We start from the raw sequence: 115,343 nt of genomic DNA, 5'->3' as shown, positions 1-115,343 counted from the left end.
GAGAGCCTCGCGGACGGATTTTCTTTGATGAACTTTGCCACCTTCTTTGTGATCTCCGTTACCTTTCCAAGTGTGTCCTGGTACCATTTCCAGCCTATTTCAGAATCTGCTCCTCCCCAGGGTTCACCGTACCATTTCTTCTTGGTCTCAAGATCCCTGTGGTACCTCCACGAAGAGTTTCTCACGGTGTCACCGATGGGCATCACACCGTAGAATCTGTACATATCTATCGCAGCGGGAGAGAGCTGATCGTTGAAGGGGTTCTCTGGTTTCCAATCTTTTGATTTTTCCTCGATCCACCTGTCAAGGAGGGGATACGCGTTCTCCCCGTTGTATCTGAACCTATTCAGCCAGATACCGTGGTTCACTCCTGCGACCTGCCAATCTACTTTTTCTTCTTCCAGCCCCAGTTTCTCTACGATCTCCATCACGCCGTAGTGTCCATGGCAGAATCCCACTGCCTTTATGGGAACCGTTCTTGTCACAAGGGTTGTTCCCTCGAAAACGGGGTTCGCTGCCTGCAAGTACCAGGCTTTTGGGGAGAGCTTCTCTATCTTCCTTGCTATGTCAACGAAGTACTTGAGCTGGTTGTAGTTGGAGAAGGTGTAGTAGTCGGAGACCATGTTAAACTCCTGAGCGTCTATTCCTCTGTAGTAGCCGTATTTCTCACCGATCTGTCTGACCTTCTCCAAGTAGGTATGGCCACCCACCATCGCTGTGTTTATCACAAAATCCGCGTCGATGATGACGTCATCTAAATTCATGGTTTTTTCGAATTTCAGATCCGCTCCCACTTCTTCAACGTATTTTTTCGCGATGGTCAGAATAGCGTCGAGTCTTTCTTCGTCGATATCCATGAGGGTGACCGTGCTGCCAGAGAGTCCCGGCGTTTTGCAAAGATCACTCACAAGCCTCAGAGAAAACACCGCGCTCCCCGCACCGATGATACCGATCTTCACAGATGGCATAAAAACACCTCCCTGTATTTCGTATCCACCAGTTACAACTATATACTTTCCGAACGTTTTTTCCATGAATTCAAACGCTTCTTAAAAAATTAAAAGGCTGGCCGGAAGCCAGCCGGAATCTTCAATGAATTTTTTCAAACTCTCTTGTACAATCTGTACTTACCCACTCTCAGATCCTCGGGCTTGAGAATTCTGAAAGATCTCGCTGGAAGGGGAAGCTTCACAACCCCGCCGTCAACGTGGAATCTTTCTCCGCTGAACACATCGACAAGGGGAGTGGTGTTCATAATTTTCCCGTCGGGAATGGAGAGAACCAGCACCTTCTCTTCTCCTGGGTTCACCACCACGATGGTGTTTTGAAGAGGATGAGGAGCCTTTCTGAGAAACGCGAGAGGTGAGTCGTTCAGCAAGACAAACTCTCCAAAGCGCAAACCTGGATCCGTCCTTCTCAGTCTGATCATCTTCTTGTAGAACTCGAACAGATCAACATCCCATTTCTCTCTGTTCCATTCCATGGTGGCACGACACTCTGGATCTTCTCCACCTGTGAGACCTATCTCTGTTCCATAGTAAACGAGCGGAACACCGGGATAAGTGAACTGAAGAACTACAGCGAGTTTTCTCAGGTCTCTGTCGGGAACCATTGTGGCGAGTCTCGGGGTGTCGTGACTGTCAAGCATGTTCCAGCAACCGAATATGTTCTTCGTCTCCCTGTAAGCTCTTTCCAGGTGAAAACCTATGGAATCCGTCTCGCCGTTCACATAGCTCAGCACGAGGTTTCTGAAGTTGTAGTTCATCAGACCATCAACCATATCCCATCCTGCCGGGTAAGTCCATATCTCACTCACGAGGTACTTTTCCGCTGAGAACTCTTTCACTTTCATGTTGATCCACAGGTTGACGGTAGGTCCAAGATCGTGGCCGCAATCCAGCCTCCAACCGTCTATCTCCAGTTTCAGGTAGTGCTCGACAACTTTCAAAATGTATTCCTTCACTTCTTCGACTTCCACGTTCAGCTCGGGAAGGCTTCCAACGTCGAACCACGATCTGTGCCTATCTTTGTAAAGGAAAAATCTGTTCACGTACTCTGGATCGTTTTTCTTCGCTTTTTTGAACCACGGATGCTGACTCCCAACGTGGTTGAACACACCATCGAGAATGAGTTTCATACTCCTCTCATGGAGAACCCTCAAAAGGTGCAGAAAAGCCCTCTTTCCGCCGAACTGTGGATCCACCCTGAAGTAATCGATCGTGTCGTACTTGTGATTGGTATCGGACAAAAAGATAGGAGTGAGGTACAGAACGTTGATTCCAAGTTCTTCAAAATAATCGACCTTCTCGGCTATTCCCCACAGATCTCCTCCGTAGAAGATCTTCACGTGCTGAGCACCGGGAAGTTTGCGGGGAGGAACTCCCCATTTCTCTATGACTCCTCCCCGCTTCAGGTACAGATCCTTTTTGTCTTCCACCGTTTTTCCCTTTCCGATGAAAAATCTATCTGGAAAGATCTGATACACGACACTGTCGTAAACCCAAGACGGCATCGGGTACATCATCCTTTCACCGATCCTTTCGTGAGTCCACCCACTATGTACTTCTGGAGGGACAGGAAGAGTATCACCATCGGTGTCATACCGAGGAGAGCGGCAGCCGTGAAAAGGCCCCACTCTGTTTCATAAGCACCCGTTGAGAACGTCCAGAGGCCGAGAGCGTAAGTGTAGTTTTTCACGTCCTGAAGAATGATCCTTGCAAGGACGAACTCGTTGAACGTCCCGATGAAGGTGAGTATCACTATGACCGTGAGGATCGGAAGAGCGAGTGGAACGACTATCTTGTAGAAGGTCTGGAATCTGGTTGCACCGTCGATCATAGCGGCCTCTTCGAGAGACGAAGGAATGGTGTCGTAGAATCCCTTTATGAGGTACATGTTGTAAGCTATGTTACCGAGATAAGCGAATATCAAGCCTCCGAGAGAATCCAGTCCCAAGAATGGAAGGAACTGACCGATGAGCTTCAAAAGACCGTATATTGCAACCATGTACATGATGGCTGGGAACATCTGAATGAGAAGAAGAGCCATGATTCCGTACTGCCTTCCCCAGAATCTCATTCTGCTGAACGGATAGGCCGCCAGGGCACAAACAGCCGTGGTGATGAGTGAAACAAGGCCTGCAACGATCACCGAGTTCATGACCCATCTGAGGAAGTAATGCTTTGTCTTCTGCTCCCATATCTGTGCGAGCCTGTAGAGATCTCCATCGATCTTTTTGAGATCGGACTTCAATTCTTTCAAAGGAATGGTGTCCATCAGGGTTCCTGCCTTTCTCGAAGCCACTGCTGTGTTCGTGAGAACTTCTTGAACGAAGTTCATTTTCACAAGGTCGTACAGCATTTCAAGGTGCTCAGAGGAAACGTAAAGTCCTTTGAAGGAAAGATCGAGAAGATTCGAATAACTTCCCTTGAAGTCATCGAGGATATTCTGAGCTTTTTCAACGATTTCCACAGCGTTTTTGTAACCCGTTTCTACCCTTCTGTTCAGATCTCTGTAGTCTTCTATCCAGGAGAGCTTCGCTGCCAGTTTTCTTATCTTTCCGATGAAATCGTCTCCTCCGTACTCCGACACATAGCTACTCACAAAGTCCTTGAGAGTATTGTATATCGAAAGAAGCTTTATCTGCGCGGCGCTGTTGAAAGATTTCATATCTTCAAGAGAATCGATTCTGCTCTGGATCTGATGGTTGAAGATCTTGAGATCCAGATACATCTTCGCCGAAGAAATTTCTTTCTCTTTCTCAGAGAGGGAGGATCTCACATTGTTCAAGCTTTTCTCCAGACCTTTGAGTTTTGCTGTTAGTACCACGATTTCGTTTTCTATATCTTTCAAATCCTTTATCTTCTGAACGAAATCGTCGATTCCGTCGCTCACTTTCTCTACAATTCCTTCAACAATAGGAACCGTCTCTTCAAAAGATTGAACAAAGCTTCCATAGAGGGCTTTTTTGGAAATGTCACCATCTTCGCTTACCACATTGTTTATCTCTTCTAAAGAACTCTTCATGGCAAAGATCTTTTCTGAGAGATCCGAAAGATCTGAAAAAGCAGAGATTTTGTTGTAGAGAGTGTTGAGTTCGGACAGGAGTTTTTCGAGTGAAGATTTCAATTTTGAGTCTTCATAAGGGAAAGCAGTTTCCACTTTACTGTTTCTGACACTGTGCACCATATCTTTGAGTTTGACGAGAACTTCGCTCACGGAATCGATGTCAGGCTTCAAAACCTCGAGTACTTTTTGTTTCTCCAAGATTTCTTTTTCAAGGGTTTCCTTCTGCTTCTCAAGGACGGCTATTTCTCTCTGAAGGGTTTCAATTTCACCTTCGAGTTTTTCAATTTCTTTCATGAACGTTCCTACCTCTTTCTCGTAAACCAGTCCAAGTTCAGAAAGGGCATCGTTCAGAGTGTCCTGATTCTCAACGCTGTAACCCACTACTTTCTCGATCACGTCCTTCAAAGCCTGAAATTCAGCACTTCTAAAGTTTTTACCCTTCAATATTTCATAGAGTGCAACAGCGATCCTCTGTAAATCGGGCAATGGGGTTTTATCCATCTGCTCCTGAGTCAATTTCTTTGCCTCTTCCAGAACATCTTTTGTGTAAGACAACACATCGGAGAACCTCTGGGAAAGCGTCTCTTCTATTTTCGAATTTCTCGCGTTGACATCCTCCAAAAGATTCTTCGTTTCAGCGAGGTAATTTTCAAATCTTCTGATTCGATCTTCGATGAGACGGTCTGCTTTCTCTCTGGAAACGTTGTCGAAAGGTTCCACTCTGGAAACGAGGTTCTGCATCTCCTGTATGAGAACGGGAAGGTTTTTTTCAGGGACCACCAGATCTTTGTAGTGCTGAAGGGTGAGACGAGACGAGAAGAGTTTCGGGGAGAAAGCCGCCTCATCCCTCCTGAAAGAGGTAGAAACAACCCAAACGATGGGGAAGAGAACCACAACAACAAGAAGTGTTAGAAGAACATGCGTGAGCCATCTATTCTTTTTTCTCACCATCATTCACTCACCTCTTCAAACGCACCAGAGAGTTTGAAGTTCACAAAGCTGATTCCTCCAACGAGGAAGAATATGATGATGGATATGGCGCTGGCAAAACCAAAGTCCTGCCCCCTTCCTCCTTCAAACGCGAGTTTGTAAACGTAGGAGATCAGAATGTCTGTGTGACCAACGGGAGTCGTGGTTCCAGCCATTGCGGGACCTCCACCGGTGAGCAGATATATGTTCACAAAGTTGTTGAAGTTGAAAGCAAAACTTCCGACCAACAGAGGAGCCACAGTGGTCATCAGAAGCGGAAACGTGATAGTCCAGAATCTCCTCCATTTTCCAGCACCATCGATCGCAGCGGCTTCGTAGAGCTCCTCTGGAATGCTCTGCAAAGCTCCGAGTGAGACGGCCATCATGTACGGAAATCCCAGCCACGTGTTGACGGTGAGAACTGCGACCTTCGCCCAGAACGGATCGTTGAACCACTTCACCGGATCCAATCCCAAGAACGGAAGAACAAATCGGTTGAGAATTCCATAAGTCTCGTTGAACATCCCGTTTCTCCAGACGAGAACGGAAATGAAAGCTGGCACAGCCCATGGAATAATGAGTAACGTCCTGTACACGTTCTTTCCCTTAAGTGTTTTATCGTTTAAAACGAGAGCGAGGGAAAGACCTATCGCGAACGTGAAAAGAACGCTGAGGGCTGCCCAGGTGAACGTCCAGGTGAAAACCTTGAAAAAAGGACCAGCGATCTTCGGATCGGTGAATATCCTGGAGAAGTTCTTGAAACCAATGTATTCCATGTATCCAATCACGAAAAATTCCCTTCCATTTTCATCGTAATCGTAAAAAGCACCTTCTCTCTCAACGAGATGCCTTCCAGTGAGATTGTTTTTCACCACAAGTTTCGTTGTTATCCTTCCGTTTTCGAGGGATTCTTCGAAAGACAGAGAGTAAATCCTCTTCACTGGATAAAAGTTCCATTCCCCATTTTCACCTATTCTGAACATGTAACTTTGATCCTCGAGCCAAAACTCCGCCCTGTTGAGATACTTCTGAACCACATTTACCTTGAAGAAAGGTTCGTACCTCTTCAGGGAAACCTCTTCAGGTGAGTAAAGCGGTTTGTAAATTTTACCGTCTGAATAGACGGCGTTCACCTCTTTTATGGAAGCGGGCCAGGGGACTATTTCATAAACCTTTCCATTCACTTCGGCGGTTCCATCCTTCACGGGAAAAAGAGTTGACTCTCTCAAAAGGACTTCTTTCCCACTCCTCTTTGCGACAACGGGGCGCTCCGCGATGTAGATGTTCCCATCTTTCTCGAAGAGAACAACAAAATCCTCGGTAGGATTCAGACCATCGAACACGGAGAAGACCATGTATTCAACAGGTTCAGCGCTCTCTGGAACATAAGTGTAATTTGGGTCGAAAAGAATTCTCTCGATGGCCTCTTGTTTCGTCATGAGGTGTCCTGTTCCATAATTGGTGAACGCAACCTTCACAGTGAAATATATAGGATAGAGAACGAGCACAAAAAGTAATATCAAAGCGGGAATGGTGTATCTGTAAGGGTAAGCCTTCGGATTGAAAATGAAGTAATCTATGAGTACGAGAAGCGTGAGAAGAACGATTCCAAGTTCATAATAAGAATTTTGAAGCAGGAAAATTCCTGCCCATACCATTCCTGAGTTGAATACAGCAAGAAACAATATCAGAAAGATTTTGAGAAGCCCTTTCACAGCGATCAGACCTCCCTGAATTTTTAAAAGAGGGGGAAAAGTCCCCCTCTTCTTTGACTAATGATAGCACTTCGAATTATTTTTCTATCTGTGCCTTGATTTTTTCCACAGCCTCTTTGAGAGCCTCTTCAACGCTAGCCTGACCGTTGATAATGATGCTGAGAGCGTCTCCCATGGCAGACCAGACAGGAGCCATTTCTGGCACGTTTGGCATCGGTGTTCCCATAGAAGCACTCTGAGTGAACGCAACAACATCGGGATTGTCTTTGACGAGTTCGAGAACATCTTTTCTCGCAGGAAGTCTTGGATCTGCGAGGTATATCTTGTACATGGTCTCTTTTCTCGCAATGAAGTTCGTGAGAAATTCCATGGCGATCACTTTGTTTGGAGACTTGGCGTTGATCATGAATCCCTGAACACCAACGAATGGTTTGGCAGGAACACCCGGTTCGAGTTCAGGAATAGGAGCAACTCCGTAGTTTATACCCGCGTCTTTGTAAGATTTTATAGCCCAAGGTCCGTTGATGATCATAGCTGCAAGACCTTCTTTGAACATGGAATCCATCGTTCCGTAGTTGTCACCAGGGGTGAGAACACCTTCATCGATCATTCTCTTTATGAGTTTCGCACCTTTGATTGCTCCTTCGTTCGCGAGTCCAATGTCTGTCACGTCGAGTCCCTGAGGTGTTTCCTTGAAGACGTATCCTCCGTAACCCAGAATGAACGGCGCAGAGAAGTAGAAGTTGGCGACATCGTAGATGAAACCTCTGACTTCTCCTCCGTATTCCTCATCTATCTGTTTTGCTTTTTCTATGAGCTCGTCCATGGTCTTAGGAACAGAATCAACGTAGTCCTTGTTGTAGATGAGAGCAACCGCTTCCATGGCGTACGGGACTCCGTAGAGTTTTCCACCGTAAGAGAAAGCTTTGAGAGCCGTGTCATAGAAATTCTTCAGATCAGAGAAGTTGGGAATGGGTTCGATCAAACCGTTGACGGCGAGTTCTCCTACCCAGTCGTGCGCTCCAACAATGATGTCTGCACCCTGTCCCTGTGGAGCCGCCGTCAGGAATTTGGATTTGATGCTTCCAAAATCAACGTACTGAACTTCAACAGGGATTCCGTACTTTGCCTTGAATTCTTCCCCGAGTTTCTGGAGGATGTCAACCTGCTTTTCGGAACACCAGATGGTGAGCTTTGTTTGTGCTAACACAAGGGCAGAAACCACAACAAGCATTAAAACGAGCAGTCTCTTCACCATAGACACCTCCTTTGGATTACAAAGAGTTTACTGTCAGAAAATTCACAAAATGTTTCACTAAGGATTTTAACACCGAATTTTCGTGATGTCAATCTGGATTCGAATCGGTGTTTTTAAATTATTCATCAACCGTTTCATTCAGAAATATCGAAATTCCGTTAACCCTATTGACACGTTGTGAATTGGGTGTTAATATAAACAGACGGATTTGTGTTAATTTATTGATTGTGGAATGTTTCGAAAAGAGGAGTGGAGGTTGTGAAGAAGACTTTTTTACTGCTTGCTCTGGTATTTTTACTCTTCCTCACCTCCTGCTTTCAAACGTCTATGAGTCAATCCCTCGTTTCAAGTAATCCACATTCAAACAGCACAAACACAGGTGATTCAGCCTCCAACCTTTCTATTAATGAAGTAAAATACCCCGTCGTCTACGAAATTTTCATTCGCTCCTTTTACGACAGCGACGGAGATGGTGTGGGAGACATAAACGGTGTTTCTCAGAAAGTTGACTATCTGAGGAAACTCGGCATTGACGCTGTGTGGTTTATGCCCTTCAACGAGGCTGTTTCATACCATGGATACGACATAACAGACTACTACAACGTCGAGAAAGACTACGGCACCATGGAAGATCTCGAAAACATGATCCAGGTGCTCCATGAGAACGGAATAAAGGTAATAATGGATCTCGTGATCAACCACACATCCGATGAGCATCCCTGGTTCAAAGACGCCGTGGAAAACACGACCAGCTCTCCGTACTGGGACTACTACATAATGAGTCTTGAAGATCATTCTGGTCAGGGTCACTGGCACTGGAAGATCAACTCAAAGGGTCAAAAAGTCTGGTATTTCGGACTTTTTGGCTATAACATGCCGGATCTGAACCACGACAGTCAGAAAGTGAGAGAAGAAGTAAAGAAAATCGTGGATTTCTGGATTTCCAAAGGTGTTGATGGATTCAGAATAGATGCTGCAAAGCACATATATGGCTGGTCCTGGGACGATGGGATACAGGAGTCGGCCGAATATTTTGAATGGTTCAGAGATTATGTGCTTTCCAAAAAGCCCGATGCCATACTTGTGGGAGAGGTGTTCAGCGGAAACACGTACGATCTTTCTCTATATCCAATTCCCGTTTTCAATTTCGCCCTCATGTACAGTATAAGGAACTACCCAGAAGGGCAGGATGGAATGATAGAAAACAACTGGGTTGAGGAGTCTTTCCTGTTTCTTGAGAATCACGATCTCCACAGGTTCTTCTCCCATCTTCAAGAACATTACAAAAAGTTCTCCGAGTCCGACTACGAATTCATCAAAAAACGTGCTGCTCTCTGGTATTTTCTGATATTCACACTGAAAGGATCTCCTGTTATCTACTACGGCGGTGAAATTGGAACGAGAGGTTTCAAGTGGCACGGTCCTGTATATGACGAGCCGGTGAGAGAGCCGATGCAGTGGTACGCAAGCGGTACAGGAGAAGGTCAAACCTTCTGGACAAAGGAAGTCTACAAAAACGCGGGGATAACCTTTGGAAACGCTGATGTTGACGGATGTATCTATGACGATCCTTACGATGGCTTCTCCGTCGAAGAACAGGAAAACGATCCGAAGAGTCTTTTGAATTTCATCAGATTCATTCTCAACTTCAGAAAAGATCACGACGCCATTTTGAATGGAGATCAAACGATCTTCAGGGACTGGAAAAACCTCATAGCGTTCTACAGAGAATCCTCCAACGAAAAGCTGTTGGTGGTCTTGAATCCGGATCCAGTCTGGCAAAACAGCTTCACTTTTGAAGAAAACATGACGATGATTCTCGAGGTAGATTTTGAAAACTTCATCTGGAACGAGTCAAACGTGTCTTTTTCAGCGGGTGAATCCTTCACTGTGGATCCCATGAAAGCGTACATTTTCAAAAAGTGAGGAGGTGCGAAAATGAAAAAACTCTTCCTGGTTTTGGCGGTCTTATCTCTTGTTCTTTACGGATGTCTGAGAACACCACCTGTCGTCAAAGATATGGTCACCACCGATGGTTCTCTCAGCGACTGGGGAAGCAAGATCAAGGAAGACGCAGCAGATGATTCCAAATGGGGAGCTGACAACGAGCTTTTGAAGGCAGGTTTGCTCTTCGATGGTGCAAACATCTACATCGCCGGTGAATATGTGATAGGAGGCGATGGAAACGTTAATGTCTTTCTTGTTTTGATCGATCTTGTCGGTGTGACCGGAGCTCAGACAGTCTCCTACACGGGTTTGAACGATGGAAACAGAAACTTCACAAACCCCAACGGCGACATAGATCTCATCGTTGAAGTGAATCAGAGCAACGAATACAAAGTCTGGAGAGTGTCTCAGGATGGAAGCCTCACAGATATCACCGACCAAGTGACCGCCCAGTTTGGAACTGGATCTACAATAGCAGAACTCAAGATCCCAATCTCCGAACAAGTTAACCAGGTGAAAGCTGTCTTCGCCATCAGCGGTGGAACGGGTGGCGGAAATCAGTGGGTAGGAGACTTCTATCCAAATCAGCCAGACCACGATTCGGCGGAAAATGGTGGTATTCCACAGCCAGCACCTGTTGTGAATTTCGTTGTTTGCGACAAAGAAGGTAACGTGAGTGAGGAAATAAACCAGACCTCTGAACCGGAGCAGCCCACTGAAAGTGTGATTGTTGTAGACGGAGATCTGAGCGATTTTGGAACCCCTGTGGCAACAAGCACAAATCCTGGCCCTGGAGTTGGAGCAAATCTGTACCGGCTCTACGTGACCTACGATGCGACGTACCTCTACATAGGATTCGATACTCAAAACTCCGGATCCTGGGATGTTGCCTATGGAATAGGTATCGACACAAAACCCAGCGGTTACACAGGAGACAGCGATGCGTGGGGAAGAAAGATAAGCTTCGGCGCTGATTATGCGGTAGATTACGAGATCTACTTCTGGTGGGCCGGGGGGTCAGGTCTTGATAGTAACAACTTCTGCGAATGGAACGGTTTAGACTGGAATTATAGATCAATAGCTGATGCTGGAGGAACGTTCGATTACACCGGTGACACTAGTAGTGGACTTCAAACGATGGAAATAGCGATTCCATGGTCTGCCATTGGAGGAAAACAGGACGTGGCTTTGATCGTTTGGATAACAGGTGGTAGTGGTTCGGCTGTAGACAGCATTCCTGATGATGATTCTACAATTGATAATGCCGACGAATGGAATGACTCTGATACTTTCACGAATCTCTATCTTCTCCAAGTGAACTGAGGAGGTGATCTCCTTGAAAAAGATAATCCCAGCTCTTTTGTTGATTACGTTTCTTTCTGGATGTATGACACTGCTCAATATAAAGCTTCCGGACGGTGTTTATGTGATAGGAGATTTCTCAAACGGTGTGCCGAGCTCCGAATACAAAATGGCGCTTCAGGGTGATTTCTACACCCTGGAGCTTCCTTCTTCCGTTTTGAGCTTTGAAAATGACATCGCCTGGTATCAGGTTGTGGTTGTTGAAAACGGAAAACCAGTGAAGACCACTTCCGAGATTCCTCTGTGGAAACAGCTCGTTGGAGCCACCGTCACCATATACGCAACACCGAACCTGATGGAAAACGACACAGCAAAGGGAGTGGGAGACTCTGAGAAAGAAACACCTCCCTGGTACTGCGCCGGAGATTTCAACAACTGGACGCTCGAAGAGATGACCTACCAAGATGGAAAGTTTGTTTTGAACACAGGCCGCACCGTCTCTTCCGGTGAAACGATACAATACAAAATCGCAAGAAACACCGACTGGACTCCTTACGAAGAACAGTTCGATGGAACCAGTTACGAAGCCGGATACGGTAAAAACGCCACCTTCACCGCGGACAAAGACGGAACTTTCGTCATAGAATTCGATCCGAAAACGAGCACACTTCAAGCCTATGTGGAGTGAGGTGAGGAATATGAAAAAACTCGCTGTTTTGATAATGTGTCTTCTTGCGTTTTCTTACGTGTTCTCCTTTTCGCCAACGGGTTCTCTCAAGGTGGGTTACTCCTACGATCTGGAAAACCAGAGCGGATCCAGCTACACTGAGCTGTACCTCTCGGGGAACAGTCTTTCCGGCGATTTCACAACCAAAGATTTGAAACTCGACTCCGGATACATCGCCCTCGATACAGACCTGGTGGATCTCAAAGCCTACTACAATAGAGTCTTTGGATCTACAGGTGACTGGCTTGGAATCTACAGCTTCAACGACTCTAGAAATGGACTTGAAATTGAGCTTTTCGGTTTCAGAGGTGTGACCACAGGAGATGTTTCTTATCTCCAGTACCGAGGAAATCTTTCGAATTTCTACTTCAGCGCGATGCTCGGGAAACGCTCCACAGTGAACGACATGTACTTCGATTTCAACTGGGAACCGGGCCTCAGGTATTTTGGAGAATTCGGTGTGAGTTATGAGAACGAGGAAAAGATAGGATCAAACAATTTCTTCTACATGTTTGGTATTTCAACCGCAGACTGGAAACACGGAGTGAAACTCACCGGAGTAGGTTCAGAAACATACCTTGACTACTGTGACTACGTGAACGACAACGATCTCGAAGGTGAGATACTCGCAAACCTCTGGACGACATTCGGCGACTTCAAGCTTTGGTTCGATTACAAATTCACATCGAAGACTCCCAAATACGGTGTCGAGTACTCTTCCGGTGATGTCTGGTTCAAGGCCTGGAAGGAAGGAACGAAATTCGATTCTGACATTCTCAACTGGGATGACTTCGGAATGGAAATTGGAAAGAACTTCAGCTTCATTGGCTTCAATGGAAAGATCTCTTACAAGTTCGGCAAACCCGCCCACGATTCCACAAGCGCGATGGGTGAGGTATTCTACGCGGAACTGTGGAAAAACTTCGGCAGTGTCAACTTCTTCGCCAAGTGGCAGTATCTGAACACTCTCTACACAGAGGCGTACACAGCCTACTACGAGCTGAAGTTCACGGATGAAAAGTCCGAGTTCAAACTCTCTCTTGGCGATGGCGATTTCTCCAGCCAGATAAACTTTGTCAAGAAAATCTCTCTTGAATATTCAACGTGGTGGTAAGGAGGTGTCTAAGGTATGAAAAAACTTCTCATTCTCTCTGTGCTTTTGCTGAGTGCCTTCGTATTTTCTGATGTCTTTGTAGAAAACGGAAAAGTGATTTTCACCTTCGAGTGGGAAGGAGCCAAGGTGGTGTACCTCGCAGGAACCTTCAACAACTGGAATCCCACAGCGCTTCCAATGGAAGAAGTGGAACCCGGTCTCTGGAGAGCAGAGCTCGAACTCGAACCCGGAACGTATCAATACAAATACGTGATAGATGGAACTACGTGGAAAGAAGATCCCAACGCACCCGGATACGTGGACGATGGTTTCGGAGGCTACAACGGAATATTCACACTGGTGGAAAAAGACGGACAGCTCTTCATCGTTGGCCCTCAGAAGAAAGAAGAATCAAAGAAATACGAGCCCAATCCCGACAGGGAAGACACCATCTTTGTCGAAGACGGTATAGTGGTTCTCAGATACTACAATCCCGAAGCGGAATTCGTAACCATAGCTGGAAATTTCAACAACTGGAACGCAGAAGAGATAGAGATGTATCCACTCGAAGATGGTTGGTGGGAAGGAGTACTTGAACTTGGTCCTGGAGTGTATGAATACAAGTTCGTTGTGAACGGTGAGGAATGGGTGACTGACCCCAACGCCTTTGCCTTTGTCGATGACGGCTTTGGAGGAAAGAACGGCGTTTTCGAAGTTTACGAAGAAAACGGAGAACTGAAGGTAAAATCTCCCATCGAGGAAACTGTCCAAGAAGAGACTTCAGAAGAAGCACCCGAAGTCGCTCATCAAGAAACCGCAGAAGCCGGACCAGAAGAGGTTGAAAAATCCGAGCTGAAAGAAGGACTCAGCGTGGAAGACAGTTTTGTCGTCTTCGTTGTTAGAAAGCCAGAAGCTTCCGAGGCTTACGTTGCGGGAAGCTTCAACAACTGGAGCACTACAGCGAATCCAATGGAAAGAGAAGGGAACCTCTGGGTGGCAAGAATCAAGCTCAACCCTGGCACTTATCAGTACAAGTACGTCTTCACGATAGCGGGAAATCAGGTCTGGCAAGAAGATCCCAACGCGCCTTCCTATGTCCCGGATGGATTCGGTGGAAAAAACGGCGCTTTCATGCTCTCTGAAGAGGATGGAAAACTCGTCATAAAACCACTGGAACAGAAATCTGAGAGTGAGACTCCGTTCTTCGGGAAATACTCCATTGATCTGACTTACAAATACGCAACGGATACCTTCCTCAAATCTCTCGAAAGCTCCCATGAACTCACTCTCGGTGTAAAAACCGACTTCTTGAAAGCAACCTTGAATTTCAAACCGGAAGGCTCTTTCTTGGACAGCGCGAACATAAAGGTGGAAAAGGACGGCTTCGAGGTTTTCGGACACTACAACGTGGCATCTCTGGTGGAAGGGAAGCCCTACGAAGAATGGTTCGCCGAAACAGGCTTTGGTCTCGGTATTTCTTTCCTTTCCTACAAGTTCACAGCTGATGTCGCTTTTGACACAAACGCGGAAAAGGAAAGATTTTTGATAGGAGTTTCGGGAGAGAATTTCGGTACCTACTTTGGAAGTAATTACTTGCTTGGGATAGAAAAAATAGACCTCGCAGGTTTCTTATCCTTTGATCTTCTTGGAGCAAAAACAACCGTCTGGACCGGTTTAATCTTTGCCAAGCCCGTTCTCTACTTTGTGAACCTCGAAGTCGATTCGGACAACTTCGATGTCAACTACCTGTACTATGAAAAAACATCTTCAGAAGACAAAGGATTTCTCAAAGCAAGCATTGATCTCTTCAACCTGGAACTCTACGGGGATTACAATTTCAACAACAAAACGTACACGGTAAGCGCAGGGTACGTTTTCGATGACACCTATGTCCTCGGATTGGCCTACAGATACGGAGACTACGACAACTTTGAAAACGACCCCGACAAAATAACCGTCTTTGGGGAGCTCAGAAACGAATTCGCAAGCGCAAAACTTGGAGTAACTTACGACGCATACAAGAACATCTATCTGGATTTCCAAGGTGAAGTCAACTTCTGATTGTGAGGTGATTCAAGGTGAAGACTAAACTCTGGTTGTTACTTGTTCTCCTCCTTTCCGCTTTGATATTCTCAGAAACCACCATCGTAGTCCACTATCACAGATACGACGGAAAGTACGATGGCTGGAATCTCTGGATATGGCCCGTAGAGCCCGTGTCTCAGGAAGGGAAAGCTTATCAGTTCACAGGTGAGGATGATTTTGGTAAAGTAGCAGTAGTGAAATTACCAATGGATCTTACAAAGGTGGGGATCATAGTGAGGCTGAACGAGTGGCAGGCAAAAGACGTGGCAAAAGACAGGTTCATAGAGATAAAAGACGGAAAGGCTGAAGTGTGGATACTCCAGGGAGTGGAAGAGATTTTCTACGAAAAACCAGACACATCTCCCAGAGTCTTCTTCGCACAGGCAAGGTCGAACAAGGTGATCGAGGCTTTTCTGACCAATCCTGTGGATACGAAAAAGAAAGAACTCTTCAAGGTTACTGTTGACGGAAAAGAGATTCCCGTCTCAAGAGTGGAAAAGGCCGATCCCACGGACATAGACGTGACAAACTACGTGAGGATCGTCCTTTCTGAACCCCTGAAAGAAGAAGACCTCAGAAAAGACGTGGAACTGATCATAGAAGGTTACAAACCGGCAAGAGTCATCATGATGGAGATTCTGGACAACTACTATTACGATGGAGAGCTCGGAGCCGTATATTCTCCAGAGAAGACGATATTCAGAGTCTGGTCTCCCGTTTCTAAGTGGGTAAAGGTGCTTCTCTTCAAGAACGGAGAAGACACAGAACCGTATCAGGTTGTGAACATGGAATATAAAGGAAACGGTGTCTGGGAAGCGGTTGTCGAAGGTGATCTCGACGGAGTGTTCTACCTCTATCAGCTGGAAAATTACGGAAAGGTCAGAACAACCGTCGATCCTTATTCGAAAGCGGTTTACGCAAACAGCAAAAAGAGCGCCGTTGTGAATCTTGCCAGGACAAACCCAGAAGGATGGGAAAACGACAGGGGACCGAAAATCGAAGGATACGAAGACGCGATAATCTACGAAATACACATAGCGGACATCACAGGACTCGAAAACTCCGGAGTCAAAAACAAAGGTCTCTACCTTGGGCTCACCGAAGAAAACACGAAAGGACCGGGCGGTGTGACAACAGGCCTTTCGCACCTCGTAGAACTCGGTGTTACACACGTTCATATACTTCCTTTCTTCGATTTCTACACAGGTGACGAACTCGATAAAGATTTCGAGAAGTACTACAACTGGGGTTACGATCCTTACCTGTTCATGGTTCCAGAGGGCAGATACTCTACTGATCCCAAAAACCCACACACGAGAATCAGAGAAGTCAAAGAAATGGTCAAAGCCCTTCACAAACACGGTATAGGTGTGATCATGGACATGGTGTTCCCGCACACCTACGGTATAGGCGAACTCTCTGCGTTCGATCAGACGGTGCCGTACTACTTCTACAGAATCGACAAGACAGGTGCCTATTTGAACGAAAGCGGATGTGGTAACGTCATCGCAAGCGAAAGACCCATGATGAGAAAATTCATAGTCGATACCGTCACCTACTGGGTGAAGGAGTATCACATAGACGGATTCAGATTCGATCAGATGGGTCTTATCGACAAAAAGACAATGCTCGAAGTCGAAAGAGCTCTTCATAAAATCGATCCAACTATCATTCTCTACGGCGAACCGTGGGGTGGATGGGGAGCACCGATCAGGTTTGGAAAGGACGATGTCGCCGGCACACACGTGGCAGCTTTCAACGATGAGTTCAGAGACGCAATAAGGGGTTCCGTGTTCAACCCGAGCGTCAAGGGATTCGTCATGGGAGGATACGGAAAGGAAACCAAGATCAAAAGAGGTGTTGTTGGAAGCATAAACTACGACGAAAAACTCATCAAAAGCTTCGCCCTTGATCCAGAAGAGACGATAAACTACGCAGCGTGTCACGACAACCACACACTGTGGGACAAGAACTACCTCGCCGCCAAAGCTGATAAGAAAAAGGAATGGACCGAAGAAGAACTGAAAAACGCCCAGAAACTGGCTGGTGCGATTCTCCTCACTTCTCAAGGTGTTCCTTTCCTCCACGGAGGACAGGACTTCTGCAGAACGAAGAATTTCAACGACAACTCCTACAACGCCCCTATCTCGATAAACGGCTTTGATTACGAAAGAAAACTTCAGTTCATAGATGTGTTCAACTATTACAAAGGCCTCATAAAACTCAGAAAAGAACATCCTGCTTTCAGGCTGAAAAATGCCGAAGAGATCAAAAAGCACCTGGAATTTCTCCCGAGTGGAAGAATAATAGTTGCGTTCATGCTCAAAGACCACGCAGGTGGTGATCCCTGGAAAGACATTGTGGTGATTTACAATGGAAATACAGAGAAGGCAACATACAAGCTGCCAGAAGGAAAATGGAATGTGGTTGTAAACGGCCAGAAAGCTGGAACGGAAGTGATAGAAACCGTTGAAGGAACAATAGAACTCGAACCGCTTTCTGCGTACGTTTTGTACAGAGAGTGAAAAGTTGTAGAATTTCAATGGTAAAGCCCCAGCGTGAGCTGGGGCTTTGAAATCCATTCCAGGAGGGTGAGCCGATGAAAAAATCACTGATACTGATTTTGATCATCATTTCAATCCTGACTTTCTCTCAAACATTCAAACTCGAGAAGGTGCTGGGATTCAGCGATATTTCAGCTTTAACATTCAAAGATGGTTATCTCCTACTTGGAACGGGAAACGGTGAAATCATCGTCTACAAAGACGGATCCTATTACAGAGCTTTCAAAGTCCACGACAACAGAGTAAACGAAGTGATCTTTGAGAACGGGTTTATCGTGAGCGCTTCGGACGACAAAACAGTTGGTGTGACGAATCTGGAGACGGGTGAAACACATCTCCTCAAAGGTCACATAAAAGGTGTTTCTTCCGTCGCTGTAGCAGGCAGTAAAATCCTAAGCGCCTCTTTCGATGGAACGGTGAGAATATGGTCTTTCCCGGATGGAGAGGAAATCTCTTCTCAAAAGCTTGGACCATCGGTTGTTCAAATCGCCGCTTATGAGAACAGATACGTCGTGGGACTGGCCAACGGACTTGCTGTGATCAGGGATCTCTCGAATCAATCATTTTCCATTCCCCTCAAGGCCCATCCTGAAGGAATTAAAAAGATCGTGTTCTCAGAGAATGGACAGTTGATCGCAACCTGTGGGGGAAACACCGTAAAGGTATGGAACGCCTCGAATGGAAATCTCGTCCTCCAGTACGACCACGCTATAACGGTGAACGATTTGGCTTTTCTTGACAATGATGATCTCATTTTTGTAGCCGACGACTACAAAGCTGTGGTTTTGAACATTCAGAAAAACGAAGTGGTGAAATCAATCGACGCTCATAACAACTTCGTTCTTTTCGTCTCTTCAGATGACGGTAGCATAGCAACCTACGGAATGGACAAAACTGTCAAAGTGTGGAATGCCGATCTGGAGCTTCAGTACTCTCTCTACGGTCACCAACTCTCGGTGAACACAGTAGCTTTATCAAGCGACGGGAAATTCATCGTGAGCGGCAGTGACGATAGAGAAATTCTGATATGGAACGCTGAGAAGGGGATCGCTGAACACAGGATAAAGGCTCTATCAGGGGTCAGAAAGCTTTTGACAGTAGAAAACAACATCATTTCCTGTCTTGATAGCAATCAACTCAAGATTTATAACCTGGAAAATGGAAAGCTCGTGAAGAGAATCAAAGTTGGCACGACGAGCACAATGGACATCGCTCTTCAAAACGATAGAATGGCAATAGGATTCTACGACGGAAGTGTCGCTCTGTTCAGATATCCAACCTTCGAAGAGATATGGAGAAAAGACACAGAACACGAAATGATCCAAACGATTGATATGAACAACAAATTCATCGCCTTCGGAGTTTCTTACTCTGATCCAAAAGACAAGATAGGTTACGTAGAAGTTCTCTCCGCAGACACAGGGGAAAGAGTACTTCTGCTGGAAGGTCACAGAGGAAACGTAAACGCTGTGAAATTCGCTGGGGACTTTCTTGTCTCAGGTGGAGAAGACGGAAAGGTCATTCTCTGGAGCTTGGATACAGGTTCAAAAGTCCGCGAGATCTACCTGAACGAACCAGTGTCCTCTCTATTAATCGATGAAAAGGAACTCTTTGTTGGAACCTGGAATGGAAATATCAAAATTTTTGCTTTTCCAGATCTGACCTTGAAGACTTCTTTGAAAGCCTCTGATCAAAAGATAGGACATTTCATAAAGGTGGGCGATCAGCTCGTAGTTCCATGCGGTGATGGAAAGATAAGGATCCTCTTGGAAAAGTGAGGGGGGAAATCCCCCTCATTTTACACTAGTCTTTCACTTATCATCATGGAAGAAAGTATCGAAGTCCCCTCTAAAACCACTTCTTTGTTGGAGAGACTACCCTTCTCAACGGAAACCTCTTTATCCATTGGATGAACCTGTCTTCTCGTTTCTGATACAATCACCTCAAATACACCTTCAGGAAGAAATACTCCTTCTCCGCCAACAATCACGATCTCTGGGCTCAGAATGTTCACAAGATTCACAATACCATCTATGAGGATGGTTGTGAACTCGTCCAGGATCTTCTTTGCGAGGTCATCCTTTTCGTACAGGCTGCACAAAGCCTCGAATTTCTCGTACATGGTCTTTCCAGGAAGGGCTTTTTCCTTTTCGTACTGATGCACACAGTGGGATATGGAGGTGTTTGCCTCCCAGCACCCCACTCTTCCACAGAAACAGGGTCCTCTGTCGTACATTTTCATGTGACCGATCTCTCCGGCTGCGTTGAACGATCCTTTGTACAACCTTCCTTCAATGATGATTCCTCCACCTATTCCTTCCCTCACAAGGATGTACACTATGTTCTTTCGATCTCCGAAGTGTTTGTTTTTCATCGTTTCTGCGAGGGCTGCAAGGTTTGCATCGTTTTCCAGATAGACTTCGAACACCTTGAAGTACTTCTCTACATCGACGTCTCGCCATCTGTTGAGATTTGGAGCGAACGCCAGCTTTTTGTGGGTCTTATCGACAGAACCAGGAACGCCTATCACGATGAGAGGAAACACACCGGGAAACCTGGAAACCCTCTCCGTCAGGACTCTGAAGCATTCCTCTGGTGTGTCCGGTGTATCGAATTCATCGATGACCTCTACAGAACCATCGAAGAAGGAAAGCCCAACCAGAGAGTGTGTCACACCAAGATCGACCACTATCGCTTTAGAAAACTCTTTGTTCACATAAAGTCTTTTGGAGTGTCTTCCAAGTTTAGAGGGGAGAATTCCCTTCTCGTAGATCATCTTCTTTCTCTTCATCTCGTTCACGAGTTTTGTGACGGTGCTGGGATCGAGCCCTGTTTTTTCTGAGATCATGTTTCGAGTGATCCCGGGCTCAAACCTGATCGTGTTGAGAACCCTCAATTTGTTGATGGTCCTCGTCTGCTTCAGAGAGTATATTTCCATGTTCTGCAATTTCTGAACCTCCTTCACCCACTCAAACCAGCTGCGAGTTTCATAACCTTTTCCTGGGAAGCCTCTTTGGCATCGATGATACCAGCGAGTTTTCCAAAGCTCATAACGGCTATTCTGTCACTCATTTGAAGAACCTCTGGAAGTTCTGAGGAGATCATGATGACTCCAACTCCCTCTTTTGCAAGATGCGACATGATCCTGTATATTTCTGCCTTTGCTCCAACGTCTATTCCCCGTGTTGGTTCATCCAGTATGAGAACCTTTGGTTTCAAAGCAAGCCATTTTGCCAGAACAACTTTCTGCTGGTTTCCTCCAGAAAGGTACAGAACTTTCCTGTCTGGATAGGGTGGCCTTATGTCGAAGGTCTTTATCGCCCAGTTCGCCAGTTCTTTCTCTCTTTTAAACGATATGAAAGGCCCTTTCTTTATTCTATCAAGACTCGGCAGAGATACGTTGTGCATGATACTCATGATCAATATGAGCCCAAGCTTCTTCCTGTCTTCCGGTACCAACCCAATACCTTGTTCTATCGCATCCAGAGGATGGTTTATCTCCACTCTCTTCCCTTCTATGTATATCTCCCCTCCCCTCTTTGGCCTGAATCCAAATATCGTCTCCATCAGTTCTGTCCTCCCTGCCCCAACAAGCCCGGCAAAACCAAGTATCTCCCCTCTCCTCAAACTGAACGACACATTCTCAAATCCTTCCCCAGACAGGTTCTTCACTTCAAGTACCACTTCCCCAGGTTCATGCGCTTCTTTTATGTAAAACTTCTCTAATTTCCTTCCCACCATCATCTCCACGATCTTTTCTTTCGTCAGGTTCTCTATGCTATCTGTTCCTATGTACTCCCCATCTCTCAGCACACTCACCTTGTCACAGATCTCGAAGATCTCTTCCAGCCTGTGCGATATGAAGATTATTGCCACACCTTTCTCCTTGAGACTCTTCACAACCTCAAAGAGTTTTTCCGTCTCTTTCTGTGTGAGGGATGATGTGGGCTCGTCCAGTATGAGTACTTTCGCCTTCTTGTAAACTGCCCTCGCTATCTCCACCATCTGCTGGATCGCTATGGAGTATCTCCCCAACTTCTCCTCAGGATCTATCTCTATGCCAAATTCTTCTCTCATGAATCTTTCCGTCTCCCTGTACATTTTCTTGTAGTCTACAAATATCCCTCTCTTCTCTTCATCTCCCATGAACATGTTCTCCGCCACGGACAGATTGTCCATTACCGACAACTCCTGAAACACCGTCACTATCCCCGCTTTTATCGCTTCACTCGGATGACTCCACCTCACACTTCTGCCGTCGTATATGATCTCCCCTTCATCGGGTTCATACACCCCTGCTATGATCTTCATCAACGTACTCTTTCCCGCTCCGTTCTCTCCTACTATCGCATGTACCTCCCCCGGATAAAATTCTATACTCACTCCCTTGAGTGCATGTACCCCGGGGAATCTTTTGTGTATCCCCCTTACCTCGAGTATGGGCTTCATCTCTCTTTCGCCCTCCTGATCTGGTCTATCGCTATCGCTATGATGATCACTATCCCTATCACTACTTGCTGCCAGAACGACGATACACCAAGCAGTATCATCCCGTTCCTCAAAACACCCATTATCACCGCTCCCAAAAACGCCCCAAGTATCGTCCCTTCTCCACCTGACAAACTCGTTCCTCCTATCACCGTCGCCGCTATCACGTCAAGTTCGTATCCCTGACCCGCATTGGGCTGTGCCACACCAAGCCATGCCGTCAATAGAAAACCTGCAAATGCCGCCAAAAAGCCGTTTATCGTGTACACCATGATTAGTATCCTGTCCGTCTTGATCCCAACCAGCCTGGACGCCTCTTCATTCCCACCTATCGCATAGATCCTCCGCCCCGTCACGGTGTACTTCAAAAATATGTGGCTGATCACACCTATCACTGCCATGTAGATCACCGGAACCGGTACGGGCCCTACCATTCCCTGACCGTGTATCGTGAAACTCTCAGGAAACGGTGATATGGGCCAGCCACCACTCAACACGTATGCAAGACCCCTTCCTACACTGAGCATACCAAGTGTGCTGATGAACGGTGCAAGTTTTGCCTTTGTGATCAAAAAACCGTTTGCAAGCCCAAATCCAACACCAACTAAAAGCCCCAAAACTACACTCCAGAAGGGTGATAACCCTCTTTCATTCATCAAAAGCCCCATCACCACGCTTGCTACACCCAGTACCGACCCAACCGAAAGATCTATCCCGGCTGTGATGATCACCATCGTCATCCCAAACGACATGATCGCTATGAACGATACGTTCAGTATCACCGTGAATATGTTCTCCACTGTCAAAAATTCTCTCGTCGTTACCCCTAAAAACACCACGATCGCTATGAGTATTAGAAATATCCCTGCTTCCCTCGCCTTGAACAGCTTCTTCCACAATTCAACCACGCCTCCTCACCGTTGTTTTTATCCTTCTCCTTCCATAAAGAAGGGGGGTGAACCCCCCTCTTTACTTCAATGATTTTACATCATCAGCGCTTGGAATAGATCTTCTTTGCATATTCGTAGAATTGATCGACATTTTCTTCTGTTACAATATCAACACCCGTGTCAATAATGTAGTCAACTGTTCCGTCTTCTTTGACAACTTTCGGGAGCATCTTCAATGTGTTCTCCACTCCAATCTTTGCCATGTTGTAGAGAACGAGAACAGAGAGATAGCCCATGTCATAAGGTCTCTGACCAACAAGACCTTTGACTGCACCGGCTTTAACAAGTTCGAGTTCCGGAAGCAAAGTGTCAAAACCAACAACCAGCAGATCTTTCATCCTTTCTGGGCCACCAAGAGCGGAGATAACGGTTTCTTTCGGAGCAAAGAGAGGCCATCCTCCAGACATAAACCATCCATCGAGATCTGTGTACTTTCTGGTCACATCTCTGATGATCTGAATAGCCTTTGCAGAATCATCATCACACGGGAACGGATCGGCAACATAAACTATCTCTTTCCCGCTCCTCTTGGAGTAGTCCTCAAGCGCATCTTTGAAACCTCTGATCCTTTCGTTCAAGTTAAGAGCAGCGAGACCTCCGGTGAGTATTGCAAGCCTGATGGTCTTTTTCTCCGCTCTGTACTTCTCGATGAGCTGAGCCATCAGTTTACCCGCCTCGTATCCTGCGTTATAGTTGTTGGTTCCTATGTAAGCATACCTTCCGCTGTCTGGAGAATCTGAGTCAAACATGATTACCGGTATCCCCTTGTCAAGCGCCCTCTTGACAACTACCTTTATCCCTTCAGGATCGTTCGGTGAAATGCCTATCCCGTCTACACCTTTCACTATGTAGCTCAGTATCTTCTCTGCCTGCTTCGCCGCATCTGCCTCAACCGGTGCGTCGAATATCGCTTTGATCCCAAGTTTCTCTGCCGCATCTTTCATCCCGTTCTCCACCGCAAACCAGTACGGATTGTTGAGTGATTTCGGTGCCAGAAGTATTGTCATGTCCTCAGAGAAAACAAACACCGACAGCAGCAAAATCACACCAAACAACAGCAAACCTTTCCTCATGAAAAACACCTCCCAACTTAAGATGTAATTTAAAATTAACGCATATGTATTTCATATCCGAAAAAACGCTTTTTCTTCAAAAAAACGAAACGCAAGGTATTAATTTCCAAAGGAATTAAATTAATCCAGAACATATTATCACACATTGCGCAACGGTTTTTCAAACCTTATTTCCACTAAAAAACAAAAGATAGGGCAAGATATCTCATGATAAATTCAAATAATTCCCAACAATCAAAAATATCTACCTAAAATGGTTGATTATTAACCCTTCACAGCCCCTGCACTCAAGCCAGCTATGATTCTGTTCTGGAAAACCAAAACGAGTATCACAAGTGGAAGTGTGACGATAACGGCTGCGGCCATGAGCTGACCCCATGGTATCTCGTACTGAGACGCTCCTTTGAAGAGAGCGACTGCGACAGGAACCGTGTACAGGCTCGGCTTTTGCATGAACGTGAGAGCGAAGAGGAACTCGTTCCACGCGGCGATGAACGTCAAAAGCCCTGTTGCCACAAGACCAGGAGCAGACATGGGAAGCACGATAGACCAGAGAGTTCTGAGTTTAGAGGCTCCGTCGATGAACGCCGATTCCTCCACTTCTTTTGGAAGTTCCCTGAAGAAACTCTGGAGCACCCAGACAGTGAGAGGCAGATTCATAGCAGTGTAGGGTATGATGAGACCAGTGTAGGTGTTTATCAACTTCAATCCCCTCAAGATCAAAAATAGAGATCCCAAAATAGAAACCTGTGGAAACATGCTCACCGCAAGAATCAGTGACATCACGATGACCTTTCCCTTGAACTTGAGCCTTGCGATGGCGTATCCAGCAAGCGATCCTACAACTAATGCCAAAACCGTGGTTATGCCTGCCACTATAATGCTGTTTTTGATGTTTATATGAAACGGTCTTTCCTTGAAGACCTTCACGTAGTTTTCAAAGGTTATTCTTTTTGGGAAAAGAGAGGGATTCTTTTCAAAAAGATCCCGATCAGGCTTTATCGACGAAATAAAAGCCCAATAAAGGGGAAAAACGCACCATATAAGAATGAGTAAAACAGCTATATAAAGAAGGATTCTCTGCGTTATCGATCTGCTCATCGGGTTCCCTCCTCAATCGAGTTTCAGCCTCAAGGACTTTATGTAAAGTATGGCAAAGATCGATATAAGAACGAATATGAAAACAGATATGGCGGAACCGTATCCAAACCACGCGCCGGTGAAAGCCCTATCCATCAGAACGTGTCGGTTGTAAACGGCCAGGGTTTCTGTGTTCACAGCACCTCTCGTCATGATGTAGACAACATCGAACACGCGCAGTGCATCGAGTGTCCTGAAGATCAGAGCCACTCCTATCGTTGGCGTTATCAACGGAAGAGTGATTCTGAAGAATCTTTGAATTGTATTTGCTCCGTCGATTCTCGCCGCTTCGTAAATATCCTCCGGTATCACCTGAAGACCTGCGAGAATCAAAAGAGCCATGAACGGAGTCGTTTTCCACACATCAACGAATATGATCGCCCACATGGCGAGCCCTGGTGTTCCGAGAATGGGGGTTCCCGGTTCTATTATTCCGAGTTTCTCCCAGAGTCTCGACATTATTCCGAATTGATCGTGGAACATCCATCGCCACATTTGAGAAGAAATGGCCGTTGGAATTGCCCATGGAACGAGCATAGCGGCCCTCACAACGCCTCTCAACGCGAATCTCTGATGAACAACTATGGCGATGAGAACACCAAGCACCGTCTCCAGAGAAACCGAAATCACCGTGAAAAAGACGGTGTTTTTCAAAGCCATTATGAAGCGGGTGTCCTCAAAGAGTCTGAAATAGTTCTGAAGCCCAACGAATCTTCTCTCTATACCGGGCCTCAAACCGAAACTGTAGAAACTGTCGTAGAAGGTTTTGAACAGAGGAAAAAAAGCCACTACGGATATGACAAGAATTGTCGGCAAAATCATCCAGAACGCTGTCCAACCACTTCTTTTTTCCATCTTTCTGTATCCTCCTTCAACAGAGTAAAAGAGGCGGGGGAGAGCCCCTCGCCTCTGTTACTGTCCAAGCAGGAATTTGAGCTCTTTTGCAATGTTCTTTATTGCGTCTTCTGGTGTTGTCTGTCTTGTCAGAGCAGCGTGCACGTACCTCTGAATGATATCGGAAACTTCTGTGTAGTTCGCAACCCTTGGTCTTGGAAGAGCGTTGATGAAAACTCCGAGAAGTTCAACCATGAACGGAGCAGCTTCTTTGAGTTTTGGATCTTTGTAAACGGCTTTTCTCGTTGGATTCTGTCCGGCGTTGATCGCTTTGTAGAGCTGCTGGTCGTAACTTGTGAGGAACTTTATGAGCTTCTTTGCGGCTTCCTTTTCTTCAGGTGACGAGAATTTGTTTATACCGAGGACCCATCCGCCGAGCGTGGCAGCTCTTCTTCCACCAGGACCCATTGGAAGAGGAGCAACTCCAACCTTTCCTTTGATTGGGGATTCGTCGCTGTTCACGAGGGACCAGGCGTACGGCCAGTTCCTCATAAAAACAGCTTCTCCGTTCTGGAAGATTCTTCTTGCGTCTTCTTCCATGTAGGTGGTAACTCCTTCAGGAGTGACTTTGTGCTTGTAGATGAGATCGACCATGAACTGAAGAGCCGCAACAGCTTCTGGAGAATCGATCACAACTTTTCCACTCTCATCGAGCACATCCCCACCGAAAGACCAGAGGTATTCAAGGAAATCACAGACAAGGCCTTCGTATCTTGCACCCTGCCAGACGAATCCGTGGATGCCTTCAGCCTGAGAGATCTTCTTTGCCATTTCGACGAGTTCATCCCAGGTTCTCGGAGCGTGATCGTAACCGTATTTCTCGAGGAGGTCTTTTCTGTAGTAAAGGAGACCTGCATCTGTGAACCAGGGAACAGCAACGATTCTTCCATTGACCGTGACAGACATCACAGTTCCGGGTAGGAATTCACCGAGTTCGAAGTAGTCTTTGTCTGCTGTCAGATCTTCAAGGAACGGAGCAAACTCAGCAGGCCATATCACATCGAGCATGAGAACGTCTGGATCCGTCTCTCCGGCGGCAAAGTACGTGACGTAGAGATCGTGCCTTTCAGTTGAACTGTCCGGCATCGGAATGATTTCCACTTCGATATCTGGGTACTGCTGGTGGAACATCTCCAGCTGCTTTTTCAGTACCTCGAGTTCCTTTCCGACCCCTCCAGATGTCATAGTGATTTTCACAGCGAAGAGTCCACCAACCAGAAGAACTGCTAGCAACAGAACAAAGTACTTCTTCATGGCAAAAGCACCTCCTTAAGTATCAGTTAAATGACGTTGTAATCAAATTAACCTATTTGATATTTTGCCAGACTTTTAAATTCTTTGCAAGTGAGTTATCAGGAGAAAACGGGAGATTTTTTTCGTTAAATGAAAATAATCGGGGATATTCACTCGGAATGAACAAATAGGAGGGAAAATAGTACATCAAAAAGAAAGGGCGGCCAGGCCGCCCTTTTCAGTCTTCCAGACCGTTGTTTTTAACCACATTCGAGTACCAGTACCCACTGTCTTTTATGATGCGTTTTTGAGTACTGTAGTCCACGTACACAATACCAAATCTCTTAGAGTATCCCTCTGCCCATTCGAAATTGTCGAGGAGCGACCAGACGAAGTAACCTTTAAGCGGCACTCCCTCCTGTATGGCCTTCCATGCCTGACCAATGTGGGCCTTCAAATAATCGATTCTGTTTTGATCGTGAACTCTTCCATCTTCACTAACTACGTCGTCAAAAGCAGCCCCATTCTCTGTGATGTAAACCTCTGGTGGGTTGTATTCTTCTTTCACCTTCTTCAGGATCCAGTAGATTCCTTCTGGAACGATCTCCCATCCCATGGCTGTTTTTGGAAGATCCCTTTCAACGAAAGAGACCTTAGCTGGTGCATCTGGATCGAACTTCACCAAATGACCGGAGTAATAGTTCAATCCAACAAAGTCGATCTTTTCCTGTATCTCGGACATGTCATCTTTGTAATTCTCCGGTAGATACTCTCTGGCAAATTCCAGAACGAGCTCCGGATAATCTCCTCTGTAGATCGGATTGAGAAAGAGAGGATAGTTGTTGAACTGATGCATGAATCTCGCCGCTCTGATGTCCTCCTCTTTTTCACTCGCAGGTTCGAAATATCCATTGTTGAAAACTATTCCGATCTTTCCATCTTTCACAGTTTCCCTGAACACTTTCACCGCTTTGGCGTGTGCCCTCAAGAGATTGTGAACAGCTCGGAAAGCCACGTAAATATCTCTCATTCCAGGAGCGTGGACTCCGTACAGATGCCCCACTATGGCAACAACCCACGGTTCGTTCAAGGTGATCCAGTTCTTCACACGGTCGCCGAAATTTTCAAAGAGAACCCTTGAGTATTCTGCGAACCAATCCGCTATTTCTCTGTTCGCCCATCCTCCTTTCAACTGAAGAGCGAAGGGAAGATCCCAGTGATAGATGGTCACAAAGGGTGTGATACCTTTTTCCAGCAGGGTGTCTATGATCCTGTTGTAAAAATCCAGTCCTTTCTGATTCACCCTTCCTGTTCCTTCCGGAAGTATTCTTGGCCAGCTGATTGAAAATCTGTAAGCCTTTACTCCGAGTTTCTCTATGATTTCAATGTCCTCTTTCCATCTGTTGTAGTGGTCGCAGGCCACATCTCCCGTGTCACCGTTCTTTACATTTCCAGGAGTATGGGAGAAGGTGTGCCAGATAGACATACCAGCTCCGTCTGCGAGGGGAGAACCCTCGATCTGGTAGGAAGCTGTTGCAACACCCCAGAGGAATCCTTCAGGGAACTTTTTCACGTTCATCACCTCTCCTGTTGTTTTGATTCGTGTGCCTAACTATTCTATCAAAACTCTCTGCACAAAAAAAGAGGGGGAGTACCCCCTCGTCTGTACTATATCATCGGAGAACAAAAGGTCAGCCCATCACAACTTCAACCCTGTGCACCTTTCCATCCTCGAAAACTGGAAGTACTTGTCCTTCTATCTTTTTTCCATCAACAATGATCTCTTTGACTCCTTTGGAAACATGAGAGAGATTCTTCACCGTTATATCGTAGATGCTTCCTCTGAACTTTCTTGTGATCCTGAATCCTTCCCATTCTTTCGGGATGCAGGGATCCACCACCAGGCCGTCGTAAGTAGGCCTTATCCCGAGTATATGCTGAGTGATCGCTACAAAGCTCCAAGCAGCAGTCCCCGTGAGCCAGGAATTCTTTGCCTCTCCATGCCTCGGTGCATCTTTTCCGGCAACCATCTGAGCGTAGACGTACGGCTCAGTCCTGTGTATTTCGCTGATGTCTTCGAGATAAGCCGGTGTGATTTTTCTGTAGATCTCAAAGGCTCTGTCTCCCCTACCTATAACAGTCTCGGCTATCGCTACCCATGGGTTGTTGTGACAGAAGATCCCCGCGTTTTCTTTGTAGCCCGGTGGGTAACTCGAGATCTCACCAAGCTCGATGTAATATCTGCTGTACGCCGGCTGCTGAAGAACGAGTCCGTAGGGTGTGTCGAGATATTTTTTGACAGAATCGAGAGCTTTTTCCGCGTATCCGTTGTCCACACCGATACTTGCCATAACACACATTCCCTGTGGTTCTATGAAGATCTTACCTTCTTCACACTCTTTGCTTCCCACCTTTCTCCCAAAGGCATCGTACGCCCTGAGGAACCATTCACCATCCCAGCCGTATTTCAGAGTGGTCTCGATCATTTTGTTCACATGTTTTTCTGCTTCTCTCGCTTCTTCTTCAAGTCCTCGTCTTTTGCAGATCTCCACGAATTCTTTTCCAGCAAGAACGAAGAGCCCCGCTATGAAGACGGACTCCGCTACCCTTCCGTCGAGAGCGTTGACGGTTGTTTGGAAAGACTCATCGGGATCTTTCGAGAAACAATTGAGGTTAAGACAATCGTTCCAATCGGCCCTTCCTATCAATGGAAGACCGTGGGGACCGAGGTTGTTCACAGTGAAGTAGAAAGATCTCTTCAGATGCTCGAAGAGTGATGCCTTTTTGTTCGGATCGTTGTCGAAGGGAACCTCTTCGTCCAGTATGCTCCAGTCACCCGTTTCTTTGATGTAAGCGCTCGTTGAGAGAATGAGCCAAAGCGGATCGTCGTTGAAGCCTCCTCCTATTTCGTTGTTGCCCTTCTTGGTGAGCGGCTGGAACTGGTGGTAAGTGCTTCCATCCTCGAATTGGATAGAGGCCAAATCGAGTATTCTCTGCCTTGCCTTCTCCGGGATCATGTGAACAAAACCTAAGATATCCTGGTTCGAGTCCCTGAAACCTATTCCTCTACTGATACCAGACTCGAAGTACGAAGCGCTTCGAGAGATGTTGAACGTGACCATACACTGGTACTGATTCCAGATGTTCACCATTCTGTTGAGTTTTTCGTCATGGGTTTCTACCTGTATTCTTCCAAGAAGGTCGTCCCAGTATTCTTTGAGTTCCTTCAGGGCGTGCTCAACATCTTCACCTGTTTTGAATTTCTCTATCATCTCTTTTGCTCGCTTTTTGTTTATCACACCGGGCTTTTCCCATTTTTCCTCCTCTGGATTCTCTACGTACCCGAGAATGAAGATGAGTTCTTTCTTTTCGGATGGAGCGAGTTCTATCTCTAAGTAATGTGAAGCGATCGGTGCCCACCCGCTCGCGACGGAATTTCTGGGTTTTCCTTCCACCACCGCTTGAGGAGCTTCAAAACCGCTGTAGAGACCTATGAAGGACTCTCTGTCTGTATCAAAACCATCTATCGGTTGATTCACAGAATAGAACGCGTAGTGGTTTCTTCTTTCTCTGTATTCTGTCTTGTGGTAAATCACAGAACCTTCTATTTCCACTTCACCCGTACTGTAGTTTCTCTGGAAGTTCGTCATATCATCGAGAGCGTTCCAGAGGCAGAACTCTATAAAGGAGAAAAGTTTTATCCTCCTCGGCGTGTTCGTTCTGTTCTCCAGAACAAGGTGATGGACCTCCCCTGTGAAATGTCTTGGCACAAAGTAGGTGATGGTGGCTCTCAGGCCGTTCCTTTCACCTGTGATCTTTGTGTATCCAAGACCGTGGCGCGCTTCAAAGAAGGAAAGATCTTTTCTCACAGGCATCCACGTGGGTGTCCAGAAATCTCCATTTTCTTCTCTGATGTAAAAGTACCTTCCTCCAGCATCCGTTGGAACGTTGTTGTATCTGAACCTCGTTATTCTTCTGAGTCTCGCGTCTTTGTAAAAACAGTAACCCCCTGCCATGTGAGATATGATGGAAAAGAAGTCCTCCGTTCCCAGATAATTTATCCATGGATACGGAGTTTGAGGAGTTGTGATCACGTATTCACGGTTGACGTCATCAAAATAACCGAATCGCACGCTATCACCCTCTCTTCACTTTTTCTGTCTCTGGTATTTTATTCTGAAAATGTTTTCATTCAAAATCTGAAGAGATGGATGCAGAAACAAGTATCGGCGAATATTTTTCAAAAGAAACCATTTTCTTCTAAATCCGCGGTTCCAGTCTCCGGTATTTATTAGACGAAATCAAAAAAGATAATTTATTAGTGGGCAAAAATCTTAGTGTTTAAGATCGAAAACATACAGGCTATTAATAGATAATTTGTTCACATATTTATTATGAAACCATTAATGAGTTAAAATATATTTTGGAGGAGGTGAGAACATGAAATACGTGCTCTGGGCAGTTCTGATTTTGAGTTTGCTGGCTGGATATGTGCTTTTCACAACCGGAACCAACACCGTAAAAGTTCCTGTGTATCTCATGGACAACCCAACTTTCAACATCGAAAAATTACTGGTGAAAATTTCAAACGCGGAATACCACTATTCATTGGATGGAGAAGAGTACACTGCTACCGCTGCTCTGCTGGAGAATGAGTTCGATCTCCTCTCACTTGCTGGAACTAAAGTTCAGTTCTTCGAGATGGAATTGCCCGAGGGCGCTAATCTCGAGTGGATCAGACTCTACATCGATGCCGCCACTGCTGTTACAAACGGTTCAACAGAGACTGTTAGGGTTTCTTCCAGAAAGATCAAAATCATAAAGCCTGTTATAGTGCAGAACGGCGACTCGATCGTTCTCGACTTCGATGTGGCAAGATCTCTCAAAATCGCAACCACAGGAAATGGTGAATATCTGCTCAGGCCTGTTATAGTTCCCTATCACCATAGGGAAAGGAACGAATACGGTCCTGGTGAGGGAGAAGAACACAGGTACGAAGTGGAAGGAAAATTGAAAGAGACACTTTCAGGAACACCATGCCTTGTAGCGCTCTTTGAAGGAGAAACCTGCCCCGGTACACTCGTGAATCTTGAAATCACAGACGATGATTTTAATTTCGAAGAGCTGAAAAAAGCCACTTACACCGTTTGTGTGTACACCGATTTTGAACTTCCAGAGGAAAATGAAGTCGCTAACACTGATGAAGAATTGGAGATAGACGAAGACGATATGGAAAACGCAAATAATGAGATTTCAACCATACTAGCAGATCTCTCTCCATTCGCATCAGAAACGTTCTATCTCAACGACTCGACGATCACCTACATTTTCGATTCAAATCTGATAGAACTTGCACTCGGTGATTAAAAGTAGGGGAGGGATGCCTGGAAGACTCGAAGAAGGATATCTGGGAAGGCAGATCGTTAAAGATGGCGGGTAAATAATCTTTACACTTCGACTGTTTCTTTCTCTCTTCTCCTCCTTCTGGAGGAGACTTTCTTTTCTTCTTTCACTACCTTTTCAAGGAGTTCTTTTTTGAGTTCGATGGCTTTGAGATTTTCGAGAGCTTTCTTTACCCTCTCTTCGTGGATCTCTCTAACAACTTCCGGCGGCAAGAACATCATCATAGTTTCACCTCCTTTTTGTTGTCATGCCTTTTTATCATTTATTTCTTCTGTCCTGTTATTTTTATAACATAACAGTGATACAAATCAAGAACACATTTTAGAAGAATCGTTTAAGGCTTTATTTATGGGTGTTTACACAGGAAAAATTAGGTTGATCAAAGAGCGGGGTGCCATCCCCGCTCTCGAGTGACAAGTTTGAACCTTCAACCTTCTACAACAAAAGTGTAGATCTTGAACGGATGGTAAACCACTGGGAAGGTGACTTTCTGTTTTTTCTCTTCCAGAACGTTCGTCTGGTAGATTTCACCGTTCCACGGGGTCTTAATGGAAAGTTTTCCTGATGTTCCGAAGATCTCAACAAGCCTCAGAACAATTTTGCCATTCACCCTTCTCAGTGAAGTGAGACGGAAATTCTGGGGAGAGATCTCCAGTAAAGGAGAGGGGAGGTTCAACACCCCGCGATGAACGATGAAAGATCTGTTGAGATCTTCTGATTCTTTTACAACATCTCTCAAGCTGTCCCCAGGGTGCACGTAGACAGAATAGGTGAAACTGTGTTTACCCTCGTCACAGAGAAAATCGGGGAAAATACCCGCTTTTATCAGTGAAAGCGCCATAGTACCCTGATGAACACTGCCACCGTATTTTCCGTCGTTCATAATAGACACACCGAAGTCTGTCTGGGAGAGATCCATCCACCTGTGAAACGGCACCTCGAAACGTGCCTGTTCGAAACTGGTGTTTCTGTGTGTGGGCCTTTCGATGAAACCACCGGAGATATCGAACCTTGCCTTTCTCGACAGAACAGTTGTTGGGAAGTAAGCTCTGAGAAGAGCTCGTCTTGTGTGCCAGTCTACCTTCGTTTCTATATCGAGCCTTCTACTCTTTCTGTAAAGGATGTAATGCTGCGTGATCCTGCTTCCTTCTGATTCATATTCAACACGGATCACTTCTCGAACAGGGCCAGACTCTATTTTTTCTATGTTTTTCGCCCTCAGGGTATATCCTGTCTTTTCCACGTTTTCTGCGATATCCCAGTTGTCCCAGTAGGCAGGGATGTTTTTATGAAGTTTCAAGATGTTTCCCTTCTCTTCGAAAACGTACCTGTCCAGTTCTTTGTCGTAGATTTGAATTGTTCCGTCATCGTTGACGTGCACCCTGAGAAATTCGTTCTCCATGATGTTTGTTTCTCTCAACTCACTTGGAGTTTCCTCAAACGTGGCTTTGCGAAATTTCAGTTCTACTTTCGTGAACGGAGGAATCTCCCTGTCTATGAAGTACACATACCTTCCATCGTGAGTTCTCTGTTTCAAGAGCGCTTCTCCTTCAAAGGAAATCGCGAGATCTTCGTTGAGGAAGAAAAGACACTTCTTTGGAAAAGAGGAAACGTTCAAAAGGGTTAAAACCTCTTCGTTCTCAGAAGAAAAAACTTTGAGAGATTCGATAACGATGTCTTTTGATTTTTCTATCACATGTCTGAGCTCTTTTTCTGTATCTTTATAGACTTCCTTTATAGAAGAACCAGGTAGAATATCGTGAAATTCGTTTCTCAACAGAATCTTCCAGAGTTCGTCTATTTCGTCAGAAAAATCTTTATCCGTGAAAGCAGAAATCAATTCCGCAAGGTAAAGACTGTCTTCCGCTTCTTTGTGAAGTTTCTTTGTCCTGGACTGTGAAGTGTAGGTTCCCCTGTGAAGTTCAAGGTAAAGCTCTCCGTCCCACACAGGAAGTTCTCCGTCGATATCCATTTTTTTGAAGAATTCTTCCACAGTTCCCATCTCAAGGCGCGGCAGTCCAGGAAAATCCTTCAGAACTTCGTAATTTTCCAGCATCTCTTCGGTTGGACCGCCACCACCATCACCGTGTCCGAACGAAAGAAGAACTCTGTTTGTGAGATCTTTCTGCCTGAAGTTCTTCCAGGTTTTGTAGACCGTATCGGGATCTATCTTTCCGTTGTACCCCTCGTTGGGATTTTTGAAACTGAAATAGATCACTTCGGATCCATCTATTCCCCTCCAGCGGCACAGATCGTACGGAAACTCGTTCGTGTCGTTCCAGTTGAGTTTCGTGGTGACGAAGTATTTTATCCCGGCTTCTTTCAGAATTTGGGGAAGCACCCAGGAAAACCCAAACACGTCTGGAAGCCAGCACACCTTGCTCTTTCTTTTGAATTCCCTTTCGAAGAATTTTTGCCCATAGTAGAACTGTCTCACAAGCGACTCTATCGATGGAACGTTGCAGTCCGACTCCACCCACATGCCACCAACGGGTTCCCATCTTCCTTCCTTTACAAGTTTTCTGACTTCCTCGAAAAGTTCTGGTGAATTTTGCTTGAGATCCTCGTACATCTGAGCGGAAGACTGAGTGTAAACGAACACCGGATAAAGCTTAGAGAGCAACACAGAGTTTGCGAAAGTGCGTAGGATCTTTCTCTTCGTCTCCTCAACTGGCCAGAGCCAGGCGTAGTCTATGTGCGCGTGCCCCACAAGGTGAATCGTTCCAAAACCCGGATGGTCTTTTCTTATTCTATCCAGCTTTTCTTTGAATTTTTCGAACTCTTCCAGAATCTGATTTCTCAACTCTTCAGAAAGCTTCACACCTGTGAACTCTTTGAACTCCGGTGTGTTCCAGGTGTTTTTGATCTCATCTTTTATTCCCGGATCTTCCGGTGCTGTCATCAGATAGGTATCTGTGTCTCTTGGGATCCACACTTTCGAGAGAAACTTCTCGGAGATGTCCAGCAGTTTCTTAGAAAGTGACTCATCTTCTATTACTTCTGCCGTTTTTATGGTGAGTTCGAGAGTTTTCACCACCTTCATCAGTGCTTCATCAACGACGATGAAGAAAGCTTCTGTAAACACCGGTTTTTCCGGTCTTCCAAAAAGACCTCTTGGCATCACCTGAGCTTCTATCGTGTGTGGTTTTCCATCAGCAAGGGGGGTGATGTTCAACATCCTATGATACTCGTTGATCTCACCGTAAGGCTTCCCATCCACAAAAACAAGGGTCTCCCCACCGAACCAGAGTTTCAGGTAGGCCCTCTGCTCTCCAGCGGCAGAGAAAGGCTCTAGCTCTTTCCTGAACCAGACGGGAGCGGAGCTGAAGTCCCATTCGAAGGAAGGATCCACGATTCTCTCAACAGCACCATCGGAGAAAATCCAGCTTTCTATTCTTTCTATTCTCAGAACAGTATACGGAACAATCTCTGAAAGCATTCTCCACAATCGGCCTTTCACAACTTTTTCCTCCTGTTATTCTCTACACCATTTCATAACCTTTTCCACAGGAATTGTTGCAAGAGCAATGCAGTTGTCCGCGGCTCCGTAGTAGACGTAGTAGTAACCGTTGTACTCTATCATCGCATCGCTGAAGACCACGTTTGGTACTCCTCCGAACTTTTCCCAGTCCTCTTCCGGTTCCAGAATGGGTTCCTGTGATCTCTTTATCACCTTCGTGGGATCTTCCAGATCGAGCAGCATGAACCCGAGTCGGTATATGGGTCTGGAAGTACCCGTGTTCTGCACACCATGGTAGAGAACAAGCCAGCCGTACTCAGTCTTTATGGGAGGGGCACCCACTCCGATCTTCAGGTCATCCCACATTCCAGGCCTTGGAGAAGCAATCTTCACAAAGTTGTCCCAGTGCACGAGATCATCGGAAAACGCGAGCCACATGTCAGGCGGTATTCTATGGAACATAACGTACTTTCCATTTATCTTTTCGGGAAATAGAGCCGCGTCTTTGTTGTCCACTTCTGGTATCACAACACCGTACCTCTTCCAGGTGATGAAATTCTTCGTGGAGGCCATAGCGATTCTGACACCACGTGGAGAATAGGCGGTATAAACCATGTAGTACTCGTCTCCTATCCTCGTGATCCTGGGATCTTCCACTCCATAGAGTTCATCATCACTCTTGGGAGCAAAGACGGGTTTTTCAAATTTGTTGAAGTGGATTCCGTCGGTGCTCACAGCGTATCCGATTCTTGAAACCATGTCCTCTCCCTGAGCTCTGTAGAGCAAGTGAAAGAGCTCTCCGTCGTAGACCACAGCCGGGTTGAAAACAAACCTGCTCTCCCAGAGAAAGTACGGAGAAGGTTCCAGAATGGGGTTTGCCGGATGTCTTTCCAGTTTCAGCTCCATGTTCTCCCTCCTCTACTTGAAAGACATAGAAATTCCCTGAAGGAATTGCTTTCTGAAAATCAAAAAGATGAGAACCATTGGAAGAGTTTGTATCACAGACCCTGCCATCAATGGCCCCACATAGGCTGCGTATTCGTGGTTAAAAGTGGCAAGCAAAACGGAGAGAGGCATCTTGTTGTAATCCTTCACCACCATCAGAGGCCAGAGGAAATTGTCCCAGATCCCTATGAACGTGAAAAGACCTACAATAGAGAGTGTGCTTCTGGAGAGAGGTACCATCACCCTAAATATTATCCACAAAGTACTGGCTCCGTCAATTTTAGCGGCTTCTATGTAATCCTGAGGAATCGTTTTGTAGGATTGTGTTAACATAAAAAGGCTCCATGCACTCATCAGAAACGGAATGATCATGGCAGAGTAAGTGTTGTAGAGACCAAGCTTTCTTATGAGAACGAACAACGGGATTATGAAGAAGATCACCGCCACATGAAGCATGATCTCACCCATCTTTTTTCTCATACGACGGATTGTGACACAAGATCTCAATTTTAATCAAAACTCACAAAAAACAAAAGCCCCCTGATGGGGGCTTGAAGGTTTTCCATATCAAAACTCTTACTTCGCGTAAGCGACGCTTCTTTTCTCTCTTATCACCACAACTTTCAGAACACCAGGATACTCGAGCTCTTCTTCTATCTTTTTAGAAATATCGTAGGCGAGTTTTTCAGCGAGAGCGTCATCCACTTTGTCGGGTTCCACAATCACTCTAATTTCTCTTCCAGCCTGAATGGCGTAGGCCTTTTCAACGTACTTGAAGCTTTTTGCTATCTCCTCCAGCTTCATAAGACGCTTGATGTAGTTCTCCAGACTCTCTCTTCTCGCACCTGGTCTTGCCGCGGAGAGAGCATCAGCAGCTGCCACGAGTACTGCTTCAGGTGTCATGGGTTCTTCTTCTCCGTGATGGCTGAGAATCATGTTTATGATGTCTTCTTTTTCTCCGTATCTTCGGGCAAGCTCTGCACCTATGGTCGTGTGTGAACCTTCCAGCTCCTGATCAACAGCTTTTCCTATATCGTGGAGGAGTCCTCCTCTTCTCGCTTTGTCCGCGTTTAGCCCAAGTTCAGAAGCCATGTAACCGGCGAGCAGAGCCACTTCTATCGAATGGTTCAGAACGTTTTGGCCATAGCTCGTTCTGTATTTCAATTTTCCAAGGAGTTTCACAAGCTCCGGATGGAGCCCCATAACACCCGCTTTGAACGTCGCCTCCTGTCCAGCTTCTTTTATGGCTTTCTCCACTTCCTGCTTTGCTTTTTCGTACATTTCTTCGATCCTTGCAGGATGTATTCTTCCATCCGCCACCAGTTTTTCCAGAGTGATACGGGCTATCTCTCTTCTCAGAGGGTTAAAGCAGGAAAGAACCACCACTTCCGGGGTGTCGTCTATTATCAAGTCCACACCCGTGATCTTTTCAAATGTCCTGATGTTTCTTCCTTCTCTACCTATGATTCTTCCCTTCATGTCATCCGACGGTAGAGAAACGGTAGAAACGGTGATTTCTCCTACATAATCCGGTGCGTATCTCTGAACAGCGAATGCTATGACTTTCTTGGCTTCCTTCTCAGCTTCTTCTTCAACCTGTTCTTTCATCTCTTTGTAGAGTTTCGCAAGGTCGTGTTCGTACCTCTGCCTTGCTTCTTCGAGGATGAGTTCTCTTGCCTCTTCTACAGTCATACCGGCAAGGCGTTTCAATTCTTCGTCGATTCTTTTTTCCTTTTCTTCGACCTCTCTCATTTTCTCTTCCAGATTTGCTTTGAGTTCTTCAACCTGCTGTTCCCTTTTCTCAAGGTTCTCTTCTTTTCTTGTCAGGAGCTCTTCTCTTTTCAAGAGTCTTTCTTCTAATGCTCTCAATTCCTCTTCTCTTCTGGATCGCTCTTTTTCGAATTCTTCTCTGAGCCTGTGAACTTCCTCTCTTCCTTCTATTATCGCTTTCTTTTTTATCTCGTTTGCTTCTTTCTCCGCCTTTTCAATGATGGTTTGAGCGTCTTCTTTCGCTTTTCTGAGCTTTTGATTTATCTGATAGTTTGCTATTAAATATCCAATCAGAAGACCACCGGCTCCTGCTACTATGTACCACAGCATCATTCTTCACCTCCATCTATTTTATTGAGAATTTCTTCGATGAGAGAAGAATCGAACCCTCTTCTGTAGAGATAATCTCTTAGCTCCCATCGATCTTTGAATCGCCCTTTCAATCTCTTCAATTCCTCGTGAAAATCGATCTCCTCCAGAGCCTTTTCGATTGCTCTTTCTATGATCTCTTCATCCACTCCAAGTGATTTGAGCTTCATTTTCACGACTCTCGGTCCAAAGAGTTTCAACCGCATTTCGTCGAGTGCAAAGAGATAAGCCGCTTTTTCGTCGTCCAGATATCCCTGCTTCTTCAAGGTAGTAATGGTACTTTCCACTTCCTCATCTGCGAAGCCCTGTTTCTTCAATCGTTCGCGAAGTTCGTCTTCAAATCTGACTCGATATTTGAGGAGCCTCAACGCATAATTAAGAGGCTTCTTCGCCTGAAGATTTCTTTTCTTTCCTCTGTTCTTCTTTCTCCACTGATAGTAATCCATATTTTTCTCTTATTCTCCTTTCGATCTCTCCTGCTATTTCAGGGTTGTCTTTGAGAAACTGAACGGCGTTCGAGCTTCCCTGCCCAAGAGAAACTTCCTCACCTTTGAGAGTGGTGTAGTAATACCAGCTACCTTTTCTGTCTACTATCCCTTCATTTACAGCGATATTGAACAGCTCGTACTCTCTATCGATTCCTTTTCCGTATATGATGTACGTCTGTGCGGTTTTGAACGGAGGAGCAACCTTGTTCTTCACGATCTTCACGTTTATCACGTTTCCTATCACGTCTTTTCCTTCCTTTATGGGCTCACCCCTCCTGACTTCCATCCTCATGGTTGCGTAGAATTTCAAGGCGAGTCCACCGGTTGTGGTTTCCGGGCTCCCAAACATAACACCTATCTTCATTCTGATCTGGTTCGTGAATATCACTACCGCCTTTGATTTGTTCACACTTCCCGCGATCTTTCTCAGTGCCTGCGACATGAGACGTGCCTGAAGACCCACCTGCATGTCTCCCATGGCACCTTCTATTTCCGCTCTGGGAACGAGAGCCGCAACGGAATCAACAACTATGAGGTCAACCACACCACTTCTTACGAGTTCATCCACTATTTCGAGTGCTTGCTCCCCATGATCAGGCTGAGAGATGAGAAGACTTTTCAGATCCACTCCAAGGTTTTTCGCGTAAACAGGATCCAGTGCGTGCTCTGCGTCTATGAAAGCAGCCACTCCTCCCATCTTCTGGGCCTCTGCTATGGCGTGGAGTGCAAGGGTAGTTTTTCCACTCGATTCCTGACCAAAGATTTCCACGATCCTTCCTCTTGGATATCCTCCAACACCCGTTGCGATATCGATGGCGAGGGACCCTGTTGGTATCACCTCTACAGGCTGAACCTGGGTTTCATCACCCAGGATCATTATGGAACCCTTTCCAAAGTTTTCTTCTATTCTCTTCAACGCTTTCTCCAGGACACTCTTTTTCTGTTTTTCCTCAGGCATACCTGATCAATCCTCCTTCAAACTGACATTCGTAGAGAACTTTGTAGATGGGACCTGTCGGTGTTAACGTGGACGAGTAAATCTTGAATCTGTCCACCGCAACTTCGATGGGCGGAAAATCGATGTCTTCGATCAGTTTTTCCCACTTGTCCGGGTAGTACTTCACCCTTCCAATTGTAATGTGAGGAACGAACTTCTCTTCAAACGAGAAACCGTGGTGAGACAGCTCGTTTCTGAGCTCTTCGTAGAGTTTCATCAAGCGATCGGTGTTCTCCACTCCGAGCCAAAAGACGCGCGGAGACATCTTCCTCTTGAAGTACCCAAAACCTTTCACGGTGAACGAAAAAGAAGGAAAACCTCTCACTCTTCTACAGAGGTGTTCGGCTATTTCGGAGATTTTCTGCTCGTCAACCTCTCCCAGGAAAAAAAGCGTGAGGTGCATGTTTTCTTCAGAAACCCACGTTGCACCAAAGCCTCTTTTCATGAGTTTTTCTATGATCTCAGAGGCTTGCTTCTTGACTTCTTCGTTGACATCGATAGCAATGAAGGTTCTCATGAACTATCCCTCCAATTTCGTGATTCTTGCGATATCGATCGTGTACGTGATCCAGGAGATCACCGTTACTGCGAATGAAAGCAGCACAAAAAACGTAAGAAGTGCGCTACTCAAAAAGCCCATCTTGAAGAGATACACACCGATCAGCACCACAAATTGAGAAACAGTCTTCGCCTTCCCTATCCACCTCGCTGGCACGACGTTTCCTTTGCTGGCTGCGAGTATCCTGAGGCCGTTTATAAAGGTGTCCCTTGCAAAGACAATCAGAACGTACCACAGCGGAAGAACATCCAACATGGCCACTGCCGTGGATATCACGAGGATTTTGTCGGAAACCTGATCGAAGACCTTTCCAAAATCTGTTACCTGGTTTTTCTTCCTCGCAAAAAAACCATCGAGATAATCTGTGAAAGCCGCAAATACAAAAATCAGGAACGACAAAGAGATCCAACCTTCCATGTAAAACCAGACAACAGGAATTACCAGCGCCGCTCTCAACAAAGAAAAAAAGTTCGCAAGATTCATGTCACTGACCCCCACATGTCGTACTCGTCGTGCTCTTTTATCACCACTTCAAGAAAGTCTCCTATCTTCCCTTTCCCTCTTACAAAAACCACTCCGTCCACTTCAGGTGCTTCCGTCCAGGTCCTTCCCACAAGAAACTTCCCTTCTTTTCCCTCAACCAGGAACTTCAATTTTCTTCCAATGAATCTATCAAGCCTGCTGTTTGAGATCTCCGCCTGGAGAAGGAGCAGTTCTTCCTGTCTTCTTTTTGCCACTTCCGGGTCAACTTTCTCTTTGAGGTTGAAAGCAACCGTTCCCTCCTCGTCCGAATAAACGAAAGCTCCGAGTTTGTCAAACTGGATTTCTTCCACGAAACGCTTGAGTTCTTCGAAGTCTTCTTCAGTTTCTCCCGGAAATCCCACGATTATACTCGTTCTGAGGACCGCGTCCGGGAACCTCTCTCTGATGCTCGAAAGCATTTTTTTCAACTCTTCTGAACTCTTCGTTCGTCCCATTAGTTTCAATATTTTATCGCTTCCATGCTGCACTGGAACATCGAAATACTTCACAACCTTATCCAGTTCCAGCATTGCGCTTATTATTTCCTCTGTCAGATGATCCGGATGAAGGTACATAACCCTGATCCAGAACTCTCCGTTTAGACTGTTCAGTCTCCTCAAAAGATCAGGCAGCGCTTGCTTTCTATAAAGATCAATTCCATAGGACGTTGTATCCTGAGCGACGAGAATTATTTCTTTCTTTCCTTCTTTCAAAAGGTCTTCTACCTCGTGCGTTATGTCTTCTATGCTCCTGCTTCTCAGACTTCCTTTGAACGAAGGTATGGAACAGAAAGTGCATCCTCTGTCACACCCGTCGGATATCTTCACGTAAGCGTAGGGTCTCTCCTCCAGATCGATTCTTTTTCTGTATCTGTACACGGTCTCCGGTCGATTTGGAACAAGATCTGTACCCTTTTCAAGGGCATTCGCTATCTCTTCAGGATCTACAACACCTATCCACTGATCCACCTCGGGGATTTCTTTTTTCAGCTCTTCGTAATAACGCTGAACAAGACAGCCTTTCACAACCAGTTTGTAACTGTACTGATCCTTTGCATCTATGAAAGAGAAGATTTCATCTATTGATTCTCTCTTTGCGTCTTCTATGAAAGCACAGGTGTCCAGCACAACCACATCCGCATCCTTCACATCGAAAACTATCTCGTGACCTCTTTCTCTCAACACACCTGCTAGAATCTCACAATCCGCTTCGTTTTTCGGACATCCCAGAACCTTTATACCAACCCTCACTTCATCATTTTCCTCCTCTTTTTGAGGTACAGCTCCCTGATCTTTTCAAGGTGCTTTTTGTACTCTTCTTCTCTGTAATTTGGATAGGTGAACTCCATGTGCCTGAATTCTCCTCGCACGTAAACCAGTGTTACCTCTGCGTAGATCCCTTTGCCTATGTAGATGCGGTTTCCCCAGTGTTTGGTCGAAGCAAGAACAAATTGTGTGTGATGAATGTATCCCGGATCTATGTTGACTTTTCTCTTCCCTTCTATCGAGAACATCTTCTCTATCTCGTTGGTTTCGCGCTTTATATCCGCCAGTTGGAAAGGATGGACGAGTCTTTCAAAACTCACGAGTCTTCCCTTCAAACCCTGTCCCATCTCTTCCGAATAGTAAAGAGTGTACTTCTCAAAATCGAGAACATCAGAAACGTAGTCCATGGGTCCAAAACGTTCTTCGAGAACGGGCCTCACTTCGTTGAACCAGTAATCTATGTGTGATGCGAACACAAACATCACAAGATTCACCATGTCAGGTACCTTCACTTCTCCCATGAAACACCCACCTCGAACTTTCTGATCTTTACTTTCCATTCCTCGGAAGCCGTTTTCAGAACCACGTCGCTTCCGGATTCAACAGTGTATTTCCCTTCTTGAAGAGGAATCTCTCCACTCACACTTTTACCGTTCACGATCGTTCCTTCTGGTGCAACAAGATAAGCAGGTGGTGTCTGCCGCAGTTTCACATTCTCCATCACTGAAAACAGAAGAAGAACCAGTCCCGCTATCAGAAAAAAGAACATCACCAGGTCTCTTGTCTTTTCTTTCCCTTTCTTTTTTCTCGGCTTCTTCTCTTCAATTTCTTCAGTCGTTTCTTCTTTGCCTTCTTCGTACAGTTTGAGCATCTCATCTGGGGAGAGTTCGAGGAACTCCGAGTATCGTTTTATGTAGCTTTTTATATAGACTTCTGCGTCAAGTCCCTTCAGATCCCCTTCCTCGATCCGCTTTAATTTCGACGGATTTATGTTCGTGAACAGAGAAACGTCGAGAAGGGTTATTCCTCTTTCCTCCCTCTTTTTTCTGAGAGTCTCACCGAGTTCCTTCCATTTTTCGCTCAAAACAATCTCCTCCAGACCCCCGTGTCTGGTATCCTGAGGCTGAATTTATTTTATCACAGCCGAAAAATCTTTCAGAAAAGGCCTTTTTTGAGCCGTTGTGTGTAGATGTGTGCCAGTCTGGTGGGTTCCGGTATCCTTCTCCCGGGTAAGGTAAAAGCCTTGACCAGTCTTTTCGAACTTTCAACGTCCATGAGATGGCCCGGAGACACGAAAACAGGAGCACTTCCTTCTTTTGTTCTGACCACACAGCCTATTATCTCCTCGCCGTCGTAGAGATAACTCCAGGAACATCTTTTATCTTCAGGCATTTTGAACGTTCCATACAGTCTGGATTTTGCCACACCAATGGTCGGGATCTCTATGAAGAGTCCCATGTGGGAGGCTATCCCAAGTTTTCTGGGATGTGCCAGCCCCTGACCATCGAAGACTACAACATCGGGTTTCGTTCTCAGCTTTTCCCAGGCCTTCAAGAACAGAGGCCCTTCTCTGAAAGCGAGAAGCCCCGGGATGTAGGGAAAAGTTATTTCTCCCCTTTCAGAAACAATCTCCACTATTCTGAAAGAAGGATATTCGAGTACCACTATCACCGCGAGCCCTTCTTTTTTTCCCGGAAACGAAAGATCTACTCCTGCCACGTACTCGGGCTCTCCTTCGTATGGTACAAGCTTTATCTTCTTTCTGAGTTCGTTCTGCACCTTTATCGCTTCCTCCGGAGAAAGATCCCATCCGTGAAGCTTCCTGTAATCCATCGAATCACTCCCTGAAATCGTCTATCAGAATCAAAGCAGATACCGGAAAATCGGGGTATATTCTGTTTTTTACAAGACCTTCCAGTATCGTGTAGTACATCGTGTAATCTTCCGGCCTGTCGAATCTGTGCACTGTAAAATGCCTGGAAGGATGTGCTTTCTTCAGAATGCCCAAGATATAGTCCTCCTTTTCTGGTTCCCCTATGAAGACGTGGTCTCCCTCGAATTTCTGCGATATTCCCACGTCTTCCCAAACAACACGGTCTGGCTCGAATCCAACCCTGTCCTTCCACACTCCCCTCAGGCTGGCTTCGAATACCCTCGAAACAAGCGATGAGATGTTCACAACAAGGAAATTCACGCGATACTTCTCCTGAACGCTGCTTCCAATGAGATTCTTTTTGAAAGAACCGAGTCTTCTTTCATCCACAAAGATGCTTCCGTCGCTATCCACCTTGTACGGAAGTGTCGAAAAGCTCACCCTAACACTGTTTTTCAATTTAGAAAAGAGCGTTAGAATCTCTGGAAGGCCGATGTCCGTTTCGATGTAAGGACTTATCTTTTTGTAAAGTACGGAAATTTCGAGAGGATTTCTTGAAAGGGCCTTGCTGAGAAGTTTCTTCAGTACATCCTTCTGTCTTTCTATTCGGGCAAGATCTCCCATGGAGTCTTTCCTGTATCGTATGTATGCAAGAAGCTGTTCTCCATTCAATTTGTAAGGAACACCAGGTTTGAAATCTATGACGAGATTCTGCGACAGATCTTCATAAAACATGACCTCGTTTGGTATCACCTCTATTGGTCCCAGTTCATCCCCGAGTATTTTGAAAGCCTCGTAGTTGAATATCACGTAAGAATCCGGTTTCAGTCCCAGAAGTGATTCGATGATCTGAAATAGTTTTTCCATTCCATAAGTGTTGTAAATCGCGTTGATCTTTTTTCCCTCTATCATCAAATCCCTGGGTATCGATACAAAAGAGAGATTTCCTTTTTTCCAGTCCAGCACACCAACAACTATCACATCGGTTCGAACGGTGTGTTCGATCTCTTTATCTTTTCCCAGAACGAGAAACACGTAAGGGTTTTTCACCTCACCCTTGAAGAGATAAGATACCATCTTATCCAGTAAAAAGAAGGATGATATAATTAAAAAGAAGGCTAAACTAATTGAAAGTGACAGAAAGATTTTCTTCAACACGATATCACCCTGACTGTATTCTATCACCGGGGAGGTGATTCTGATGAAAATAGGTATCGTAGGACTCGGAAGGGTTGGTTCCAGTACGGCTTTTGCACTCCTGATGAAAGGTTTTGCGAGGGAAATGGTTCTGATAGACGTCGATAAGAAAAGAGCAGAAGGAGACGCGCTCGATCTCATTCACGGAACGCCTTTCACAAGAAGAGCGAACATCTACGCTGGAGACTATGCGGATCTGAAAGGATCAGACGTGGTGATCGTCGCTGCGGGAGTACCTCAGAAACCAGGAGAGACGAGGCTTCAGCTTCTTGGGAGAAACGCAAGAGTGATGAAAGAAATAGCGCGAAACGTCTCCAAATACGCTCCCGATTCGATTGTCATCGTGGTCACGAATCCCGTCGATGTCCTCACGTATTTCTTCCTCAAGGAGTCCGGAATGGATCCCAGGAAGGTGTTCGGTTCCGGAACGGTTCTCGACACAGCAAGACTCAGAACTTTGATAGCGCAACACTGCGGATTTTCCCCAAGAAGTGTGCACGTGTACGTGATAGGAGAACATGGAGATTCAGAGGTTCCTGTGTGGAGCGGTGCCATGATAGGAGGTATCCCCCTACAGAACATGTGTCAGATCTGTCAGAAGTGCGATTCGAAGATACTGGAAAATTTCGCTGAAAAAACCAAAAGAGCCGCGTACGAGATCATAGAGAGAAAGGGAGCCACCCACTACGCCATAGCTCTCGCCGTGGCCGACATAGTGGAGAGCATCTTCTTCGACGAAAAGAGAGTGCTGACGCTTTCCGTTTATCTCGAAGATTACCTCGGTGTAAAAGATCTCTGTATCAGTGTTCCTGTGACCCTTGGAAAGCACGGAGTGGAAAGAATCCTCAAACTGAACCTGAACGAAGAAGAGCTGGAGGCCTTCAGAAAGTCAGCCTCCATATTGAAAAACGCCATCAACGAAATAACGGCCGAAGAGAACAAGCACCAGAACACCGGCGGTTGAGAGGACGTAGAGTGTGTCCATCGGTTTCCACTTTATGTCTTTGAACCGTGTTTTTGGAGGCTCGCCCGTGTAGAGACGAGCCTCCATGGCCACAGCCAGCTCCTCAGCTTTTCTGAGGGCCGATATGAGAAGGGGCACTATTATCACCACAAGCGCTCTTATTCTGTCGAAAAATTTTCCTCTTTCGAAGTTTGCTCCCCTGGCAATCTGGGCCTTCAAGATTCTGTCCGCTTCGAGCGCCAGAATAGGAACGAATCTCATCGCAATGGTCATCACCATTCCTATTTCATGGCCGATTTTTCTGGCACCGAACGTCGAGAAAATACTTTCTATGGCCCTGGCAGAAAGCAAAGGAGGAGTGGTGGCAGAGAAATTCTCAGCAAGGAGGATTATGAGCACCAGCCTGAACATGATGTAAACGGCAGACCATATAGCTCTGTCGGTGATTATCCAGAAGATTTTTTCACCCTCTGATGAGGAAAGGAACTGAACCAGAACCGCAAACACAAGGAAAAACCAGAGACTCCTGAGTCCCGCAAGGTAAACCTTGAATCCTGTTCTGCTCAGAAACATCAAAAGGAAGACAGCCAGACCTGGCACAAGGTAGAGCAAAAGATCGGGTACGATCAGCACAGCGGAAATGAGAAGGATCATACCCAGGAGTTTCGCTCTTGGGTCGAGTCTGTGAACAATCGAATCAACTGGAATGTATCTTCCTATCAGAACTGTCGACAATCTCATTTTTTACCCTTTTTCTTCTTTTTCTTTCCTTCTTCCGAGACCCCATCGAGGAGTTTTTTCATCTTCTTCAATTCTCGGTAAACCAGGTAATTCACGCTGTTCCTTTCGAATTTTCCGGTCTTTGTAACCTTTCCGGCCTTCATTCCCATGACGATCTCAATCGCGTCATCTATGGTTTCCACGGTCCATATATGGAAAAGGCCTTTCTTCATGGCCTGGACGATTTCATCCTTCAGCACCAGATTCTTCGCGTTGGCTTTGGGTATGATCACGCCCTGTTCCCCATCGAAACCGCGAGTTTTACAGGCTCTGTAGAAACCCTCCACTTTCTCCACGATTCCTCCAACGGGCTGCACTTCACCGTGCTGATTTATGGAACCCGTTACGGCTATTCCCTGTTTTATGGGCACTTTAGAAATGGCAGAAAGGAGAGCCAAGGCTTCTGCAAGTGAAGCACTGTCCCCCTCCACTTCACTGTAAACCTGCTCGAAGCTGATAGACGCGCTGACGGAAAGCGGAAAGTCCTGAGCGTATCTGCTCCCCAGAAATCCTTCCAGTATGAGAACAGCCTTGCTGTGGATTTTCCCACTCAGATCCGCTTCGCGCTGAATGTCAACAACACCCGGTCTTCCAAGATAGACCTTCGCGGTGATTTTCACAGGAACACCAAAAGAATGATCTCCAAGATCGAGAACTGTAAGACCGTTTATCTGTCCCACTCTGGATCCGGTTACTTCGATCATGAGATCGAATGTTTTTATCATTTCGTCGTATTTCTCTTCGAGGAGATTCCTTCTGTTCTCCATTGCTTGATATGCCTTGAGAACGTGGTCAGAAGTGGTAACTTCTGCTCCTTCCAATCTTGCGAGTTCCCCCGATTCAACTATGAGATTCACTATGTCTCCAAACACAGCGGAAAGTTTCGTACTGTTTCTGGCGTTTCTCATCGCGTACCATATGACTCTCTTCACAGCGCCTCTGTCGAAGTGAGGAAGATTCTTTTCTCGACAGACAGACGAGATGAAGGATACGTACTTCTGGACGTTCAATTCGTTTCTGGGTATCTCCCAGTCGAACTCCGCTTTTATCCTGAACAGCTTTCTGAAGTCTGGATCGAGTTCGTAAAGAAGTTCGTACAAATAGGGTGTACCAATGATGACGACTTTCAAATCGAGGGGTATTTTTTCTGGCTTCAGAGTGATCGTGTTTGAAACTCCCAAGGTGTGCTCGAGATTTTCAACGGAAATCTGACTTTCCATGAGAACTCTCTTCAGGTTGTACCACGCGTAAGGCTGACTCAAAAGCCGCTCGGCCTCGACGATCAAAAAACCACCGTTCGCTTTGTGGACACTGCCTGGCCTTATCATACTGAAATCCGTGTGGAGGAAACCGCCTCTCACGTAGTACTCGATCTTTCCGAACAGATTGGAATAAGTGGGATTCGTTTCATAAATGACGGGGGCGCCTGTGAGATCCGAGTTGTCCACGATCAGATTCAGAGAGTACTTCCTCATGTATATCTCTTTTCTCTCCCGAGCGTCCATTCTCAAAAAGTCCAGGAGATTCTCCACAATATCCTTCTTTACAGACTCAAGGAATTCTTTCACACCTTCGTTTTCGAATTCACTCTCCACTTCAACAAAGAGTGGATCAATGGCGAAGAGTGCCGTTCTTTTGTGGAACTCTTCGAGGGATTTTCTGAACTCGATATCCAGCTTCCTGATTCTGTAGAGCGTCCCATCCACTAGATGCTTCAACTTCATCTGCCTTTCTTCGATTTCCCTTATGGCCTGGTCTGGTAGGGCATTCACCGCTTCTGGTGGAAGCGGTTTCCCGTCCACCACAGGCAACATAACGACGCCGGCTGGAGTCAGCTGAACCACGAAACCGAGTTCGCTCGCCTTTGCCTCTAAACTCTCCCAGAGCTGCTTTCTCATGAGAGCGTATTTTTCTTCCATTTCGGAAATCTTTCTTGCGAATTCCTCGCTTTCGAAGGATTTGTTCAAAGCTTCAACCACTTCATTGATCAAATCTTCGAGCCTCTTTTTAAACCTCCTTCCCTGTCCCGCTTTGAAAGAAATGGCCTTTGGTTCATACGGATTCTCGAAATTGTAAACATACCCCCAGTCGTTCGGCACGGGAAGTTTCTTCGCGACATCCTGGAGCATCATCTGGACAAAGGTTCTTCTTCCCGTTCCCGTCATTCCTGTAACGAAGATGTTGTAACCCTTTTCTCTGATTCTTATTCCCGTTTCGATAGCCTCTTTCGCCCTCTTTTGACCTATAAAACCTTCGTTTGGAGGGACCTCCTCCGTGGTCTGAAAATTCAAAAAATCAAGGTCGAAACTGTTTATCTCATCGGGCCTCAATTTTCTGATCACCCTCTCACTCCTCATGAGGTAATTTTTTGTACGATCACATTTTATTGTACAATATTTTGAGGAGAAAACTGTTCAGGTGAACGAGAAAGGGTGGGATTGATGGGAAATGTCATAGTAGTGACTTCTGGAAAAGGAGGGGTGGGTAAAACCACCATAACGGCTAATCTCGGATGCGCCCTGGCCAAACTTGGAGAGAAGGTGTGTCTTATTGATGCCGACATAGGATTGAAAAATCTGGACATAGTTCTTGGGTTGGAAAACAGAATCGTTTACACCATGATCGATGTAGTGAATGGTAAGGTCTCTCCCCAAGAGGCTCTTGTCAAACACAAAATGCTGAAGAATCTGTATCTTCTTCCTGCTTCGCAGATAGCCACGAAAGAAATGATCTCGCCGAACGACATGAAAGCCATTGTGAAAGAACTGATACCGCACTTTGACTACATCATAATCGATTCCCCGGCCGGTATCGAAAGGGGGTTCAGAAACGCTGTTGCCCCAGCTGAGAGGGTGCTTGTTGTCACAACTCCGGAGCTTCCGGCAATCTCTGACGCGGATCGTGTGATCGGTCTTCTGGAAAACTTCGGATTTTCCGATGAGAAGATAAACGTGATCATAAACAGATTCAAACCGCACATGGTGAAAAAGGGAGAGATGCTCACCACTGACGATATCAAACACACACTGTCACTGGAGATCATAGCCGTTATACCGGACTCAGAAGATATCATAGTTGCTTCAAACACAGGAATCCCGGTTTCATTAAACGGAAATTCGAGGATTTCCAAAAACTTCGAAAACCTCGCAAGAAGAATTCGGGGAGAGGGTGTTCCTCTAGAGAACGATTTCGTCACCGTCTCAAAGGGTCTCATCGACACGCTGAAAGACTTCTTCTCAAAACTCAAGAGGGGATGATATTATGAAGTTCCTGTTCTGGGAGTTCGGAAAGAAAAACAAAAGCAGAGAAACCGCTAAAAAAAGGCTGGAACAGATAGTTGGGACAACAAAAAGAAGACAGATGAACATAACAGAGATCATTCCAAAAGAGATACTCGACAAGAATTCGGATAAGATAAAAGAGAGAATCGCCAGCTGGCTTTCCGAGACTTTCAACGTTGAAAAAGAAAAGATAAAGATAGATCTCGAAGAAAGAGAAGGTCATGTGGTGATAATCACAAATGTGTTTTTCAAATGAAGAGGGGGGAAGTAGATGCTTAAGAGACTCACAGTTCGAACTTCTTCTCGAACACAGTTCGTGGATATCACTTCGGAGGTTGTGAAGGTCATAGAAGAATCTAAAGTGAGAAACGGTATCTGCGTGGTTTTCGTTCCGCACACCACCGCGGGTGTCACAATAAACGAAAACGCAGACCCGAGTGTGAGACAAGACATAATGAACACGCTGAACAAGCTGGTTCCACCGTCGGCTGGTTACACACATCTGGAAGGAAACGCCGATTCTCATATAAAAGCGTCTCTGGTGGGATCTTCTGTCACTCTCATAATAGAAAACGGACGCCCTCTCCTCGGAACCTGGCAGGGAATATATTTCTGCGAATTCGACGGCCCGAGGACAAGGAGCGTCTATGTAAAAGTCGTTGAGGGATGATTCAATCCAGCACTCGTGTTTTGATTTTCTCCTCTATTGAGATCTCCGTGAGTTCTTCGATGAAAACCATTTTCGGTGGTTCTATTCCGTTGAAACGGGTGTTGTACTCCACCGTGTAAGCCCCCGCGTTTATGAAACACACAAGGTCGTTCAAGGTGATGCTCTTTGGAAGTAAGATTCTGTCGTATATCACATCGACGCTGTCGCAGGTGGGACCCGCCAGATGGTACTCTTCGAGCTCTTCTCTTTCTTTTCCAAGGACTCTGACTTCGTACTCGAAGTTTTGGATAGTTTCCGCGAGCCCGTGAAACACTCCCGCGTCTATGTACACCCATTTTTCACCGGATCTTTCGCTCTTCAAAAGCACCTTTGTAACAAGCCAGCCCGCTTCTCCAACCATGTACCTTCCAGGCTCGGCTATCACTCTCAAATTGTGGACAAACCAGAGGTTTTCGTCTATCGCCTCTTCGATTGCCTTTCCTATTTCTTCCATACTCGGAATTGGCTTTGTGTGCTGAACAGGAAAGCCTCCACCAACGTTCAAGAGGAAAAGGTTTAAACCGGATCTCATGGCTTTTTTGAACACTCTCCCCGCGATCTCTATCGCTTTTTTCCAGCTTTCAGGATTCAAATTCTGAGATCCCACGTGAAAACTCAATCCCGCGGGGATCAGTTTCATCTTCGAAGCATAGGAGAGAAGCTGAAGAGCATGCTCTGGATTGGTTCCAAACTTTCTGGAAAGGGGCCAGTCTGCGTCTGCACCATCCGTTTCCACTCTCACAAAAACGAAGCTTCCAGGAGCATTTATAGCGACTTTTTCCACTTCCATCTCACTATCCACTGCAAAGAGCCTTATACCGTTTTTGTACGCGAACGCGATGTCTTCCTCTCTTTTTATGGTGTTACCAAAACTCATTCTCTTCCCATCCACACCAAGTGCGAGGAGCTTTTCTATCTCCCCCTTGGAAGCCACATCGAAATTACTCCCCAACCTGGCAAGAAGGGATATAATACGCGGGTGGGAGTTTGCCTTCACAGCGTAGTAAATATCCGCTTTTTTGAGAGCAGCTTTCATCTCCAGATATTTCTTTTCCACGACCGACAGATCGAAAAGAAGAAAAGGCGTTTTCACTACTTCAAGGGCTCTTCTAATCCAGTATTCCATCATGGACTCCTCCTCAACAGGATATGGTTATGCATATAAAGAATAGGTAAAAAACTCTTTCATAGAAAGACCCATTAAGTTAAATAAATATGTCTTTAGGATAAAACTAAGATTTCAAAACACCGTAAACCCCTTCTGATGAAGAATACAGAGATTTTGACAAAGCCGTATCCGGGGTGTACACTTAGGAGGTGCCGCCTTGAGCGGAAAGATTTTTAAGAAGGAGTGATTTTTTCATGAGAGGTACGGTTAAGTGGTTTGACTCCAAGAAAGGCTACGGTTTCATCACCATGGAGAACGGAGAAGACATCTTCGTTCACTGGTCAGCGATCCAGATGGACGGTTTCAAGACCCTCAGGGAAAACGAAACAGTCGAGTTCGAAGTCCAGAAAGGTACCAAAGGACCTCAGGCTGTCAATGTGAGACCTGTTAGATAATAGAGGTCGAAACCGAATCCAGGCCCCGGTGTTCATCACCGGGGCTTTTTTTGATATATTAGAAGTCGGATCAAAAAAATCAGGAGGTGCTTTGAATTGGTGAGAGTCAGGTTCGCCCCGAGTCCAACGGGTCATCTCCACGTTGGTGGAGCGAGAACTGCTCTTTTCAACTGGATGTTCGCAAGAAAAGAGGGTGGAAAGTTCATCCTTCGAATAGAAGACACCGATACTGAGAGAAGCTCAAGAGAATACGAACAGCAGATCCTGGAATCTTTGAGGTGGTGCGGTCTCGATTGGGACGAAGGACCTGACATAGGGGGAGATTTCGGCCCCTACCGGCAGAGTGAAAGACTCGAGATCTACCGAGAATACGCTAAGAAGCTGGTGGAAGATAAAAGGGCCTATTACGTGGTTTACGATAAGGAAGATCCCTCTAAAGAACTCTTCACAACTTACGACTATCCCCACGAATACAAGGAGAAAGGGCATCCCGTTACCATAAAATTCAAAGTTCTTCCCGGAAAGACCTCTTTCGAAGATCTTTTGAAAGGCTATATGGAATTCGACAACTCCACCTTAGAAGATTTCATCATCATGAAGTCGAACGGATTTCCCACCTACAACTTTGCGGTCGTGGTGGACGATCATCTCATGAGAATCTCCCATGTGTTCCGCGGTGAAGATCACCTTTCTAACACCCCAAAACAGCTCATGATATACGAGGCCTTCGGATGGGAAGCACCCGTCTTCATGCACATTCCTCTGATACTGGGACCGGACAGAACACCTTTGAGCAAAAGGCATGGCGCCACTTCCGTTGAACACTTCAGAAGGGAGGGCATTTTGAGCAGGGCATTGATGAACTATCTTGCACTTCTCGGCTGGAGAGTGGAAGGAGACGAGATCTTCACTATAGAAGAGAAACTTCAGTCATTCGATCCAAAGGATATTTCGAACAAGGGAGTCATCTTCGACTACCAGAAACTCGAGTGGGTGAACGGAAAGCACATGAGAAGAATCGATCTCGAAGACCTGAAGAGGGAATTCATCGAATGGGCAAAGTACGTGGGAAGAGAAATTCCCTCCCTGAATGAAAGCTACTTCACGGAGGCCCTCCGCATATGTCGGGAGAAGGTGAACACACTCTCTCAGCTGTACGACATTATGTATCCGTTCATGAGTGACGATTACGAATACGAAAAGGACTATGTAGAGAAATTTTTGAAGAGAGAAGAAGCCGAAAGGGTGCTTGAAGAAGCAAAAAAAGCCTTCAAAGATCTCAACAGCTGGAATATGGAAGAGATAGAAAAAACATTGAGAGATCTTTCTGAAAAGGGTCTGGCATCGAAAAAGGTGGTCTTTCAGCTCATAAGGGGAGCGGTTACTGGAAAGCTGGTAACACCCGGTCTTTTTGAAACCATAGAGGTGCTGGGAAAAGAAAGAACACTGAAAAGACTTGAAAGAACTTTACAGTTCTTAAAGAAAACTTAAAAAATCACGCTTTATAATAGTTGAGGGTGACAAAATGAGGCTTGCCTTCTTTGGAGATGTTCATGGAAATTTCGAAGCGTTGAAGGCCGTTCTGGAGGACATGGAGAACAAAGGTGTCGATGAAGTGTTCTGCCTTGGAGATTTGGTCGGCTATGGACCCGATCCTGAAGCTGTTGTACAGACAATCATGGAAAAAAACATCAAAACGATTATGGGAAACTACGACGATGCTGTTGGCTATTCCAAAGAGAGCTGTGGTTGTTCCTACGCACCCGGAAGGGAAACAGAGGTTGGAGACATCTCCCTCAAGTGGTCGATCGAAAACACTTCTGAGAAAACCAGAGAATTTTTGAGAAATCTTCCCAAAAAGCTGAGTTTCGAAGTTGAAGGAGTCAAATTCTTGCTCGTTCATGGAAGTCCTCTAAACGAACTCCTCGAGTACGTGAAGCCCAACACTCCTCCAGACAGGCTGAAGAAGATCGTGGAATCGGTCGAAGAGAATGTTGTTGTGAACGGACACACTCACCTTCCCATGGTGAAATGGGTTATGGGAAAGCTCGTTCTGAACCCAGGAAGCGCCGGAAGACCGAAAGATGGTGATCCGAGAGCGTCTTACATGATCGTTGATGTTGAAAACGGTACGGTCAGCTTTGAAATAGTGCGTGTCAGGTACGATGTGAAGACAACCGTAGAAAAGATCGCAAGAAACGGCCTCCCAGTTGAACTTGCGACCGTTCTGGCACTCGGACAAACGTTCGACATGGGACCAGGGAAAGTCACTTTCACCCTCGGCCGATGAAGGCACAGCATCCTTTGAACTCACCCGTCCCGCCGACGGGCTTTGTGATGACATCCACGAGATCTTTCAACTCGCTTTGAAGCTTCTTTCTGTATTCCCCCCTCGGTTGCATACAGCCGAGGATTACTCTTTTGAACAGTTTTTTTGCCTTCTCGAAGAGTTTCACAACCTCCTGGAGATCCGGTGGGAAAGATTTTCCAAACTTCGTTCCGGGAGTTGGAATGAACACGTTCAAAACAACGGTGTCTGTCTCCTGAGACAGGATCTCGAGCGCTTTTTCTTCGTGGGTGATCTTTCCACCCGTTATTCCTACCGTGATGTGAAACACCACGTTCTCATAAAAGTGAGCGATATCTAAAATTTCCTGTGGAGTCAATGCGAGTCCGTAGATGCTTTTCAAAACGGTTTCATCACCGAAGAAATCCATAGAAACGACGTCAGCCAGCTCCTTTGCAACCTTGGACTTTTGAAACCCCACGTGAAAGTTGTAAAGAAGACCGTGGGATTCTTTCAGCTCCTTCAAACGTTCGTAATACTTTTCAAACGGAATGGAACCATCTGGAAGCATTCCGCCGCTTATCAGAAAGTTTCTGTAGCCTTTCTTCACAAAGGCTGGAATTTCATCCACGGAGATCATGTGTTTCAAATAGTGCGCTCCACAGTGAGGGCAGTTGAGCGAACAAAACGTGCCGGTCACGCTCACGGGAATCGTGTGAGATGGATCCACCGTCACGAGTGAAACCTCCTTAACAGAATCTCACAATATGTTAGCACATTAGAGTTAAAATCTCTGAAGGGGGTGATATCATGAGAAAGTTCCTGGTGATCCTTCTGGCTTTATTGATAACCGCTCTGCTTCTTGGTGCAAGACTCACCATTCTCCATGTCAACGACACACACGGTCACGCTTGGGCATTCGATGAGTATCGTAATCCCGGAATTGGGGGCCTTGCAGCCATCGCAACGATCGTAGAAGAGGTGAAAAGGGAAGTCGAGAGTCAGGGTGGGTACGTGATCTTTCTCCATGCGGGAGACCTGAACACCGGTGTTCCAGAGTCCGATCTTCAAGATGCCATACCAGACATTGTTGGATTCAACATGATAGGACTCAAAGCCATGGCCGTTGGAAACCACGAGTTCGACAATCCAAGGGAAGTACTCGAAAAACAGATGAAATTCGCAGATTTTCCGTTCCTTTCAGCGAACATAGTAAAAGAAGATGGTGAACCGTTCTTCAATCCATACATCGTCGAAGATCTCGGTGAGCTGAAAATCGCCATCATCGGCTTCACCACAGAAGAAACGGAGATCCTGGAACCCCTCTACCTCGAAGGTCTGAAGTTCGAAAACGCCCTGAAAGTGGCCCAGAAAATAGCACCCGAATTGAAAAAACAGGCAGATGTTGTGATCGCTCTTGCGCACCTTGACTGGGGAGAGCCGAAGAAGGAAGACATCACCACGACACACCAGCTGGCAGGAGTTGAGGGAATAGACGTTGTGATAGCAGGGCACAGCCACGTGCTTGGATCTGACGTTGTGGACGGAAAGATAATAGCTTCGGCCGGAGAATATGGAAAGTACGTTGGAAGACTCGATCTGGACATCGAAGACGGAAAGATCGTGGCGTGGCACTGGGAAGCGATACCCGTTAATTTGAAGGTGTACGAAAACGAAAAGTACAGGTACCTCGGGAAGCCGTACCTCGAAAACAGATACGTCGCAAAGGCTCTTGAATACTTCAAGAAAGTGGGAAATGAAAAACTCGATACCGTCATAGGAGAGACGAAGATCTACCTCGATGGTGAAAGAGAACACGTCAGATCGAAAAGCACGAATCTTGCCAACCTCATAGTGGACGCCATGAGATGGAAAGTGGGGGCGGATATCGCTTTCACAAACGGTGGAGGTATCAGAGCCTCTATAAAACCTGGAAAGATCACTGTGAGAGATATACTGACGGTTCTTCCGTTTGGAAACACTCTCTACGTACTGGAACTCACCGGTGAACAGATCATGAAAGTGCTCGAGTACGCCGCTACCATTCCGGAAGGTAAAGGTGCGTTCCTCCAGGTTTCCGGCCTCACTTGGAAGAGCAAAGACGGAAAAGTCGTAGAGGTTCTCGTGAACGGAGAGCCGCTCGATCCAGAGAAAAAGTACAAAGTGGTCACAAACAACTACATGGCAGGTGGTGGAGACGGTTATGTCATGTTCAAAGAGTGGGACGGATACGACACGGGATACCTCATGTCAGACGCCGTCATTGAGTACATCCAGAATGTTCTGAACGGGAAAATAGAAGAGTACGACGATTCGCAGAGGTACGTGAGAGAGTAACTGGAACAGTTCGAAGAGTTCAGGTTGAGGCGGGGCAATCCCGCCTCTTTGGTTTTTGATATTAAAAATTAACTTGAAAATTATTGATATTTACTAATTAACTTTTATGCATACAAACCAGGTTAGTTCCAATCATTCACAAAGTAGGTGATGTGTGTACTTGGCATTGGAAGAACGATACAGAGTATGCAATTACCGGTAACGAAAAATTTCATGCGGGTTTGTGGTACCGGAAGCTATGCGTTAAAAAAGGAATAATGGATGATATGAAGAGACAATATGAAGAGAATTTGTGGTAATCGATGACGTGTAAGTGCTTTGAATTCGAGAAATTAGTAGTTAACTTCTAACACACTGAGGAATACCTTCTTTCATCTATTTGTGAAACATGGAACTAATCGATTTTTACCAGAAACACCCCAAAATGCCCTGACGTAGGTTGATATAATTTATCTTCTGTTTTTTGCTTGTGTTCTTTCGTTGTTGGACTATGCAATTATTCCATTTTTCCAAACAGTACTTGAAGGTGCTCTCTTGTGTGTTAGAATGGTTTATGGAAAGGAAGGATATGGAAGGTCAAAAAACATCTTGCTTTCAGATTGTGTTTGTGGTATAATTTCTCTTGAACTCAACGGGTTTCAATAATTCCTTAGAGGTATGGAAACCGTCTTCTATCGTCCACTTACCCGCTTCTACCATGGTTTCAATAATTCCTTAGAGGTATGGAAACGGGATAAATTCGTACCGAGTGCTTTGCTTGTTGACAACGTTTCAATAATTCCTTAGAGGTATGGAAACTCGCTTATGCTGAACACAACATCGCTCCACTCGACGAGTTTCAATAATTCCTTAGAGGTATGGAAACGTTGGATCTTCCTCTGCGAGCTTTTCCCACTTAGTCTGTTTCAATAATTCCTTAGAGGTATGGAAACGCTGTTGTTTGCTGAAGGTCTTCGAGTTGATTCTGGTTTCAATAATTCCTTAGAGGTATGGAAACCTTTTACACAAGAAACATCGCAGAAGATTATGCAGGTTTCAATAATTCCTTAGAGGTATGGAAACTAGTATGCCTATAGCAAACTATAGTATGCCTATAGGTTTCAATAATTCCTTAGAGGTATGGAAACTAGATCTTCGTCGTGAGGTAGTTGACGATCTCGAACACAGTTTCAATAATTCCTTAGAGGTATGGAAACGTCGTAGCGGGCAATGAGAAGATTTGCAACAAGCCCTGTTTCAATAATTCCTTAGAGGTATGGAAACAAGCATTTGCGAATCTTACAGCTATTCTTACTTCTCTTGGTTTCAATAATTCCTTAGAGGTATGGAAACAAGCCGTTGGCGTCTCTGGTGAGGGTAACTACGAAGGTATGTTTCAATAATTCCTTAGAGGTATGGAAACCCATTTGACAATTCCTATGTCAAGTTAAATCTACGTGTTTCAATACTTCCTTAGAGGTATGGAAACTCTCTACTTCTGAAAAACAGCATAAGACCGAATATGCGTTTCAATACTTCCTTAGAGGTATGGAAACCGGCAAGCACCAAGTTTTTATGGTCATTTGTGGCTGGTTTCAATACTTCCTTAGAGGTATGGAAACATAGTATCGTCGTAAAAATCATCATCTACTCGCAACGTTTCAATACTTCCTTAGAGGTATGGAAACACTTTTGATTCGCCAGGATTCCAAGCAGCTATGTGAAGTTTCAATACTTCCTTAGAGGTATGGAAACAGGGCGCCTCTGGACACACCCAGCGACCCCACCGGGTTTCAATACTTCCTTAGAGGTATGGAAACAGCCTTCACCTTCACCATACCTTTCACCCCCACCTTAGGTTTCAATACTTCCTTAGAGGTATGGAAACTCTACAGCGAAGGAAAAACAAACTTCAACGACAGCATGTTTCAATACTTCCTTAGAGGTATGGAAACAAACAGACAAACAGCGTATCATTCCTGCTTGCGAAGAGTTTCAATACTTCCTTAGAGGTATGGAAACCCTTCATCATCGCAAAAATGTCGGATCTTGCTAACTGGTTTCAATACTTCCTTAGAGGTATGGAAACAATGGCTTTGGGAGATGTTCAAAAAGGGATTGGAAGTTTCAATACTTCCTTAGAGGTATGGAAACCAAACCACTACATCCTCATACACACAATGCTAGGTGTTTCAATACTTCCTTAGAGGTATGGAAACAGGACAACGTCTATCTCCTCGAGCTCTGGCTTGACTGCGTTTCAATACTTCCTTAGAGGTATGGAAACAAATATTCCTCAAGTTGCTTTTTGAGATCGTCGTTCTCGTTTCAATAGTTCCTTAGAGGTATGGAAACTTAATTTCATTACGCAGCCAGGACTGGAGCAACCACAGTTTCAATAATTCCTTAGAGGTATGGAAACTAAACATATCCAGGTGATGAGTAAATCTCCTCAAGCTGTTTCAATACTTCCTTAAATGTACGAAAAAAATAACCCCCACATGAGTGGGGGGATGTTTTTGTTATAGACTCTCATATCAAAAGATCACGTAAGTTCCCTTCTTTTTCACGAACTCTACGAACCTTCTGTAAGTTGGATGGACAGAGAGCGTGCTCGAATCTCCCGTTGCTATCAGTTTTCTTTTCGCCCGTGTGAGTGAGACGTTGAGTCTTCTCAGATCTTCGAGGAACCCTATTTCACCGTTTTTGTTCGAACGCACAAATGAGATGATGATGACCTCTTTTTCCCTTCCCTGAAAACCATCCACACTGTGTACTTCTACTTTCGCTTCGATCAACTCTCTTATGAGATTCACCTGATCATCGTAGGGAGTGATGATCCCGATCCAATCCTCCTTCACCCCCATGGAGAGAAGCTTTTCCACAACCTCTTTCACGATCTGTGCTTCTAATGGATTCTCTCTCGAGGGAGAGTCTTTCCTTTGCCTTTCAAATCTGTCAGATCTGTTCTTTGTGTCTATGAAGACCAGAACGTTTTTTGGGGAGAGAACAACATCCCAGAACTTTCCAAAGTTCGGTATCTCCACTCCAAGGTCGAAGAGCGTTATGTTTCTGACTTCCTCGGCCGCTTTCAGTTTTCCGTCGTAAAATTCTTCACTCGGAAACGCCATCAAAAGTTCGTTCATTCTGTACTGGGTATCGAGAAGAGAAGACTTCTCGGGATATCGAGTTATGAGTTCTTCAAACAGTGTTCTCGAAAGGTCCTTCGCGTCTTCCGAGAGTATCGTGGGTGGAAGCTGTTTGTGATCCCCAGCGAGGACGAACTTTTTGCCTTTCGATATGGGAATGAGGATGCTTGGGATAGTTGCCTGAGAGGCCTCGTCAACAACTACCACATCGAAGACTATTCCCGATATTATTTCCAGAGCTGCGGATGAATTGGTTGAAAGCACAACCTGCGCTTCCCGTACTATCCTGTTCGCTATTATTTCCTCTTTGCGTTCTATGAGGTCCCTAATATCTTGAATCTGGCTGTTTAACTTTATCCACTCTGCCATCTCCTTTATCTTTTCCTTGGAAACTCCCCTGGCACTCCAGTTCTTCTCCGCGTACTCCAGGATCTTCTTGTCGCTGAGCCCCCTTCTCCACTGCGGTGAAGGTTTTGTGAAGCTGTCCCTTTTTTCGATCAACTTTGCGAGTTCTTCCTTCATCTTTTTTACTTTCTCGTACTCACTGCTTGTTTCGATTTGATGTGCGAGTGTGGACTCCTTCAGATGAGAGGACACGCGCGAAGGATGGCCAATTCTCACCAGAGACACTTTCCCCCAGAGCCTCTCCACGAGGTTGTCCACAGCAAGGTTACTCTCCGCTGTGACCAGAATTTTCTTTCCACGTGCTACTTCCTGTCTTATGTACTCCACGAGTGTTCTGGTCTTTCCCGTGCCGAAGGGGCCGTGTATGAGAAAGAAATCAGAACTTCCGAGGGCAAGGGAAACCGCTTCCCTCTGACTCTCGTTCAATCCTTCATCGAAGGGAGTGAACTCTTCTTCAAACGACTCTTCTGGCTTTCTCTTTCCAAGGAGAAACTCAAGGGCTTTTTTCCCTTCTGGAGAAAGCGTCATCAAGTTCTCTATCTGTCTTCTGAACGTGATGTCGCTCGCAAAGAGGTCTATCCTCACATTTTTGAGTTTCCACGATGGAAGCCTATCGACCGCTACCGTGATGAAACGCTCTCCTTTCTCTACAACCGTTCCCGTGTAATCACTCTTGAGGGGGTTTCCTTTGCTTATGAGAACAAGATCACCCACACCGATTTCTGTGTCTATCTTCTTTCTTCTTCCAAACCTCACAAGGAAATATCCAAGTTCTTCTCCTATAAATTTTCCTGTGAGACCCAGAACGGCACGACCCTTTTTCTCTCTTTCCTCCCCCGAGAGCCGCTTCATCTCATCGAACATTGCGTTTATTTCTGCGTTCCTTTCAAGTTCTACGAGCCTCACAAGCTTCTTTATGAACTGCTGAACCGTCATTGATCTTTCACCCTCATTCTCGGACCATCCTGGATGAATTTTCCTCTGAAAACTTCTTCCTTCAGCATCAGGTGACTGTCGAGGTCATGAAACTCAAAAGCTCCCGTTCCAAGCGCAAAATGAACACTCTGATTTATTCCGAGCGAGGACTCTCCCATGCATCCGATCATGAGCTTCAAACCTGACGATTCTGCTATCTTCACTATGGCAAGAGCGTCGGAAATTCCCGACTTCATGAGTTTTATGTTCACGTAATCAACCGCTTCTTCCTTCACAAGCCTCATCACATCGAACTTCGTCCTCGCGGATTCGTCCGCCGCGACGGGAAACGGAGAGTGGAACCTCACGAACTTCAAGCCTTCTATGTCTTCCCTCCTCACAGGTTGTTCGTACACAGCGATGTCTATTCCTTTTTGATATACTGCTCTCGCGAACTCCACCGCCTCCTTCGGGGTGTATCCCATGTTCGCGTCAACTATGTACTTCGCTCCGCGGGTGACTTTCGCTATCTCTTCCACGGCTTCGATGTCTTCCTTCAAATTCTCTCCAACTTTTATCTTGATCACTCTGAAACCCTCTTCGAATATCTTCTTTGCTTCCTTCACACGGTTTTCGACGGTGTCTATCCCAACTGTTTTGTCCGTTTCTATCTCATCTCTTTTTCCTCCAAGGAGATAACAGACCTGTGTTCCAAGTTCTTGAGAGAGAGCGTCCAGTGTGGCAAATTGAACGGCTGCTTTCAAACTCGGAAACCCGAAGAGCCTGTCTGTGATCTCGAAGATCCTGGCATAGTTTCGCACATCGATGCCTGTGATCATCTCCCTCACAGCGTTTTCTATTGCAAGAAGTGCTTCCACCCTTTCACCGTTCACTCTGAAGGAGGGAGACGCTTCTCCGTACCCTTTGACACCACTTTCCAAAACGATTTCAACCTCGACATTTCTGCTTTCGGAAGATACGCTTCCAGTTATGTGAAACGGCTTTTCGTATTCGTATCTCTTGAGAGAAAGCTTCACGTTCACGATCCTCGACATCTCTCACACCTCCTCGAAACTAATAACTTCTATGGTACTTTCGAACGGCAGACGTTTCTCTTCGCTTTCCGCCTCTCCAACCTGGTTGTCTGTGGGATCGCTTCTCACAAAACGAGTTTTCGGATCGAAGTCTTTCATGAAGCCGTCGTTTGCCACCATTCTGAAGCCGTCCAGGTTTCCAAAGTAGAAGCTTCTGAAAGATTCATTATCTCTCCTCGCACCGCCAAAGGAAAGATCCGCAGGAAGCCACCCATAGGGCTCCACGTAGAAAAGTGCCCAGTCGTGAGGAGAACCGAAGATCGGATTTATGTACCATCCAGACTGCCATCTTGCGGGGACACCTGCGATCCTGCACATCGTTATGAAGAGAAGTGCCTGAAAACCACAGTCGCCTTTCAGGTTGTTCACCACAAAATCCGTTATATTCTCGTACAGGGCATACGGTTTCACGTAGGAGTACCTCACGTTGAGTGTGATCCAGTCGTATATCCTTTTCGCTTTGAGGTACGGGTTTACCTCGCTACCCACCACCGTTTGTGTTAACCACCTGAGTTTCGGAGTAAAAACGATGTGTGGAGGCTCTTCTTTCAGGAACTCTTCAAATCCCACAACTTTCTCTGAAACTCTTTCAGGATCGACGTGGTTCACCCACTCTCTAACAATGTACTCGAATTCCACGAAAAAAGTGCTGTCTTCGCCTTCGAAGTAGATGGTCCTCTGTGGAACATCGTTCGGAGAAATGTAGTAACTTTTGTGACTTGTTCTCAGAAGTTTCACACTTTCGATCTGAAGGCCTTCCTTGGGAAACGGAAGCCATACGCGGTGCTTGGAGGATGTTTCCTTCAGTTTCAAAGTTATTCTCGCTCTTATTCTGTATCTTTTCGGATCCTCACCCTTTATGAGACGCTCCAGCCGTTCGTGGAGAATTCTTCGGGCTTTTTCACTTCTTTCATCTTTTCTGAGTCTTTCTCTGTACTCCGATCTGACGAAGGCGAGGTTGTGGAAGAAACGCCTTTCGAATCGTTTCTCACCCTCCACGACGATGTAGTCGAGTACTCCTTCGTTCATGAGATATTGGAACTCTCCCTTTGAGAAACCCTCGAACATCTCCCTCATCTTTTCCATCGCTTCTTTTTCGGTGAAAGGATAATCCTCGAGGAGTCTTTCGATCCTCTCTTTTTCGTAGATGAGTCTTTCACGCTGAAGCAAAGGGAGGTCCTTTTTCAGAAAGTCATCGATCAGCTTCAAAGCGACTGAAAAGTTCCCCAGCATTTCTTCTCTGAGCACTTCCTCTGGTAAACTGTAGATGAGAAACTCCATGTTGATACCTCCTTCAGAAAGGGAGTGACAGACGTGTTCATAGAATTATCTTATCCTATAGAAGAGAGAATGTTGACCTATCCGGACAACCCGCCAGACTATTTTGAGCCGAAAAGCAGAATAGAACAGGGAGACGCCGCCAACACGATGATGATTCATCATTTCTCGCACACGGGTACACACGTGGACGCCCCCTACCATTTTTGTGAAGAGGGCTGGACATTGGATCAGATACCTCTTGAATACTTCATTTTTGAAAAACCCCTGCTCGTGGACAGGGAGAAGAAACCAATGGAACTCTTCACCATCGAAGATATCGAAGAACTGGATCTGAATGGTGTGGATCTTCTCATGTTCAGATCGGGTTTTGCGAAGTTGAGAAGAACAGATCCTGCAACCTACAGGTACATGTTCCCCGGCATTTCAAAAGAGTTGGCTCGTTTTCTGAGGGAATCTGTCCCCTCTCTCAAAGCGGTCATGCTCGATTTTCTCAGTGCCGATCCCATCGTGTTGGGTGAAAAAGAAAACTACCCCGCGCACAGATGGCTTTTGTCGAAGAAATTCAGCAGCAAAAGACCTATCATCATATTCGAAGATGTGAATTTAGAACCCGTCGCTGGAAAGAAGATAAAACGTGTGATCGCTCTTCCTTTGAGATTCAAGGGGCTGGACGGTGGACCCGTCAGCGTTCTGGCAGAGGTGGAATGATTTGAACAAAAACCCCGCCGTCCGGCGGGGTATCTTCACACTTCCAGTCTCAGAAGGTCCCTCAGATGCTTTTTCTCCTCATCGATGATCGTCTGAACGGGTTCTTTCTCCGGTACGTAGCTCAATATTTCGCTGTAAAAGACTATGGAATCTTTTTCCACTTCGATGGCCCTTCTCACAGCCTCTCTCAGATCATCAGGGGGAGTTTCTTCGAGCTTGGGAAAGATAGAGATCTCTGCGAGAGCTTCGAGATAGCCGAGCACCTCATCGGATGGGTTAAGATCCTGCTCGTATTTTTCGAGGATCTCCTTGAACTTTCTGGAGTGGTCCCTCTCTTGTTCCGCCAGTCGTTCAAAGAGTGCCTTCGTTTCCCCCTCCGTTTTCTCCGCGAGATTCTTGTAGTAAGAGTAACCGGTTGATTCGATCCTCAAAGCTATATTCAGAAGATCCCTTGGGCCTATCATTCTACCGCCTCCTCCACCGGCAGAGCTGGAGTAACCTTGCTTATAGCTCCAAATCTACAGACTTCGATACAGCTACCACACCTGACACACTCCGCCTGATCTATCACGTGAGGCTGTCTCACCTGACCGCTTATACACTGAACCGGACAGACCCTCGCACACGCGGTACATCCAACACATTTTTCAGGATCAATCACGTAGCTGATCAACGCTTTACACTTCTTGGATGGACACCTCTTCTCTTTGACATGCGCCAGATACTCGTCTCTGAAGTATCTGAGTGTGGAAAGAACAGGATTCGGTGCGGTTTGACCAAGTCCACAGAGGGAAGTGTCCTTTACCACATGCGCCAGCTTTTCGAGCTCTTCTATGTCCTCCTCTGTTCCCTCTCCGGAAGTGATCTTCTCCAGGATTTCGAGCATCTTCTTCGTTCCTTCTCTACAGGGCGTACATTTTCCACAGGATTCTTCCACGGTGAACTCGAGGAAGAACCTTGCGACGTCAACCATACAGTCGTCTTCGTCCATCACTATCATTCCACCAGAACCCATGATTGCACCGAGTTTCTGGAGGGATTCGAAATCAACAGGTGTGTCTACGTACTCAGCGGGGATACACCCTCCGCTCGGTCCCCCAGTCTGGATGGCTTTCAGCTTTTTGTCTCCGGCTATTCCTCCTCCAATCTCGTATATGAGCTCTCTGAGTGTGATTCCCATGGGAACTTCCACAAGACCTGTGTTCTTCACTTTACCGGCGAGAGCGAATACTTTCGTTCCCGGAGAGTTCTCCGTCCCGTATTTTCTGAACTCTTTCGCACCGTTTCTGATGATCCAGGGTACGTTCGCAAGTGTTTCAACGTTGTTGATCACTGTGGGGTATCCCCAGAGTCCCTTCTCAACGGGATAGGGAGGCTTCACCTTCGGTTGGCCTCTCTCACCCTCTATGGAGGCCATCAAAGCGGTTTCCTCACCACAAACGAACGCACCCGCACCGATTCTGATCTCTATATCGAAGGAAAAATCCGTTCCCATTATGTTTCCTCCAAGGAAACCGTACTCTCTTGCCTGATTCAGCGCTATGTTGAGCCTTTCAATGGCGAGAGGATACTCCGCCCTGACATAAACGAACCCCTTCTGAGCACCTATCGCGTAGGCGGCTATTGCCATCCCCTCTATGACGGCGTGTGGATCTCCTTCAAGAACCGATCTGTCCATGAAAGCACCCGGGTCTCCTTCGTCCGCGTTACAGACAACGAATTTCTTCTCGGCCTTTTGCCTTGCCGCGAGTTCCCACTTGAGCCCTGTTGGAAAACCCGCTCCTCCTCTTCCTCTGAGTCCGCTGTCCTTTATCTCCTTTATCACGTCTTCCGGTTTCATCTGAAGAGCCTTCGCAAGGGCAAAATATCCGTCTCTTGCGATGTACTCCTCTATCTTCGTGGGATCTATGACACCGAGATTCCTTGTGACGATCCTAACCTGTTTCTTGAAGAAAGGCACTTCCTCATGAACTCTTGGAACAGGTTTTCCTTCGGAAGCCTTGTAAAGGTACTTCTCCACGATCCTTCCCTTCAAAATGTGTTCTTCGACGATCTCTCTTGCTGCGTCTGGTGTGAGTTTCTGGTAAAACACACTTTCCGGGTAGATCACGGCAATCGGTCCCAATGTACACGCTCCCATACAACCGGTCTCTATCACCCTGACAACTTCATCGAGGCCGTACTTTCTCAATTCTTCTTCGAAGGCATCTTTGACACTCTTTTCGCCGGCGGAAATACACGCTCCACCTGCACAGATAAGGATCGTGTTCGTTGTGAGCGGCACTCTCCTTCACCTCCAGAGTCAGGCTTCTCCTCTTTTGACCACCAGATCTTCGACGACCCTTCCTTCGAGTATGTGCATCTTCACGATTCTCTTTGCGTTTTCCGGAGTGACCCTTCCGTATATGACTGGCTCCTGACCTTCGAGCCTCACTTCAACGGTGGGTTCCACCTCGCAGAGTCCCATACAACCCGACTGAACAACCGCTATATCGTTTATGTTGTATTCATTGAGGGCTTCAACGATCGCCTTCAGAGTCTCTTTGGCACCCGCCGCTATTCCACACGTACCCATCGCAACAGTTATCTTCCCCCTTTTACCTGTTTCGCCCCTCAGCTGGAGATCCTTCAGAGCCTGTTCCTTTATCTTCATGAGTTCTTCCAGACTCTTCACCTTGGCCATCCTCATCCCTCCCGCTTGTACTTACTGATGATCTGAGGCACCATATCGGGAGTTACTCTGCCGTAAAAATCGTCTTCATCCACCATGACAACCGGTGCCATACTGCACGCCCCGAGGCATCTCACACCGTGAACGGAGAACATACCATCGCTGGTGGGTTCATCCGGATTCACCTTGAGTTCTTCGAGGAATCTTTCGAAGATTCTGTCCGCACCCTTCACGTAACACGCGGTACCGAGACAAACCTTGATCTGATGTTTACCCTTTGGCTTTGTGGAGAAGAAGTTGTAGAAGGTGACCACTCCATAAACCTTCGAGAGAGGAACGTCGAGTTTGTCTGAGATGTACTCGAGAACATCCGCGGGAAGATATCCGAAGAGTTCCTGGGCCTTGTGAAGCACCTGTATGAGTGCATCCTTCTTTCCCTCGTACCCATTTTCTTCTATGAAATTCTCCAGCTCTTTGAAGAGTTCCTCCTTCGACTTGACCAAAACCGCCACCTCCTGATCAGAATTTATCGGGAATTTTTTCACAATTTTTATCTGATATTTTTTTCACATTCACCATAGTCGATTATAACACCTCTCACTGTCATATGATGAAAAGAAAAGAAACAGTCACAAAGTGTTGCATGTAGTGATAGAATCAAATGGGGATTAATTCTTGAAATCGTTTGAAATCTGGAGGTGACAATATGTTTGAAAACGAAATCCTCTTCGACAACGGTCAGCACAAATTCATGTTTCTGGGATGGGAAGAGAAAGAAGAAGAGATCGTTCAGACGAACCAGTATTTGATCCTCGATGGAAACGAAGGGATTCTCCTGGACCCGGGCGGAGCACACGTCTTTCCCAGGGTGATGTCCAACGTAGCGGAAGTGGTTGATCTTTCCAGCATAAGACATATATTCTACACGCATCAGGATCCCGATGTCACATCCGGGATTTTGCTCTGGCTTTCGATATGTGAGAACGCGAAGATATACATATCCTCTCTCTGGGTGAGGTTTCTCCCACACTTTGGAATCTACGATCAGAAAAGGATCGTTCCGATCTCTGACAAAGGAACAAAGATAAAACTCCTGAGTGGTAACGAGCTCGAGATACTCCCGGCGCATTTCCTTCATTCTACTGGGAATTTCGTTCTCTACGATCCGGTGGCAAAGATCCTTTTCTCAGGAGATATAGGCGCCGCGGTGTTCGAAAAAGGAAAGAGGTACAGGTACGTCGATGATTTCGAAAGACATCTTCCGCTTATGGAGGCCTTCCACAAAAGGTACATGTCTTCCAATACGGCCTGCAAGAAATGGGTGGATATGGTTTCAAAGAGAAAGATAGATATGATCGCACCTCAGCACGGCGCTGTGTTCAGAGGAGAGTCTGTGAAGAAATTCCTCGAGTGGTTCAGAAATCTCAAATGCGGTGTTGATCTGATAGACAATCTCTATTCTTTGTGAGGTGATTCTATGAGAGAAAGAGAAATCGTGGATAAACTCACTTCTGCGTTCTTTGCAGAGAACACGATCATATCCTTCACAAGCCAGCTGGACGAAGCACTGACCAGAAAGCTGAGAAGAATGCAGCGCAGAATAGAGGAAGTTAAAGAAAGGTTTGTGAATCTCAACAGACTGTTTCAGGAACTGGTGGGAGATTTTCAAGCGAAAAGTGATCAGCTCGTCTCTGTCATCCAAGACATGGAAAAGATCAGTGAAAACATCATGGAGGAGTTGAAAAAATCCGGAACAAATGTAGATCAGATCGTCGAAAGGGTGAAAGAAGCTTCATCCCAGATAGGAGAGACCCTTGAAAACATAAGATCGATCGAAAAGTTGATTCAGAACATTATGAGAATCGCCAGGGAAACCAACATCCTCGCCTTAAACGCCACCATAGAGGCTGCGAGGGCCGGAGAAGCGGGAAAAGGCTTCATGATCGTAGCAAACGAGGTTCAGAATCTATCAAACGAAACAAATGAAGTGACAAAGCAGATCGTCGAGAAGGCCAGAGAAATCCTCGAATCTTCACAAAGATCCCTTGAAAACCTCGAGTTCATGGCGAATCTGTTTGAAACAGTTGGTAAAACCCTCCAGAATATGGTTCGTTTTATGGAAAACAACGTAAAGCTCCTTCAGGAGGTCAGAAACTCCCTCGATACCTCGAAGGAGTCACTCTCAGAAAAGAGTGCGGAAATCGACAGTGCAACGAAGGTTCTGGAAGAGACTGCAGGAGGATTCACGACCATAAACAGAGTTATCAACTCAGTGATCACCGCTCAGAGAAAACTGAAGGATCTAAAGATTTAATTTATTGTTTAAGTATACCATTATGAAATGCATTATGTATCTGATACAATAACGTGGGTTAAATCCATGTTGTCGAGGAGGTGCAATCGGATGCCCGTTGCGAAGAAATACTTTGAAATACGATGGCACGGTAGAGCCGGGCAAGGTGCGAAGAGTGCTTCCCAGATGCTGGCAGAAGCCGCTCTGGAAGCCGGGAAATACGTTCAGGCTTTTCCAGAATACGGTGCAGAAAGAACAGGTGCTCCCATGAGGGCCTTCAACAGGATTGGTGATGAGTACATCAGAGTGAGATCTGCAGTGGAAAACCCGGACGTCGTTGTGGTGATCGATGAAACACTACTTTCTCCCGCCATTGTAGAAGGCCTTTCAGAAGATGGTATCCTCCTTGTGAACACCGTTAAGGATTTCGAATTCGTCAGAAAAAAGACAGGATTCAACGGAAAGATATGCGTGGTGGATGCTACAGACATCGCTCTCCAGGAGATAAAGAGAGGAATACCGAACACACCGATGCTTGGAGCGCTGGTCAGAGTGACAGGTATTGTGCCTCTCGAGGCGATAGAGAAGAGAATCGAGAAGATGTTCGGAAAGAAATTCCCTCAGGAAGTGATTGATGCGAACAAGAGAGCTTTGAGACGTGGATATGAGGAAGTAAAGTGCTCAGAGTGAGGAGGTGTGAGAATGTCTCTTAAAAGCTGGAAGGAAATTCCCATTGGAGGAGTCATCGACAAACCGGGAACAGCAAGAGAATACAAAACAGGTGCCTGGCGTGTGATGAGACCTATTCTTCACAAAGAGAAATGTATAGACTGTATGTTCTGCTGGCTCTACTGTCCAGATCAAGCGATCATCCAAGAAGGCGGAATAATGAAAGGTTTCAACTACGACTACTGTAAAGGATGCGGACTCTGTGCGAACGTATGTCCAAAGCAGGCCATAGAGATGAGACCTGAGACTGAGTTTCTGAGCGAGGAGGGATGAGGATGGAAAGGGTCGTCGAGAGAGTGGCCGTCACCGGCGCTGAGGCCGTTGCCAATGCGATGAGACAGATAGAGCCCGATGTCGTTGCGGCGTACCCGATCACTCCACAGACACCTATTGTGGAGTACTTCGCCAGGTTCGTCGCGGACGGCGTTGTCAGGACAGAAATGATTCCCGTCGAAAGTGAACACAGTGCGATGAGCGCTGTCGTTGGAGCCGCTGCCGCGGGAGCAAGAGCGATGACAGCAACCAGTGCAAATGGACTCGCACTGATGCACGAAATAGTTTACATCGCTGCCTCCTACAGACTTCCCATTGTGATGCCCGTTGTGAACAGAGCGCTCAGTGGTCCTATAAACATTCACTGTGACCACAGCGACGCGATGGCAGAAAGGGATTCTGGATGGATTCAGCTCTTTGCGGAAACTAATCAGGAGGCTTACGATTTCACCATTCTCGCTGTGAGACTGGCAGAACACGAAGATGTGAGACTTCCCGTCATGGTGAACCTCGATGGGTTCATCCTTTCTCACGGAGTGGAACCCGTTGAGTTCTATCCCGATGAACTCGTGAAGAAGTTCGTTGGAGAGCTCAAACCCATGTATCCTCTTCTGGATACTGAACACCCTGTAACCTGGGGTCCTCTCGATCTTTACGATTACTACTTCGAACACAAAAGACAGCAGATTGAAGCCATGGAAAACGTAAAGAAGGTGTTCCCGGAAATCGCAAAAGAATTCGAAGAAACGTTTGGAAGGAAATACTGGTTTGTCGAACCGTACAGAATGGAAGATGCAGAGCACGTGATGGTAGCACTGGGCTCCACAAACAGCACGATAAAGTACGTGGTTGATGAACTGAGAGAAGAAGGCTACAAAGTTGGATCTTTGAAAATCTGGATGTTCAGACCGTTCCCGAAGGAGCAGCTTCAGGAACTCCTCAACGGAAGAAAGAGTGTAGTTGTGCTCGACAGAGCTGTTTCCTTCGGAGCGGAAGCACCTCTCTACGAAGCAGTGAAATCTGCGCTCTACGAAGTAGCAGCGAGGCCGATGCTTGGATCCTATGTCTACGGTCTCGGTGGAAGGGACATCAAACCAGAGCACATCAGAAAAGCGTTCGAAGATGCCATAAACGGAAACCTCATAGCAGATGAACAGAGATATCTTGGTCTCAGAGAGTGAAGGAGGTGTGAGGAATGCCCGTTAACATAAAACAGCTGGCACAGGAGTTCGATAAGAAAGAAATCGGTATCACACAGGGTCACAGGCTCTGTCCAGGTTGTGGAGCACCCATCACAGTGAAGTTCGTGATGATGATCGCAAGACACCTCGGATACGAACCCGTTGTTGGACTCGCAACAGGTTGTCTGGAGGTTTCTACCTCCATCTATCCGTACACCGCTTGGAGCGTACCTTACATTCACAACGCCTTTGAAAACGTGGCAGCAACGATGAGCGGTGTGGAAACGGCTTACAAAGCACTGAAAAACAAAGGAAAGATCCCAGAAGACAAAAAATACGCCTTCATTGCTTTTGGTGGAGACGGTGGAACGTACGATATCGGTCTTCAGTCACTGTCCGGGATGCTCGAAAGAGGTCACAAGGTGCTCTACGTCCTCTACGACAACGAGGGATACATGAACACAGGAAACCAGAGATCCGGATCCACACCCCCGGGTTCGGATACCACGACAGCTCCAGTTGGAAAGAAGCTCCCTGGAAAGGTCCAGCTGAAAAAGAACATCGTCGAGATCGTAGCGGCTCACGAGAACGTCTACGCAGCTACCGCATCGCTCTCTGAACCCATGGACTTCTTTGCCAAGGTGGAAAAGGCGCTGAACTTCGATGGACCTTCTTTCCTTGCGGTCTTCTCTCCTTGCGTCAGGTTCTGGAGAGTGAACGACGATAAAACAGTAGAAATATCAAAACTCGCCGTAGAAACGAAGTACTGGCCTTTGTACGAAGTGGAAAGAGGAGTTTACAGAGTCACCAGAAAACCGAGACAGTTCAAACCTGTGGAGGAATTCCTGAAGGCTCAGGGAAGGTTCAGAAAACTTCTTTCAAGACCGGATGCAAAAGAAATCGTAGACGAACTCCAGGAATACGTCGACAGAAGATGGGAAAGACTACTCACACTGGAAGAGGTTACAAAGGACAAACCGATTAGATAAAACGGGCGGGGGTTACCCCGCCTTTTCTGTGGGGTGTTAGCATGCTCGAAGGCAAGGTGGCAGTCGTTACAGGTGGAGGTCAGGGAATCGGAGCCGCGATCGCTCAGCTTTTTGCGGAAAACGGCATGAAGGTAGTCATAGCAGAGATAGACGAAGAAGCGGGCGTTGAAAGAGAAGAGATGTTGAGAGAAAGAGGGCTGGATGTCACATTCGTAAAAACGGACGTTGCAGATGAAAACTCCGTGAAGAACATGGTGAGAAAAACCGTCGAAATATACGGCGGGGTAGACGTTCTGGTGAACAACGCAGCCGTCATGTCCGTGAAGAGCATCTTCGAAAGACCTCTCGAAGAATGGGAGAGAGTGATCAGGGTGAACCTCACGGGGCCTTACATCTGTTCTCGATACTGCGCGGAAGAAATGATAAAACGCGGTGGCGGAGTGATCATAAACATAGCAAGCACAAGGGCATTTCAGTCAGAACCAGACACGGAACCCTACTCAGCTTCAAAAGGAGGCCTTGTGGCACTCACGCACTCCTTGGCCGTGAGTCTTTCCAGATATCACATAAGAGTGGTGAGCATAAGCCCCGGCTGGATAGAAACATCGGAATGGAAGAAGAAGTCCCTGAGAAAAAAACCCGATCTGAGACCCATCGATCACGAACAGCACCCGGCTGGAAGAGTTGGAAATCCCTTAGATATTGCCCATCTCTGCGTCTTTCTCGCGGACGACGAAAAAGCAGGTTTCATAACAGGCACGAACTTCATCGTCGATGGTGGTATGACGGTGAAGATGATATACGAGGAATGATCGAGATGGATTACCTGACAATTGCATTCGGAGGAGCGATTGGAGCCGTTCTCAGATACCTTGTTTCCCGTACGATCAATTCACTCCTGCCGTTCTCTTACATACCACTTGGCACGATCATCGTGAACTCTGTGGGTTCTTTTTTTCTTTCGTTTTTGATGTTCGCCGCTATCGAGAAAGTTCCTCTCTCTAAGGAAGCCATCCTTTTCTTCGGAACGGGGCTCCTGGGAGCCTTCACCACTTTTTCCACATTTACTTACGAAACGCTCTCGCTCATCGAAGAGAGTCCCGCAAGGGGAGTCGCTTATGCTCTTGCCAATCTTCTCTTTGCTTTTACATGCGCCTACTTTGGAATGATTCTGGGGAGGGGGAAGGTATGAAGCTTCTCAAGATCTACCTCGGAGAAAAAGACAAGCACAGCGGAAAGCCTCTTTTCGAGTATCTTGTGAAGCGCGCTTACGAACTCGGTATGAAAGGAGTCACTGTCTACAGAGGTATCATGGGTTTCGGTCACAAGAGACACATGCACAGAAGTGATTTTTTCAGTCTTTCACCGGATCTTCCTATCGTTCTTGAGATCGTCGATGAAGAAGAGAGAATAAACCTTTTTTTGAAGGAAATCGACAACATAGACTTCGATGGCCTGGTTTTCACCGCTGACGTCAACGTGGTGAAAATGGGTTAACGCTCGAAAAATCGGTCCATGTCCTCATAGCTGATCTTGAAAGAAATCGGCCTTCCGTGAGGACATCTTTCAAACCGCTTCTTGAAAAAGACATCCAGCAGTTTCGATGCGATCTCTTCGTCGAATTCTCCGGATTTAGTGGCAAGTTTACAAGCGGCAAGGGCTATTCTTTCCTTCAGTTTTTCATCAACTGGGAAGTCCCTGAAAAATTCCTCCACAACGTCTTCGGTGAGGAACTCAGGGATTTCAATGACTTTCAAAGCTCCTTCTTCTCCTTGAAAGGAGAATCCGTATTCTTCCAGTTTTTGTTTTTCTTCCCTTGATAGCACAACTGTTATGTTCCTTTTCACCCGTCTTTTCCTCCAGCTTTTTTTCGAAAGGATTTCTTCGTAAATCGTTCGTTCGTGGAGAGCATGAAGATCCACAAAGAGCAAACCATCTTCCACTTCAACGACAGCGTACTTACCCTTGACCAAAAACCATCTGTAGGAAGGTGATTCCGCTACGCTCAGCGCATGGGAGGATATTTCTTCGTACGCAACCGACCTGTACCATTTCCGTGCCAGATTTCTTTTGAGGGTTTCTTCCAAACTCTTTTTCACCTTTTCTTCGTTGAGAAATTTCACCACGATTTTCGAAGGGTGTATGTTCACGTCGAGTTCTTCCGGATTTACCTCTATGAAAAGAACCGCGACGGGATAGCTTCTCTTTGGAAGATCGTAAACTTTCATGAGTACTTCGTGGAGTTCTTCGGAAACCACAAAACGACCGTTCACGTAGAAATACTCTCCCGTTCTGCTGGATCTTGTCACCTCGCGGGATGAAACTATTCCCTTTATCCTCAGGCCGGATAATTCCTCTTCGAACGTGATGTAACCTTTTCTCAGATCTTCAAGGATCAGGATAGCTCTTTCAAAGATGTTCTGTGTTCTTGGAAAGGAATGGACTATCTTTCCATCTGAGGTGAATACAAAATCAACGTCGTTTCGTACAAGGACGAATCTTTCAAACATCTCACGACACATTCTCAACTCGATGGCAGAGGACTTCAGAGATTTTCTCCGGACGGGTAGGTTGAAGAAGAGATCTCTCACCTCAACGGTGGTGCCGGTATCCCTGTGGGTTTCCGAGATTTCTTCCACTTTCCCCCCAGCAATCATCAACTGTGTTGCGAGTGCGTCTTTTTCCGTTTTTGTCACGATCTTGGTTCTGCTGACCTGCACAATCGAAGCAAGCGCTTCACCTCTGAAACCGTAAGTTCTGATCCTGTGCAGATCTTCCTCGCTCTCTATCTTGCTCGTCGTGTAAGGTTCTATTGCCAGAAGTGCCTCTTCTCTGGTCATCCCGATTCCATTGTCGGATACTCTTACCATGTTCTTTCCACCGTTTTCTATCTCAACAACTATCCTGTCGGCCTGCGCGTCCAGACTGTTTTCTACAAGCTCTTTCAGAACGAAAGATGGATTGTGAATCACCTCACCCGCGGCGATTTTTCTGACGAGGCTCTCGGGAAGTCTTTTTATTCTCAAAACAGAACACCTCTCCACTCGATCTCCCTGAAAATTTTAACATCCAGAAAAAAAGGCGGGATAACCCCGCCTGATTTTTTCTATTGATTTCCCTTCTCACACTTTGAACTTCTGAACGAGCGTTGAGAGCTGTTCAGAAAGCTCAGACAGTCTTTCAGCGGCCTGAGAGACCTTTGCGGCAGATTCGGTCTGATCTTCTATGAGAGACTCCATTCTGTTTAGACTTTCCACAACTCCTTCGACTATCTTTGTGACGTTGTCCATAGCGCTTGCCATTTCTTCTGCAGCCGCTCCCTGCTCCTGCGCAGTGGCAGCTGTGTTCTCTATCATGCTGTTGATCTCTTCTATCCTTCCAAGGATCTCCCTGAATCTCTTTGTGACTTCTTCTCCCATCACTGCTATCTCGTCCACTCCTTCGAACATCTCTTTCGAGCCGTTCTCCACGTGTTCTATCGTTGCCCTCAAACTGCTCAACATCTTCGCTATGTCTTCTGTCGCCCTCTGGCTCTCTTCTGCAAGTTTCCTTATCTCGTCTGCCACAACCGCAAAGCCCCTTCCCGCTTCCCCAGCTCGAGCTGCTTCTATCGCTGCGTTCAAGGCAAGTAGGTTCGTCTGCTCTGCTATCGAGCTGATCGTGTCCACTATCTCTCCTATCGTCTTGGCTGAGTCAACGAGTTCTCTCAGGTAGTCCCTCTGTCTTTCTGCTGACCCTTTGAGTTTGTTTATGACTCCTCCCACCGCTTCTACTCTCTCTGTTCCTTCTCTTGCCGCTTTCGTCACCGCTTCTGATCTTTCTGTCAGATCCTGGGTGATCTTTGAGATGTTCTGCGCACTCGCTGCCACTTCTTCTACCCCACTCGTCACTTCTGTCAGAGCACTGCTCATGTTGTTCGCCTCGTCCAGTATCTTCTTGGCTTCTTCGTGCAGGTTCTCTGACATCTTGTGGCTCTCTTCTGAGAGAACTTTTATCTCTTCTGATGCTCCGCTAAGCTCTTTCGAAGCTTCTATGATGCTCACTATCATCTCTTTGAGTGATAGTACCGCTTCTTTCAGGCTCTCTTCTATCTGGGTCAGTTCATCTTTCCCTTTCGCTTCGAACTCTACTGTCAGGTCCCCTTCTCCGAATCTCTTCACTTTCTCTACCTGCTGCCTCATTCTCTTCACTATCGGCATCATCGAAACAAACAACACCGCAAAGATCACGCCGCCAAACACTACATACGTCACTATCGTCCCAAAGGTCGCTTTCCTTCCTTCTGCAAGAAGTTCATCCAGGTCCCCCGTCGAGAAGATGTAGAAGTCGTATCCGGGCACTTTCTCCCACACGGTGTATTTCTTCTCTCCGTTGTATTCGTACTCTACGTATTTCTCTCCACCTTTCTTTGCTTCCTCGAATGCTTTCTCAAAGCCTCCAAGCTCTTTCACCTCTTTCATGAAGTTCCCCATGTCTTTGTGGATCAGTACCTTTCCGTCGCTTGTGACAAGAAGCCCGTAGCCGCTCTTGCTCGCTTTCCCTTCTTCTACAACCGCTTTCCAGAGATCGGTGTTCTCAGAGAGGGATATACCTAATGCTATCAGTCCAGATGGTTCTGAACCGAACGTTGTAACTCCCTCCACGAAAAGCAAAACAGGCTTTCCATCGATGGATTCGGCAAGGACAAGCGAAGTTTTGTTTTTTTCCTTCATAAGGCTGAGGTACTTTTCGTACTCTGAATAGTTCTTCTCTTCTATTTTTTCTGGTAAAACCAAATAAGCGGATTCGCTCATCTCATCGACAACAATACCAACGGAGACTGTATCCGTAGCCCCCTGAAGAACAGACTGAAGGTTCGAAGCGATCGTGTAACCTCCTATGAGAGAGCTACCAAGGAGGGTTTTCAGATTTCTTTGAACCTCGTTCAACTTCTGGGAGATGTATTTTGAAAGAGAAGACACCGACTTCTCCATGTAATCTTTTGCGTTGCTGATGAGAAGAGACGAGGTACTTCTCTGAACCAGATAAGCACTGAGAACAAAAGAAACAAGAACCACAACCATTATGAATATGATTCTGAATCTTATGTTCATCTCACATCTCTCCTTTTATGGTTCTGAAACACCCCCGGCGCAAAGCACCGGGGATGTGTCTCATTGAGGGCTCACCGTGACATCATCGAAATAAATCGTAGTTGCCGTTCCTTCTCCGAGTTCGAAACTGATCTGAACGACCTCATCCGCATCGTCTGGATGCGTGTAGGTGAACGTGAACGTCTGACAGTCCGCTGTGAGATTCACCGTTTGAGCGAAGTAGTTGGTCCAGGGATCGTGATTCTGCAGAATTTTCACATTTATAGGTCTTGGTGTATCCGCTTTTGCTTTGAAAGAAATGGTGTAGGTTTTTCCTCTGTAAAGACCTATCCACTGGTTGAACTGAATATGCCACGTGTCAGTTCCAGGATCGGCTATCGTGATATAAGCGTAGCCATCCCTGACACCGTAATCGGAGACCCTGGCACCACTGATTCCGTAGTCTCCCGCCTGCCAAATGAACCATTCGTCCGGGTTGTTGGCCTGATCGTTCACAATAGGTTCGTCGAAAGTGCCGTTATTTATCTGTTCATAGGTCACCTCGGGACCTGCCTGCTGCTGTGCTTGTTCATATTCGCAGTCATCCACTTCCCCGGTGATTGTTTCAGGATTCTTATCTTCGTAGACTCTGATGTAGTCGATGTACATTCTCTGCGGGAATTGGGTGGTTTCGTCGGGATAACCTGGCCAGTAGCCTCCCACGGCAACGTTCAGAATGAGGAAGAACGGATGGTCGAAAACCCACTCAAGACCGAGTTCGGCCAGTTCATCCTTGCTGAGGACGTGGTAGAGCTGTCCGTCCACGTACCACTCCACTTCGTCTTCGTCCCACTCGATGGAGAAAATGTGGAAGTCTTCGGAGAAATCAGGAACTCCTTCTGGAAGATGATAGGCAACACCTATACTCGCACCACCGGAATATCCCGGACCGTGTGCTGTTCCATAAACGGTTCTGGTGTCGTGGCCAAGCATTTCCATGATGTCTATCTCACCACAGGTGGGCCATCCGACCTCTCCTATGTTGTTTCCGAGCATCCAGAGAGCGGGCCAGATACCTTTTCCTTTTGGAAGTTTTGCCCTTATTTCGATTTTTCCGTACTTTATTTCGAATTTTCCTTCTGTGGTCATCCTGGCTGAGGTGTAGTCGTAGGTTCCGTACTCATCGGAAACCTGTTCTTTTCTCGCCTCAATCACAAGACAGCCGTTCTCAACGAACGCGTTTTCGTCTGTATAGTACTCGAGTTCCCCGTTACCCCAGCCTGGAATACCTTTTGCATGACCGTTTCCTATCTCGAAGTTCCAGATGTTCGGATCGATAACACCGTCATCGAACTCCTGACTCCAAACGAGCTGCCAGTCTTCCACTTTGTCTTCATCCTCCTCGGTGTAGATTTCGTTTTCCTCACCGCTTACCTCGAGAACACCGATGTCCTCCATCACTACGTCGTCTATCCAGACCGTGCCGGTATACCTTCCAAGCTGAAACTCGAAACGAGCATTTTCATCGGTCTCCTGTCTCATGACGAATTCGAACTCGTACTTCTGCCAATCTGTTCCGAGCTCGAAGACCATGCCGCCGGATTCGTCGGTACCGGGGTTGTACGCGGTCCATCCTCTTCCGGCCGTTCCTCCTATCTTCACCCCGATGTTCTTTTGAGAGGAAGCCTTGGCTCGGAAAGAAACTCTGTACTTGTGGAGTTTCTCAACACGTATGGGAGCCTGTATGATCTGAACCGACCAGGTGTGATCTCCTCCGTTTGTTATCTCAACCACGAGAACGCCGTTTTCAACTCGAGCCGTTCCCTCACCGTTTGAATTGGTGAAGAATACCCAGTTTCCTTCTGTGTTTATGGAACCATCCTCTGCGGGTGGGTCTATATCCATACCTGCGATGAGGATTGGTTCATCGAAAGAAGCGTTGCCAAGGATGTTTTGAGCCAGAATGAAAACAGGAAAGAGAAGCAGAGCGAAAACCAGCCTGCTCATCATATTACCCCCTTTTCATGGTTTGAATCTCTTCTCTCCCTCAACCAGAAAAATATCTCTCAACCTTATATCCCTCGAAGATGCACCGACCCTGACCTCGTATTCTCCTGACTCGACAACCCATTCTTTCCCATCGAAACTCGCAAGATCTCTAAGAGGAATTTCCAGAAAGATCTTTTCGGATTCACCCGGGTTCAAAAGTTTTGTTTTGTGGAACGCTTTCAGCTCCTGGAAGGGTTTGTCTATTTTCCCTTTTGGAGCTTTGACATAAACCTGTGAGACTTCCTTTCCAGCTCTGTCCCCGGTGTTTGTGATCGTGTACGACACTCTGAGTATATCTCCGTCGATAGCGATCTTTAAATCTTTGTATTCAAACTTTGTGTAAGAGAGGCCGTAGCCGAACTCGTAGGCAGGTTCCACACCAAAGGTGTCGTAGTACCTGTATCCCACGTAGATGTCTTCCTCGTACACCACTCTTTGCGGATTGTCCTTTGGCTCTCCTGGGAACGTCCAGGATGGAACGTCCGAGTAATCCTTCGGGAAGGTCGTTGGAAGTTTTCCGGAGGGATTAATCTTTCCCACAAGAACATCGGCCACTATTCTTCCCATCTCCTGTCCCGCCTGCCAGACAAGAAGAATTCCATCCACAAGGTCTCTCCAGCTTGCGACTTCGATGGGACTTCCGATGTTCAGAAGAACCACAACTTTCTTACCCTGATCGTGGAATTCTTTCGAGACGGTTTTTATGAGTTCCAGCTCGTCATCGGAGAGGTAGAAATCACCTTTCACCGGCTTTCTGTCGTATCCCTCACCGGAGATCCTGCTGATCACAACAACTGCAACATCGTTTTTCTTTGCAGCTTTCTTTATCTCTTTTTCTGGGAGGAAGTTCTCTGGAAGTTTCGGTTTTATGGCCGTTCCCCAGGAGTCGGTTCTGGGTTTATATTCCTCTGTTTCTCTCATCTTTTTTATGTACTCCTCATAAGTGGAAGCGAGTTCTTCGTCGAACTTCATGTTTCTTTCTTTTATGCCTTCAAGGATAGAGATCGTGTATCTCGGATGGGTGTCTCCACTTCCCGTTCCTCCCTTTATTGTTTCGATTTGACCGGTGCCAAAGACGGCGACATGGGTATTTTCATCGAACGGAAGAACACCGTTGTTCTCAAGAAGGACAACACCCTCCGCACCTGCTTTGTAGGCGACTTCCGCGTGAGATTCGAGATCCGGTTTGTTTGAGTACCTGTACCCTTTGAAGGAAGGCGCGTTCACAAGAACTTTGAGAATGTTTCTCACACACTCATCGAGAACCTCCTCACTCAACTTTCCCTCCTTCAACGCCTCCATGATTTCTTCTATTTCATCTCTTCTTTCCGTGTTCACCTGATACGCTTTTCCAGGCATGATCATATCGTTTCCGGCCTTGAGCTGTTCTACAGGGTTGTCTCCCGCGTACCAGTCGCTCATCACGAAACCGTCAAATCCCCATTCTTCCCTGAGAACCTTCTTCAAAAGCCATTCGTTCTGTGAACAGTATTTTCCATTCAGTTTGTTGTAAGCGCTCATCACGGTCCAGGGTCTTGCTTTCTTGACGGCAATTTCAAAACCTTTCAGATATATTTCTCTGAGGGCTCGCTCGGACACGATCGTGTCCACTACCATCCTGTTCGTTTCCTGGTTGTTCGCGACAAAGTGTTTTATGCAGGCTCCCACCCCTTGAGATTGAACTCCCTTGACAAAGGCTGAAGCCATTTCACCGGAAAGGACAGGATCTTCTGAGTAGTACTCGAAATTCCTTCCACAAAGAGGGTTTCTGTGAATGTTCATCGCAGGTGCAAGAAGCACATCGACACCGTATTCCCTAACTTCTTCTCCCATGGCTTTTCCCACTTCTTCCAGAAGGTCTCTGTTCCAGGTAGAAGCAAGCATGATTTCAACGGGAAATGCCGTCGTGTAGTAAGTGTTTTCATCGTTTTCCCTTGTTGGATTTATTCTGAGTCCTGCGGGACCATCTGCCAGGACAAACGCAGGAATTCCAAGTCTTGGAATGGGATGTGTTTCTCCAGCCGCACCCGCCACTCTGGAATGTGGGTTTCCAAAAAGTCCTGGAAGACCGACCCCCACAACGAGCTTCACCTTTTCCTCTGTAGTTAACTGAGAGAGGATTTCATCGATCCTTTCCATCGTCTTCTTCCCTCCTCTTTTTCTTTTCTCTGACGACAAGAAACACAAGGAAAGGTACAGTGAGTCCGAGGAGTCCTAAATTTAGGTAGAACTCCACTGGCCTCAAGCCGCGCCACAGGTAATAAAACAGAACTATCAATTCAAGAACCAGAGCCCAAGAAAAAATGGAGAGAACCGCTTTTGTAAACATCACAGATCCTCCAGTTTCCTGTAAAGCTTCGGGATGCTACCGACGAGGAGCTTGGTGTATTCGTGGGTCGGCTCGAGAACCACTTTGTCTGGGTGTCCCCTTTCCACGATTTCACCGTTCTTCATAACGAAAATGTTGTCGGAAACGTAATAGGCAAGCCCCAGATCGTGTGTGATGAATATGATGGACGTTCCTTGTTCCTCTCTGAGCTCTTCGAGGAGTTTTATGATACCTCCTCTGGAGGAAGCGTCTATCATGGATGTGGGTTCGTCCGCTACGATCAAAAGAGGCCTCAAGATCCAGCATCTTGCTATCATGATTCTTTGTTTCTGTCCACCAGAAATCTGGTGCGGGTACTTTCCAAGTACATCCTTCGGATCTATCCCCACTCTGAAAAGCGACTCCTTTATGAGTTCGAGCGCTTCTTTCTTGTTTGAAGGCTTGTTCTCGAGAAGACTTATGGCCTGCCAGAGAGTTCTCTCGACTGGATAGAAGGGATTGTAACTCGCAAAAGGATCCTGGAAAACCGCGTGGACCTTCCTTCTGAATTCAACCAGAGATTCCCTGTCCTTTATATCTTTCCAGATATCTTTACCTTCAAAGTAGATTTCACCGGAGGTAGGGGAAAGGAGCCTCAGTATCATCTTTGCGGTGGTTGTTTTTCCGGAACCGCTTTCTCCAACGAGTGAAACGATTTCTTTCTCCTTCACCTCAAAAGAAACATTCTTCACCGCCTCTATACGACGCTTGGAGAAGAATCCAAGTGAAAAGATCTTTGTAAGGTTTTTCACTACGAGCCTGCTCATGCTCTCTCCTCCATGTAAAGCCAGCATGCAACTCTTCTTCCCGGTTCTATCTCCGTTAGCGGTGGTTCTTTTTCTTTACAGACATCCATCGCGTGAGGACATCTGGGATGGAATCTGCAGCCAGATGGAGGATTTATGAGATTGGGTGGTGCACCAGGAATGGAGGTGATTCCTCTCTTTTTCACCTCTGGTTCTGGAGTGAGAACCGAATTGAAAAGCCCCTGGGTGTAAGGATGAAGCGGTTTTTCCAGGAGACTTTCCACAGGTGCGAACTCAACTATCTTTCCAGCGTACATGATAATCATTCTGTCTGCGATCTGCCTTACAGTCGCTATGTCATGGGTGATGAAGATTATGCTCTTCACGATTCCTTGGCGTTTCATCTGCATCAGGACTTTCAAAAGAACCTTTTGATTCACAACATCCAGAGCGGAAGTTGGCTCGTCAGCTATGAGAAGGCTCGGATTCAATATAGTTGCGATCGCTATCACGGCTCTTTGTCTCATTCCACCACTGAGCTCAAAAGGATACCTTTTAATCCAAAGTGGATCGAGCCCCACCTCTTCAAATCTTCTTCTGGCTTTCTCCAAAAGTTCCTCTTCGTCTATTCCGTGCGATTCCGCAAGATGCCTCACATACTTTTCCATCCTGATGGTGGGCATCAGTGCGTTCATCGCTGCTTGGGGTATTATCGTTATCTCTTTTCCCCAGAATTTTCTTTTCACTTCGTCTCTTGTCATGGACGAGAGCTCCACAAAATCTCCGTTAACTCTCAGAAATATCTTTCCATCAACGAGTGTCAACGGCTTTACCATGTTCATGAAAATCACGTTCGAGAGAGTTGTCTTTCCACAACCAGATTCACCGACAACCCCTATAACTTCGTCTTCCAGTATTTCAAAAGACAAACCATCCACAGCTTTGACAGAAACCTTTTCCAGTTTATAGTAGGCCCTCACATTTTCTGCTTTCAAAAGTATTTCTTTCATTCTTCACTCCTCCCTCAAGCGTGGATTGAAGACTTCATCCATTGCAGTACTGATGACCAGCAAAGAAGCAGTGACAGCCACAATGGCGAGTCCTGGTGGCACGAACCACCACCACAGACCTCTTCTCACTGCCTCCATGAGAACTGCCCACTGAAGCATGATTCCAAGGGAGATTCCCTGGGTGGGACCGAGCCCTATCAAGCTCAGACCTGCTTCTCCCATGATTCCTCCGTTTATGAAAAGAACAAAGGACATGAAGGCGTAAGTCGCAATCGTTGGGATGAGGTCTTCTATCACCAGTCTGAGATCGGAATAGCCGGCCATAACAGAAAGGTACACGTACTCCCTCGACATCACACTCATGAGTTGTGCTCTTATCGCTCGCGCAAACCAAGGCCACTGGAATAAGCCCAAGATGACCGCAACCATTTCAACACTTCGTACCTTCAAATAACTCGCTATCAAAATTGCTATGAGTATCGAAGGAGTAGTAAGGACGATGTTTGTTATTCCCATCAATACATCATCCACAATACCCCTTTTCACGGCGGAGAAACTTCCTATGATCGTACCTATCACAAGCGAGATGATTGCAGCCAGAAAACCGATGTAAAGCGAAGAACGAATTCCATGAAGCAGTTGTGCAAGGACGTCTCTACCGTACGTGTCCGTTCCGAGAGGATGCGCGCTGGAAGGAGGTTGCTCGTAATCCCAGGTCATTTCCATAGGATCCACTTTGTAGAACACTGGCCCAAAAATTCCCAGGAAGAGAAAGAAGAGAAAAATCGAAAAACCTATTATGAACTTTTTGTTCTTGAAAAGTGGTCTTATCATCGTTCGAAACATATTTTATGCCTCCTGTCCCAGTCTTATTCTTGGATCTATCAAAGCGTAAAGGAAATCCACAATGAAGTTAGCGAGATAGATAGAGGCAATAAGAATCACAAAGATCCCCTGAATCAATGGATAATCGAGTGTAGTCAAAGCCCTGAAGAGTAGATATCCCGTTCCAGGGTAATTGAACACGATCTCAGTGATGAGGGCTCCTCCTAAAACCCCTCCTAAGCTCAAAGCGAGTCCCGTAATCTGTGGGAGGAGGGAGTTTCTGAAGACATACTTGAAAATTCTCTTGTCTTTCATACCAAGGTATTCAGAAAACATCGCATAATCGCTTCCAAGCTCGTATATCACCATGAGCCTCATTCCTATCGCCCATCCACCCATTGCAGAAACGACGATGGATGCAAAGGGCATTATGTAGTGCTTCAAAACATCAACGAAGAACGACCAGCTCAGGTTCGGTATCGTTCCCTGAGAATAAGCCCCTTGAACAGGAAGCCAGCCGAGTTTAACTCCAAAAAGGAAGATGAATATCATTCCAAGCCAGTAATATGGGATCTGAGAAACTATCAGGGAAGTTGTAAGGACTCCCTTGTCAATCCATGTGTTTCTTTTGTAAGCCGCTAAAGCACCGAGGCTGTTACCCAGAATCCAGGCGACTATCGTTGCTGGAAGAAGGAGTGCCAGTGTCCACGGAATAACTGGAATGATCAGGTCAATGACTTTCCTGGGGTAGAAAGTAATGGATGTTCCAAGATCTCCTCGAAGTGCCTTGGTGATGAATTCGAAATACTGAACGTACCAGGGTTTCCCGAGACCAAATTCTTCCATTAACGTTTTCTCAGCTGCTCTTATAGCCTCTGGATTCGCCTGAGCCACCCTTGAAAGGTTGGAAAGGATTTGAGATAAAGGATTCCCAGGAATCGCTCTTGGAAGTATAAACACAATAGTGGTTGCCACTATGTAGGTAACAAGCAGGAAGATGAAACGTCTCAAAAGGTACTTGAACATCGATTTCGATCCCATTCAATTCTCACTCCCCACTCTGTTTTTGTGAAACCCGGCCCCGAAGTGGGGCCGGGGAAAGATCACATGGCCGCTTTCTGGAGATCTTCGAAGATCTTCGCGGTGGGTATCTCGATTCCTCCTTCATCAACCGTTCCAAGCCAGGACGGTACGGGCTGTGGATCGCTCTTCTTGGAGATGATGAAGAGAGTCGGCCAGGTGTCCGCGTGCCATGGAGAAGGTCTGAACCAGGCTGGATTGTCCTCGCTCGGCCAGTTGATCCAGTACTTCGTCGAGTATTCGTACCAGTGAGCCGTGTAGAACGCGGGTATGCTCGGCATATCTCTGTAGATGATCTGCTGGATTCTGAAGTACGCCTGTTTTCTCACCTCAGGATCGAGTGTAGAAACTGCTTTGTCGAGGAGTTCGACTACCTCATCATTATCGTACCTTTCCCAGTCTCCAGCCCACGTGACTTCACCTACAGGAGCAGACAGCCTCTTATCGAGCACAAACCTGTATATGTTGAACGGATGATCGAAGCTCGGACCAACACTCCAGGATATGATGAGGTCGAACGTTCCTTTCGTCATTCTGTCTGCCCATACAGAGTAATCTGGAAATTCAGTTCTTACATCGATACCTATGCTTCTCAGATTCTTTGCGATCATCTCACACATCATCATCCAGTCAGTCCAGCCGTACGGAACAGATATCGTGTACGGACCAAGTTTCGTGCCATCGGGGCCAACCCTTACACCATCAGGTCCTTTTTTGTACCCTGCCTCGTCCAAGATCTTGTTTGCCATATCGAGATCGAACGGGATTCTTCCATCTTCAGTTCCAAAGGTTTTCTTTGCAAGGTCGTAATCGATGTACTGCTTGTACGGTTCGAAGAGATCGATCACCATGGACGGGTGAGCCTGGCTTCCATAACCGAAGTAAGCCTTTTTGAGCATTTCGTTGTACGGAATAGCGTAAGCGATCGCTTTTCTCACAGCTGGGTCGCTCAAACCAGGTTTGGTATTGTTTACGTACACGAATCCCACACCGTCGGGAATGAAGTAAGGTTCCTTTTTGTACCACGTTCCAACCGGAAGGCCTTTCTTCTCCCACAGTTCCCAGACACTCGGAATGAAGAGTCCGTTCCAGTCAATGTCGCCTCTTTCGAACGCGAGACTGGCACTCGGGTTGTCCTTGTAAATGACGTGAGCCAGATACTTGGGTCTTGGAAGTCCGAAAATGTCTTTACCCCACCAGTCGTCAACTCTCTGGTACACAACGATGTTCGGGTCGTAGTAGTAGAGTTTGTAAGGACCAGAAACAACCTGTTCTTCAGGTTTGTCGTTGATCCAGTCTTTTATGTTCATCTGTGCTCTGATCCTTTCGTAGACGTGTTTGGGCATCGGTTGTGCACCGAGGGAGTAGGAAAGGAACTGGAAGTAATTGAGATTCTCTTCTTTCGCCTTGAATTCAACCACTTTTGTGTCAACAGCTTTCACGTATTCGATGTAGGTATCCCATCCACCGCCGGGGCCTATTCCGAGTTCTTTGGTGAGCTCCAGAGCGTAGACAAAATCCTCTGCGGTGATAGACACCCCATCGCTCCATCTTGCTTCAGGTCTGATGTAGATCCTCAGAGTTTTGTCGTCCACGAATTCGTATCTTTCTGCGATGACAGGAATCCAAGCGTCTCTTCCAAGGTCGTACTGGAACGCCGGAAGGTACATGAACTGATCAGTACCCCACGTGGACTGCGGTGCATAGAGGTTCCAGGTGGTTGCAGGACCCCAGAGGGCTCCTCCGATGTAGACTGTGTCTTCACGTGGCAGAGACACCTGCGCCATCAAACTGGAAAGAACCAAAAGAGCCAGTAACAGTACAAGTGACTTTCTCATACCCACACCTCCTTTGTATATGGATAAAGGTTAAGTTATTTGTCTCAGAAACTCTTCTATCGCCAGAACATTTCCTCCAACAAGGGACGGTGAAATTTCCTTGAAAATGGTATCTCTTATGAGAACATCGGCAATTTCTCTGTCTATTATCTTTTCAAGTTCTCTTTTTATAAAAGAACCAAATGTGTCCCAGAGATCGTTGACAACACCGCCGAGTACTATCACGCCGGGATTCAGAAAGTAGATGATGTTCTTTAAAACGACTGCTACATATTGTAGGAATTCTTCCATTGTTTCTTTCACGTTCTTTTCCCCTGAAAACCATAACCTTTTGATGTGTCGAAACTTCTCATCCAGCGTTTCTCCCTGAAGTTCTACAAATTTCTCTATCTTTTCTATGAGTTTTGATATAGAGAGAAACTCCTCCACTTCTTTTCCGCTTTCTACATCGAGGACAACATGACCTATTTCCCCAGCAGCGAAATTTTCTCCCCTGACGATTTTGCCGTTCACCGAAATCGCTCCACCGATTCCTTCACCGAAATAGAGAAAGAAAGCAACATCACTTTCCTTTACATCCTGAGAAAAGAATTCTTCAGCCAACAGCGAAAGGTTGGAATCGTTTTCTACCAGAACTTCCAAATCTAGATTCCCAAACTCCTTCTGAAAATCAATATCTCTCCATCCAAGGTTCGGTGCGTGGATCAAAAACTTACTTTCCGTGTTCACAATACCTGGAAGAGAAAACACCACTTTCGATATGTTTTTGTTCAGAACATGGCTTTTGAGAATGTTTTCATAGGAAGAAGTGACTCTTTGTTTGAATTCACCAAAATCTTTCGGAGTAGAGAACCTCTCAATTATTCTCCATGCACCATCCAGAAAACCAACTGCAACCAGCGTCTCAAGTACCTCCACGTTGTATATAATGGATGTGATGAAAGATCTTGTTGGACCGTAAGTTACGGCTTTTCTGCGACGACCAGTCGCTGTTCCCTTTTCTTCTACCAGTCCTTCATTCACCAGTTCTTCAATGATCCTCCATATTGCGCTCTGAGCGAGTCCTGTTTTTCTGGCGATTTCCACCCTGCTGTGCGGTCCACTCTCTATCAGATATCTCAGAACCATCTTTTTGTTTTCCGTTTTCATGGATTTTGGATTCAGCTTTTTATGCACTTCATATTCCTCCTGCTTTTTATCTATCTTCCTCAGAAAGAAATTATAACGATATGAATCAAAAAGTACAAACACAAGTAATACCCATTTTTCATGATTATGAGTGAATAATGGGAATTATTTCAAATTATAGTTCAAATTCTAATATTTTCTTTGAGTTACAACTGATTTTACTCCCGATGCTCTTTCTAAAGAGTTCAAGGGCATCATTCTCAAAAATGTACGTAGTAAAAGCTCCGTCGAAACCATAAGTTATTGACTCCATGTAATGATCGGTTGCCGTTATTTTTTATGTTAAAATTACAACATACTCGAAGTGAATTCTGCATCAAAGGGGGTGTAATCACGAGAAGAGGAGCGCTGTTTTTTATTTTCATGGGAATTCTTTCTATACTCTTTGCGCAGGAGGATGTTACTGTGAACGGTGTAACTCTTATTACAAAAGTCTTTCCGGAAGGTGAAAAAGCCTGTGCGGTCGTCATCGAATATCCCGTTGAGATCGATGGTCAGAAACTCTCACCGGATCAGTTCTCGGTGAAAGTGAAAACTAGCGATACCTACTCTTCAAGAACGATTACAAAAGTCTACGCAAACAACAGCGGAGATCTCTCTTTTAGCATTTTCAACAACCGCGGAAAGTATGTTGTTCTGGAACTCTCCACCGAAGATTTACACTCAAACACCATTGTTTTCGGGCCTAATTTTCTCAACACCCGCGTGAAACTGGACTACATTGTTTCACAGCTTGTTCCCATTTTTGACGTAGACGGGAACGAAGTGGAACCTTTTACGTCGAAACAAACGGATGAGAAACATCTCATCATCGATGATTTCCTCGCATTCACTTTCAAAGACCCAGAAACAGGTGTTGAGATACCTTACAGGTTGTTTGTTCCAAAAGATGTGAATCCTGACAGAAAATACCCGCTGGTTGTCTTCCTACACGGAGCGGGAGAGAGGGGAACGGACAATTATTTACAGGTCGCTGGGAATCGTGGAGCGGTTGTCTGGGCCCAGCCGAGATACCAGGTGGTTCATCCGTGTTTTGTTCTCGCACCGCAGTGTCCACCAAACAGCAGCTGGTCCACACTCTTCACTGACAGGAAAAATCCTTTCAATCCAGAAAAACCCCTCCTTGCGGTGATAAAGATCATTAGGAAACTTCTTGACGAATACAACATAGACGAGAATCGAATCTACATCACCGGGCTTTCGATGGGAGGTTACGGCACCTGGAGTGCCATCATGAACTTTCCGGAACTCTTCGCAGCTGCAATACCGATATGCGGTGGAGGAGACGTCAGCAAAGTCGAGAGAATAAAGGACATACCCATCTGGGTTTTCCACGCAGAAGACGATCCTGTTGTCCCAGTGGAGAATTCGCGTGTTCTTGTGAAAAAGCTCGCAGAGATTGGAGGAAAAGTCAGATACACCGAGTACGAAAAAGGTTTCATGGAGAAACACGGGTGGGATCCACACGGATCGTGGATACCTGCCTACGAAAGTCAGGAAGTCGTAGAGTGGCTGTTTGAACAAAGTAGATAGTTGTGGTAGAATTTAAGTGAAAAATCATATACCTCAAGAGAGCCCTGCTGGGCTCTCTTTTTAATTCTCAAAAAAGGAGGGATTCACATGCCAGCAAAGGTTTATTTCACAGACATGACGACCAACCCAAACATGAACATGCTTCAAAAGTTAGAACTTCTTTTGAAGAAAGTGGAACTGGAAAAGATCATCGAAAAAGACAAGTTCGTGGCTGTAAAACTCCATTTCGGTGAATACGGAAACCTCGCATTCATAAGACCCCAGTACGTGAAAATCATTGTGGACCAGATCAAGAAACTGGGTGGAAAACCTTTCCTCACCGACGCGAACACGCTCTACACCGGCCACAGATCGAACGCTGTGGATCATCTGATAAATGCCTACCTGAACGGTTTCACCTACGAGGTGACAGGGGCTCCTGTGATCATCGCGGATGGTCTCAGGGGTTCAGATGAGATAAAGGTGAAAATAGATGGAAACTACGTAAAAGAAGCGAAGATAGGTGCAGCGATAGCCCTGGCAGATGCGATAGTCGCTGTAACACATTTCAAAGGGCACGAAGCAACAGGTTTTGGTGGAACGATAAAAAACGTCGGAATGGGAAGTGCATCCAGAGCTGGAAAGATGGAACAACATTCCGAATCCAAACCGTACGTGGTTGAAGAAAAGTGTGTCGCCTGTGGAACATGCGCGAAGTTCTGCCCGGTTGGAGCAATCACCGTCACAAAAGTGGCAAAGATCGATTACGAAAAGTGTATCGGCTGTGGACAGTGTATCGCCATGTGTTCCTACGGTGCCATGTCTCCAAAATGGGACAGCTCGACTGACTCTTTGAGTAAAAAGATGGCTGAATACGCAAAAGCGGTTCTCAAAGACAAGAAAGCGGTCTTCATTTCGTTCATCATGAACATCTCTCCAGACTGCGACTGCTGGAACATGAACAAACCTCCCGTGGCTCCCGATATAGGAATCGCGGTCAGTACAGATCCGGTCGCCCTGGACCAGGCCTGTATCGATCTTGTCCTTCAAAAAACGGGCAAAGATCCGTTCCTTGAGGTTCACCCAGATGTAACCTGGAAGACACAACTCGAATACGCTGAAGAGATCGGTCTTGGAACAAGAGAATACGAACTCGTGAAGGTGGCTTGTGATTTGAAGTGAAAAGTGGTTTAATAGAGGTGGCAAACTTTATGAGGAGGTCTTATTGTGAGAAAACTTGTTTTGATCAGTTTGGTTCTTTTAGCGGTCCTTGGAATCTCCCAGGAATGGGTCTCCCGATCTTTCGGCCCTATTAGCTGGCAGCAACCGTCAGACTGGCAGGAAACACCCCCACTTGGTCTCAACTCGACCGGAGTTTTCAAGGGAGTGGGTGATGGTCAGACACTCAATCAGGGAGTCGGTGTGTTTTTCATCTACGACGCAGGTGTTGAAGAAGCGCTTGTCTATGGACTATCTCAGGATGCATCTCTCGTCGACCAGGGTGAGACAGAGTGGAAAGGATTCAAGGGAAGATACTACAAATTTGAGGGAAACAACCTTTCTTTCAACGTTCAGGTCTTTCCACTCGGAATGAGAGATCTCGTTTTCTGGAGTTTTGTGGCCGGAGAACCTGCAGACGAGGATTTAAAGACTCTGGAGAAGATCCTCTCAAGCATCGATCTGAACGAACGATTCAAATTCAGTAGGTGGAGCTCGCAGGATGGAACGCTTGAGATGTACCAGAACGGCAATCACTTCGAAGGATCTTTTGGAGAGAAAACCTTGGAAGGAATAGTGATCGAAAACAGTATCTTTGGATGGTGGAAAAAATCAGACTCGACCGGCAGCGTGGGACCGTCTTGGTTCTGGGATGGTGCCTTCAACGGAAAGTTCGTAGAAGGGAAACTGCAGTTGTTGTTCTCCAGCTCGGAAGATCCGTTCTACTCGCTGGAAGGAACCACTGTGATCTTTGAAAACGTCTCCGGAGAATTCGAAAGCTCCACGGCGGAAGAAGTGTCCGTTACAGAATCTCTCCTTTGCAGAAGCGTTTACGAAAACACACCTTTCGCTACAGACACTGCGTTCACACCTTTTGACAAACGAATCGTCATGTGGAGCGCGACAAAGCCATTCGAAAACTCCCATATATTCAAATGGGAATGGTACGATCCAGATGGAAATCTGAAGGAAACCGTCTATTACGTCGTTGCTCCAACGATAGAAACGGGTTACGACTATTACGACAGCGTGTGGGGCTGGATGGCAACCGACGGATTCGGAGAAAATGTGTTCGGTAACTGGAAAGTAGTGGTTTACGCGGACGGAAAGAAACTCGATGAAAGTTCTTTTAAAGTGGTTCAGGAACCAGAAATGAAAACGATCGAAACAGAAACCTTCAAATTGAACGTTCCCGCTTACACCTATTACCAGCTTTCTGAAGGAGTGCATTACTTCATATTGGACATTGCAAATCTGATCTTCGCAGAAGCACATTACGAAACAGAACCACTCAACGGTGAGGTTTACAAAACCCCGAATTACGAGGTTAACTTCATAGAGACATCCATGCCGGATTACCAGACGGGACAGAATTTCACCTACTGGATTGTCCAGTTCCCAGAGAAAGATGGACAGTACCTCTACATGGGTTTCTATGCTCCGGAAGAGGACTTCAAGAGATTGGAAAGTCTGTTTGAAAGGATTTTGAACAGCGTTGAGTTAAAATGAAAATACTGATCACCGGAAGGCCAGGTGTCGGGAAAACCACTTTAATCAAGAAACTATCACGCCTCCTGCAGAACGCAGGGGGCTTTTACACTGAAGAGATGAGAGAGGACGGAAAAAGAATCGGTTTCAAGATCATCACCTTAGATGGTGAGGAAGGAATATTAGCAAGAACAGACCTCCCTTCTCCATACAGAGTGGGTAAATACTACGTGAATCTAAAAGACCTGGAAGAAATCGGTGTAAGATCGCTCGAAAGAGCCTTTCAGGAGAAAGATCTGATCATTATAGACGAGATAGGAAAGATGGAACTCCTATCCAGGAAATTCCGGGAGGTAGTCGAAAAAATCTTCGACAGCGAGAAAGATGTGGTAGCCACAATCAAGAAATCGAGCGATCCATTCGTAGAAAAGATCAAAAACAGAAATGATGTCGTCATCTTTGAGCTGAACGAGAAAAATCGTAACTCTCTGTTGAACGAAATTCTGTCTGTTTTAAAATTCAATCGAGGTGAAAAACAATGATACAGATGTTGATTAATTTATTAAAAACGATCCCTTCGCTGGGAAGACACTCATTTCAGGTCGCTTTTCTTTCCGCTCAGATCGCAGAAAAAATGAATCTTGATTCCAACGTTTCATTCTTATCTGGATTGATCCACGATCTGGGACTGATTCTGCCATACGAAGGGAAAACGCTGCTGGATGAAATAGACGACACTTTCGTTATCGTGCGGGACACCCCGGGCAAACCCCTTCACCTTCACAGCATTCTTGGGAGCTTCATCACCGATTACGTCGAGAAACTGAAGCCCATATCCCCCATCGTTTTGAAACATCATTTCCCCGCCTCGTACCTGGACAAAACAGAAGAGAATCTGATCTCCAACATCGTCTTCATCTCGGACCAGGTTTCAAGATACACAATGGTCAATTTAGACGTTTCACCCAGAGATATCCTCATAGCTCTTGAAGATATGAAGAGCTTCTTCTTTCCGGAGGTGTTCGAAGCATGCAGAGAGGTTCTGAACATGGAGTTTGTCCAGTGGCAACTTGAGAATATTCTTGCAGGATACGATGTTACAGACTTGCTGAATGACCACGTAAGAAATTGTCCGGACTGTGACAAGAAAGACCTGATTCAAATTGGGAAAATCGTATCTTTCATCGTGGATACCAAAAGCGAATTCACCACCAGCCACACCTGGAGAGTCGCAGTCTTCTCAAAAAAAATGGCAGAAAAAGCTGGCAGAAACAGTGAGGATCTCTTCATCGCTGGTCTGTACCACGACATTGGTAAAATCAGCGTGAGTTACAAAATTCTCGAAAAACCAGCAAAACTCAGTGATGAAGAATACGCTATTATGAAAAAGCACGTCTATTTCTCCTATCTCATCCTTCTCCCCTACAAAGATGAAAACTGGTTCTTACCCGCGGTAAGGCACCATGAGAGGCTCGACGGTTATGGCTATCCTTTTAGACTGAAAGGGGAAGAAATGACCCTTGAAGATAAAATAATCCAGGTTGCCGACGTGTTCAGCGCACTTTTAGAGGAAAGGCCTTACAGACCTGCGAACACCGTGGAAAAAGCCCTGAGCATGGTGCGCGAAGAAGTGAAGAAAAAGAAGTTATCTCAAGAAGCCTTCGAGTTACTTGAATCATCCCTGGAAGACTTCGATCTCAGCAGTATAGAGGTGGGAAGAGAGATTAGAAAAGAGATCAGAACGTTTGTGAATAGAGTGGTCGAAAAATTCGGAGATTACGTTCTTTAGAGGTGAGAGCATGATCTTGGTGAAGAAATTTTCTTTTGAAGCCGCACACAATCTGACCAGGTACCTTGGAAAGTGTGAGAGACTCCACGGTCACACCTACAGACTCGTTGTTAAGATAGAAGGTCCTCTGAACGAAGAAGAGATGGTCATGGATTTTGCCGAGCTGAAAAAAATCGTCGAAGAGCTGGTTATTTCTAAACTCGATCACTCGTATCTCAACGACATGTTCGACCAGCCCACCACGGAAAGAGTAGCGATATGGATATGGGATCAGCTCTCAAAAGAGATGGAAAAACGCGGTGTCAGGCTCCACGAGATAGAACTGTGGGAGACAGAAACGAGCGGTGTTGTGTACAGGGGTGAGAAGGTTTGAAGGATGTTCAGAACGAAAAAGACCCAAGGATGGTCCCTCTAAAAAAGGTGGGAATAAAAGATCTGCACTGGCCTCTCAAGGTGATTCTCAAGGAAGATGGATACCAGTCCACCGTTGCTCAGATTAGCTGTTCAGTGGATCTTCACCGTGAAAAAAGAGGAATACACATGAGCAGATTCATAGAAGTTCTAAACAAACTGGAAGTGATAACTCCTCAAATCTTCGAAGAGATTCTGGATGATCTCATAGAAATCATGGAAGCAAAGAGGGCACACCTGGAGATCCACTTTCCTTACTTCATATGGAAGGAGTCTCCTGTTTCCAGAAAGAAATCGCCGTTGAAAGTGGACTGCTTCGTTGAAGCAGAAAAGGAGAAGAATTTTTCTTTCAAAATTGGGGTCAGAACACCTGTCCACACACTCTGCCCGTGTTCAAAAGAGATCAGCGATTACGGTGCTCACAACCAGAGGGCTTTCGTTGAAATAACGGTGAAAACCAGAAAGTTCATCTGGTTCGAAGATCTGGTAGAAATAGCGGAGAAAAACGCAAGCTCTCCTCTTTACACCCTGCTGAAGAGGCCGGACGAAAAGTTCGTCACGGAAAAGGCTTATGAGAATCCCCGATTCGTAGAGGATGTGGCAAGAGACGTGGCACTGGAACTGGAGAAAGATCCAAGGATCACCTGGTACAGAGTCTACGTGGAAAGTATGGAAAGCATACACAACCACAACGCGTTCGCCTGTGTAGAAAAAGGAGATTTCGTTCTGGAGGGATGAAACGTGGTTTACACAACTCCATGGAACAGAAAGATCGAGTTTGGAAGAACGATGGTTATGGGAATAATAAACGTCACACCGGACTCCTTCTTCGCTGATTCCAGAAAACAGAGCGTACTCGAAGCGGTGGAAACCGCAAAGAAGATGATAGAAGAAGGTGCTGACATAATAGACGTGGGAGGAATGTCCACCCGTCCCGGATCAGATCCCGTCGATGAGGAAGAAGAATTGAACAGAGTGATTCCCGTGATAAGAGCGATCAGATCGATAACCGACGTTCCGATTTCCGTAGATACATACAGGTGGAGGGTGGCTTTGAAAGCTCTTGAAGCCGGAGCGGATATCGTAAACGATATCAGCGGTTATCAATTCGAACCGGATATCGTCAGAGTAGTTTCTGAAAACAACGTCCCTTACGTTCTCATGCACATAAAAGGAACGCCAAAGACGATGCAGGAAAATCCTCATTACGAAGATGTGGTGAAGGAGATAAAAGAGTACTTCACAGAAAAAATAGAGTATCTAAAAGAAAAAGGTGTGAACCAGATCGTTCTGGACCCGGGTATCGGGTTTGGAAAAAGATACGAAGACAACCTCGAAATTCTTCGAAGGATCGACGAATTCAAAGAGTTAAAACTGCCCATCCTCATAGGTGCTTCAAGAAAATCTTTCATAGGAATCACCTTGGGAAACGTGCCCCCCGAAGAAAGACTTGAAGGTACTCTTGCGGTCACCGCGTACTGCACGATGAAAGGAGTAGATATAATTCGGGTACACGATGTCCTCCCTAACAAGAGGGTGATAAGAATGATGGAGGCGATACTCTGGCAAAGGTTGTAATAGCGCTTGGAAGCAACCTCGGTGACAGGCAGAGAAACATAGAAAAAGCCCTTGAGGAAATGAACAAGAGAAATATAAAGGTAGAAACAGTATCCTCCATAATCGAAACAGAACCATACGGCTACGAAGATCAACCGAGGTTCCTGAACGCGGTTTGTATCGCACAAACACCGCTTTCTCCTCACGAACTGCTGAATACACTTCTCCAAATAGAGAGAAACATGGGAAGAGTGAGAACGATACGGTGGGGACCCAGGATCATCGATCTCGACATCGTATTCTATGAAGATCTTGTTCTCAGCGAAGAAGACCTCATAATACCCCATCCCGATGCGCACAACAGAACGTTTGTCCTGGAACCACTGTGCGAGATAGCTCCAGATTTAATCCATCCTGTGATGGGAAAGACAGTGAGAGAACTACTGGAAGATCTCAGACGACGAAGATAGATCTCGGCAGAGTAGTGAGTATTTCACAGCCCTGCTCTCTCAAGACCACGTCTTCTTCTATCCTTATACCGAACTTTCCCTCCAGATAAATTCCGGGTTCTACGGTGAAAACAACGTTTTCTGGAAGTGGAGAATCGTTTCTGAAGCTGATGGCTGGTCCTTCGTGTACTTCGAGGCCTATCCCGTGTCCCAAACTGTGTCCGAAGAACTCACCGTAACCTTTCTCCTGTATAAAATTCCTGGCAACCGAATCGAGTAGTTTTCCCGTCACACCTGCCTTTGCAATTTTGAGAGCCCTTTCCTGTGCTTCGAGAACTACACTGTGAACTTCCTTTACTTCGTCGGATGGTTCTCCTATGGAAACAACACGGGTGATATCAGCACAGTAATTCTCATATGTGGCCCCGAAGTCTATCACAATCACGTCCCCTCTCTCAACTACTTTGTCTGAGGCTTTACCGTGCGGAAGAGCGGATCTACAGCCTGAAGCCACTATGGTGTCAAAAGCCACACCCTCCGCTCCTTCTTTTCTCATCGTGTATTCGAGAAGGGCGGCGATCTCTTTTTCTGTCATTCCAGCTCTGATCTGCTGTATCGTTTCGAGGAAGGCTCTTTCAGAGATCTCTATTGCCTGTTTTATCTTCTCGATTTCTCCTTCGTCTTTCACCATCCTCATCTGCTTGACTTCATCATCTATTCCTATGAACTTTCTATCTCCAAAGGCACTCGAAATCCTCCGGAAAAGTGAAAGAGAAACCCTTTCTTCTTCCAAAGCAATCGTTTTTATTTTCAGATCATTCACCGTTTTTTTGAGAACATCAATGAAATCCCCACCTTTTACTTCCCTCACCTCGAAATCCGTTTCCTGCTTGGCTTGAACTGTGTATCTGGAGTCGGTTATGAGAAGCCTTGTGTTTTCGGAGATGAGAATGATGGAAAAAGATCCGGTGAATCCGGAAAAGTAAACTGAAGATGCCCTGGCAGAGTTTTCTATGTTCATTATCAGAAAAGCGTCTGCTTCTTTTTCGGAGATGAGTTGAATCAATCTTTCTGATCTGTCCATTGTTTTCCCTCCCTACGCATTTTCGAACTGTATCTTGTAAAGGTTGTAGTAAAATCCTCTCTTCTCTAACAGTTCATAGTGATTGCCTTTCTCTACAATCCTACCATTGTGGACTACCACTATCTCATCGACGTCTTTCACAGTAGAGAGTCTGTGTGCGATCATTATCACTGTCCTGTCTTTTGAAAGCTCTTCTAAAGCCTCCTGAATCTTCGTCTCTGTTATAACATCCACGTTGCTCGTCGCTTCATCAAGAATGAAGATCTTCGCGTCAAACAAAACGGCTCTTGCGAGCGCTATGAGTTGCCTTTCGCCTGCTGAGAGAGTGGTTCCTCTTTCGACTATTTCGTAGTAAACACCTCCGGGTAACCTCTCTATTATATCCAGAGCATGGACTCTTTTCAGTGCTTCGAGAACTCGTTCTTCTGGTATGCTCTCATCGAAAAGCCTGATGTTATCGAGGATCGTTCCGCTGAACAACAGAACATCCTGCGGGACAGCTGCTATCTGTTTTCTCACAAGTTTTAAATTGTACTCCAGAAGCGGAATCTCATCGATGAATATATTTCCCTTCTGCGGTATATAAAGACCGTTTATCAGGCTCATGAGAGTGGATTTCCCACCACCTGTTTCTCCCACTATCGCGTACAGTTTCCCTGGTTGAAAATCCAAGTTTATGTCCTTCAGCACCCAGTTCTTTCCGTCGTACGAAAACCACACGTTCTCAAAACGAACACGACCTTTTGAAATCTTATTCGGTCCATTTGGATTTCCTATGACCTCTGGTTCTTCTTTTAAGAGGTTCAAAATTTTCTCGGAGGATGCCATGGAGTTCTGGATTATATCGTACTTCTCAGAAAGGTCTCTGAGAGGCCTGAAGAACATATCGAGGTAAGATACAAAAGCGTACAGAGAACCGAATCCAAGGGTTTTATTCGCGATATACCTGGCACCGTACCACAAAACAAGACTCACTCCCAGAAAGTAAAGAAAATCCATGAGAGGACGAAAGACTCCGAAAACGTAGAGTTGTTCCATCAGAGATCTGTAATACTCTGTGGCCACTGTGGAAAACTCCTTTTCTTTGTGTTTTTCCAGATTCAAGATTTTTATCACGTTGATACCTGCTATGTGCTCTGCCAGGAAGGCATTGAGGCGGGCGAGGTTGGTTCTGACCTTGCGATAAGCCCTCCTGTCGAAGTATCTGAACAGGAGGATCGAAATGACGATCAAAGGCAAAAGGTAATAGACGTGGCCAAAAAGCTCTCGACTGAGCTGAATGAGAGAAACAACGACCGCTCCCAAAAGGAGAACATCCATAATCACACTGGTCACAACAGAAGAGAAGAACTCCTGGATATTCTGTGTGTCGTTAACGATCCTGGTGGTAACTACTCCGGAAGGTATTCCTGTGAAAAAAGAATACGGAAGTGAAATGACATGGGAAAACACGTCTTTTCTCATCAGAAGGACTATCTTTGAGCCTGCATACCCTGTTACATAAGAACTCGCAAACCCCACCAGAAAGGAAAGGACGCGAATTCCTAAAATTATAAAGGCCGTTATTACAATGCCGTTCAAACGCTCAAACGAAGATAAAGTACTTTCCACAAGAAACTTATCTATCGCCGTTTTCATCAAACGGGGTGGGAGGACTTCCAGCACTGTGAGAATCAGAGATAGCACAGTTCCTGCAAGAAAAAGATACCAGTATTTTTTAGCGTACCTTAGCAGAAACTTCTCCGGACTCAAAATCACCACCTCTGCCTTGATATTTTACCACTTCTGTGTGTTATAATTGAACACGGAAAATTTCATTACAGGGAGGGAGTTTTCATGAAAAAGTTTCTTGTGATTCTTCTCGCGGTAGTGGCAGTGGGAGCTTTCGCTTTCTCGCTGGAGGATCTGAAGGTCAGCGTTTTTGGGAATTATAATTTTGTTGTTTCTGCGACATCTACAACTTCCGATGCTACGGCAGCTAATTACTTGGATTTTGGTCTCGATCTCACATATCCGGTAGCAGAAAATATGGAGCTGGGTCTTGGGCTTGGTTTTGCTTATCTTCTTGGTACTGATGCTACTCCTCTTTTCTCTGTTGATGCTACTCCGAGTCAGAACGCACTCGATCTGTTTGCTGTTTTCAAATACTCCATTGAACTCGACAGAGAATCCAGAGTTGTCATAAGGGGATTCGGTGGACCCAGCTGGCCTATGGCCAAGTTCGATTTTGGTAAATTCGGTTGGGTCTTTGGTGTTGGTGCCAGCTACACAAGAGACTTTGAAGGACTCGTAGTTGGACTCGGTGCAGGTGTTGAAATGAGAATCTACGAGAAAAACAACGTGATCGCAATCCCCGTTGGAGGAAACTTTGAGATCAACTTCTGATGAAATCCATAGAAACGAAGGGGGCATATGCCCCCTTTTTGTTTTGAGGTGATGTGGATGGACAAGGAAAAATACGTGAAAGGAATAGAAAAAGCACTTCAGAAAATAGCGGTCCGTGAGTTAAAAATCGTCGATATCTCCGAAATATGGATCGAAACGGCTCTCCCAAAAGATCTCATAATCGAAATACTCAAAGAAGGAAAGCTCAATATCCCATCCGGTATCGAGACCATAAAAGACGGGAGGGATGTCATCTGGAAAAGGTCTGGTTCCTGAACGTCTCCAACTACGAGGAAGCCAGCACAAGGCTCAGAGAACTCCTTGACAAGTACTTTTCTCACCTGTTTTCACCATCCGATAAGGTTCTTTTGACACTCCCAATCCCCTGAAGGGGATGGGATTCTTGGCAGCTCTTAGGCTGCCTTCCATGGAGCGCTAATCGCTCCATGGCCACAGAGGTGCGGGTTAAACCTCACACCTCTGGCGGGTGCCAAGCCCGCTACTACTTGGGACTTCGTCCCAAGATACCTTTTCCAAATGTTGATTGCTCCCACTCCGTCCCTGTGATACTCAAAACCGCAGCCGGCGCACTTGTAATTTCGTCCAGACGGCCTGTTTTGAGTGCCGCATACAGGACACGTTTTGCTTGTATGCGCTTCAGAAATGCGCACAACCTCGATGCCGAATATTTGCGCTTTGTATTCTATCTGGCTCATGAGCTTTCTGAAGGCCCATTGGTGCAGTTTTTGATTGAAATTATCGTTGCCGTTTGTGCGTTCTCTTATGTTCGTAATGTCTCCGACGACAATGGTGCCTATGTTCTTTTGCACGCATAAACCGATGAAGTGGCTCGTGATTTTGTGGAGCACGTCGTTGATTTGGTTTCTCGTCTTGTACAGCACCCTTCTTTTGGCTCTCGACAGTTTTTTATACCTTCGTGAGCCCTTTTGGCATCGACTCAAAGCCCGCTGAATATCTGCTAGTCTTTTGTTTCGGTATCTGAGTATGCTGTTGAGAACACCACCGTGATATGAAATCACCTCAGAACCATCGAAACAGGTTATCGGGCGGAGTATTCCGACGTCTACGGACATAACTTTCTGGCTTTGGCCTCTCTTGTGCTCACTCTTCACCTCTATCGCAAGGTGAAGATAATACCGGCCGGCTTCGTAAACCAACTTGGCTTGCCTGATTGTTGTACCGGCTGGCAACGTTGTGGGGATTACAAATGGCTCTCGATTGCGTCCCATCGAGAGCTTGACCTTCCCATCTGGCAAAAGCTTGATGGCTTGATTTTTCCAAATGAACGGCAGAAAATTTTTCCTCTTGTATGGCGGTTTTGCATGTGGATTTGTTTTGACTGCAACAAAGTAGCTATTGAGTGCCTGAAAGTACAGCTGGACCATGGCTTGTTTGGAGTGAGTGTGGATATCGATAGCGCTCGACCAGCGAAGGATGTATTTTTGCGCTGTGTTCGGTGAGAGCCAAAAACCTTTCTTGTTTTTGATCTTTTTGACCAGCGACATGGTTTTGTTGTAGATCCGAGCGGCGATCCTGTTCAGCTCGGAACACAAAGGATACAATTCCACCGGCACAGGGACTTTGTAGGTTCTGATCACATATCTTGACACTCTTCAATGTACCTCCTGATGGTTTCTTCTGAAACGGTGCCCACTGAGCCCACATAGTATGTTCTGCTCCACAATCCTTCTCTTGTTCTCAGGTGCGGGAATTTTTCGAGAAGCTTTTTTGAAGACACCCCTTTGAACAGGTTGACTATTTGTGCCGGAGCTAACCGAGGAGGCGCAGAAACAAAAAGATGCACATGATCCGGTTGGATCGATAGCGACAACACCCAATCATAACACGAACATGACCAACAAGCAAGCCTCTTACCCGTTCCCCTGAAGCGGAAGGGCTTGCGAGGCTGTTTTTCTGTCACAGGTGTTGAAGATGTTTGTGAAAGACTGGGCGTTCCATGTGTTCCTTTGGATGATCCTGTGGAAGTCAGCGGAGAAGTGTTTCAGAAGATAAAAATTTCCAGGAAGGTTCTTGAAGCAGACAAGGTGGTTAATCTTCCAAAATTGAAGACCCACTCCCAAATGGTTATGACACTCGGAGTGAAAAACACCTTCGGATGTGTGGTGGGTCTCGAAAAATCTTCCTGGCACATGAGGGCAAAGAATTACGACGATTTCGCGAATCTGTTGATAGACATTCATCGAATCGTGTCTCCAGTTCTCACGATTCTCGACGGTGTGGAGGGTATGGAAGGAAACGGACCCACAAACGGTAAAAAGAAACATTTTGGCCTTGTGGCTGTTTCGAAAAATGCTTTTGCTCTCGACGACGCTGTCTGCAAAGCTTTAGGAATAGATCATGTTGTTTACACGGTTCAGCATGCTCGAAAAAGAAGAGTAGTTCCTGATTATGAAATTGTGGGAACGTTCCACGCTTCTATACAACTTCCTTCCACCGTCTCCACCCTCGATAGACTATCCAGAACCTTTTCAAGGTTCTTTGTGAAGTATCCAAAGATCGACACCAGAAAGTGCGTGAAGTGTCGGCTCTGCGAGGAACGATGCCCCGCCTCGGCCATAGATATCTCCTCTCAGAGAATCGACTACCAGAAGTGCATAAGATGCTACGTCTGCCATGAAGTCTGCCCTCAGGATGCCATAAAGCTTGTCAGAAGACTCGTATAGACAATATATTAGAAATGTATATATTGAAAGCATCCATGTGATGATGATACAATTAATCTGAATTTTTTGAGAATCATTCTCAAAAAAAGGGGGCAGAGCCGTGAAACTTTCAAGACTCGTACCAGGAGTTCCCGCAAGAATAAAAAGACTCAAAGTTTCCGGAGAACTGCATGAAAAACTCGTGGGAATGGGATTCGTTCCAGGTGAAGAAATAGAAATCGTTCAAGTCGCTCCCCTGGGAGATCCTTTCGTCTGCAAGATTGGGAATAGGAACATCACATTGAGAAAAAGAGAAGCGGATCTCATAGAAGTGGAAGTCGTGGGAGGAGAATTGCCTTTGATCCTTGCAGACGATGGAACTTACGAGATAACCAAACTAAATGGTGGAAGGAGATTTCTTTTTAGAATGAAGAACCTTGGAATCGAATCAGGTAAGAAAATACAGGTTTCAGGAAGGAGATACTACATAGAAGGAAGGGAAATAGATTTAGGATACGGCGAAGCAACCAAGATATGGGTGAGGAGGGTCAGCGATGCCGGTGAAGAGTCTCACCCGCAGAAGTGAGATTTCTCAAAAAATCGTGAAAGTCGCTCTTGCGGGATGCCCAAACGTTGGAAAGACCAGTCTTTTCAATGCCCTGACCGGCACGAAACAGTACGTCGCCAACTGGCCCGGCGTGACGGTTGAGAAAAAGGAAGGTGTCTTCACATACAAAGGGTACACCATCAATCTGATAGACCTTCCTGGAACTTACTCGCTCGGATATTCCTCGATAGACGAAAAGATAGCCCGTGACTATCTATTGAAAGGTGACGCCGATCTTGTAATAGTCGTTGCAGACTCTGTCAATCCAGAGCAGAGTCTGTATCTACTTCTTGAAATACTAGAAATGGAAAAAAAAGTTATCCTTGCCATGACAGCCATAGACGAAGCAAAAAAGATAGGAATAAAAATCGATCGTTATGAACTTCAGAAACATCTGGGAATCCCCGTGGTTTTCACCTCGTCTGTCACAGGAGAAGGTCTGGAAGAACTCAGGGAAAAAATCGTGGAGTACGCACAGAAAAACACGATTCTTCACAGAATGATTCTGGATTACGGAGAAAAAGTAGAATCTGAGATAAAGAAGGTAGAAAATTTTCTCAGAGATAAAAAGTTGAGAATCAACCCGAGGTATTTCGCTTTGAAATACCTCTCGGGGGACCCGGAATTTTACTCAGAGGGCGTGAAGCTTGGTCTTCCAGAGCTGAGCGAAGAAGAAAGGATCGGTTATCGCCTTCTCATAGCGAAAAGAAAGAGAGAATACGTTGAAAACGTTGTTAAAGAAGCCTTTGCAGATGCAGGGTCGAAATCTCTCTCTCTATCCGAAGCCATAGATCATGTCCTGACCCACAAGTTTCTTTCGTTTCCGCTGTTCTTTGCCCTCATGTATCTCGTTTTCAAGTTCACATTCGACATCGCGCAGGTCTTTTCGGACTTGCTGGATCTGCTCTTTTCCCAGTTGGGATCCGCTGTTGTCAACACTTTCGGAGAGAACGCTTTCACATCGCTGATATCCGATGGAATCATTGGTGGAGTGGGAAGTGTTCTGGTGTTCACACCAAACATCTTCGCCATGTTCCTCGCACTCGGTTTTCTGGAAGAAAGCGGTTATCTCCCCAGAGCCGCGTTCGTGATGGACAGAATCATGGAAAAATTCAAACTGAGCGGTAGAGCGTTCATGTCCCTCATACTCGGATTCGGATGTAATGTACCTTCTATCATGGCCACCCGTGCCATAGATGATCCAAGAGAAAGGCTCGTGACCATCCTCATCACTCCCTTTATCAGCTGCAGCGCAAGACTTCCAGTGTACCTTCTCATTCTGAGAATCTTCTTCCCTGAGTCCTCCGCTGCCATGCTCTTTATAATCTACTCTCTGAGTATTCTGATAACCCTCCTTTCATCGGTTGTCATAAACTGGCTGTTCTACAGGGGAAGGACTTCACCACTCATTCTGGAACTGCCGAGGTACAGAATGCCCACACTCAAGAATCTGTACATCTACACCTGGAACAGAGGAAAGCACTTTCTGAAAAAAGCCGGAACGATCATATTCGTTTCTGCCATTCTTATCTGGGTTTTGAGTTATTTCCCAGCAGCCGGGGACATTGAGAACAGCTTCTCCGCGATGATAGGAAAATCCTTGGAGTGGATCTTCAAGCCTTTTGGATACTCCTGGAAGATAGTGACATCGCTCTTCTACGGGGCCGTAGCGAAGGAAGTTGTTGTCTCGACTATGTCGATGCTCTATGGATTCGAGGAAGAAACATTCCTGGGAGCAAAGGAAGCTCTGTCTGCGGAAATGGACCCTGTGTCTGCCATAGCGTTTCTCATTTTCGTCATGGCGTACATACCGTGTTTCGCAACTATCGCAACCATATATTCTGAAACGGGAAGTTTGAAGTGGACCCTTTTCTCAATTGGATATTCCCTTTCAATTGCGTATGTGCTATCCCTGATCGTATTCTATGTTGGAAAACTGGTGGTGATGCTAATATGAACATTTTGATGTTCATATTAACCCTGATTTCTGGTATCCTTTACATGAAGATCGATCTTCTGTTCGGCATCTTCCTGGGAGTCGTCTCGCTTGTTTTTCTTGCTGGACAATTCGAGATCTCTAAAGAAAAGTACCATGCACACATGTTCGTTGGAAGTATCATTGTTTTGTTTTTCGCTGGAATGAGTCTTCTTGAGTACCTGACAGGGTTTTTGAGACCCATTCTTGGAGAAGAAAGAATCACCCTGTCAGCGGGACACTACACCCTCTTTCTAACGGGATTGGTGGCACTTTTCATGATATTCAAGAAAAGGATGAGATCAGAATGAGGTTCTTTCTGGTTGCGATCGTCCTTCTTGGTGTATCAATGTTTGGCTTCAACATCATTCTGGAATCTACACCCACACTCTACGATGTGGTGGAGTACTACGCTGGGGACTGGTGTATATTCAGGATGGTGTACGATGGAACCGTTGATCCGTACAATCCTCCTCTCCTTGAAACCAACGCCACCGTCATTGGAAAAGTGATAAAATGGCAAAAACCAGAGGAAAAACTCGCTGAAATACACAAAGAAGGTTCTTCTCTCAATCTCGTAGTGATACACGGAATGGATCCGAGGGAATACACAGGCGAGATGACCGAGTACAAGAAAGAGATTGAGAAGGTGTTCGAGGAAATAGGAGAAAGACTGAGAATAAACGTCTATCTGTTTATCTACCCAACTCTTCTTGCAGATCCGGAAAAGTCAGCCGAAAGATTCATCGATCTCACAAAAGATATGGAGAACATCATCATATTCGCACACAGCATGGGAGGAATAATAGCAGAGCATATCGCTGCTAAGCACCCTGGAAACGTGAAAGGGATAATCTTCGCGGGAACGCCTCACTTAGGAAGTCCACTTGCCAACGTTCTGTTCACCGATCCAGATCGATACGAAGAGGAGTTTCTCATAGACAAAAAGACCGCAGAAAATCTCAGAGCGGCTCTTCTGATATCCTACGCGGGTTTCAGTGCAACGTACGCTCCAGGATACAGATATCTTCTCTGGCAAAGAAAACCACTGGATTTTTCAAATGTTCCGTTTGTGAACCTGGTCGGAACTATTTCCCTCGATAGTGTAGAAAGTATTCCAGGAATTCTACTGAACATAATGACAACATCTGCGTGGGACACTCTGGGATTGATCGGCCTGAAACTTCTCGCAAGTAGTGTTTCCACAATGAAAGACGATTTTGAAGAAACGGATGGTATGGTACCATGCAAAAGTGCCTCATACGGAGGAAATGCACTCGTTTTCGACGCCGATCACGAAGATCTTTACAAAAGAAGAAATATAATCCTCGAGGGGCTTTCATATATTCTTTTCAGAATACTGGAAAACGAGGTGATTTTAAAGAAGGGGGGATCGCAATGAAAGTTCTTTTGATTTCTGCTACTTTATTCAGTCTTATTCTCACAGGATGCATGCTGACCACGACTTTCCAAACCCCACCAGGTACTGGAGAGATTTCGGAAGAGACATTGTTTGAGAACGTTGTCGAAGAAGAATCTCCAGAATCAACAATTACTACTGTTGTGGACAACAGTTTGCCCGAATCCGATCAACACGGAACGGTTCTCTACGTTTCTCCTTCTTCAACAGATGTCACCGGTTTCATCAGCGTGTGGTTCGATCTAAAGAAGCTCCTTGAAGGAAAAGCTTTCAAAGGAGACATCGTTAAGTTTTATATCGACATACTTCAAACCAGAGAAGACCAGGCGACTGTCACTATGAACATCTATGAAGAAACCGGCGGCAGCACCTCACTCACAAAGATAGCCACGGCTCTTTTGGAGAAAAACGAATGGACGACCGTGGAAGGTACCACGACCGTCCCTGATCTTGACAATGTCGAAAAATACCTACTCGGTGTTTGTGCTTCGAAACCCGCCACACTCGACTTCTACATAGACAATTTCGAATGGGAGGTCATATATCAAGAAGAAGGAGGAGCAATCTGATCACGGATATATCTTTCTTCCCTTCTCATCAGGGATACCCGTTCTCCTGTAAAAGTATGTGTTGATTACATCACGCCACTCCTTCGCGTGTTCGAGTTGCATATGAAGACGCTCTTTCACTCTCTCAAAAATATCTGGTGATACCCTGTCTTTCAGTTCCTCCCATTTCTTTATGAATTCTTCTACTTCCTCCACCCCTTCAAAGTGGAGATCGTATATCGTCTGAAGGAGTGTCTTTCCGGATTTCAAACGATGATCGTATCGTACCCTGTGGAAGAAAAGAAGAAGATCCTCGGGACACGTGTTGATATCATCGTATATCTCTTTCCACGGTGAATGGTATTGAAGGGTGTAACCAGTGCCTCTGGAAGTTCTATCGACACCGATCGCTTCCCAGTTGGCTCTGTGGTAAGTACCCCATTTCGAATATTCGTATCCCTCCGGATTTGGACCGTAGTGGTGACCAGGATTCACCATCCATCCCAACCCGAACGGAGTGGTGTATTTCTCATACGTCCTGTGGGATTTCATCAACATGTATGAAACATTTTCCAGAACCTTCTCGTCATCGCCGAAAGTGAGTTTTATCCATTCTTCAACTATCCTTTCGATTTCTTCATCGGGATTCCACGCAAGTCTTCCGAACGCGTATAAATTCGCCTGAGCGAGATCGTGGCCCGTCCAGTTCACACTGTCACCAACGTTTGATACTCCGGCAAAACCGTTGTTTTCACGGTCAAAGAGAGTTCCATCCACGATTCTCTTCACGTAAGAACCCTCACCCTTCGCAAATGTATCGAATTCCAGTATCTCCTTCCAGAGGGTTCCTAAAAAACACAGATGAATCTGCTGACCTGTGTATTCCTGCGTGATTTGAAGCTCAAGAATTTGATTTGTCCTCTCCATTCCTCCGAAAAGCGGATTGACGGGTTCTCTCACCTGAAAATCCATAGGACCATACTTTATTTGAATGATCACGTTGTCATCGAACTGCCCATCGAGAGGTTTGAAATTGTCATAAGCCGCCTTTGCTCTGTCCGTTTTGTAATCTCTCCAGTCTTGGAGACAGTTGTAAACGAAAGCTCTCCATATTACTACCCCACCGAACGGTGCCAGTGCCCTTGCAAGCATGTTTGCGCCTTCTGCGTGCGTTCTTCCAAACATGTGCGGTCCAGGATTGAACTCAGAATCGGCTTTGACAAGAAACCCTCCAAAATCTGGAATATAATCGTATATTTCCCTCGCTTTTTCTCTCCACCAGCGCGCCACTCTTTCGTCGAGGGGATCGGCCGTATCCAGCCCTCCCAGATAAACAGGAGAAGCGAAGTTTATACTTAGATAGATCTTAATTCCATACTCTCTGAAGATATCAGCCAACTTTTTCAATCTTTTAAGGTAGATAGAGTCTATCAGGTAAACTTCTCGCTTTTTGACGTTCACGTTGTTTATAACAACACCGTTTATACCTATTGAGGCTAAGAGTCTGGCGTAGTCTTGCGTTCTCTGATTTATGATAATTCTGTTGTCTTTGAAAAAAATGGAGTTCCCTGCGTATCCTCTCTCGATCGTTCCATCGAGGTTGTCCCAGTGGTTAAGCATACGAAATTTCGCTTTCGGCTTCTCCAGGACATTCATTTTCTCGATATCTTCACCAAGTCTTATTCTCTTCATCAAATCAAAAATCCCGTAAACAAGCGCCTTCTTTGTTTCGCCAGTTACAAGCAGGATTTTCGAACCGTTCCACTCGAGCGTTCTCAGCATGAAACCTTCCTCACCAAGATTCTCATCAAGCTTGATGGGAAGGGATTCCAAACGTCCCACCATGATGTATTTTTCTTTCTTCAATGGTCTGGAATAAAATCTGGGAGTGATGCCAATCGATCTTTCAGAAAATCTTCTGATCTCGTCTTTCAAAACTGAAGAACCGGGTTCCAGAATGGAAACACTTGAAAACCAGTCTTTGAGTTTTCCGGCGGCATCAGCTGGTAAACCTCTGTACTCCAGCCAGCACATCCTGTAGTCCACAGCATTTCCCTCCCTGAAAGTTTTGAAAACCCCCGGCGATTGCCGGGGGCTTCGATTCATTTCTGTTCGATGAAGAACTGCATCGGCATGGCATTCAGAGGAGTTCTCAACACATCGTCCGTTACGAGAAATTCTGGTACGTTTCTGAAGTTGTTCTTCGCTATGGCAGGCGAAAGGTCTTCTCCGACGGTTCCTATCATCCAGAGATTTTCTCTATGGATCTTCGTTGCTTCTGCCATGAGCTCTTTGATTTTATCAGGATCCGGCGTGGAGGCTATCTGGTAGTACAGATCGACAAGTCTGTAGACGACCTCTGGTGGTTCAGGCCCTTCGGGTACTTCTTCGGGTTCCACGCCTCTTATGTTCTTGTCGATGTAGTACGAGATCCAGTCACTCCATCCTATGTACCAGAAGTCTGCTATGTCCTCGGAACCCGGGAAGATGACCATCGGTGAAGAGAGTGGTTGAGCAGCCCTATCCATGTTCCACACCATCGCATCGAAGTCACCGGCATCGGCTCTTTCGTAGAAGAGAGACCTTTCAACGTTCTCGATCTCCACCCAGACCCCTATCTGTCTCCAGTATTCCTTCACCATCGTCCAGACGTCAACATGAAACTGTCCAGTCACAGTGATGGTGAATCGGAGTGGTCTGCCATCTGGTAAGAGTCTGTATTCGTGCTTGTCATCCCACTTCAGCCCCATCTCATCGAGAAGCTTGTTCGCTCTGTCTGGATCGTACTCTGCGTAAGCTTTTTCCCACTCGGGATCGAAGTATGGGGATCCACTCACGAGAGATGCCTGCCTTGGCTCAGCGAGACCGTTGAAGAGAATCTCGTTGATTTCTTCCCTGTTGATAGCGAGTGAGAGAGCCTGCCTGAACCTCACATCGTTGAAGACCTTCCTCAGCACCTCGTCGGAGTGAGCGTAGTTCAATGAGATTCTGCTGGCAGAACCGTTCGCAGCGATCCATTTCAGCACCCTGTATCCTCCACTCTGGGCGTTCTCCATGAGCAGTGTGAAGTTTCCTGCTCCCGCTCCCAGTCCTCCGATATGTCTCCACTGCATATCGATTTCACCGGAGATCGCTTTCAGGAGTATGACTTCGTCGTTCTTGACGTATTCGTGCCTCACGTAATCGATGTATGGAAGCTGATTCCCTTCGATATCAACCGCCCAGAAGTACGGGTTTCTCTCGAGTATGTAGAACTGTTCTGTTGGATCGGTGATAGGCTTCCACGGTGATAGTGTTGGAAGCTCGGTGTTTTCAAGGAAGTCGTTTTTATCGTTGAAGAGGTCCACCCAGGTGTTGTGCACACCTTCCACCATCTTCTTCTCTATTTCTTCCATCGGTGTGTACTTTGGATGGAACTGTTTCAGATAGTGTGCTGGTGCTCCGGTAAATCCACCGTATGGAACTTTCAGAAGGAACAATCCATAAGGCTTGCTGAATTCGAACTTCACCGTGTAATCATCGAGTGCCTCGACTTTCACACCAATGTTGTACCAGTCAGGTTTCGAAGGTGTGATATCGTCGTTTCCTACGATGTCGTTAACCCAGAACACGATATCGTGGGCCGTGTACGGTACTCCATCGGACCACTTCACACCCTTTCTCAGATGGAAGATGTATACCCTTCCGTTCTCCAGAACTTCCCAGCTCTTCGCAAGCCCCGGAACGAGTTTTCCACCCTCTTTGTCCCAGAACGCGAGTTTCACTTCGATGAGTTTGGAAATACCCCACCTGTCAGAAGGCCCTTTCCAGACCCTTCTCCAGGTACCACCGAACTGTCCAACTTTTTCAACAGGCTGAACCACGAGCGGTTCCTCCGGAAGTCTCTGTTCGACGGGTGGAAGCTTTCCTTCTTCGACGAGTTTGGTCAGCATCGGTGATTCATGGTACTCGGTAATCTTCTTTCCTGTAGCCTTGTAGTACTCTTCCGGTGTTGCGTAGAAGACCCATGTGTCGTTGGCAGCAAGAGCTAAAACAACCATGAACACAAGCGACAGCAAAACAAGCAACCTTCTCACAACTAACACCCCCTCACAAAGTGATTTTCACACCTCTCAATTTCAAACTTTCGGCGAAATGACAGGCCACGTAATGTGGATTGTCTTCCGTTCCAAGATTTCTGAACTCAGGATACTCTTCCTTACAGATACTTTTTGCATAAGGACATCTTGGGTGGAAGTAACATCCTGATGGTGGGTTTGCCGGGTTTGGAACCTCTCCTTCTATTGGAACGAGTTCTTCCCTCAGATCCGGATCAGGCTTTGGAACGGACCTCAAAAGCGTCTCCGTGTATGGATGCTTTGGATTTTCGAATATCTCCTCGGTGCTGGAAAGTTCCACAATCTTTCCTAAGTACATCACCGCAACTCTATCGGATATGTGTTCCACAACGCTCAGGTCGTGTGTGATAAAGAGATAGGTGAGGGCAAATTCTTCCTGAAGATCCATTAAAAGGTTGAGTATCTGTGCCCTTATGGAAACATCCAGTGCAGATGTCGGTTCATCACACACCACCAGTTTCGGTCTCAGGGCGATTGCCCTTGCTATAACGATTCTCTGCCTCTGTCCACCTGAGAAGGCATGCGGATACCTTATCATGTACTCTGGTCTCAATCCGACTGCTTTCAGAAGTTCTGCCACTCGATCTTCCAGTTCTTTTCCCTTCGCTATACCGTTCACCAGAAGTGGTTCACCAACGATCTCTTTGACCTTCATTCTTGGGTTGAGAGAGGTATAAGGATTCTGAAAGATCATCTGCATATACCTTCTGTAGGGTTTCAGTTCATCTCTGGAGAGCTTTGCTATGTTCACGTCTTTTCCATCCAGATGAAGAATAACATCTCCATCTGTGGGATCTATCGCTCTGAGGATACTCTTGGCTGTCGTTGTTTTTCCACACCCACTCTCTCCCACCAGTGCGAGAGTTTCACCCTGTTTTATATCGAAACTGATATCATCCACTGCTCTGACGTAACCTACCACCTTCTTGAAAAAACCCTTTGTCAGCGGGAAGTACTTTTTCAGTCCCTTCACTTCGAGTAGTTTCATTCTTTTTCCCCTCCATAAAGGAAGCACTTTACTTTGTGGCCGGGTTTTACCTCTACCTCGGGAGGTTCTTTCACATCACACAATCCTTTCATGAATTTCTCACATCTGTTGTGGAACCTGCAACCTGTTGGAAGATTGTACGGATCCGGTACCATGCCCTTTATGGTCTCGAGTCTCGTTTTCCTTATTCCAATCTTCGGAATGGATCTCAGCAGAGCCTGTGTGTAAGGATGGAGCGGATTCTTGAAGAGTTCGAAGACCTCCGCTGTCTCCACAATGTTTCCGAGGTACATCACAGCTACTCTGTCTGCCATCTGGGCCACGACTCCCATATCGTGCGTGATCAGAAGGATCGAAGAATGGTACTCCTTTTGAAGTTCCTTCATTAGATAAAGAATTTGTGCCTGTATAGTCACGTCCAGAGCAGTCGTGGGTTCATCCGCTAAAAGCAACGTGGGATTCAGAGACATAGCCATTGCGATCATACATCTTTGAAGCATTCCACCGGAGAGTTCAAAAGGATACATATCCACTACCTTCTCGGCGTTCGGAATCTTCACCTTTTTGAGCATCTCTACAACGCGCTTTCGTGCTTCTTCCTTTGAAATGTTCTCGTGAAGTAATATCGCTTCTACCATCTGCGCACCAACTGTGTACACAGGAGAAAAAGAGGCCATCGGTTCCTGAAAAATCATCGATATATCCTTCCCTCTTATATCCCTTATTTCTTCACCTTCAGGATCGAGTCTCGTGAGATCTAACGTTTTCCCATTTCTGTGAAACACAATCTCTCCATTAACTATTCGAGCGCTTTTTGGAAGGATCCTCAGTATGGACTGTGCCGTGACACTCTTGCCACAACCACTTTCACCAACGAGACCCAGTATTTCTCCCCTTCGAATATCGAACGAAACCCCATCAACCGCTTTTACTGTTCCTTCAGTGAGATCAAAATAAACTTTTAAATCTCTTATTTCGAGAACCTTTTCCAT

At 46.0% G+C, this 115,343-nt stretch carries 101 protein-coding genes and 1 CRISPR repeat array (1 of these 102 cut by a window edge); of the genes, 43 read left to right on the top strand and 58 right to left on the bottom strand.

Features of this window, described 5'->3' with window-relative positions; all coding sequences use genetic code 11:
- From aglA to malE, 5 genes are all read right to left on the bottom strand, one after another.
- Window positions 1-968: the 5' portion of an alpha-glucosidase AglA gene (gene aglA / locus TRQ2_RS05080; protein ID WP_012310864.1), read on the bottom strand. Its footprint begins 475 nt before the window's first position; the window shows 968 of its 1,443 coding nt (coding positions 1-968); its start codon is at window positions 966-968; its stop codon lies beyond the left edge, outside the window.
- Between the two features lie 134 nt (window positions 969-1,102).
- Window positions 1,103-2,524 carry a cyclomaltodextrinase gene (aglB, locus tag TRQ2_RS05075; RefSeq protein ID WP_011943530.1) on the bottom strand — a complete coding sequence of 474 codons (1,422 nt, stop codon included), beginning with the start codon at window positions 2,522-2,524 and terminating at the stop codon, window positions 1,103-1,105.
- Window positions 2,521-5,022: an ABC transporter permease subunit gene (locus TRQ2_RS05070; RefSeq protein WP_012310863.1), complete on the bottom strand. Its 2,502-nt coding sequence runs from the start codon at window positions 5,020-5,022 to the stop codon at window positions 2,521-2,523. Before TRQ2_RS05070 ends, aglB begins: the two co-directional genes overlap by 4 nt.
- The gene (locus TRQ2_RS05065) at window positions 5,019-6,752 is read right to left on the bottom strand and encodes a DUF4896 domain-containing protein (protein WP_012310862.1); all 1,734 of its coding nucleotides are present in this window, start codon (window positions 6,750-6,752) and stop codon (window positions 5,019-5,021) included. The genes TRQ2_RS05070 and TRQ2_RS05065 overlap by 4 nt, the downstream gene beginning before the upstream one ends.
- Before the next feature lie 76 nt (window positions 6,753-6,828).
- Window positions 6,829-8,007 carry a maltose/maltodextrin ABC transporter substrate-binding protein MalE gene (gene malE / locus TRQ2_RS05060; protein ID WP_012310861.1) on the bottom strand — a complete coding sequence of 393 codons (1,179 nt, stop codon included), beginning with the start codon at window positions 8,005-8,007 and terminating at the stop codon, window positions 6,829-6,831.
- 261 nt (window positions 8,008-8,268) lie between these two features.
- Between malE and TRQ2_RS05055 the strand changes: the two genes are divergently transcribed.
- The 7 genes from TRQ2_RS05055 (at window position 8,269) to TRQ2_RS05025 (ending at window position 19,506) form a co-directional block, all read left to right on the top strand.
- The gene (locus TRQ2_RS05055; protein ID WP_012310860.1) at window positions 8,269-9,936 is read left to right on the top strand and encodes an alpha-amylase family glycosyl hydrolase; all 1,668 of its coding nucleotides are present in this window, start codon (window positions 8,269-8,271) and stop codon (window positions 9,934-9,936) included.
- Between the two features lie 12 nt (window positions 9,937-9,948).
- On the top strand, window positions 9,949-11,280 hold the full coding sequence (locus tag TRQ2_RS05050; protein WP_012310859.1) for a hypothetical protein: 1,332 nt from the start codon (window positions 9,949-9,951) through the stop codon (window positions 11,278-11,280).
- A 13-nt stretch (window positions 11,281-11,293) separates the two neighbouring features.
- A complete protein-coding gene (locus tag TRQ2_RS05045; RefSeq protein WP_004082386.1) occupies window positions 11,294-11,947 on the top strand; it encodes a hypothetical protein in 654 nt (217 codons plus the stop codon).
- 10 nt (window positions 11,948-11,957) lie between these two features.
- Window positions 11,958-13,100, top strand: coding sequence for a hypothetical protein (locus TRQ2_RS05040; RefSeq protein ID WP_004082387.1), 1,143 nt, complete (start codon window positions 11,958-11,960; stop codon window positions 13,098-13,100).
- 15 nt (window positions 13,101-13,115) lie between these two features.
- On the top strand, window positions 13,116-15,140 hold the full coding sequence (locus TRQ2_RS05035; protein ID WP_012310858.1) for a glycogen-binding domain-containing protein: 2,025 nt from the start codon (window positions 13,116-13,118) through the stop codon (window positions 15,138-15,140).
- Window positions 15,141-15,157: 17 nt separating this feature from the next.
- Window positions 15,158-17,689, top strand: coding sequence for a type I pullulanase (gene pulA / locus TRQ2_RS05030; protein WP_012310857.1), 2,532 nt, complete (start codon window positions 15,158-15,160; stop codon window positions 17,687-17,689).
- Between the two features lie 74 nt (window positions 17,690-17,763).
- Entirely contained in the window at window positions 17,764-19,506 is a 1,743-nt protein-coding gene (locus TRQ2_RS05025; protein WP_012310856.1) for a WD40 repeat domain-containing protein, read from the top strand.
- A gap of 20 nt (window positions 19,507-19,526) precedes the next feature.
- On the opposite strand, the gene TRQ2_RS05020 is transcribed toward TRQ2_RS05025, so the two are convergent.
- From TRQ2_RS05020 to TRQ2_RS04980, 9 genes are all read right to left on the bottom strand, one after another.
- Window positions 19,527-20,675: an ROK family transcriptional regulator gene (locus TRQ2_RS05020; protein WP_012310855.1), complete on the bottom strand. Its 1,149-nt coding sequence runs from the start codon at window positions 20,673-20,675 to the stop codon at window positions 19,527-19,529.
- Between the two features lie 14 nt (window positions 20,676-20,689).
- Window positions 20,690-22,177, bottom strand: a complete 1,488-nt coding sequence (locus TRQ2_RS05015; RefSeq protein ID WP_012310854.1) for a sugar ABC transporter ATP-binding protein — start codon at window positions 22,175-22,177, stop codon at window positions 20,690-20,692.
- A complete protein-coding gene (locus tag TRQ2_RS05010; protein ID WP_238514435.1) occupies window positions 22,174-23,124 on the bottom strand; it encodes an ABC transporter permease in 951 nt (316 codons plus the stop codon). Before TRQ2_RS05010 ends, TRQ2_RS05015 begins: the two co-directional genes overlap by 4 nt.
- A gap of 83 nt (window positions 23,125-23,207) precedes the next feature.
- Window positions 23,208-24,239 (bottom strand): sugar-binding protein, encoded by a 1,032-nt coding sequence (locus tag TRQ2_RS05005; protein WP_012310852.1) that lies wholly within the window; start codon window positions 24,237-24,239, stop codon window positions 23,208-23,210.
- 264 nt (window positions 24,240-24,503) lie between these two features.
- A complete protein-coding gene (locus tag TRQ2_RS05000; protein WP_011943517.1) occupies window positions 24,504-25,340 on the bottom strand; it encodes a carbohydrate ABC transporter permease in 837 nt (278 codons plus the stop codon).
- Window positions 25,341-25,352: 12 nt separating this feature from the next.
- Complete coding sequence (locus tag TRQ2_RS04995; protein WP_011943516.1) at window positions 25,353-26,234, bottom strand: carbohydrate ABC transporter permease; 882 nt, start codon at window positions 26,232-26,234, stop codon at window positions 25,353-25,355.
- Window positions 26,235-26,291: 57 nt separating this feature from the next.
- A complete protein-coding gene (locus TRQ2_RS04990) occupies window positions 26,292-27,527 on the bottom strand; it encodes an ABC transporter substrate-binding protein (RefSeq protein WP_012310851.1) in 1,236 nt (411 codons plus the stop codon).
- 217 nt (window positions 27,528-27,744) lie between these two features.
- Complete coding sequence (locus TRQ2_RS04985; protein WP_012310850.1) at window positions 27,745-29,085, bottom strand: GH1 family beta-glucosidase; 1,341 nt, start codon at window positions 29,083-29,085, stop codon at window positions 27,745-27,747.
- A 112-nt stretch (window positions 29,086-29,197) separates the two neighbouring features.
- Window positions 29,198-31,639 carry a GH36-type glycosyl hydrolase domain-containing protein gene (locus TRQ2_RS04980; protein WP_011943512.1) on the bottom strand — a complete coding sequence of 814 codons (2,442 nt, stop codon included), beginning with the start codon at window positions 31,637-31,639 and terminating at the stop codon, window positions 29,198-29,200.
- 307 nt (window positions 31,640-31,946) lie between these two features.
- Here TRQ2_RS04980 and TRQ2_RS04975 point away from each other — a divergent pair, with 307 nt between their 5' ends.
- Window positions 31,947-32,873, top strand: a complete 927-nt coding sequence (locus TRQ2_RS04975; RefSeq protein ID WP_012310849.1) for a DUF4382 domain-containing protein — start codon at window positions 31,947-31,949, stop codon at window positions 32,871-32,873.
- Window positions 32,874-32,953: 80 nt separating this feature from the next.
- Here TRQ2_RS04975 and TRQ2_RS04970 read toward each other — a convergent pair whose 3' ends face one another.
- The 14 genes from TRQ2_RS04970 to TRQ2_RS04905 form a co-directional block, all read right to left on the bottom strand.
- The gene (locus TRQ2_RS04970; RefSeq protein ID WP_012310848.1) at window positions 32,954-33,133 is read right to left on the bottom strand and encodes a hypothetical protein; all 180 of its coding nucleotides are present in this window, start codon (window positions 33,131-33,133) and stop codon (window positions 32,954-32,956) included.
- A 203-nt stretch (window positions 33,134-33,336) separates the two neighbouring features.
- Entirely contained in the window at window positions 33,337-36,369 is a 3,033-nt protein-coding gene (locus TRQ2_RS04965) for an alpha-mannosidase (protein WP_012310847.1), read from the bottom strand.
- A 15-nt stretch (window positions 36,370-36,384) separates the two neighbouring features.
- Complete coding sequence (locus TRQ2_RS04960) at window positions 36,385-37,275, bottom strand: glycosidase (RefSeq protein ID WP_012310846.1); 891 nt, start codon at window positions 37,273-37,275, stop codon at window positions 36,385-36,387.
- 12 nt (window positions 37,276-37,287) lie between these two features.
- A complete protein-coding gene (locus TRQ2_RS04955; protein WP_255346196.1) occupies window positions 37,288-37,794 on the bottom strand; it encodes a carbohydrate ABC transporter permease in 507 nt (168 codons plus the stop codon).
- 96 nt (window positions 37,795-37,890) lie between these two features.
- A complete protein-coding gene (rny, locus tag TRQ2_RS04950) occupies window positions 37,891-39,414 on the bottom strand; it encodes a ribonuclease Y (RefSeq protein WP_012310845.1) in 1,524 nt (507 codons plus the stop codon).
- Complete coding sequence (locus tag TRQ2_RS04945) at window positions 39,414-39,899, bottom strand: regulatory protein RecX (protein WP_010865419.1); 486 nt, start codon at window positions 39,897-39,899, stop codon at window positions 39,414-39,416. Before TRQ2_RS04945 ends, rny begins: the two co-directional genes overlap by 1 nt.
- The gene (recA, locus tag TRQ2_RS04940) at window positions 39,829-40,899 is read right to left on the bottom strand and encodes a recombinase RecA (RefSeq protein ID WP_012310844.1); all 1,071 of its coding nucleotides are present in this window, start codon (window positions 40,897-40,899) and stop codon (window positions 39,829-39,831) included. Before recA ends, TRQ2_RS04945 begins: the two co-directional genes overlap by 71 nt.
- Complete coding sequence (gene thpR / locus TRQ2_RS04935) at window positions 40,892-41,455, bottom strand: RNA 2',3'-cyclic phosphodiesterase (RefSeq protein ID WP_004082411.1); 564 nt, start codon at window positions 41,453-41,455, stop codon at window positions 40,892-40,894. Before thpR ends, recA begins: the two co-directional genes overlap by 8 nt.
- Before the next feature lie 3 nt (window positions 41,456-41,458).
- Window positions 41,459-41,980, bottom strand: a complete 522-nt coding sequence (gene pgsA, locus TRQ2_RS04930; RefSeq protein WP_012310843.1) for a CDP-diacylglycerol--glycerol-3-phosphate 3-phosphatidyltransferase — start codon at window positions 41,978-41,980, stop codon at window positions 41,459-41,461.
- Window positions 41,977-43,269, bottom strand: a complete 1,293-nt coding sequence (gene rimO, locus TRQ2_RS04925; protein ID WP_012310842.1) for a 30S ribosomal protein S12 methylthiotransferase RimO — start codon at window positions 43,267-43,269, stop codon at window positions 41,977-41,979. Before rimO ends, pgsA begins: the two co-directional genes overlap by 4 nt.
- Window positions 43,266-43,805: a DUF4416 family protein gene (locus TRQ2_RS04920; RefSeq protein ID WP_008194281.1), complete on the bottom strand. Its 540-nt coding sequence runs from the start codon at window positions 43,803-43,805 to the stop codon at window positions 43,266-43,268. The genes rimO and TRQ2_RS04920 overlap by 4 nt, the downstream gene beginning before the upstream one ends.
- On the bottom strand, window positions 43,793-44,368 hold the full coding sequence (locus tag TRQ2_RS04915; protein ID WP_012310841.1) for a RodZ family helix-turn-helix domain-containing protein: 576 nt from the start codon (window positions 44,366-44,368) through the stop codon (window positions 43,793-43,795). Before TRQ2_RS04915 ends, TRQ2_RS04920 begins: the two co-directional genes overlap by 13 nt.
- A gap of 71 nt (window positions 44,369-44,439) precedes the next feature.
- Entirely contained in the window at window positions 44,440-45,117 is a 678-nt protein-coding gene (nfi, locus tag TRQ2_RS04910; RefSeq protein WP_012310840.1) for an endonuclease V, read from the bottom strand.
- A gap of 4 nt (window positions 45,118-45,121) precedes the next feature.
- Entirely contained in the window at window positions 45,122-46,315 is a 1,194-nt protein-coding gene (locus tag TRQ2_RS04905) for an LCP family protein (RefSeq protein WP_041434311.1), read from the bottom strand.
- Between the two features lie 43 nt (window positions 46,316-46,358).
- On the opposite strand from TRQ2_RS04905, the gene TRQ2_RS04900 reads away from it, so the two are divergent.
- Window positions 46,359-47,318 (top strand): L-lactate dehydrogenase, encoded by a 960-nt coding sequence (locus TRQ2_RS04900; RefSeq protein ID WP_012310838.1) that lies wholly within the window; start codon window positions 46,359-46,361, stop codon window positions 47,316-47,318.
- Here the strand turns inward: TRQ2_RS04900 and ecfT are convergent.
- Complete coding sequence (ecfT, locus tag TRQ2_RS04895) at window positions 47,244-48,059, bottom strand: energy-coupling factor transporter transmembrane protein EcfT (RefSeq protein ID WP_012310837.1); 816 nt, start codon at window positions 48,057-48,059, stop codon at window positions 47,244-47,246. The two genes, TRQ2_RS04900 and ecfT, sit on opposite strands and share 75 nt — an antisense overlap.
- Window positions 48,056-50,440, bottom strand: a complete 2,385-nt coding sequence (locus tag TRQ2_RS04890) for a Lon protease family protein (protein ID WP_012310836.1) — start codon at window positions 50,438-50,440, stop codon at window positions 48,056-48,058. The genes ecfT and TRQ2_RS04890 overlap by 4 nt, the downstream gene beginning before the upstream one ends.
- 99 nt (window positions 50,441-50,539) lie before the next feature.
- On the opposite strand from TRQ2_RS04890, the gene minD reads away from it, so the two are divergent.
- Genes minD through TRQ2_RS04875 form a run of 3 tightly spaced genes read left to right on the top strand, consistent with a single transcriptional unit; the run spans window position 50,540 to window position 52,049 of the window.
- Window positions 50,540-51,355 (top strand): septum site-determining protein MinD, encoded by an 816-nt coding sequence (gene minD / locus TRQ2_RS04885; RefSeq protein WP_004082421.1) that lies wholly within the window; start codon window positions 50,540-50,542, stop codon window positions 51,353-51,355.
- A gap of 4 nt (window positions 51,356-51,359) precedes the next feature.
- Window positions 51,360-51,635 (top strand): hypothetical protein, encoded by a 276-nt coding sequence (locus tag TRQ2_RS04880; RefSeq protein ID WP_004082422.1) that lies wholly within the window; start codon window positions 51,360-51,362, stop codon window positions 51,633-51,635.
- Window positions 51,636-51,650: 15 nt separating this feature from the next.
- Complete coding sequence (locus tag TRQ2_RS04875) at window positions 51,651-52,049, top strand: secondary thiamine-phosphate synthase enzyme YjbQ (RefSeq protein WP_012310835.1); 399 nt, start codon at window positions 51,651-51,653, stop codon at window positions 52,047-52,049.
- A 1-nt stretch (window position 52,050) separates the two neighbouring features.
- Here TRQ2_RS04875 and TRQ2_RS04870 read toward each other — a convergent pair whose 3' ends face one another.
- A complete protein-coding gene (locus TRQ2_RS04870) occupies window positions 52,051-53,217 on the bottom strand; it encodes a type III PLP-dependent enzyme (protein WP_012310834.1) in 1,167 nt (388 codons plus the stop codon).
- A gap of 233 nt (window positions 53,218-53,450) precedes the next feature.
- On the opposite strand from TRQ2_RS04870, the gene TRQ2_RS04865 reads away from it, so the two are divergent.
- From TRQ2_RS04865 to TRQ2_RS04855, 3 genes are all read left to right on the top strand, one after another.
- On the top strand, window positions 53,451-53,651 hold the full coding sequence (locus TRQ2_RS04865) for a cold shock domain-containing protein (RefSeq protein WP_004082425.1): 201 nt from the start codon (window positions 53,451-53,453) through the stop codon (window positions 53,649-53,651).
- Window positions 53,652-53,747: 96 nt separating this feature from the next.
- Window positions 53,748-55,142 carry a glutamate--tRNA ligase gene (gltX, locus tag TRQ2_RS04860; RefSeq protein WP_012310833.1) on the top strand — a complete coding sequence of 465 codons (1,395 nt, stop codon included), beginning with the start codon at window positions 53,748-53,750 and terminating at the stop codon, window positions 55,140-55,142.
- 34 nt (window positions 55,143-55,176) lie between these two features.
- Window positions 55,177-55,941, top strand: a complete 765-nt coding sequence (locus TRQ2_RS04855; RefSeq protein WP_012310832.1) for a metallophosphoesterase — start codon at window positions 55,177-55,179, stop codon at window positions 55,939-55,941.
- Here the strand turns inward: TRQ2_RS04855 and TRQ2_RS04850 are convergent.
- A complete protein-coding gene (locus tag TRQ2_RS04850; RefSeq protein WP_012310831.1) occupies window positions 55,925-56,674 on the bottom strand; it encodes a radical SAM protein in 750 nt (249 codons plus the stop codon). The two genes, TRQ2_RS04855 and TRQ2_RS04850, sit on opposite strands and share 17 nt — an antisense overlap.
- A 74-nt stretch (window positions 56,675-56,748) precedes the next feature.
- On the opposite strand from TRQ2_RS04850, the gene TRQ2_RS04845 reads away from it, so the two are divergent.
- Window positions 56,749-58,275: a bifunctional UDP-sugar hydrolase/5'-nucleotidase gene (locus tag TRQ2_RS04845; RefSeq protein ID WP_011943489.1), complete on the top strand. Its 1,527-nt coding sequence runs from the start codon at window positions 56,749-56,751 to the stop codon at window positions 58,273-58,275.
- A gap of 635 nt (window positions 58,276-58,910) precedes the next feature.
- Window positions 58,911-60,743: direct repeats of the CRISPR family, unit length 20 nt; unit sequence TTCCTTAGAGGTATGGAAAC.
- A 48-nt stretch (window positions 60,744-60,791) separates the two neighbouring features.
- Here the strand turns inward: TRQ2_RS04845 and TRQ2_RS04840 are convergent.
- From TRQ2_RS04840 to TRQ2_RS04830, 3 genes are read right to left on the bottom strand one after another with little or no spacing between them, the layout of a single operon-like run.
- Complete coding sequence (locus tag TRQ2_RS04840; protein WP_012310830.1) at window positions 60,792-62,744, bottom strand: IGHMBP2 family helicase; 1,953 nt, start codon at window positions 62,742-62,744, stop codon at window positions 60,792-60,794.
- The gene (locus TRQ2_RS04835) at window positions 62,741-63,778 is read right to left on the bottom strand and encodes an L-Ala-D/L-Glu epimerase (protein ID WP_012310829.1); all 1,038 of its coding nucleotides are present in this window, start codon (window positions 63,776-63,778) and stop codon (window positions 62,741-62,743) included. Before TRQ2_RS04835 ends, TRQ2_RS04840 begins: the two co-directional genes overlap by 4 nt.
- Before the next feature lie 3 nt (window positions 63,779-63,781).
- Window positions 63,782-65,098: a transglutaminase-like domain-containing protein gene (locus TRQ2_RS04830; RefSeq protein ID WP_012310828.1), complete on the bottom strand. Its 1,317-nt coding sequence runs from the start codon at window positions 65,096-65,098 to the stop codon at window positions 63,782-63,784.
- Window positions 65,099-65,131: 33 nt separating this feature from the next.
- Between TRQ2_RS04830 and TRQ2_RS04825 the strand changes: the two genes are divergently transcribed.
- On the top strand, window positions 65,132-65,806 hold the full coding sequence (locus TRQ2_RS04825; protein ID WP_011943485.1) for a cyclase family protein: 675 nt from the start codon (window positions 65,132-65,134) through the stop codon (window positions 65,804-65,806).
- A gap of 35 nt (window positions 65,807-65,841) precedes the next feature.
- On the opposite strand, the gene TRQ2_RS04820 is transcribed toward TRQ2_RS04825, so the two are convergent.
- The 4 genes from TRQ2_RS04820 to TRQ2_RS04805 are packed head-to-tail and all read right to left on the bottom strand — an operon-like array spanning window position 65,842 to window position 68,980.
- Window positions 65,842-66,270, bottom strand: a complete 429-nt coding sequence (locus tag TRQ2_RS04820) for a ferritin family protein (protein ID WP_012310827.1) — start codon at window positions 66,268-66,270, stop codon at window positions 65,842-65,844.
- A complete protein-coding gene (gene nuoF / locus TRQ2_RS04815; RefSeq protein WP_004082447.1) occupies window positions 66,267-68,090 on the bottom strand; it encodes an NADH-quinone oxidoreductase subunit NuoF in 1,824 nt (607 codons plus the stop codon). The genes TRQ2_RS04820 and nuoF overlap by 4 nt, the downstream gene beginning before the upstream one ends.
- An 18-nt stretch (window positions 68,091-68,108) precedes the next feature.
- Window positions 68,109-68,489: a ferredoxin gene (locus TRQ2_RS04810; protein ID WP_004082448.1), complete on the bottom strand. Its 381-nt coding sequence runs from the start codon at window positions 68,487-68,489 to the stop codon at window positions 68,109-68,111.
- Window positions 68,490-68,491: 2 nt separating this feature from the next.
- Window positions 68,492-68,980: an NAD(P)H-dependent oxidoreductase subunit E gene (locus TRQ2_RS04805; protein WP_004082449.1), complete on the bottom strand. Its 489-nt coding sequence runs from the start codon at window positions 68,978-68,980 to the stop codon at window positions 68,492-68,494.
- Between the two features lie 203 nt (window positions 68,981-69,183).
- On the opposite strand from TRQ2_RS04805, the gene TRQ2_RS04800 reads away from it, so the two are divergent.
- The 9 genes from TRQ2_RS04800 to TRQ2_RS04760 all read left to right on the top strand — a co-directional run bounded on the left by TRQ2_RS04800 (window position 69,184) and on the right by TRQ2_RS04760 (window position 75,439).
- Window positions 69,184-69,945: an MBL fold metallo-hydrolase gene (locus TRQ2_RS04800; RefSeq protein ID WP_011943483.1), complete on the top strand. Its 762-nt coding sequence runs from the start codon at window positions 69,184-69,186 to the stop codon at window positions 69,943-69,945.
- 9 nt (window positions 69,946-69,954) lie between these two features.
- On the top strand, window positions 69,955-70,791 hold the full coding sequence (locus TRQ2_RS04795; RefSeq protein WP_004082453.1) for a methyl-accepting chemotaxis protein: 837 nt from the start codon (window positions 69,955-69,957) through the stop codon (window positions 70,789-70,791).
- A 90-nt stretch (window positions 70,792-70,881) separates the two neighbouring features.
- A complete protein-coding gene (gene porC, locus TRQ2_RS04790) occupies window positions 70,882-71,460 on the top strand; it encodes a pyruvate synthase subunit PorC (RefSeq protein ID WP_004082456.1) in 579 nt (192 codons plus the stop codon).
- A 12-nt stretch (window positions 71,461-71,472) separates the two neighbouring features.
- Window positions 71,473-71,772 (top strand): pyruvate synthase subunit PorD, encoded by a 300-nt coding sequence (gene porD / locus TRQ2_RS04785; protein ID WP_004082458.1) that lies wholly within the window; start codon window positions 71,473-71,475, stop codon window positions 71,770-71,772.
- Between the two features lie 2 nt (window positions 71,773-71,774).
- Window positions 71,775-72,953, top strand: coding sequence for a pyruvate synthase subunit PorA (porA, locus tag TRQ2_RS04780; RefSeq protein WP_004082460.1), 1,179 nt, complete (start codon window positions 71,775-71,777; stop codon window positions 72,951-72,953).
- A 14-nt stretch (window positions 72,954-72,967) separates the two neighbouring features.
- On the top strand, window positions 72,968-73,942 hold the full coding sequence (locus TRQ2_RS04775; protein ID WP_004082462.1) for a thiamine pyrophosphate-dependent enzyme: 975 nt from the start codon (window positions 72,968-72,970) through the stop codon (window positions 73,940-73,942).
- Window positions 73,943-73,983: 41 nt separating this feature from the next.
- Window positions 73,984-74,754 (top strand): glucose 1-dehydrogenase, encoded by a 771-nt coding sequence (locus TRQ2_RS04770; RefSeq protein ID WP_004082464.1) that lies wholly within the window; start codon window positions 73,984-73,986, stop codon window positions 74,752-74,754.
- The gene (gene crcB / locus TRQ2_RS04765; protein WP_041434309.1) at window positions 74,751-75,134 is read left to right on the top strand and encodes a fluoride efflux transporter CrcB; all 384 of its coding nucleotides are present in this window, start codon (window positions 74,751-74,753) and stop codon (window positions 75,132-75,134) included. The genes TRQ2_RS04770 and crcB overlap by 4 nt, the downstream gene beginning before the upstream one ends.
- Entirely contained in the window at window positions 75,131-75,439 is a 309-nt protein-coding gene (locus TRQ2_RS04760; RefSeq protein WP_004082468.1) for a DUF190 domain-containing protein, read from the top strand. Before crcB ends, TRQ2_RS04760 begins: the two co-directional genes overlap by 4 nt.
- Here TRQ2_RS04760 and mutL read toward each other — a convergent pair.
- The 11 genes from mutL to TRQ2_RS04705 all read right to left on the bottom strand — a co-directional run bounded on the left by mutL (window position 75,436) and on the right by TRQ2_RS04705 (window position 90,106).
- The gene (gene mutL, locus TRQ2_RS04755; RefSeq protein WP_193325877.1) at window positions 75,436-76,968 is read right to left on the bottom strand and encodes a DNA mismatch repair endonuclease MutL; all 1,533 of its coding nucleotides are present in this window, start codon (window positions 76,966-76,968) and stop codon (window positions 75,436-75,438) included. The two genes, TRQ2_RS04760 and mutL, sit on opposite strands and share 4 nt — an antisense overlap.
- A gap of 96 nt (window positions 76,969-77,064) precedes the next feature.
- A complete protein-coding gene (locus TRQ2_RS04750) occupies window positions 77,065-79,035 on the bottom strand; it encodes a methyl-accepting chemotaxis protein (RefSeq protein ID WP_012310824.1) in 1,971 nt (656 codons plus the stop codon).
- Window positions 79,036-79,095: 60 nt separating this feature from the next.
- The gene (locus tag TRQ2_RS04745; RefSeq protein WP_012310823.1) at window positions 79,096-81,024 is read right to left on the bottom strand and encodes a carbohydrate binding domain-containing protein; all 1,929 of its coding nucleotides are present in this window, start codon (window positions 81,022-81,024) and stop codon (window positions 79,096-79,098) included.
- 12 nt (window positions 81,025-81,036) lie between these two features.
- The gene (locus tag TRQ2_RS04740) at window positions 81,037-83,202 is read right to left on the bottom strand and encodes a beta-glucosidase (RefSeq protein ID WP_012310822.1); all 2,166 of its coding nucleotides are present in this window, start codon (window positions 83,200-83,202) and stop codon (window positions 81,037-81,039) included.
- Window positions 83,186-83,392: a hypothetical protein gene (locus TRQ2_RS04735; protein ID WP_004082479.1), complete on the bottom strand. Its 207-nt coding sequence runs from the start codon at window positions 83,390-83,392 to the stop codon at window positions 83,186-83,188. The genes TRQ2_RS04740 and TRQ2_RS04735 overlap by 17 nt, the downstream gene beginning before the upstream one ends.
- On the bottom strand, window positions 83,392-84,198 hold the full coding sequence (locus TRQ2_RS04730) for an ABC transporter ATP-binding protein (RefSeq protein WP_012310821.1): 807 nt from the start codon (window positions 84,196-84,198) through the stop codon (window positions 83,392-83,394). Before TRQ2_RS04730 ends, TRQ2_RS04735 begins: the two co-directional genes overlap by 1 nt.
- Window positions 84,195-85,187 (bottom strand): ABC transporter ATP-binding protein, encoded by a 993-nt coding sequence (locus tag TRQ2_RS04725; RefSeq protein ID WP_012310820.1) that lies wholly within the window; start codon window positions 85,185-85,187, stop codon window positions 84,195-84,197. Before TRQ2_RS04725 ends, TRQ2_RS04730 begins: the two co-directional genes overlap by 4 nt.
- Window positions 85,188-85,190: 3 nt before the next feature.
- Window positions 85,191-86,033 (bottom strand): ABC transporter permease, encoded by an 843-nt coding sequence (locus tag TRQ2_RS04720; RefSeq protein ID WP_011943472.1) that lies wholly within the window; start codon window positions 86,031-86,033, stop codon window positions 85,191-85,193.
- Window positions 86,034-86,036: 3 nt separating this feature from the next.
- Window positions 86,037-87,053 carry an ABC transporter permease gene (locus TRQ2_RS04715; RefSeq protein WP_012310819.1) on the bottom strand — a complete coding sequence of 339 codons (1,017 nt, stop codon included), beginning with the start codon at window positions 87,051-87,053 and terminating at the stop codon, window positions 86,037-86,039.
- A 62-nt stretch (window positions 87,054-87,115) separates the two neighbouring features.
- Window positions 87,116-88,930, bottom strand: a complete 1,815-nt coding sequence (locus tag TRQ2_RS04710; protein ID WP_012310818.1) for an ABC transporter substrate-binding protein — start codon at window positions 88,928-88,930, stop codon at window positions 87,116-87,118.
- A 30-nt stretch (window positions 88,931-88,960) separates the two neighbouring features.
- Window positions 88,961-90,106: an ROK family transcriptional regulator gene (locus TRQ2_RS04705; RefSeq protein ID WP_012310817.1), complete on the bottom strand. Its 1,146-nt coding sequence runs from the start codon at window positions 90,104-90,106 to the stop codon at window positions 88,961-88,963.
- A 417-nt stretch (window positions 90,107-90,523) separates the two neighbouring features.
- On the opposite strand from TRQ2_RS04705, the gene TRQ2_RS04700 reads away from it, so the two are divergent.
- The 9 genes from TRQ2_RS04700 to folK all read left to right on the top strand — a co-directional run bounded on the left by TRQ2_RS04700 (window position 90,524) and on the right by folK (window position 98,563).
- Window positions 90,524-91,651, top strand: coding sequence for a prolyl oligopeptidase family serine peptidase (locus tag TRQ2_RS04700; RefSeq protein ID WP_238514432.1), 1,128 nt, complete (start codon window positions 90,524-90,526; stop codon window positions 91,649-91,651).
- A gap of 87 nt (window positions 91,652-91,738) precedes the next feature.
- Window positions 91,739-92,812 carry a DUF362 domain-containing protein gene (locus TRQ2_RS04695; protein ID WP_004082494.1) on the top strand — a complete coding sequence of 358 codons (1,074 nt, stop codon included), beginning with the start codon at window positions 91,739-91,741 and terminating at the stop codon, window positions 92,810-92,812.
- Between the two features lie 45 nt (window positions 92,813-92,857).
- The gene (locus TRQ2_RS04690; protein ID WP_012310815.1) at window positions 92,858-94,357 is read left to right on the top strand and encodes a hypothetical protein; all 1,500 of its coding nucleotides are present in this window, start codon (window positions 92,858-92,860) and stop codon (window positions 94,355-94,357) included.
- Window positions 94,354-94,878, top strand: coding sequence for an NTPase (locus TRQ2_RS04685; protein ID WP_012310814.1), 525 nt, complete (start codon window positions 94,354-94,356; stop codon window positions 94,876-94,878). Before TRQ2_RS04690 ends, TRQ2_RS04685 begins: the two co-directional genes overlap by 4 nt.
- Complete coding sequence (locus TRQ2_RS04680; RefSeq protein ID WP_012310813.1) at window positions 94,875-96,125, top strand: HD domain-containing protein; 1,251 nt, start codon at window positions 94,875-94,877, stop codon at window positions 96,123-96,125. Before TRQ2_RS04685 ends, TRQ2_RS04680 begins: the two co-directional genes overlap by 4 nt.
- Window positions 96,126-96,135: 10 nt before the next feature.
- The gene (queD, locus tag TRQ2_RS04675) at window positions 96,136-96,498 is read left to right on the top strand and encodes a 6-carboxytetrahydropterin synthase QueD (RefSeq protein WP_004082502.1); all 363 of its coding nucleotides are present in this window, start codon (window positions 96,136-96,138) and stop codon (window positions 96,496-96,498) included.
- On the top strand, window positions 96,495-97,274 hold the full coding sequence (gene folE2 / locus TRQ2_RS04670; protein WP_004082504.1) for a GTP cyclohydrolase FolE2: 780 nt from the start codon (window positions 96,495-96,497) through the stop codon (window positions 97,272-97,274). The genes queD and folE2 overlap by 4 nt, the downstream gene beginning before the upstream one ends.
- A 3-nt stretch (window positions 97,275-97,277) precedes the next feature.
- Window positions 97,278-98,114, top strand: a complete 837-nt coding sequence (gene folP / locus TRQ2_RS04665) for a dihydropteroate synthase (protein WP_004082506.1) — start codon at window positions 97,278-97,280, stop codon at window positions 98,112-98,114.
- On the top strand, window positions 98,099-98,563 hold the full coding sequence (folK, locus tag TRQ2_RS04660; protein WP_012310812.1) for a 2-amino-4-hydroxy-6-hydroxymethyldihydropteridine diphosphokinase: 465 nt from the start codon (window positions 98,099-98,101) through the stop codon (window positions 98,561-98,563). The genes folP and folK overlap by 16 nt, the downstream gene beginning before the upstream one ends.
- Here folK and TRQ2_RS04655 read toward each other — a convergent pair.
- Window positions 98,547-99,626 (bottom strand): Xaa-Pro peptidase family protein, encoded by a 1,080-nt coding sequence (locus TRQ2_RS04655; RefSeq protein WP_012310811.1) that lies wholly within the window; start codon window positions 99,624-99,626, stop codon window positions 98,547-98,549. The two genes, folK and TRQ2_RS04655, sit on opposite strands and share 17 nt — an antisense overlap.
- A 12-nt stretch (window positions 99,627-99,638) precedes the next feature.
- The gene (locus tag TRQ2_RS04650; RefSeq protein WP_011943459.1) at window positions 99,639-101,378 is read right to left on the bottom strand and encodes an ABC transporter ATP-binding protein; all 1,740 of its coding nucleotides are present in this window, start codon (window positions 101,376-101,378) and stop codon (window positions 99,639-99,641) included.
- An 84-nt stretch (window positions 101,379-101,462) separates the two neighbouring features.
- Here TRQ2_RS04650 and TRQ2_RS04645 point away from each other — a divergent pair, with 84 nt between their 5' ends.
- Both TRQ2_RS04645 and TRQ2_RS04640 read left to right on the top strand, forming a co-directional pair.
- Window positions 101,463-102,011 carry an outer membrane beta-barrel protein gene (locus tag TRQ2_RS04645; protein ID WP_011943458.1) on the top strand — a complete coding sequence of 183 codons (549 nt, stop codon included), beginning with the start codon at window positions 101,463-101,465 and terminating at the stop codon, window positions 102,009-102,011.
- Window positions 102,012-102,068: 57 nt separating this feature from the next.
- Window positions 102,069-102,287, top strand: coding sequence for a hypothetical protein (locus tag TRQ2_RS04640; protein ID WP_004082515.1), 219 nt, complete (start codon window positions 102,069-102,071; stop codon window positions 102,285-102,287).
- 137 nt (window positions 102,288-102,424) lie between these two features.
- On the opposite strand, the gene TRQ2_RS04635 is transcribed toward TRQ2_RS04640, so the two are convergent.
- Both TRQ2_RS04635 and tnpA read right to left on the bottom strand, forming a co-directional pair.
- Window positions 102,425-103,642: an RNA-guided endonuclease TnpB family protein gene (locus TRQ2_RS04635; protein WP_004082517.1), complete on the bottom strand. Its 1,218-nt coding sequence runs from the start codon at window positions 103,640-103,642 to the stop codon at window positions 102,425-102,427.
- The gene (gene tnpA, locus TRQ2_RS04630) at window positions 103,627-103,836 is read right to left on the bottom strand and encodes an IS200/IS605 family transposase (RefSeq protein ID WP_233417792.1); all 210 of its coding nucleotides are present in this window, start codon (window positions 103,834-103,836) and stop codon (window positions 103,627-103,629) included. The genes TRQ2_RS04635 and tnpA overlap by 16 nt, the downstream gene beginning before the upstream one ends.
- A gap of 94 nt (window positions 103,837-103,930) precedes the next feature.
- On the opposite strand from tnpA, the gene TRQ2_RS04625 reads away from it, so the two are divergent.
- From TRQ2_RS04625 to TRQ2_RS04600, 6 genes are all read left to right on the top strand, one after another.
- Window positions 103,931-104,716 (top strand): DUF362 domain-containing protein, encoded by a 786-nt coding sequence (locus TRQ2_RS04625; protein ID WP_010865039.1) that lies wholly within the window; start codon window positions 103,931-103,933, stop codon window positions 104,714-104,716.
- Window positions 104,717-104,816: 100 nt separating this feature from the next.
- Entirely contained in the window at window positions 104,817-105,281 is a 465-nt protein-coding gene (locus tag TRQ2_RS04620) for a ferrous iron transport protein A (RefSeq protein ID WP_012310810.1), read from the top strand.
- Complete coding sequence (feoB, locus tag TRQ2_RS04615) at window positions 105,250-107,259, top strand: ferrous iron transport protein B (protein WP_012310809.1); 2,010 nt, start codon at window positions 105,250-105,252, stop codon at window positions 107,257-107,259. The genes TRQ2_RS04620 and feoB overlap by 32 nt, the downstream gene beginning before the upstream one ends.
- Complete coding sequence (locus TRQ2_RS04610) at window positions 107,256-107,588, top strand: hypothetical protein (RefSeq protein WP_004082537.1); 333 nt, start codon at window positions 107,256-107,258, stop codon at window positions 107,586-107,588. The genes feoB and TRQ2_RS04610 overlap by 4 nt, the downstream gene beginning before the upstream one ends.
- Window positions 107,585-108,679, top strand: a complete 1,095-nt coding sequence (locus TRQ2_RS04605) for an alpha/beta fold hydrolase (RefSeq protein ID WP_012310808.1) — start codon at window positions 107,585-107,587, stop codon at window positions 108,677-108,679. Before TRQ2_RS04610 ends, TRQ2_RS04605 begins: the two co-directional genes overlap by 4 nt.
- Window positions 108,676-109,266 carry a hypothetical protein gene (locus tag TRQ2_RS04600; protein ID WP_012310807.1) on the top strand — a complete coding sequence of 197 codons (591 nt, stop codon included), beginning with the start codon at window positions 108,676-108,678 and terminating at the stop codon, window positions 109,264-109,266. Before TRQ2_RS04605 ends, TRQ2_RS04600 begins: the two co-directional genes overlap by 4 nt.
- On the opposite strand, the gene aguA is transcribed toward TRQ2_RS04600, so the two are convergent.
- Genes aguA through TRQ2_RS04580 form a run of 4 tightly spaced genes read right to left on the bottom strand, consistent with a single transcriptional unit; the run spans window position 109,267 to window position 115,343 of the window.
- On the bottom strand, window positions 109,267-111,291 hold the full coding sequence (gene aguA / locus TRQ2_RS04595; protein WP_012310806.1) for a xylan alpha-(1->2)-glucuronosidase: 2,025 nt from the start codon (window positions 111,289-111,291) through the stop codon (window positions 109,267-109,269).
- 56 nt (window positions 111,292-111,347) lie between these two features.
- Window positions 111,348-113,321, bottom strand: coding sequence for an ABC transporter substrate-binding protein (locus tag TRQ2_RS04590; RefSeq protein WP_012310805.1), 1,974 nt, complete (start codon window positions 113,319-113,321; stop codon window positions 111,348-111,350).
- A gap of 13 nt (window positions 113,322-113,334) precedes the next feature.
- Entirely contained in the window at window positions 113,335-114,351 is a 1,017-nt protein-coding gene (locus TRQ2_RS04585; protein WP_012310804.1) for an ABC transporter ATP-binding protein, read from the bottom strand.
- Window positions 114,348-115,343, bottom strand: coding sequence for an ABC transporter ATP-binding protein (locus TRQ2_RS04580; RefSeq protein WP_012310803.1), 996 nt, complete (start codon window positions 115,341-115,343; stop codon window positions 114,348-114,350). The genes TRQ2_RS04585 and TRQ2_RS04580 overlap by 4 nt, the downstream gene beginning before the upstream one ends.

It is taken from the genome of Thermotoga sp. RQ2 (assembly GCF_000019625.1).
Classification (GTDB): domain Bacteria; phylum Thermotogota; class Thermotogae; order Thermotogales; family Thermotogaceae; genus Thermotoga; species Thermotoga maritima.
Note: the sequence above shows the minus strand (reverse complement) of the source record. Positions and strands in the feature narration are given on the sequence as shown.

Coding starts and splice junctions, on each gene's coding strand:
- TRQ2_RS05015 (WP_012310854.1), bottom strand. CDS start 22,177: ATGAAGCCCATACTCGAGGTAAGGGGGATACACAAAAGATTCCCCGGG.
- TRQ2_RS04955 (WP_255346196.1), bottom strand. CDS start 37,794: ATGAGAAAAAAGATGGGTGAGATCATGCTTCATGTGGCGGTGATCTTC.
- TRQ2_RS04985 (WP_012310850.1), bottom strand. CDS start 29,085: ATGAACGTGAAAAAGTTCCCTGAAGGATTCCTCTGGGGTGTTGCAACA.
- TRQ2_RS04770 (WP_004082464.1), top strand. CDS start 73,984: ATGCTCGAAGGCAAGGTGGCAGTCGTTACAGGTGGAGGTCAGGGAATC.
- TRQ2_RS04725 (WP_012310820.1), bottom strand. CDS start 85,187: ATGAAAGAAATACTTTTGAAAGCAGAAAATGTGAGGGCCTACTATAAA.
- minD (WP_004082421.1), top strand. CDS start 50,540: ATGGGAAATGTCATAGTAGTGACTTCTGGAAAAGGAGGGGTGGGTAAA.
- TRQ2_RS04580 (WP_012310803.1), bottom strand. CDS start 115,343: ATGGAAAAGGTTCTCGAAATAAGAGATTTAAAAGTTTATTTTGATCTC.
- TRQ2_RS04820 (WP_012310827.1), bottom strand. CDS start 66,270: ATGATAGGCCCAAGGGATCTTCTGAATATAGCTTTGAGGATCGAATCA.
- TRQ2_RS04800 (WP_011943483.1), top strand. CDS start 69,184: ATGTTTGAAAACGAAATCCTCTTCGACAACGGTCAGCACAAATTCATG.
- TRQ2_RS05025 (WP_012310856.1), top strand. CDS start 17,764: ATGAAAAAATCACTGATACTGATTTTGATCATCATTTCAATCCTGACT.
- TRQ2_RS04900 (WP_012310838.1), top strand. CDS start 46,359: ATGAAAATAGGTATCGTAGGACTCGGAAGGGTTGGTTCCAGTACGGCT.
- TRQ2_RS04970 (WP_012310848.1), bottom strand. CDS start 33,133: ATGATGATGTTCTTGCCGCCGGAAGTTGTTAGAGAGATCCACGAAGAG.
- TRQ2_RS04920 (WP_008194281.1), bottom strand. CDS start 43,805: ATGGGAGAAGTGAAGGTACCTGACATGGTGAATCTTGTGATGTTTGTG.
- TRQ2_RS04810 (WP_004082448.1), bottom strand. CDS start 68,489: ATGGCCAAGGTGAAGAGTCTGGAAGAACTCATGAAGATAAAGGAACAG.
- ecfT (WP_012310837.1), bottom strand. CDS start 48,059: ATGAGATTGTCGACAGTTCTGATAGGAAGATACATTCCAGTTGATTCG.
- TRQ2_RS04945 (WP_010865419.1), bottom strand. CDS start 39,899: ATGGATTACTATCAGTGGAGAAAGAAGAACAGAGGAAAGAAAAGAAAT.
- TRQ2_RS04600 (WP_012310807.1), top strand. CDS start 108,676: ATGAAAGTTCTTTTGATTTCTGCTACTTTATTCAGTCTTATTCTCACA.
- TRQ2_RS05000 (WP_011943517.1), bottom strand. CDS start 25,340: ATGAGCAGATCGATAACGCAGAGAATCCTTCTTTATATAGCTGTTTTA.
- rny (WP_012310845.1), bottom strand. CDS start 39,414: ATGCTGTGGTACATAGTAGCAGGAGCCGGTGGTCTTCTGATTGGATAT.
- TRQ2_RS04870 (WP_012310834.1), bottom strand. CDS start 53,217: ATGATGGAATACTGGATTAGAAGAGCCCTTGAAGTAGTGAAAACGCCT.
- porA (WP_004082460.1), top strand. CDS start 71,775: ATGGAAAGGGTCGTCGAGAGAGTGGCCGTCACCGGCGCTGAGGCCGTT.
- TRQ2_RS04880 (WP_004082422.1), top strand. CDS start 51,360: ATGAAGTTCCTGTTCTGGGAGTTCGGAAAGAAAAACAAAAGCAGAGAA.
- aglB (WP_011943530.1), bottom strand. CDS start 2,524: ATGATGTACCCGATGCCGTCTTGGGTTTACGACAGTGTCGTGTATCAG.
- TRQ2_RS04610 (WP_004082537.1), top strand. CDS start 107,256: ATGAACATTTTGATGTTCATATTAACCCTGATTTCTGGTATCCTTTAC.
- TRQ2_RS04745 (WP_012310823.1), bottom strand. CDS start 81,024: ATGATGAGCAGGCTGGTTTTCGCTCTGCTTCTCTTTCCTGTTTTCATT.
- nfi (WP_012310840.1), bottom strand. CDS start 45,117: ATGGATTACAGGAAGCTTCACGGATGGGATCTTTCTCCGGAGGAAGCG.
- TRQ2_RS04730 (WP_012310821.1), bottom strand. CDS start 84,198: ATGAGCAGGCTCGTAGTGAAAAACCTTACAAAGATCTTTTCACTTGGA.
- TRQ2_RS04830 (WP_012310828.1), bottom strand. CDS start 65,098: ATGGAGTTTCTCATCTACAGTTTACCAGAGGAAGTGCTCAGAGAAGAA.
- TRQ2_RS04735 (WP_004082479.1), bottom strand. CDS start 83,392: ATGTTTACAAAAGCGGTTCTCTCCATTTTTTCTTGGGCTCTGGTTCTT.
- TRQ2_RS04845 (WP_011943489.1), top strand. CDS start 56,749: ATGAGAAAGTTCCTGGTGATCCTTCTGGCTTTATTGATAACCGCTCTG.
- crcB (WP_041434309.1), top strand. CDS start 74,751: ATGATCGAGATGGATTACCTGACAATTGCATTCGGAGGAGCGATTGGA.
- TRQ2_RS04840 (WP_012310830.1), bottom strand. CDS start 62,744: ATGACGGTTCAGCAGTTCATAAAGAAGCTTGTGAGGCTCGTAGAACTT.
- TRQ2_RS04865 (WP_004082425.1), top strand. CDS start 53,451: ATGAGAGGTACGGTTAAGTGGTTTGACTCCAAGAAAGGCTACGGTTTC.
- TRQ2_RS04645 (WP_011943458.1), top strand. CDS start 101,463: ATGAAAAAGTTTCTTGTGATTCTTCTCGCGGTAGTGGCAGTGGGAGCT.
- TRQ2_RS04715 (WP_012310819.1), bottom strand. CDS start 87,053: ATGGGATCGAAATCGATGTTCAAGTACCTTTTGAGACGTTTCATCTTC.
- TRQ2_RS04760 (WP_004082468.1), top strand. CDS start 75,131: ATGAAGCTTCTCAAGATCTACCTCGGAGAAAAAGACAAGCACAGCGGA.
- queD (WP_004082502.1), top strand. CDS start 96,136: ATGATCTTGGTGAAGAAATTTTCTTTTGAAGCCGCACACAATCTGACC.
- TRQ2_RS04680 (WP_012310813.1), top strand. CDS start 94,875: ATGATACAGATGTTGATTAATTTATTAAAAACGATCCCTTCGCTGGGA.
- TRQ2_RS04990 (WP_012310851.1), bottom strand. CDS start 27,527: ATGAAGAAGTACTTTGTTCTGTTGCTAGCAGTTCTTCTGGTTGGTGGA.
- TRQ2_RS04995 (WP_011943516.1), bottom strand. CDS start 26,234: ATGGAAAAAAGAAGTGGTTGGACAGCGTTCTGGATGATTTTGCCGACA.
- TRQ2_RS04685 (WP_012310814.1), top strand. CDS start 94,354: ATGAAAATACTGATCACCGGAAGGCCAGGTGTCGGGAAAACCACTTTA.
- TRQ2_RS04710 (WP_012310818.1), bottom strand. CDS start 88,930: ATGAGAAAGTCACTTGTACTGTTACTGGCTCTTTTGGTTCTTTCCAGT.
- TRQ2_RS04605 (WP_012310808.1), top strand. CDS start 107,585: ATGAGGTTCTTTCTGGTTGCGATCGTCCTTCTTGGTGTATCAATGTTT.
- TRQ2_RS04740 (WP_012310822.1), bottom strand. CDS start 83,202: ATGGAAAGGATCGATGAAATCCTCTCTCAGTTAACTACAGAGGAAAAG.
- porD (WP_004082458.1), top strand. CDS start 71,473: ATGTCTCTTAAAAGCTGGAAGGAAATTCCCATTGGAGGAGTCATCGAC.
- TRQ2_RS04795 (WP_004082453.1), top strand. CDS start 69,955: ATGAGAGAAAGAGAAATCGTGGATAAACTCACTTCTGCGTTCTTTGCA.
- TRQ2_RS04775 (WP_004082462.1), top strand. CDS start 72,968: ATGCCCGTTAACATAAAACAGCTGGCACAGGAGTTCGATAAGAAAGAA.
- TRQ2_RS04640 (WP_004082515.1), top strand. CDS start 102,069: ATGGACAAGGAAAAATACGTGAAAGGAATAGAAAAAGCACTTCAGAAA.
- recA (WP_012310844.1), bottom strand. CDS start 40,899: ATGCCTGAGGAAAAACAGAAAAAGAGTGTCCTGGAGAAAGCGTTGAAG.
- TRQ2_RS04655 (WP_012310811.1), bottom strand. CDS start 99,626: ATGGACAGATCAGAAAGATTGATTCAACTCATCTCCGAAAAAGAAGCA.
- feoB (WP_012310809.1), top strand. CDS start 105,250: ATGCCGGTGAAGAGTCTCACCCGCAGAAGTGAGATTTCTCAAAAAATC.
- TRQ2_RS04750 (WP_012310824.1), bottom strand. CDS start 79,035: ATGAACATAAGATTCAGAATCATATTCATAATGGTTGTGGTTCTTGTT.
- TRQ2_RS04585 (WP_012310804.1), bottom strand. CDS start 114,351: ATGAAACTACTCGAAGTGAAGGGACTGAAAAAGTACTTCCCGCTGACA.
- pgsA (WP_012310843.1), bottom strand. CDS start 41,980: ATGAATCTTGCGAACTTTTTTTCTTTGTTGAGAGCGGCGCTGGTAATT.
- TRQ2_RS04855 (WP_012310832.1), top strand. CDS start 55,177: ATGAGGCTTGCCTTCTTTGGAGATGTTCATGGAAATTTCGAAGCGTTG.
- TRQ2_RS04720 (WP_011943472.1), bottom strand. CDS start 86,033: ATGTTTCGAACGATGATAAGACCACTTTTCAAGAACAAAAAGTTCATA.
- TRQ2_RS04975 (WP_012310849.1), top strand. CDS start 31,947: ATGAAATACGTGCTCTGGGCAGTTCTGATTTTGAGTTTGCTGGCTGGA.
- porC (WP_004082456.1), top strand. CDS start 70,882: ATGCCCGTTGCGAAGAAATACTTTGAAATACGATGGCACGGTAGAGCC.
- TRQ2_RS05050 (WP_012310859.1), top strand. CDS start 9,949: ATGAAAAAACTCTTCCTGGTTTTGGCGGTCTTATCTCTTGTTCTTTAC.
- TRQ2_RS05040 (WP_004082387.1), top strand. CDS start 11,958: ATGAAAAAACTCGCTGTTTTGATAATGTGTCTTCTTGCGTTTTCTTAC.
- TRQ2_RS05035 (WP_012310858.1), top strand. CDS start 13,116: ATGAAAAAACTTCTCATTCTCTCTGTGCTTTTGCTGAGTGCCTTCGTA.
- TRQ2_RS05070 (WP_012310863.1), bottom strand. CDS start 5,022: ATGATGGTGAGAAAAAAGAATAGATGGCTCACGCATGTTCTTCTAACA.
- TRQ2_RS04960 (WP_012310846.1), bottom strand. CDS start 37,275: ATGGAGCTGAAACTGGAAAGACATCCGGCAAACCCCATTCTGGAACCT.
- TRQ2_RS05005 (WP_012310852.1), bottom strand. CDS start 24,239: ATGAGGAAAGGTTTGCTGTTGTTTGGTGTGATTTTGCTGCTGTCGGTG.
- thpR (WP_004082411.1), bottom strand. CDS start 41,455: ATGAGAACCTTCATTGCTATCGATGTCAACGAAGAAGTCAAGAAGCAA.
- TRQ2_RS04875 (WP_012310835.1), top strand. CDS start 51,651: ATGCTTAAGAGACTCACAGTTCGAACTTCTTCTCGAACACAGTTCGTG.
- TRQ2_RS04835 (WP_012310829.1), bottom strand. CDS start 63,778: ATGTCGAGGATCGTGAACGTGAAGCTTTCTCTCAAGAGATACGAATAC.
- TRQ2_RS04695 (WP_004082494.1), top strand. CDS start 91,739: ATGCCAGCAAAGGTTTATTTCACAGACATGACGACCAACCCAAACATG.